This is a genomic window from Exiguobacterium undae DSM 14481 (assembly GCF_000620805.1).
GTDB classification, from domain to species: domain Bacteria; phylum Bacillota; class Bacilli; order Exiguobacteriales; family Exiguobacteriaceae; genus Exiguobacterium_A; species Exiguobacterium_A undae.
Genome location: NZ_KK211187.1, coordinates 804,628 through 919,970 on the forward strand (window position 1 = coordinate 804,628; position 115,343 = coordinate 919,970).

A 115,343-nucleotide genomic window follows, 5' to 3' on the forward strand; every position below is an offset into this window, starting at 1 on the left:
ATTTAGAGCGTGAAACATTGTATTTTGCGCATCGATAAAACTCATTTCATCAAAGTCATTTGTATTGATTTCCATTGATCCGAGACGGCTATCTTTGTTTTTTAATAAATTAACTTGAAATATTCTTTGATTGATTTCAAGTTCCAATTGCTCATTATTATCCATCTTGATATTACTATCACCCCCGCTGTTTAAACTAAAAGGATGATCAAAAAGTGCCTTTCCTACACAATAAGTTGAAGCATTTTGTTTACTTTTTAATTCAGCGTTTTTAAACTCCATTTTTATTTCATAAAAAGCTATACCATTTTCAAATGGCAGTTCATCAGGAGACATTATCATCTCAAAAAAACCTTGATCTGTGAGTCTGGTTTTTAATCCCGGTACATCTATTTTGAAAGGATCCATTTTTATCTCCTCCGAAAAAATACTAGTATTTAACTTTTACAGCAACAATTTGATAGTTACTTTAGATTATTAAAATAAGGTTATGATTTTCTCAAATAAATCTTTGCGTCCGAAACGCAAACAAACAAGAAAACGCATGGGCCTGATCGAGTAACCGGTGTCCGGTCATGACGGCACCTTCTTTTTGAATGACGGTTTCGTCAAGCAACGTCCAGCCGAGTTCATCTGCCAGTTGGACGAGTTCCCACGGCATCATCGTATTGCCCATCGGTGCGTCTTCTCCATGCAGGCGACGGTATGATAACGCTCGTGGTGCCGCCGTTGGTCCAAGCAGACTGATGACGACAAGCGGCGAAACGCGGCTGATCTCTTTAAGCACCGTGACGGGACGCGTCGACCATTCGAGTGAATTGACGGCAAGGACGACATCAAACGTATCATCCGAAAACGGTAACGCTTCACCGGTTCCGACGACGAAGTCGAGTGCCGGTGATTTGTCACGGGCGATCCGGATCATCTCTTCCGACAAATCCAGTCCTGTGACCTGAAACGCGTCCGCGAGTAACCGGCAAGCCGCGCCGTCGCCGCATCCTAAGTCGAGTAAGTTGCCGGACGTGATGACGGATTTCAGAAACGGAATGATCGTTTTCCGGCTGCCTGTCGTCCACATCATCTCCGATCGTTCCGCCCAATCCGTCGCTTTTTGATCCCATAATTGTTCCGTCGGTTTCATGAGAATTCCCCCTTTGCCTTCAGTCTAACAGGAAAATTTGACCAATAGCTGATTTTTTATTGCTACTGAATGATAATTCATTTATGATGGAGAGGTAGAAGGAAGCAGTGGAAAAACGGACGGCTTCTTTTTTTGTCAGAATAATGAATGGTTGTTCATTCAATTACGAATCAGGGGGTCTATCATGGCGAGTCAAATCGGTCAGCCGACCACAGTACACACGACGAAACATATTCAATTCGCCGTCATTATCGGTTCAGGGGTCATGGGTGCAGGGATTGCCGCACACCTCGCGAACGCGGGAATCCGGACATTGATGCTTGATATCGTACCAAAAGAATTAACCGCGCAGGAGACGAAACAAGGATTGACGCTGGATGATGCAGCAGTTCGTTCACGGATTGCCCGTGACAACCGGCAGAAGTTACTCAAACAAAATCCGGCACCACTGGCTTCGAAGCAATTACTCGATTTAATTGAAGTCGGAAACCTTGAAGACGACTTGGAACGCCTCAAAGAAGCGGACTGGGTGATTGAAGTCATCGTTGAACGGCTTGACGTCAAACAACAGTTGTTTGCGACAATCGAACCGTTCTTGCGCGAAGATGCGATCGTCAGTTCCAACACGTCAGGGATTTCCATCGAAGCGATGCGTCAAGGACGTTCGGATTCCTTTAACGCCCGGTTCCTCGGGACCCACTTCTTTAATCCGCCACGTTACTTGAAGTTACTTGAACTGATTCCGACAAGTGACACGGATCCGGAAGTCGTCCGGTTCATGAAACAGTTTGCAGAAGAACGTCTCGGTAAAGGGGTCGTCATCGCAAAAGATACACCAAACTTCATCGGCAACCGGATCGGCACATACGGTCTGCTCGTCACACTGGATGAGATGAAGAAGGGCGGCTATTCGATCGGGGAGGTCGATTCCGTCACCGGACCAGTACTCGGTCGTCCAAGCTCAGCGACGTTCCGGACGCTTGATGTCGTGGGGATCGACACATTCGTTCACGTTGCGAACAACGTCTACGACTTGTTACCGGATGGAGCGGAAAAAGACACGTTCGCCGTGCCGGCAGAAATGAAACGGTTGGTCGACGAAGGGTCACTCGGAGCAAAGTCGGGACAAGGCTTCTATAAAAAAGTCGGCAAACAAATCCTAGAACTCGATCTTGCCACTTTTGAATACGTCGAAAAGAAAGCGCTTACTGAACCGTCGATTGGTCAAGCAAAAGCTCTTCCGGGCGCCAAAAATAAACTGAAAGCCGTTGTCTTTGCGAAGGACCGTGTCGGTGCCCTGCTGTGGCCGATCCATGCGAAGACGTTACTGTACTCGGCTCAACTGACACACGAAATCGCGGATGACATCAAAGCGATTGACGAAGCGATGAAATGGGGCTTCGGGTGGAAAATGGGACCGTTCGAGACATGGGATGCGCTCGGCGTCGAGAAGACGGTCGCGAAGATGAAACAGGACGGCTACGACGTACCGGCTTGGGTCGACGAGATGCTTGCGTCAGGCGTCACCAGCTTCTACAACGAAGACGGTCAGTTCTATGATGCGCAGACACAAACGTATGTCGGCAGTACTGTCAATCCGAAAGAAATCCGCTTACGCGACGTCCGCAAATCAAACGGCGTCCTGCTTGAAAACAACGGTGCCCGTCTGCTTGATCTCGGAGACGACGTGGCAGTCCTTGAATTCACGTCGAAGAGTAACGCAATCGGCGTCGACATCATGCAGATGATCGAACAGTCGATTGATCTCGTTGAAAAAAATCACCGGGGTCTTGTCATCGCAAATGACGGCAAAAACTTCTGTGTCGGGGCGAACCTGGCGATGATGTTGATGGAAGCAGAGGATGAAAACTGGTTCGAACTCGACTGGATCATCAACAAGTTCCAGCAGTCGATTCAAAAAATCCGTTATGCGTCGCGTCCGATCGTCGTTGCACCGCAAGGGATGACACTCGGCGGCGGAACGGAAATTTCACTTCCGGCAGCCCGTTTGCAGGCCGGTCTTGAAACGTATATGGGACTCGTCGAAGTCGGTGTTGGTCTGATTCCGGGAGGCGGCGGGAACGTCAACACGTATCGTCGTCTGCTTGAGAATACACCGGACGGACTCGTCAACATCGAAAAAGCCGCGCAGAAGACGTTTGAGAACGTCGCGATGGCGAAAGTCTCGAAATCAGCCTTTGAAGCACGGGAACTCGGCTATGTCCGGACCGTCGATCACATTTCAATGAACCGGGATCACCTGACGCATGATGCGAAACAACTGGTGCTTGAGCTCGACCGGACCGGTTACACGGCTCCAGCCCGTTCCCGGATTCCAGTCGTCGGTCGTGCCGGGAAAGCGACGCTTGAACTCGCAACCCGCGAGATGTTCTACGGCGGCTATATCTCGGAACATGATTTAAAAATCGCAAGTAAACTCGCACATGTCATTGCCGGTGGGAATGTCTCGTTCGGCACACAGGTCGATGAGCAGTACATGCTCGATATCGAACGGGAAGCCTTCCTGAGCTTGATTGGTGAGATGAAAACACAACAACGGATGCAGCATATGCTTGTCAAAGGCAAGCCGCTCCGTAACTGATGACTGGGGGGATTCGAATGAAGGAAGCAGTAATCGTCGCTGGTGCACGGACACCAGTCGGCAAAGCCAAAAAAGGATCGTTTAAGTCGATGCGTTCTGATGAACTCGCAGGAATCGCCATCAAGGAAACATTGAAACGCGCGAACTACACTGGAGCAATCGATGACGTCATTCTCGGTTGTGCCTTACCGGAAGCCGAACAAGGGATGAATATCGCCCGGTATGCATCGGTCCTCGGAGGACTGTCGCATGAAGTGCCGGCCATCACGATCAACCGGTATTGCTCGTCCGGTCTTCAATCAATTGCCGATGCCTCGATGAAGATCATGACCGGCCAAGCAACAGCTGTCATTGCCGGCGGACTCGAATCGATGAGCCAGATCCCGATGCCGGGACATGTCGTCCGCCCGAATCCATCGATCGTCGAAACGGCACCGGAATATTATATGAGCATGGGACATACGGCAGAACAAGTCGCTGCGACCTATCAGGTCTCACGCGAAGATCAGGATGCCTTTGCCCTGAAAAGCCATCAAAAAGCAGCCGCTGCGATTGCGTCCGGCAAATTCGTTGACGAAATCGTCCCGGTGACGGTCACGGAACAGTACGTCAACGATGAGTTGAAGATTGAAGAAAAGACGTGGGTCGTCGAACACGACGAAGGTGTCCGCGCTGATTCATCACCGGAAGGTCTCGCTAAGCTTCGTCCGGCATTCCGCCTCGGCGGCAGTGTCACAGCGGGGAACTCGTCTCAGACATCAGACGGTGCAGCTGCCGTCTTGATCATGGAACGGGAAGAAGCGGAACGCCAAGGACTGCCGATTCTCGGGAAGTTCAAATCGTTTGCCGTCGGCGGTGTCCGTCCGGAAGTCATGGGGATTGGACCGGTCGTCGCGATTCCAAAGGCACTTGAACTCGCCGGCATCACGCTCGAAGACGTCGGATTAATCGAATTGAACGAAGCCTTCGCATCCCAATCGCTCGGGGTCATCCGGGAACTCGGTCTGAACGAAGACATCGTCAACGTCAACGGCGGCGCGATTGCGCTTGGTCATCCGCTCGGTTGTACGGGAACGAAACTGACGTTAACACTGTTGCATGAAATGAAACGACGGAACGTCCAATACGGCGTCGTCTCGATGTGTATTGGCGGCGGCATGGGTGCTGCCGGTGTATTCGAACTAGTTGAAGGAGGAACAGGACAATGAGCCAAACGACAAACGAATTGATTAAAGGTGGAAGTTTTGTACTGGATGAGTTACAAGCGGATCGTCTCTTTACACCGGAAGATTTTTCGGAAGAACACAAAATGGTTGGTGACATGACGGCGAAGTTCGTCGAAGACCGTGTCGTTCCAGTCCTCGACCGGATCGAAAAACATGAGTTCGAATTGTCGGTCGGTCTCCTGCGCGAAGCAGGCGAGCTCGGTTTGCTCGGTGCTGATGTTCCGGAAGCATACGGCGGCTATCAGATGGATAAAATTTCGTCTTCGATCATCACGGAGAAGTTTGCCCGCGGTCGCTCGTTTGCCCTCAGTTATGGTGCTCACGTCGGGATCGGTTCGTTGCCAATCGTCTTCTTCGGGAACGAAGAGCAAAAACAAAAGTATCTCCCGAAACTGTCATCTGGTGAATGGATTGCGTCTTACGCGTTGACAGAACCGGGCTCAGGCTCGGATGCCCTCGGTGCGAAGACAACGGCAGTCCTGAATGAAGCCGGAACGCACTATATCTTGAACGGGGAAAAACAATGGATCACGAACGCCGGCTTCGCCAGTCTGTTCGTCGTCTATGCAAAAATCGACGGTGATAAATTCACGGCGTTCCTCGTCGAAGGCGAGTACCCGGGTGTCTCGACCGGACTCGAAGAACAAAAGATGGGGATCAAAGGATCGTCAACACGGACGCTGATTTTACAAGATGCGGAAGTACCGGTCGATAACGTTCTTGGTGAAATCGGGCGCGGACACGTCATCGCCTTCAACATCTTGAACGTCGGTCGTTATAAATTAGCGGTCGGTGCGGTCGGTTCGTCAAAACGTGCCATCGATCTTGCAGTCCAGTATGCGAACGAACGCAAACAATTCAAAACACCAATCAGCTCATTCCCGTTGATTCAGGAAAAGCTGGCGACGATGTCGGCGCAGACTTATGCGATGGAAAGTTCAGTCTACCGGACAGGCGGATTGTTCCAGGACAGTCTCGATCAGTTGTCGGAAGAAGAAAGCAAAGACGGCAAGAAAATCGCCGATGCGATTGCCGAATACGCGATTGAATGCTCAATGAACAAAGTCTTTGCTTCGGAAACGTTTGATTATGTCATCGATGAAGCGGTCCAGATTCACGGCGGTTACGGCTTCATGGCCGAATACGAAGTCGAGAACATGTACCGTGATTCACGGATCAACCGGATCTTCGAAGGAACAAACGAAATCAACCGTCTGCTCGTACCGGGCACGTTGCTGAAAAAAGCAATGAAAGGCGACCTACCGCTTCTCGCAGAAGCGCAACGTCTGCAACAGGAAGTCATGAGCTTCATGCCGACGGAAGTCGGATCGGAACCGCTTGACCGTGAACGTCATCTGCTCGCGATGATGAAAAAGATCTTCCTGCTGACTGCCGGGACGGCCGTTCAGAAGTATCAGGACAAGCTCCAAGGCGAGCAGGAAATCCTCGCGAACACGGCGGACATCATGAGTGCAATCTATGCGCTGGAGTCGGCGATCGTCCGGACGGAAAAAGCGATTGCTGCCAAAGGCGTCGAGAAGAATGAACTGAAAATCCGTTATACGGAAGTCTTTGCACAACAAGCTTTTGAAGGCGTGGAGCGGGACGCGAAGGAAACGTTGTACGCGGCAGCGAGCGGCGATGAGTTACGGATGCTGCTGTCGGCGCTGAAGAAGTTCAGCCGGTATCAGCCAATCAACTCGATCGGCACAAAACGTCAGATTGCGAAACGTTTGATTGAAGCGAATAAATATACTGTCTAAGTCAGGTTTACCGATTCGCCTTTGCAGGGAAAATCTCTGTAAGGGCGAATTTTTTGACATTGAAGGAGGGAGCAGGCATGCGACAAGACGTAACAGAACTTCAATTTGCCGTCGATTACTATAAATCGTTGGAGCGGCTTTCGGATGAAGAATGGCGGTTGCCGCTCGCAATCGATAAATGGACGGTCCAAGAATGTGTCAGTCATCTGTTTTTATGGGATCGGTATTACCTCGATCATGCGGTGTCGAAATTACCGGATGAACCGTTGACGCTGGTTGAAACCGACTACGATGAGTTCAATCGTCTGGCGGTCGAATATGCCCATCACATCGATGCACTCGCCTTGTTGAGAAAAGCGATTGCCGTGCGGCAGGAATTGATCGCGCAGCTCGATCGGTTGACGGACGAGCAATATGAGCGGACGTATGAAGGCACATTCCAGCCGAAATCGTTTGTTGCCTCCTTCATTGCACACGATCACCATCATCAAGATCAAATCGATGCCGCGCTTGCCCGCTTGAAACGGGGCTGACCAATCTGCTAGTCTGAAGACAGAGGTGAGGAAAAGATGGTAACTATGTATGGCTATCCGAAATGCAGTACGTGTGTCAAAGCAAAAAAGGCACTTGAGGCAAATGGTGTCGAGGTCGATTACAAACACATCGTCGAGGAGACACCAGGTGCCGAGACGATTCAGGCACTTCATCAAAAGAGCGGCGAGCCGTTGAAGAAGTTTTTTAACACGAGTGGTCAATCGTACCGTTCGCAAGGCATCAAGGACCGCCTGCCGAATCTGTCGGAACAGGAGCAATATGAACTGCTCGCAAGTGACGGCATGTTGCTCAAACGACCGATCGTCACAGACGGGCAAGACGTGACAATCGGATTCAAAGAAGAACTCTATCAAGGAAAATGGTATTAAGAAGGCTAGTTCATTTGGTATACTGAATGCGTTAGTCCACTATCGAACACAGGGGGAATCGCAAATGAGTCAAGTCAAAGACAATCTACGTTATTCGGAAGAGCATGAATGGGTCGAAGTAACAGGAAACAAGGCACGAATCGGAATCACGGATTTCGCGCAACATGAACTTGGCGATATCGTCTTCGTCGAACTGCCAGAAGTCGGAGATACGATTTCGGCAAACGAGCCGTTTGGTTCAGTCGAATCCGTTAAAACGGTATCCGAATTGTACGCACCGATTTCAGGGAAAGTCGTTGCCATCAATGAATCACTTTCAGATTCCCCAGAACTCGTCAACGAATCACCATTCGAGGGTGCTTGGATGGTTGATATCGAAATCGCAGACGAAGCACAAGTCGAAGCATTGATGGACGCTGCTGCTTACAAATCGATGATCAACGAGTAATACTTAACGAAAAGATGACAAGGAAACGATTTCGTTTCCTCGTCGTCTTTTTTTCTGTATACTGGCACAAGATAAGAAAGAGGAAGGGAGAACGGGATCAATGAAGGAAGTCACAGCAGCACCAGAAAACGGTTTTTTGTATGTCTATGCACCGATGTGTGGGACGTGTGCCATCGCAAGCCGGATGCTTGAGATCGTCGAAGCGACAAAAGACGGGGAATGGATTCAACAAGCAAACGGAAACTTCATTCCGGAGTTTTTGGAACACGCCCAAGTCATGAGTGTTCCCGCCTTGTTAAAAATCGAGGATAACCAGGTCGTATCAAGGCTTTATGCGTTTCAGTCGGTTCAGAACGTCTTTGCATTTTGTACGGAATAAGGAGAGGAATCAAAAAAAGATTTCTCTTTACGCTAAATTGTCGGAATATTTACAATAATCCGTTGACAATGACAATTTATGAATGGTATATTCATATCAACTTCTAGAAATACTTTATAGGAAGTCTGGCAGAGATGTAAATCGGCTGTTTCTTTTCATGACAGAACCGTTCAACAAAATCCTAGGTTGTTTGTTTGTCTCCCCTTAAGTCGTCCCCCAAAGACGAAGCGGCCCAAAAAGACAATCCTGGATTGGAGCAGGTAATCTGAATGCGAGGACAGTTTGGTTTATATGTCGAAAGGGCGCCGTCCTCTGGTACGACGAACGAAGAAGTTCGTGTCAGAGCTGGGTTTTCCTTCGTAGTGTTTCTAACCACATTATTCGTGTTGCCGGTTCACCGGCAGCGCCTTTTTTTGTTTTCGAAAGATTTTCGAGCAGTCACCTTGCCAAGCCGAATTCTCCCTGCTACAATGCGATTAAGGTAAATTACTTTAATTCATATCCGATTAGTCGGAATTAAAAAAGAGATACGGAGGACGAACAGGCATGACAGTACGTTTTATGGATGTATTTACAGAGTGGGCGTCAACATACGACGACACGGTTACGGGGCACGATCCGGAGTACAAAGAAGTCTTTCGTCGTTATGAAGAAATATTAGATACGGTGGCAACAAAAGCGATCTCACCGGTCGTCGAGTTCGGGGCTGGAACAGGGAACCTGACCCAACGGTTACTCGATCGGCATCAAGACGTTTTGGCGGTGGAACCGAGCCCGGAGATGCGGGAAATTCTCATCGATAAGATTCCAACGTTACCTGTACAAGACGGACACTTCCTGTCCTTTACGGCAGACCATGCGAAAAGTTTTGTTTCGACCTATGCGTTTCATCATCTGACGGATGAGGAAAAGGGAGAAGCAGTTGATCTGATGGCGCAGATTTTGCCGCAAGACGGAAAAATCGTCTACGCCGACACGATGTTCGTATCGGAAGAAGCGCGTCTACAGACGATCGCTGAAGCGAAAGCACAAGGATTCGACAGTTTAGCAGAAGACTTGGAACGTGAGTTTTATCCACTGATTCCGGTCATGGAACAAATTTTTGCGTCACGTGGATTTGACGTGACATTCACACAATACAATCACTTCGTCTGGCTCGTAGAAGCCGAGAAAATGGGGGAATAAATCATGACAATCAAAAAAATGAACGTAGAAAGCTTTAACTTGGACCATACGAAAGTCAAAGCACCATATATTCGCGTTGCCGGTTACAAAGATGGAAAAGTCGACCAAGTCGTCAAATACGACATTCGTTTCACACAACCAAACGTCGAGCAAATGCCGATGCGTGCGATGCACACACTGGAACATTTACTGGCAGAAAACATCCGCAACTATTCGGATGATGTCATCGATGTCTCGCCAATGGGTTGCCAAACAGGTTTCTACATGGCGATGATGAACTTCGATTCCGTCGAAAAAATGAGCGAACTCGTTGAGAAGACGTTAAAAGACGTCTTAGCAGCAGAAGAAATTCCAGCGCAAAACGAAGTCCAATGTGGATTTGCGAGCGCACACGACCTTAAAGGAGCGAAGCACTATGCCGAGAAAATGCTTGCCGGTCGTGATGAATGGGACATCGTCTTCGGATGATCGCGAAGTCAGTCCGGGACCTCGTCGGAAATACGCCGCTTTACGAGATTACTTCATTCGATTTGCCTGCTGGTACGCGGATTTTGGCGAAGCTCGAATGGATGAACCCTGGGGGCAGCGTCAAAGACCGCCTGGGCATTCAACTCGTTGATGCAGCCATCGAACAAGGATATGTGACACGAGGCGGAACGATCATCGAACCGACTGCCGGCAACACCGGCATCGGTTTGGCGCTCGCCGCTAAAAAATATGACTTACAAGTCATCTGTGTCGTTCCTGAAAAATTCAGTCAGGAGAAACAGACGTTGATGCGGGCACTCGGCGCGACTGTCGTCAACACACCAACTGAACTCGATATGCAAGGCGCAATTGATAAAGCAAAAGAACTGGGACAAACGATTCCGAACAGTTATGTCCCGCTTCAATTCGAAAACGAAGAAAATCCGGTCACATATCAGCGGACACTTGGTCCTGAGCTGATGGCGGAACTCGATCACATCGATTGGTTCGTCGCCGGATGCGGGTCAGGCGGAACGTTTGCAGGAACCGCTGCTTACTTGAAAGAACGGGTTGGAACAAAAGGCGCGATCGTCGAACCGGAAGGATCCGTCCTCAACGGAGGACCAGCCGGACCGCATAAGACGGAAGGCATCGGGACGGCTAAATGGCCGAGCCTTGTTTCCCGCGATCTGGTCGATGAAATTCATACGATTTCGGACCACGACGCGTTCACGAAAGTTCATGAATTAGCAGCCCGTGAAGGTTTGCTCGTCGGCAGTTCAGCCGGCGCGGCACTCGCGGCAGCACTTGATATTGCAGAACGTTTTCCCGGCAGTACCATCGTCACTGTCTTCGCCGACAGTGCCGAACGGTATTTGAGCCAACAAATCTTTGAAAAGGTGGACGAGACACATGCGTAAAAAGACAGCATTGATTCATGGAGGAACAGGCGTCGATCGAGCAACTGGTGCCGTTACACCTCCGATTTATCAAACGAGTACGTACAAACAAGAGAAAATCGGTCAATTAAAAGAAGGCTACGAATACTCTCGGACAGCCAACCCGACACGGACAAGCATCGAACGATTGATCGCGGACCTCGAAGGCGGCGCACGTGGCTTTGCCTTCGGATCTGGAATGGCTGCGATTCATGCTGTCTTTAACCTGCTTGAGTCAGGTGACCATATCGTCATGACCGATGATGTCTACGGCGGAACGTTCCGTTTGATGCAACGTGTCTTGCCGAAGTTCAACATCCAAGTGACGTTCGTCGACACGACGGATCTTGCCGCGACGGAAGCTGCGGTTCAAGACAATACGAAGATGCTGTACGTCGAAACACCGACAAACCCATTATTGAAAGTCACGGATATCGCTGCTGTCGCTGACATCGCGAAACGCAACAACCTGAAACTCGTCGTCGACAACACGTTTGCGACACCGTACTTGCAACAACCACTTGCACTCGGCGCAGACATCGTCTTGCACAGTGCCACAAAATACATCGGCGGACATTCAGACGTCGTCGCCGGACTCGTCGTCGTCAACAGCGATGCACTCGGTGAAGATCTTCACTTCATTCAAAACTCGACAGGCGGTATTCTTGGACCGCAGGACAGCTTCTTGCTCGTCCGTGGTTTACGGACACTTGGTATCCGGATGGATGCAATCGAAGAAACGTCACACGATCTCGTTCAGTTCTTACAGGAACAAGATGTCGTCTCGAACATCTTCTATCCGGGACTTCCAACACACCCGGGTCACGCGACACAACAAAAACAGGCGACTGGATTTGGCGGCATGATCAGCTTTGATGTCGGATCAGCGGAAAACGCGGAGAAACTCGTCGAAGCGACACACTTCTTCACGCTGGCTGAGAGTCTTGGAGCTGTTGAAAGCTTGATTTCTGTTCCGGCACGCATGACACATGCCTCGATTCCGGCAGAACGTCGCGCTGAGCTCGGCATCACGGATGGTCTTGTCCGGATTTCGGTTGGACTTGAGGATGCAGAAGACTTGAAAGAAGATTTAGCACGTGCTTTCAGCCTGCTTCAACCGGTTTCAGAAAAAACTGTTTGACAAGCAAAATAACCCCTGCTAATATTCAGATTATATTAAAAATAACTAAATACCGAATACTCTTATCGAGAGTGGTGGAGGGACTGGCCCGATGAAACCCGGCAACCGCGGAATTTATTCCGAAGTGGTGCTAATTCCAGCAGACGAACGTCTGCAAGATGAGAGCAAATGGTTTTGTGTACTGAAAGTGCGCGCGTTTGCTCTAAAACGTGCGCACTTTTTTTATGTTTAGGAGGGACAGTATTGATTCGCTTACAGGATGTAGGAAAGATTTATCGCTCGAAGCGCGGATCGGTTGAAGCCGTCGTCAATGTCGACTTAACAATCGAGCGCGGTGAAATTTTTGGAATAATCGGTTATTCGGGAGCAGGGAAGTCCACCTTGATCCGATTGCTGAACATGTTAGAAGCTCCGACGAGTGGTTCGATTCAAATCGACGGAGTCGAAATGACGACGTTACGTCCAAAAGAATTACGCGGCGTTCGTAAAAACGTCTCGATGGTCTTCCAGCACTTTAACCTTCTGTGGTCGCGGACAGTTGAAGAAAACATCATGTTCCCGCTCGAACTCGGCGGTTATCCGAAAGCACGCCGTAAAGAACGGGTCGCCGAACTGATTCAACTCGTTGGACTCGACGGACGTGAAGGGGCTTATCCGTCCCAATTGTCGGGTGGACAAAAACAACGGGTCGGGATTGCCCGGGCACTGGCGTCTAATCCGGATGTCTTATTATGTGACGAAGCGACAAGTGCGCTTGATCCGAAAACGACGGACTCGATTTTAGAGTTGCTCGTCGACATCAACAAAAAACTGAAACTGACCATCGTCTTGATCACGCATGAGATGCACGTCATTCAAAAAATCTGTAACCGGGTTGCCGTCATGGAAGCCGGGAAAATCGTCGAACAAGGACCGGTCGCCGAAGTCTTCCGTCATCCAAAACAAGCGATGACAAAAGAGTTCGTGAAACAGCTGACGTCTTCGTCAGAAAACGAATTGACGTTTGCAAAATTACGCGAACGCTATCCGACCGGGAAAATCGTTCAGTTGACGTTTGTCGGTTCAACGGCCGAAAGCCCGATTCTTGCCGAAGTCATGAAAGATTCGACCTTATTATTTAATATCATTGGCGGGAACGTCGGACAAACGCAAGACGGCGCCCTAGGGACGCTGTTCATTCAGTTGATCGGTGCCGAACATGAAACACAAGCGGTCATCGCCAAACTTCAAGCGAGTGACGTTGAAGTGGAGGTGGATCACCGATGAGTACTTTTTTCAGTGAATTGGATTGGGAAATGGTCTGGGAAGCGACCGGCAGTACGGTTTATATGACGGCTGTTTCAGGGCTTGCGACGTTTATCCTCGGACTGGTCATCGGTCTCTTGTTATACGCGACAAACGAAGAACTATTGTTTAAAAACCGAGCGCTGTATTCCGTGCTCAGCTTTTTAGTCAACGTCTTCCGCTCGATTCCGTTCATTATCCTGTTGATTTTATTGATTCCAGTCACGTTAATCATCGTCGGATCATTTTTAGGACCGACCGCTGCGTTACCAGCGTTAATTCTGGGTGCGGCACCGTTTTACGGCCGGATGGTCGAACTGGCTCTTCGTGAAGTCGATAAAGGGGTCATCGAGGCAGCCGAATCGATGGGCGCAACGAAATTCCAAATCATTTATAAAGTCTTGATTCCGGAAGCTCTTCCGGCAATCGTTTCAGGTATTACCGTAACACTCGTCGCACTCGTCGGTTACACGGCAATGGCCGGAGTAGTCGGTGGTGGTGGGCTGGGAGACATGGCCTTCATCGAAGGATTCCAACGTTCCCAAAATGACGTCATCGTCATTGCGACACTGTTGATTCTTGTCATCGTCTTTATTATTCAGATTATTGGTGATTTGCTCGTCAAGGCAATCGATAAACGATAATACTAACTTTAATTCATTGGAGGAATCATTCATGAAACTTTGGAAAAAATTTGTCGGCACAACAGCAGTATCGGTCTTAGCAGTCAGCCTTGCAGCATGTGGAGAAGAGTCTTCATCAGGCAGCGATGATTCAAAAACATTGGTGGTCGGAGCATCAAACGTTCCCCATGCTGAAATCCTCGAGCACGTTCAAAAAGAATATGAAGAAAAAGGCTACAAACTCGAAATCAAAAAGTTCCAAGATTACGTCCTGCCGAACAAAGCACTTGCTGAAGAAGAACTCGACGCGAACTATTTCCAACACGTGCCGTACCTTGAGCAACAAGAAAAAGAAAACAAAGACTACAAATTTGAAAGTGCCGGCGGCGTTCACGTTGAACCACTCGGTGTCTATTCTAAAAAATACAAATCGCTTGATGAATTGCCAAAAGGCGCAACAATCTTGACGAGCTCAAACGTCGCAGAACGTGGACGTGTCTTGACGTTCCTTCAAAATGAAGGACTGATCAAACTAAAAGACGGTAAAACAACGGATGCGCAACTCGAAGACATCGCCGAGAACCCAAAAAACATCAAGTTCAAAACGAACATCGAAGCGTCACTCTTACCGCAAGCCTACAAAAACAATGAAGGCGATGCTGTCTTGATCAACACGAACTACGCGATCGACAACGGATTGAACCCGCTCGAAGATTCAATCGCGCTTGAAGACGAGTCTTCACCATACGTCAACATCATCGTGACACGTGAAGGCGACGAGAAAGACAAACGCGTCACGACGCTCTTAGACATTCTCCACAAAAAAGAAACACAAGATTGGATCACGAAAGAATACAAAGGTGCTGTCGTTCCGGTCAGCAAATAATCTGCTCGATCAATGCATTCTTCCTATATAATGGAAGGATGCATTATTTTTTTGTTTAAAGGGGGGATCTGCATGCAACGTTTGAAACAGCTTCATCCATTGACGATCGGGGTTTTGCTCGGGACGTTTTTCGCCCGTCTCGGGACATTCATCACGATGCCGTTTTTTGCGATTTACTTATCCGTCGTCTTAAAGTTCAGCCCGGTTGATGTCGGCTGGATTCTCAGTATCTCGGCCATCGCGAGCCTCGTCATGAGCTTCATCGGCGGAACGTTATCCGACCGGTACGGCCGGCGGACGATGATGCTGAGCGGAACCTTTGGATTTGTCCTCGTCTTCATCGGACTGGCACAAGTCGAGACGTTTTGGGCGTTTTTTGTCTTAAGTGCCCTGAACGGCGTGTTCCGGTCCGTCTTCGAACCGTCAGCGCGGGCATTGATCAGTGATACGACGGAGGAAGAAAACCGATTGTTCGTCTTTAACATCCGTTATACGTGCATCAACATCGCAGCCGCGATCGGACCGGGGATTGCGTTGTTGCTCAGTGCCGGAAATACGGCGATTACCTTCTATATTACAGCGTTCGTCTATCTCGGCTACGGCGTCGCCATCTTCATCCTGTTCAAGCGGCACCCGATCACGGAAAGTCACGGCGGGAAAAAGGTGTCGTTCGGGGCAACGGTCCGTCTGCTGAAGACCGACGTCGCTTTTACGTTCGCGCTCGCCGGCATCATCTTCGGCGTCTTCGGATACAGTCAGTTCAACTCGACGTTGCCGCAGTTTTTGACGACGACGACGTTATTGTCGGGCGGGACGAGTTTGTTTGCCTTGTTGATTACGATTAACGCGATCACGGTGCTCGTCGTCCAGTACCCGATCATGAAGTTTGGCGTCAAGACGTCACCGCTCGTGTCGATCACGGTCGGCATTGCGACCGTCGCTGTCGGTTTGTTCGTCATGGCGAATGCTGGAACCGTCTGGTTGATGATTGGCGCGATGTTCATCTTCACATGCGGGGAAGTGATGATGTTCACGATGACGGACATCTTGACGGACGGTTTTGCGAAACCGGAATTACGGGGCAGTTATTTCGGTGCGATGGGCTTGACGTCGATCGGACAATCGGTCGGACCGGTCGTCGGCGGTCAATTGTTACTTTATTTTGGCGCAGATCGGCCACTGCCGATATTTGGTGCCTTAGCGCTCTTGACTTTACTCGGCATCCCACTGCTCTTACTGTCACAGCGGGTTCACCGTCAGTCGAAACCGGAAGAAGAGAAGGAAGTCGTCTCACTTTAAAGTCATTCTCAGTAAAGACGCTTGTTTTGAGAAAAAACCATGAGCGATGACGCTTGAATAATGTGGTATGATTCATTAAGATTAGAATGATACTAAATTAGTAACTCTCGTGAACTGAATCGTCAGACACGAAATGAATAGATGGAGGGATTCTACATGAAGGCTTCACACTTGAAGATTGAAGATCTACACGTCGCAATCGACGGCAAAGAAATCTTGAAAGGCGTCAACTTAGAAATCAAAGGCGGCGAAATCCACGCGGTCATGGGACCAAACGGGACTGGTAAATCAACACTCGCATCAGCATTGATGGGTCACCCGACTTACGAAGTAACATCTGGTTCAGTCACACTCGACGGCGAAGACGTCCTCGAGATGGAAGTGAACGAACGCGCACAAGCAGGTATGTTCCTCGCGATGCAATACCCAAGCGAAATCAGTGGTGTCACGAACTCAGACTTCTTGCGTTCAGCAATCAACTCACGCCGCGAAGAAGGCGATGAAATCTCACTCATGAAATTCATCCGTCAACTCGACGCACAAATGGGTCTTCTTGAAATGCCGGGCGAAATGGCACACCGTTACCTCAACGAAGGTTTCTCGGGCGGAGAGAAGAAACGGAATGAAATCCTCCAAATGACGATGTTGAAACCAGCCATCGCCATCCTTGATGAAATCGATTCAGGTCTTGATATCGATGCGCTTAAAGTCGTCGCAAAAGGTGTCAACGAAATGCGTTCACCTGAATTCGGCTGCTTGATCATCACGCACTATCAACGCCTCTTGAACTATATCGAGCCAGATTTCATCCACATCATGATGGGCGGAAAAATCGTCATGTCAGGTGGAAAAGAACTGGCACACCGTTTAGAAGCAGAAGGTTATGACTGGGTTAAAAAAGAACTCGGCATCGAAGAAGTCGAAATCGAAACAAAAGCGTAAGACGAGGGAGGAAGCATGATGACTGTAGAACTGAATCTTGCAGTAAATCGCGAGGCAGTGGCAGAACGTGCGACTCGCTTAGGGGAACCCGCTTGGATGATCTCTAAGCGTCAAGACGCACTGGATCTTGCCCCAACGCTCGCATTGCCAAAAGTAGAAAAAATCAAAATCGGTGGCTGGAACTTCACAGAGGGAACAGCAGATCTTGAGACAGTAACAGGTCTCACGCCGGATATCGAAACATTGATCGGTGAAAACCGTGACCATATGCTGATCACGCGGAACGGACAACTTGTTCACGCGCAAAACAGCGAAGCGGCGAACGGTGTCATCTTCACGACACTCGAAGACGCGATGAAACATCACCCGGAACTGATCGAGAAATACTTCATGACAGAAGGCGTCAACGTCAATGAAGACCGTCTCGCAGCACTCAACGCGGCACTCATGAACGGCGGTACGTTCCTTTATGTACCAAAAGGCTTGAAGTTGACGGTTCCGATGCAAGCGATCTATACACTGGAGCAAGCAGGCGGTGCACTTTACCATCACGCGATCATCGTTGCGGATGCGGACAGCGAACTGACGTATATCGAAAACTTCGTCTCGTACGGTGAAGAAGCACACAACGTCAACGTCGTCACGGAAGTGTTCGTCGAAGACAACGCCAAAGTCCTCTTCGGTGGTGTCGACACGCTCAGCAAAGGTGCTGTCACCTATATGAACCGTCGCGGTGTCGTCAAACAAGGTGCGAAGCTCGAATGGGCACTCGGTCACATGAATGACGGAAACACGATCACAGAAACAAAAACACACCTCGTCGGTAACGATTCGTTCTCTGACACGAAAGCCGTAACGGTTGGTCGTGGGGATCAAAAACAAAACTTCAACGTCCGGACAGACCATTTTGGTAAAGGTTCGGAAGGTTTCATCTTGATTCACGGTGTTCAAAAAGATTCGGCAACATCAATCTTCAACGGAACATCCATGATTCACCATGGCGCTTCAAAATCAAACGGTGTGCAGACGGAACGTGTGCTCATGTTATCTGAAAAGGCACGTGGTGACGCGAACCCGATCCTCTTGATTGATGAAGATGATGTCATGGCAGGACACGCGGCATCTGTCGGCCGTGTCGACGAACTTCAACTCTACTACTTGATGAGCCGCGGTTTATCACGTAAAGAAGCAGAACGTCTTGTCGTTCATGGTTTCTTACAACCGGTCGTTTCAGAACTCGCGATTGACTCTGTCAAAGAACGTCTCGTTCAAGTGATCGAAGGGAAAGTAAACTAATATGGGAATCGATGCATCCATCCGCAATCAGTTTCCGATTCTTGACCAACAGGTTAATGACCGGAAACTCGTCTATTTAGATAGTGCAGCTTCTTCACAAAAGCCGCTCGTCGTCATTGAGGCGATTGACAACTACTACAAGACGGTTCATTCGAATGTGCACCGTGGCGTCCATACGCTCGGAACACGAGCGACGGATGCGTACGAAGGTGCGCGTGAGAACGTACGTCGTTTCATCAAGGCGCAACACCATGAAGAGATTATCTTTACCCGCGGGACGACAACGGCGATCAATATCGTCGCGTCGAGTTACGGAATGGAGCATGTCGAAGAAGGGGACGAGATTGTCGTCACGTACCTGGAGCACCATGCGAACTTGATTCCGTGGCAACAAGTCGCGAAAAAGAAAAAAGCGAAACTGAAATATGTTGATTTGACAGCGGACGGTCGTGTGACGATCGAAGCGGTCAAAGCGCAAATTTCCGATCGGACGAAAGTCGTTGCGATGGCACATGTCTCGAACGTCCTCGGGACGATTAATCCGATCAAAGAAGTGACACAACTGGCGCACGCTGTCGGGGCCGTCATGGTCGTCGACGCAGCGCAAAGTGCACCGCACCAACAAATCGATGTCACGGATCTCGATTGTGATTTCCTGGCGTTTTCGGCACATAAGATGTGCGGACCAACCGGGATCGGCGTCCTGTACGGCAAAAAAGCATTACTCAATGCGATGGAGCCGGTCGAATTCGGAGGCGAGATGATTGACTACGTCGGACTTGAAGAGTCGACGTTCAAACCATCACCGTACCGGTTCGAAGCGGGAACACCGATCATCGCAGGTGCTGTCGGCTTGTCGGCAGCAATCGATTTCTTGGAACAAATTGGACTCAGTAACATCGAAGCCCACGAACGTGAGCTTGCCCAGTACGCGATGGCACAAATGCGTGGCATCGAAGGACTGACGATTTACGGTCCGGAAGAACGTGTGGGTCTCGTCACCTTTAATCTCGGGGATGTCCACGCACATGATGTCGCGACCGTACTCGATATGCAAGGCATCGCCGTACGTGCCGGTCATCACTGTGCCCAACCACTGATGCGTTGGCTCGGAGCCAGTTCAACAGCACGAGCGAGCTTTTACCTGTATAATACGAAGGAAGAAGTAGACGCTCTGGTGACAGGACTTCACCAAACGAAGGAGTATTTCAGTCATGGATTTTAACAATCTCGATCACTTGTACCGTCAAGTGATCATGGACCACTATAAAACGCCCCGCAATCGTGGTGCGATTGACGGTGGTGTGACGATTGATATGAACAACCCGACTTGTGGCGACACAATCCGTCTGCAACTTGCGATCGAAGACGACATCGTCAAAGATGCGAAGTTCGACGGCGAAGGATGTTCGATCAGCATGGCGTCTGCGTCGATGATGACACAGGCCGTCAAAGGAAAAACAGTCGAAGAAGCATTACAACTCGCCCATGTCTTTTCTGAGATGGTTCAAGGAAAAGATTATGACGATGAGAAATTTGATCTGGGAGACGCGGAAGCACTGTCTGGTGTGACGAAATTCCCAGCACGAATCAAGTGTGCGACACTTGCCTGGAAGGCGCTCGAACGCGGCGTCGAAGAAGGGAAGTAAACTTCGGTCAGTAAGTAAGAGGAGGAAACGAACATGGCTAAGAACATGCCTGAAATTGGCGATTATAAATATGGTTTCCACGATCGCGATATCTCGATCTTCCGTTCTGGACGTGGCTTGACGACAGAAGTCGTCGAGACGATCTCGAAAATGAAGGAAGAACCGCAATGGATGCTTGATTTCCGTCTGAAATCACTCAAGATTTTCAACGAACAAGCAATGCCAGCATGGGGCGGCGATTTATCAGATCTTCGTTTTGATGACATCACGTATTACGTTAAACCATCAGAACGTGCTGAAAAATCATGGGATGAAGTACCGGAAGAAATCAAACGTACGTTTGACAAACTCGGAATCCCGGAAGCTGAGCAAAAATACCTCGCGGGTGTTTCGGCACAGTATGAATCAGAAGTCGTGTATCACAACATGAAGAGTGAACTGGAAGATCAAGGAATCGTCTTCAAAGATACAGATACAGCGCTCAAAGAAAACGAAGACTTATTCCGTGAGTACTTCGGTAAATTGATTCCGCCGACGGATAACAAGTTCGCTGCCCTCAACACAGCGGTCTGGTCGGGTGGATCGTTCATCTACGTACCAAAAGGCGTTAAAATGGACACGCCGCTTCAAGCCTATTTCCGGATCAACTCGGAAAACATGGGTCAATTCGAGCGGACGTTGATCATCGTTGACGAAGAAGCATCGGTTCATTACGTCGAAGGATGTACGGCACCGGTCTACACGACGAACTCGCTTCACTCAGCAGTCGTTGAGATCTTCATCAACAAAAACGCGTACTGCCGTTACACGACGATCCAAAACTGGGCGAACAACGTCTACAACCTCGTTACGAAACGTGCGATCTGTGAAGCCGGCGCGACGATGGAATGGGTCGATGGTAACATCGGTTCGAAATTGACGATGAAATACCCGGCCGTCATCCTTAAAGGTGAAGGCTCACGTGGTATGACATTATCAATCGCTATCGCGGGTAAAGGTCAACACCAAGATGCGGGCGCGAAGATGATTCACCTTGCACCCAACACATCGTCGACAATCGTTTCGAAGTCGATTTCAAAACACGGTGGGAAAGTAACGTACCGTGGGATCGTCCACTTTGGTCGTAAAGCGACAGGCGCACGTTCGAACATCGAATGTGACACGCTGATCATGGACAACCAATCGACATCAGATACGATTCCGTACAATGAAATTCTCAACGACAACATTTCGCTTGAACACGAAGCGAAGGTGTCGAAGGTCTCAGAAGAGCAATTGTTCTACCTGATGAGCCGCGGGATTTCACAAGAAGAAGCAACGGAAATGATCGTCATGGGCTTCATCGAGCCGTTCACAAAAGAATTGCCGATGGAATATGCGGTCGAAATGAACCGTCTCATCAAGTTCGAGATGGAAGGTTCAATCGGATAATTTTTCTACTCTCTCATCAACAGATGAGGGAGTTTTTTTTCGTGAACAGCTAAAAACGGGTAAAGGAGTAAAAAGGAGGGAGTCATCATGCGTGATATCGTCTATTCTTTTCAAGTCTCGCTCGACGGGTACATCGAGGATGCGTCGGGCAGCATCGCGTTTGCGTCACCGGACGCTGAGTTGCATCAGTATTTTAACGACTACGAAACAGAGTTTGATACCCATGTCTATGGACGTCGCCTGTACGAGATGATGCAGTACTGGGAGACCGCGGATCAAACGGAAACCGATCCGATCATCGTAGGCTATGCGAAGACATGGCAAGCGCTTGAGAAAATCGTGTTCTCGAAAACGATGACAGCAGTCGAGGGCAATGCCCGTCTTGCGACGAGACCACTGGCGGAGGAACTGGCCGCATTGAAGCAGGCACCCGGGAAGCAGATCGCGCTCGGCGGGGCGACGCTTGCGGCAGAAGCTGTCCGCTTGGATTTGATCGACCGCTACCATGTCGTCATCTACCCTGTCTTACTCGGGGGCGGCAAGCGGATGTTTCCGTTGTTTGAGCACCCCTTGTCCCTACAGCTCGTGGAGCAACAGACCTTTGCTTCCGGATGTATCGCCTTGACGTATGAGCGAATCCGGTCCACTTGATGGGTATCGCGAAGAATCTTTCGATCGTCGGAAGATTCTTTTATTTTTCTAATTTCGCGATTAGCATATATTTTCATAGAAGTTATATTATAATTGGATTTGGAAAAAATATAGAGAGAACGTAAGGTGTGGAAAAATGAAATATTATCAAGAAATACCGGTCATCCGTTCGATTGCGGCGATTCTTGTCGTATCGGTTCATGTCATCGCCGGATTATATTACGTCGGTGGCGAATTTACGAATACATCGATTGGGTACATCAATCAGCTGGCACGAATCGGAACGCCGATTTTTGCTATCATCAGTGCCTTTTTGCTGATGTCGATGGTGTTACGAAAAGGATTTGACCTGCGGCAGTTTATTCAGTCCCGTTTTTCCAAAATTTTCGTTCCTTACTTAATTTGGAGTTCGGTTTATCTGTTGTATAAGTATCATGTCGAAAACAGCCTGAATCCTGATCTTTCGATTTCGTCGTATTTCTTATACGGCAATGCACATTATCACCTGTACTTCATTTTGACGGTTCTCCAGTTTTATCTGGTCTTTCCGCTGCTGGCCCGCTTCAAGAAAAACAGCGGTTTGTTCGTTGCGCTCGGGGCATCGATGATCATCAATTACCTTTGGTTGACGTTTGGCAATGTCACGACGGATGTGGAATGGATCAACCGTTTCGTTAATGGACGGTCCTTCCTGTTGAACTGGATTGCATACTTCATGATGGGCATTACATATGCCGTATATTATCAAGAGTTTCAAGACCTCTTAAAACGCTACCGGACGAGCTTGTTGCTTGTGAGTGGGGTGATCCTGCTCGACTTGTGGATCAGTATTGATTTGGCACGTCTCTATACCTCGACGAATATCTCGAACTTGATCTATATTCCGTTCGTCATTGTCGTGTTGAACTATATCTTCCGACGTGTTCGTTCGGATGCAACGGCGATGAAGCTGTTTCAAGCGATCGGAACACATTCGATGGGCATTTATCTTGTCCATCCGTTAGTCATCCGTCTGATTCGGCGGTCCGAATGGTTTGAGTATTTCCAATCCGGAAGCATGTTCGTCTTGGCGATGATTATGATCCTGTCGATCTCGATGGGCATCTCGTATGCGATCAGTCTGTTGCCGTTCGGAAATTACATCATTCCTGTGCCGAAACGGAGAACAAGTCCCCGACAACCGGTTGACGTCCAACAAGTCGCTTCATGATCTGAAATGAGTCAAACAGGCAGTCCATCCCCCTGATTTTTGCAGGAGTGGGAAGGATCTGCTTGTTTTTTATATGGAGAACCTATGTCTTTTGGAAGACGAGCTTTGAAGAAGAAATTCCCGATTCCGCTATGCTATGATAAAAAATATGCAGCGCACACAGATGAGGAGGGGGAAGGATGATTTATGTCGGCGTGACCGGTTGGGGCGATCACGACAGCCTCTATCCGACACCACAAGACCGGAAAGAGAAGCTCGCTGCCTATGCGGGCCATTTTCCGGCAGTCGAGGTCGATTCAACGTACTATGCGATTCAACCGGAACGGAACTACCAAAAATGGGTCGCGGAAACACCGGATGCCTTCCGGTTCATCGTCAAGGTCCACCGGGCGATGAGTGGTCATGACCGGGAAAACAAGGATCCGCTTGGTCCAATCTTTGAACAATACCTCGCGTCGATTGAACCGATGCGGCAGAGTGGAAAGATTGCAGCGATCCTCGTCCAACTCCCGCCCTGGTTTGATGTCAGTAAAGTCCATCTCGAGTATCTTCAGACGATTCGGAAGTCGCTGGCCGGTCTTCCTGTCGCGATCGAGTTTCGGAATCCGTCCTGGTATTCGGAAGCGTACCAAGAGCGGACGCTGCGTTTTTTGGCCGAGCATCAGTTCATCCATACGATCTGTGACGAACCGCAGACCGAAGACGGGTCGGTACCGTTTGTTCCCGTCGTGACACAGGAGACGGCATTTGTCCGGCTGCACGGCCGTAACGTCAACGGATGGCTCAAGAAGCCCGGTCAAAGCAGTGAGGACTGGCGGAAGGTCCGTTGCCTGTACCGTTACTCGGAAGAAGAACTGCAAGGTTTGGCGACACACATCCGTTCACTTGCCGAACAGGCAAAAGACGTGTATGTTTTCTTTAACAACAACTCAGCAGGAGACGCCGTACCAAACGCCAAACGGTTGATCGAGATTTTAGGTCTTGATTATGAATCGCTTGCGCCCCGGCAAATTTCCCTGTTTTAACACCTAGAGGAGGCTTGAGCGTGAAGTTACACGTCATTCATTATAACGATCTGCATTCACACTTTGATATGTGGCCTCGCTATATGTCGTTCATGAAAGAACACCGGACGTACGATTCCCTCGTCTTCGATTTAGGAGACCATGCGGACCGGGTCGCACCGGCGACGGAAGCGACGCAAGGTAAAATCAATACGCATCTATTAAATGAACTGTCCCCGACGGCCGTCACGATCGGAAACAATGAAGGCATTACGTTTCCGCATGATTGGTTGGCGGACTTATATACGGACGCGACGTTCCCGGTCCTCGTCTCGAACTTGACGGCACCGTTTGCGAAAGCCGGGATGATTCAAAACCTACCGACGGGAAAAGTCGGGATTTTCGGGCTGACGGCTCCCTATTACGAGCTGTACGCCTTGCTCGGATGGACGATTGAAGATCCGTTGGAAGCGGCAGCACGTGAAATCGAAGCCTTGCGGGATCAAGTCGACGTCTTGATCTGTTTAAGTCATCTTGGGTTTTATCAGGATGAAGAACTGGCGGAACGGTTCCCGGAGCTTGATTTGATCATCGGAGCGCATACGCACCACGTCCTCGATGACGGGGTCGTCAAAAACGGGGTGTTGATTGCCCAGGCTGGAAAGTACGGTCAGTATGCAGGGGAAATCTACTTAAACACGGATACGGGCGAAAAAGAGGCTGTCCTGCATCCGCTTGAAGCTTATCCGGCAGACGAGGCGACATCGGTCTTACTCGATAAAGAACAGTATTTAGCCGAACGTCAGATGAAACAACCGATTGGCCGGACATCAGGTCTGGCGAATGACTGGTTCAATCCGTCCCCGTTTACCCAACTGCTCGCGGATACGATGCGCGACTGGTGTCAGGCGGACCTCGCCTGTGTGCCGGCCGGGATGTTGCTGGGCTCATTGTCCCCGGGACCGGTCTCCGCGTTTGATTTGCACCGGCTTTGTCCACACCCGATCAATCCGTGTAAGGTGACGATGACCGGTGTGGAATTAAAAGCGTTCATCGCGGAAGTCGACAGCGAACGTTTTGAACAGTTGAAAGTCCGTGGTCTCGGTTTCCGTGGTAAATTAATGGGCAAGATGCATTATGCTGGAAATCATCAACAGATCGACAATACGAAAACGTATACCGTCGTCCTGCCGGATATGTTTACATTTGGTCCTTTATTTCCGGAAATTAAAGAAATGCCGAAAGAATATTTCATGCCGGAATTATTACGGGATTTGTTGTTCAATCGCTTATCGGAGAAGTCAGAATTTGGTGAATTACCCGTCCGCAAACACTGAATATTTGTTATACTGTAACAGAAATCAGGTCAGTTTTTTACGGATAAAGGGGGAAACCGATTCATGGGACGCGGAGAGATACAACGTAAACCAGAGTGGTTGAAAATCAAGTTGAACACGAATGAGACATACACAGAACTCAAAAGTATGATGCGCGAGAAAAAGCTCCACACGGTATGTGAGGAAGCCAAATGTCCGAACATTCATGAATGTTGGGCCGTGCGCCGCACAGCGACTTTCATGATCCTTGGAAGCATCTGTACACGGGCTTGTCGTTTTTGTGCCGTCACGACGGGTCGACCAAACGAACTCGACTTGGAAGAACCGAAACGAGTGGCGGAATCCGTTCGTCTGATGAATCTGAAACATGCGGTCATCACAGCGGTTGCCCGTGATGATTTAAATGACTTCGGGGCCGGTGTCTACGCGGAGACGGTGCGTGAAGTGCGTCGTATGAATCCGGAGACATCGATTGAAGTCTTACCGTCTGACATGGGTGGGAACTTCGACGCGTTACAGACGCTGATCGAAGCCAAGCCGGACATCATGAACCACAATATCGAGACGGTGCGCCGTCTGACACCAACGGTCCGGGCAAAAGCAACGTACGACCGGACGCTTGAATTCCTGCGTCGTTCCAAAGAACTCGCACCGGAAATTCCGACGAAATCGAGTCTGATGCTCGGACTCGGGGAGACGTGGGACGAAATCTTACAGACGATGGACGACCTGCGTGCGAACGACGTCGACATCATGACGATTGGTCAGTATCTCCAACCGACGAAAAAGCACTTGGATGTCATCAAGTACTACACGCCACAAGAATTTGCTGAATTAAAACAGATTGCGCTCGGAAAAGGCTTCTCGCATTGTGAGGCCGGTCCGCTTGTCCGTTCGTCGTACCATGCTGACGAACAAGTCAACGCGGCGAAAAAAAATAAAGCGGCTCTGCCGATCGATTGATGATCAAGGACCGTCCACGCTGCGTGCGAGGACGGTTTTCTGCTGTCTGACGATTCGTTTTCAAGTATGATTATGGTAAGATAAAGGAAGCAGGGGGTGGAAAAATGATACAAGTCAATCGTGAAAGATATGAAATCGTGGAAGAAAAACGAGAAGGATTTAACGAAGAAGCCTTCATCGGCCGGTTTAGTGATGTGCTCGAAAAATACGACTACATCGTCGGAGATTGGGGACACGGGCAATTGCGCCTCCGTGGTTTCTATGACGACAACCATGAAAAAGCAACGTTTGATACAAAAATCTCCCACGTGGCGGATTATTTGTATGAATACTGCAATTTCGGCTGTGCGTATTTTATCGTCAAACGGATGGAATTCGTAGAAGGAGAAGAAGCACCACCTCGCTTCGACGGATCTTCAGCGAATACGTTAAAACTGAAACGGAAGTTCTCGGCGGCGAAAGAAGAGACAGAGGACGAGCAGTAATCAAAATGACATCTGAAAGGATGTTTCTGATTGGGTGTTTTCGGCTAATAATATAGTATCACGCACCTATAGGGGGAACTATCCATGAGAATCGTCGGGATCTATCATTCGGTACCAGAAGTCGTCAGTGCTGTTCATGATTTACGTGTTGCAGGTGTCATTTCTACTGATTTAAAAGTCATCGCTCACGATCGTTATGATTTAGAGCAGATTGAGGAATTGGCCGATTTAAAAAACCAGCAGACGTCGACACGTCTGTCGCAAGAAGAACACATGAATCTGTGGCAAGAGATCAAAGGCATCTTTAAAAAGGACAGTGCCGGGTCTTCTTCAAACCACGATGTGCTCGAAGCGAGCGGATTGACGAAAGATGATGTCAACCGTGCCAACCAAGCAGCGGAAGAGGGACAATTCGTCTTACTCGTCGGCGATGAAGCGGATCAACATTCTGAACGGAAAGCTCACGATGAATCGGATAATACCAACGTTTTCAGTGGTCCAAACACGCTCAATGAGCGGAACGACCGGTTACTGTAACAGCAAAACAGCCAACTCCCAAGGGAGTTGGCTGTTTTTTTTATAATCCGATATAGTCGCGCAGGTAGCCCTCGAGCTCGTCGGCCGCTTCATCTTCTAAATCAAAGGCATGGGCGATATAGCCCGGCTCGTCGAAGTCGTCCGGACCGATGATCGCAAACCGGTTTGATAAGAGATTCAGCACCAAAATCTTTCCGAAGAAATGTTCGGAATGGGTAATCGCTAAATCAAACCGGCTCGTCTCGCCGATCCAACAGACGAACCGGGTTTTCGTTTGTTCGACTTCATCATATAAAAAATCACGTTCTTGCATCATCTGTCAGTTCCCTCATTTCCTTCATCTCTGCTTAGATTAAAGGGTTTGGGGAACTTTTTGCAAGTACGGTTTACGCGAAAGACTATGTTCTGCGATGACCTTCCGGATCGTCCGTGTTTTTGAACGCATCACGAGTGACGTCGTCTCGACGATATCGTCCGTCAAGAAGCGGACGCCGTCGAGCATCTCACCTGTCGTCACGCCGGTTGCCGCAAAGATGCAGTCATCACTCTTGATCAGATCGTCGAGCGTCAACAATTGCAGCGGATCGGCAAGTCCCATCCGGATGACACGCGCCGTTTCTTCCTCATTCATCGGGTGCAGACGGGCCTGCATGTCGCCGCCCATTGCCTTGACGGCAGCGGCTGTGATGACGCCTTCCGGTGCACCACCTGTTCCGATGAAGATGTCGATTCCGGTTGAAGGAGAAAGCGGGGCGATTCCTGCTGAAACGTCTCCATCCTCAAAGAGACGGACACGAGCGCCGACACGCATCGCTGCTTCCCGGAAATGATCATGACGCGGACGATCCTGCATGATGACGGTGACGTCTTCAATCCGTTTCTGATTCAGTTCCGCTGCTTTTTGAATGATGACTTCGAGTGGATCGTCGAGTGAGACATGTCCTTTTAAATTTGGACCGACTGTTAGTTTATCCATGTACATATCCGGTGCGTGGAGCAGGGCACCTTCATCCGCGACCGCAATGACGACCATGGCGTTACCGAGACCTTTGGCGACGATGTTCGTCCCTTCAAGCGGATCGACGGCGATATCGACGACTGGTCCGTTTGACGTCCCGACCTGTTCGCCGATGAATAACATCGGTGCTTCGTCGAGTTCCCCTTCACCGATGACGACGGTTCCTGCCATGTTGACGGTATTTAAGACTTCGCGCATCGCGGTCGTTGCCGCATCATCGGCTTCGTTCTTTTTCCCGCGACCAATCCACTTGGCGGATGCTAATGCTGCTGCTTCTGTTGCTCGGACGATTTCTAATGCTAATTCCCGTTCCATCTATGAATAACCTCCAAGTCACCTAATGTGACATACTATTTTCGTGAAAATCTAAATTGAGGATAACACATTGAGGAATGTGATGCAAACAGCCTTTCTGCTTTTCATGTCCCGCGGATAGAGCTAAAATGAAGGATGTGAGGGGGAATGCTGGATGTATTTCGTAAATCGTGAAAAGATTGAACAAACGGTGGTTTGTTTTGAAACCGCGCTGCGTCAAAGCAAAGAATTAACAGGGGATGCGTTGACGATTTCACTGGCGTGGGAACGGATCGGGTTTTTGGTGATCGAAAGTATCATCGATGTGGGGAACAGTATGATTGATGGTTTCATCATGCGTGATCCGGGAAGTTATGAAGATATCGTCATGATTTTAGAAGATGAACGGGTCGTGGATGCGCCGCTTGCGACGAGTCTGAAACGGATCGTCGCCCTGCGGACACGGATTGTCCGTGAATTTACGACATCGAGCACAGCAGAGATCCGGGATGTTCTTTTGGAAGAAGAAACGCAGTTGCGTCGTTTTCCGGAAGCCGTCCGACACTATTTAGAAACAGAACTCGGACCGGTTTCTGCATTTTTACCAAATGAGGAGTGAGCCAGGATGAAAGCAAAAGGATATTTGTTTGATTTGGATGGAACGATGTATAACGGGACAGAACCCGTCAAAGAAGCGGTTGATTTCGTGAACCGTCTGCAAGAGCAAGGGGTGCCGTATTTGTTCGTCACGAACAATGCCTCGATGACGGCGGAAGCAGTCGCTGAAAAATTACGTGGCATGGGTGTCCATTCGAACGCGGAGCACGTCTTGACGAGTGCGATGGCGACAGGTCGCTACATCGCAGAACTCGATCCGGGTGCGAAGGTCTATGCGATTGGAGAAGGTGGATTGATTGATGCCCTCGAGCGTCAAGGCTTACAGGTCGTCGCAGACGAGCAGGCTGATTATGTCGTCATCGGTCTCGACCGTCAAATCACGTATGAGAAGTTAGCAATCGGAGCACTGGCGATTCGTGCAGGAGCCCGTTTCATCTCGACGAACGGAGATATCGCGATTCCGACCGAGCGTGGCTTTTTACCTGGGAATGGTGCGTTGACGTCCGTTTTACGGGTAACGACGGAAAAAGAACCGTTTTATATCGGGAAACCGGAACCGGTGATGATTAATATCGCAGCTGAGATGATTGGTCTCGCGAAAGAAGACCTCATCATGATTGGCGATAACTACCATACGGACATTCTGTTCGGCATCAATGGCGGTATCCGGACGATGCATGTCAACTCCGGTGTCCATACGCCGGTCTTCATTCAAGGGCAGGATGCTCAACCGACGTATATGGTCGATACATTGGCGGAATGGATTCTGTAAACAAAAAAATCCCCATTGACGGATGTCAGTGGGGATTTTACCGATTTAGAAGACTTGTTCGACTTCAACGACGCCGGCTACTTCTTCAAGCAGGGCACGTTCGATACCAGCCTTCAGTGTGATTGTTGAACTTGGGCAGCTGCCGCAAGCTCCCATCAAACGGAGTTTGACGATACCGTCTTCTACATCTACGAGTTCAACGTCTCCTCCGTCACGAAGAAGGAACGGACGCAATTTTTCGAGTACTTCGTTTACTTGATCAAACATTTCCATGCGTAAACACATCCTTTCTTATAGCATCATTGTAACAGGGTTGAAAAATGTTCTCAATCTGGAAAACTTGTATACTATAAAAGAAGTGCAACAGGAAGAGGGGGACAAGTGATGGAAATCAAAGTATATGGCGCCGCACAGACGTGTCCGAGCTGCGTCGGGGCACCAAGTTCGGAAGAGACCTACAGTTGGCTGCAGGCCGTTCTCGGACGGAAATATGAGACGGCGTTGACGTTTGAATATGTCGATTTCGAAGCCGCGACGATCGAAGATGACTGGATTCTGGCTATAAAAGACGATGTCTATTTTTATCCGCTCGTCCTGCTTGACGGTGAGATGATCGACGAAGGGTACGTCCAATTGAAAAAAATCACTCAGGCAATCGATACGAGACTTGAAAAAACGGCCCCGGAATGACCGGCGCCGTTTTCTTATTTGATTTTTTTGTGTTTCCAGAGCACGCCGGATTTCAACAGGCGTGGAACTTTTCCGGTCAGCGCCTGTTTCCCCATGACGATTCCGAATCCGTCTGATTTCCCGAGTGATCCGAGCATCCCGCGTAACTTGATTTCCGGCAGTTTCGGCAACTTCTTGCCAGCCCATTTCGCCTGCAGGACATCGACGACTTGATCGGCTTGATGTTCTGCGAGCTGACCGCTTGGAGCATACGGCAAACTGGCACAGTCCCCGATGACGAAGACATTTTCATGTTCCGGCACATGGTGGTGTTCCGTCAGCTTAATCCGTCCGCCGCTGTCTGCTTCAAACCCAAGATCTCGTACGACTTTGACCGGTTGCGTCCCGGCTGTCCAAATCGTCAAGTTCGACGGATAGGCGTCATCCCCGTTTTGGACGTCATCCGCTGTGACGAACGTGACGTTGGAATTGTTGATGACTTCGACGTCGTGCTCTTCGAACCATTCCTGGACGTATGTCGATACTTTATCCGAGAGGAAGGACAAGACGGACGGACCGCGGTCGAATAACCGGATTTTTAAATCTTTCCGGCTTTCATGCAGTTCACTTGCCAGTTCGACACCGGAGAGACCGGCTCCGACGATCGAAACGATCGCCCCCGGAGAAAGCCCGCAGATTGCTTGTTGTGTTTTCCGTGATTCCTCGAGTGTCTGGATGCTGTACGTAAACTCTTGTGCGCCCGGTATGTTATGGTATTTGTCTTCACACCCTAAAGCGATGACTAAATCATCATAAAAAAGTTCCGTACCGTCTTGCAGATGGACGGAGTTCGTCTCGGGTGAAATCTGGACGACGTGACCATATTTATATGTGAGGTGTTCTCCTTCCGGAAATGCGATTCGGACATCCCGATCCGACAATGTTCCGGCAGCCAGTGCGTAATATTCTGTTTTTAAGGCATGATACGGTAAACGATCGACGAGTGTCACAGCGACCTCTTCATCCTTGAATCGTTCACAAATCCGCATCCCACCGTATCCGCCACCTAAAACAACCAGTTGCTTCATAACTTAAAATCCCCCTTAGTTCCCCTAAATCAGTCTGACCTTGTATAATACGACATGAGGAAAGATAATTCCTGCTTGAAGGAGGAAAAAAAGTGAATCCGATTATTGAATTTTGTATCAGTAACTTAGCGACAGGGACCCAGGTCGTCATGCAACAACTCGAACGGGACCCGAATGTCGATGTCGTCGAATATGGTTGCCTCGGATATTGCGGGATCTGCTCACTCGATCATTTTTGTCTGGTCGATGGCGAAACCGTTGTCGGAGAGACACCGGAAGAACTGCTTGAAAAGATTTATCAGAAAATCGAAGAAAACGAGCTCTAAAAAAATCCCCGTGTCTCATTTGAGACCGGGGATTTATGTCTGTCAGCGGGCGCGGCTTCGGACTTAGAAGGATTGTTGGCGACGCATCATCCATGGTTTGAGTTTCAAGAACAGCGGAATGAAGAGTGCTGAGATGAACATCGCCTTGATGATGTTAAACGGCAGGATACCGGCCGTGATCGTCGTCCATTTGACGGCTGGATCCAACATGTAATCCATTCCGAAGAACCAAGCATACGCTGGAAGAATTAAGATATAGTTGAGGATTGCGAGACCAAGTGCCATCGTGATCGTACCTGCGACGAGACCGGTTGCAAGACCTTTTGTAGATTTCTTTTTATGATAGAACCAACTGACCGGAAGAATGAAGGCGACACCGGCAGCGAAGTTTGCGAGCTCTCCGACCGGAACACCGCTTCCGCGGAAGATGTAGTACAGGACGTTTTTGAGTGCTTCGACGATGACACCTGCAATCGGTGAGAACATGATGGCAGCGATCAAAGCGGGAACGTCACTGAAGTCGATCTTCAGATAGTTCGGTAAAAACGGCAGTGGAAAGTTGAGTAACATGAGAACAAACGAAATTGAACCTAACATGGATAACGTGACCATCTTTTGTGTGCGTTTCATACGAGTATAATCTCCTTTTGCTCGTTCCTCTCGATGAAGTATTGGCATGGCTGCGTCCAAAATAAACCCCCATCGAAAAGTGTTCGATAGGGGAGAAGTCCGCAATAAACTAAACCTGAACGATTTTTGCAAAAATCGGTTCAAGAAATAGAAACATGCCGCCATCTTCTCCCATCCAGACTATACTGTCGGCTCCTGAGTCACACAGAATCAGCAAATAGCGCCCTATTCGCTCGCGGGCTTCAGACGAATCGTCTGTTTACCGCCGGTCGGGAATTTCACCCTGCCCTGAAGATGGAACGATTTAATTTTTTTTGATACAACTCCTTTATACAACGAATTCAAGATAGTTTCAAGCAACTAGGTTTCGATTCCCTCTGAAATTGCGTATACTGATAAAAAAGGGAAGGTGATGACATGATTCATTTAACAGAAGCGGCCGCACTCCAAGTCAAAGAGATGATGTTGCAGGCGCCGAACGATGAACAGAATCTGCGGATGCTCGTTCAAGGCGGCGGATGCAGTGGTCTCTCCTACGGTATGGGCTTTGACAGCCAAAAGGAGACTGACTTAACCTTTGAGCAACATGGGGTGAAGGTTATCGTCGATCAAAAAGATTATCCGGTCGTCAAAGGACTGGAAGTAGATTATAAACAATCGATGCTCGGCGGTGGATTCACGATCACGAATCCGAACGCCATTGCGACATGTGGATGCGGGACGTCGTTCCGGACCGCAACAAATGCCGGTACACCCGGCGGATGTTAATCTAATCCGTTTCACCGCAGACGATGCCGTCTGCGGTTTTTTTGTTTTCAAAGCGAGAGGAACAGGACTTCACGGTCTACATGGAGAAGGACTAACAAGAACGTTAGAACGCCATGACGAGGGAGGACTATCGATGCGGAAAGTACTGATTTTTGGTGGAACACGTTACTTTGGTCGACGGTTGGCATTACGGCTTGCGGAATCGGGGGATGATGTGACGATTGTCACGCGCGGCGAGCATACACCGCCGGTCGCGAAGGGCTTGACATTTTTTAAGGGAGACCGGACGTCAAGCAGTACGATGAAGGATCTTGGAAGTCAGAACTGGGACATCATCTATGACAATATCTGCTTTAATCCATATCAGGCGAAGCTTGCGGTGGATGCTTTTGAAGGAAAAGTCGGCCGCTATATCTTAACGTCGACGATGTCCGTTTATGAGCAGGGTGGAACAAACATCTCAGAGCGGACTTACAATCCGTTTCCCGGGAAATATGACTTGGAAAAAGAACATGATTACGGGGAAGGAAAACGTCAGGCAGAAAGTTACTTTTTCCAACGGGCGACTTTCCCGGTCATCGCCGTTCGATTCCCGGTCGTCCTAGGACCGGACGATTATACGGAACGACTGGTGTTCCATATTAAACGGGCCTTGGCCAATCAACCGATCGTTGCTGAAAATTTATATGCGAAGATGGGTTATATCTCGAGTTATGAAGCGGCAGCCTTCCTCGAATGGTGCGGTCGGTCGACGATGACCGGACCAATCAATGCAGCAAGTGACGGCGTGTTATCGATTCAGGACTTAATGGATAAAATTGATCGCGTGGCGAAGACGACCTCCCGGTTTGAAACGAAGGGAGACGATCCGTCCCCATTGGCACCGGGTCACGATTTTTATATGGATACGACAGCCGCAAAACAAGCGGGGTATTTATTCCAACATGTCGACGACTGGCTCGATCGACTCATTGAAGAGGAGGTTCGCAATCACAAATGATTACGTTAATCAAACCGTCCGTGCAACTTGAAGTCGAATACCTCGATTTTCTGACCGAGTGGCAACAATCCGGTGAAGCCATCGTCCCAAGTGTCGTCAGCAAAACGTTTTTACCGTTAGCGGATTTTTTAGAGGCGCAGCAACAAGAAGAACAGGTGGCCCCGAAAAACTGGGTCACCCACTCGACCTATTGGTTGTACGACGGACAACGAATTGTCGGCGCGGTCAATTTCCGGCATGACTTAAACGACCAACTGCAACAAATCGGCGGTCATATCGGTTATGGGATTCGTCCGAGTGCCCGGCAGAACGGCTATGCGACGGAAGGCTTGCGTCAAGCGCTCGCCGTCGCGCGAGAGCGGGGGCTTGCCTCTGTCTTGATCACCTGCAGTGCGGACAATATCGCATCCGGCCGCGTCATCTTGGCGAACGGCGGTCAGGAGATTGCCTCGTATGTCACAGAGGACGGCGGACGTGTCCGGCGTTTCATCATTCCGCTGGGGGAATGAGCACCATGAACATTCGATTAGCCGTTCCGGAAGACGCCGACCGCATTGCGCAAGTGCACATCGCCTCTTGGCGGGAAACGTATCACAGCATCATTCCGACGATGTATCTGAAGCACTTGTCGCACGATAAGCGGGAGCAAGGTTGGCGGAAAAGTCTGACGGAAGGTCCGGTCTTCGTTGCGCTTGATCAGACAAACGAAGTCATCGGATTTGCGAACGGTGGACCAAGCAGGGGGAGCAAAGGGACGGAAGGAGAGTTGTACGCGCTGTATCTTTTAAAAACCCATCAAGGACAAGGGACAGGGAAGCGGTTGTTTGACCACGTCCTGGCAGACCTGCGGCAGCAAGGCTGCACGTCTTGTGTCGTCCATGTGTTGGCGGATAATCCGTCCCGTTTCTTTTATGAACGCTTCGGCGGACGTCTCGTTTTTGAACAACGGATCGAGCGGGGTGGGAAACAACTGATGGAGTACACGTATCGAATCATGCTCTGACGATCATCCAATCTATAAGCCAAAAAAAGCAGCGTCACTTCGATCCGGAAATCGAGGTGACGCTGCTGTTGGGTCATGCTTAATGGTTTTTGACTTTTTCAAAAAGACTTGTGGAGTGTTGCGGATGACGGGCTGATGGGTCAACAAGCAACTTCGCTTGGTTGACGGCAATCGGAGCTTCTCCGAAACCGGTCGCAATCAATTTGACACGACCGTCATAAGTCGCGATATCCCCACAGGCAAAGACGCCGGGAATCGCTGTTTCCATCTTCGAGTTAACGCGGATCGAATTGCGTTCGAACTCGACTTCCCACTCCTTGAGTGGTCCGAGCGAGGAAACGAAACCGAAGTTACAGACGACATCATCTGCGCCGACGACGATGACTTCATCCGTTTCGGCATGTTTAAACGTCAGCGTTTCGATGCTGTCATCCCCTGTGACCGATTCGAGCGTATACGGTGTCATGACATTGACGGACGAGTTATGCAACAATTCGACTGTATGTTCATGAGCCCGGAATTTATCACGACGGTGGACGAGCGTGACGGATTTGGCGATCGGCTCAAGCATCAAGGACCAGTCAACGGCGGAATCGCCGCCGCCGAGCAAGACGACTTGACGGTCTTTGAAGCGGTCCATCTCGTTGACGAAGTAATGCAGGTTACTTGTCTCAAACCGTTCTGCATCGGCAACGCCGAGCGGGCGGGCGGCAAACGAGCCGTTTCCGGCCGTCAGAATGACAGTTTTCGTGTAATGTTCTCCCTTATTCGTCACGAGGCGGATCAGTCCGTCATCGAGACGTTCGTAAGCAAGCACTGTCTCGCCGAGGACATAGGTCGGATCAAATTCGTTTGCCTGTTCGAGCAGACGATCGACTAAATCCTGTGCTTTGACTTTCGGGAAGCCGGCAATATCGTATATATATTTTTCAGGATAAAGCGTCGCCAGTTGTCCACCGAGTTGTGGCAGACTTTCGATGACTTTCGTCTTCATCTGACGCATGCCTGAGTAAAAAGCGGTAAACAGTCCGACTGGGCCACCGCCGATAATCGTTACATCATATGGTTGGTGCATCTGAGTCCCTCCTAAAGTTGGATACTCCTATTATATAGGAAGATGGGTTCCATGTGGCAAGTGCGGGACATCTCACATTTTTTTCAGGGATTGCATATTTTTACTTTGCAATCTATGATAGAAAATGGTTCAATGAACGTATAGACGTGTGAACATTATTTGAACAAAGTTTTTGAGCATTTATCTGCAATTGAATGTGAAGAAAATCACAACAAAACTATTAAGCGTAAGGGGTATCAGAACATGAACACACCAAACATTGTTATTCTTGGAGCCGGCTACGGTGGATTGATCACAGCAGTCAACCTTCAAAAAAAACTTGGCGTTGACCAAGCGAACATCACTTTAATCAACAAACACGATTATCATTACCAAACAACGTGGTTACACGAACCAGCAGCAGGAACGATGTCTGCTGAACAAGCGCGTATCTACATCAATGATGTCATCAATCCTTCACGTGTCAAACTTGTCAAAGGTATCGTCGAGAAGGTCGATACGGCAAACAACACAGTGAAGCTCGTCGACGGTGGAACAGTCCCTTACGATTATGTCGTCGTGGCGCTTGGTGGCGTTCCTGAAACATTCGGCATTAAAGGGTTGAAAGAGAACGCTCTAACGATCAGTTCATTGAACAGTGTCCGAAAAATCAAGGAACACATCGACTACTCATTCGCAGAGTACAAAACAACGGGTTCAACAAACCGTTCACTCTTGACGATCGTCGTCGGTGGTGCTGGATTTACGGGTATTGAGTTCATGGGTGAACTCGTCAACCGGATTCCGGAACTTTGCAAACAATATGATATCCCACGCGAACTCGTTCGTGTCGTCAATATCGAAGCGGCTCCAACGGTCCTTCCTGGATTTGATGCGGATCTCGTCAACTACGCACACAAATGGCTTGAGCGCCAAGGTATCGAGTTCAAACTCGGTAACGGCATCAAGGAATGTGCACCGGGCAGTGTGACATTCGGACCGCTCCAAGGTGACACAACAGAAACGATCGAAGCGAACACAATCATCTGGACAGGTGGCGTCAGCGGTAACCCGGTTGTTGCAGCATCTGGCTTTGAAGCGATGCGTAACCGTGTCGTCGTCGCAGAAGACCTCCGTGTTCCTGGACATGAAAATGTCTTCATGATCGGTGACTGTTCAGCTGTTATGGATCCGGCTTCAAACCGTCCGTACCCGCCGACTGCTCAGATCGCGACACAACAAGCACACAAAGTGGCTGAGAACATCTCGGCACTGATCGGTGGACGTCAAACATCGACATTCACATACGAGAACAAAGGAACGGTCGCTTCACTTGGTCATAAAGACGGCATCGGCATGGTCTTCGGTAAGAAGATTTACGGTCGCAATGCATCATTCATGAAAAAAGTCATCGACAACAAGCATTTCCTTGAGCTCAAAAAAATTGGTCTTGCCATCAAAAAAGGTAAATTCTAAGTTCACGTTTTAGGCAAATGTACACTCGTGCATTTGCCTTTTTTGTCGGTTATACTAAAAGAGATTCAAAGGGGGAACAGTATGCATATCATTCAAGCCGTGATCGGGAGTGTTCTTTATCTCGTCATGTTCTTTAGTATCGGTTTTATCTTAAACATGTTGTTACGCAGTACGTGGATCATGCTTGTGTTGTATCCGCTGATCATCATCATGATGATTGATAATCAATCGACGCTTGATTATTTCACGAATGCACGCGAAGCGATTCCGAATCTGGGTGAACGAATCATGGGTCTGCAGACGGCAGATGTCACGATGTTTGCAGCCGGTCTTGCCGGAATCATCATCGCCGGTATGTCGATTCGCTTCCTGCGTAAAAGCGGTTACCAAATGTTTTAAAGTCTACTTGAGTAAGTAGACTTTTTTAGTGCGTTAAAACACGTTATAATAAAAACAGTGTCTTTTTAAAAAAATGTGTAAGAGCAGATAGGGTTGAGAGCGAATGGATAAACAAATGTACCACGTTATCAAGGTCTTGAATAATAATGTCGTCATTTGTTCGACTGGTGCGAATCAGGAAGTCATTATCCTCGCGAAAGGGATTGGCTTCGGTCGGAAGCCAGGCGATCAACTAACGGATCTTGAGAAGCTGGAAAAAGTCTATACGTTAAAAGATAAAGACGAGCAGGCGCAGTACAAAGCACTCGTCGGGCATCTCGATGAAAACTTCATCGCTTTGATGAACGAGATCGTTTCCATGATTGAGACACGGTTCGGAAAACGTGTTGATGAACATATTCATATCGGATTGACGGATCACTTGACGTTTACCTTCAAACGCTTGGAGCAAGGGATGGAAGTGACGAATCCGTTTCTCGCGGAAACGGAAGCGTTGTATCCGGAAGAATATGCGCTGGCAGAAGAAATCGTTGAATTTATCAGTGCGGAGATGAATTTTTATTTACCACCGGCCGAAACAGGATTTATTGCCCTCCACATCCATTCGGCGACGAACTTCAAGGATGTTCTTGAAGTGAACCGGCATCATCAATTGGTCGGATTGATTGCCAGTCACATCGAGCAACGGTTGCAGATCAAAATCGATCGAAAATCATTGGATTACAAGCGCTTAATCCGCCACTTGCGTTCGGCGATTGAAAGGGTTTCCAATGGGGAGTATCTAGAGGCGCCAGAAAAAGTAGAAAAGCTATTGCGTGAAGAATATCCGCTGTGCTATGATACTGCTTGGGAGCTGATGTCCATCATGGAACGTCAGCTGAAGAAAGCGGTACCGCGCGGTGAAGCGACGTATCTTACGATGCATCTGCAACGCTTAGTGCAGTACGATTTAGGTAAATGACCGCACGGACTACGTGTTACTGATACGATCAGGCATGAGTGGGATGTCGGGCAAAATGGTTTATTTCCGTTAGAATTTTTTCGCGGGATAAGTGTATTTTGTCTACAATCCGCTTGTGCCTGATTTTTTTCTGTAAAAATCGGTCGGATGTCTGACTTTTTTCAACCCGTCATTGGTATTATTCATTATTTTTAGTTTTTACATCAAAAGGAGGAAACACACATGTTCAAACAGATTTTTGCTGTTCTTCAACGTGTTGGTAAAGCGTTGATGCTTCCTGTTGCGATTTTGCCTGCTGCCGGTATCTTACTCGGATTCGGTAACGCCATGCAAAATCCGAACTTGACGTCAAAACTCGAGTTCTTAAAAAATGATGCAATCATCAAGGTTGCAAAATTGATGGAAGCAGCCGGAGATATCATCTTCGGTAACTTAGCACTCTTATTCGCCGTCGGTGTCGCGATCGGATTAGCAGGAGACGGCGCAGCCGGACTTGCTGCCATCGTCGGATTCCTGATCATGAACAAAACGATGAGCATTTGGCTCGGCGTTACACCAGAAATGGTGTCAAATGGTCAAGGATATGCCAACGTACTTGGTATTCCAACGCTTCAAACAGGGGTTTTCGGTGGTATCATCATCGGTTTAATCGCCGCCTGGGCCTACGGGAAGTATCATAATCTCGAATTGCCGCAGTTCCTCGGATTCTTCGCAGGAAAACGTTTTGTTCCAATCGTTACAGCAGTTGTTTCATTGTTCGCAGGTCTTGTACTTGTTTTCGTTTGGCCGTTCGCTCAAGACGGGTTGAACACATTCTCCCACTTCATGATGGAGAAAAACCCGACGCTTGCAGCATTCGTCTTTGGTCTCATTGAACGTTCATTGATTCCATTTGGTCTTCACCATATCTTCTATGCACCATTCTGGTTCGAATTCGGTTCGTACACGAATGCAGCAGGAGACGTGGTTCGTGGTGACCAAGCAATTTTCTTCGCTCAGTTAAAAGATAACGTTGAATTAACAGCTGGTACGTTCATGACTGGTAAATTCCCGTTCATGATGTTCGGTCTTCCAGCAGCAGCACTTGCAATGTACCACGAAGCACGCCCAGAGCGTCGCGCAGTCGTTGGTGGTCTTCTTGGATCAGCAGCACTTACAGCTTTCTTAACAGGTATCACAGAGCCAATCGAATTCGCATTCTTATTCGTTGCTCCAATCTTGTTCGCAGTTCACGCAGTCTTCGCAGGTCTTTCGTTCATGACAATGCAACTCTTGAACGTTAAAATCGGGATGACATTCTCAGGTGGATTGATTGACTTCCTTCTCTTCGGTGTCCTTCCAGGACGTACGCAGTGGTGGCTCGTCATCGTCGTCGGTCTTGTTCTCGCAGTTGTTTACTACGTTGGATTCCGTTTCGCAATCCGCAAGTTCAACTTGAAAACACCAGGTCGTGAAGACGAAGTACAAGAAACGTCAATGGCTCAAGGATCTGAGCTTGCAGCAGGTATCCTCGATGCACTCGGTTCTGAATCAAACATCAAACACCTTGACGCATGTATCACACGTCTTCGTGTTGAAGTTCTTGATAAATCAAAAGTTGATAAAAACGAATTGAAAAAATTAGGTGCGGCAGGTGTTCTTGAGGTTGGTAACAACGTTCAAGCAATCTACGGACCAAAATCAGATAACATTAAATCTGAAATTCAAGCGGTCATCAACTCACGTAAACAAGAAAAATCAGTCTAATGCGCTAAAGGACCTTTCCGATTCGGAAAGGTTCTTTTTTTCTGGAAATAAATATGAAACAAATAGTTTTGTACGAGAAACATTAAGGGTATGAACTAAGTAGTCTGGTCAAAAAAAGGAGGGAAATCACTGATGTGGAAAAATGTGTTCGGTGTGTTGCAACGGATCGGTAAAGCGTTGATGTTACCGGTTGCGATCCTACCGGCAGCGGGGCTTCTCCTGGCGTTTGGTACGGCGTTTCAAAACCCGAATCTGACGCAGTATCTTCCGTTTCTCGAAAATGACGCACTGGTCGTCATTTGGCGGGTTATGCAGGATGCCGGGGATATCATCTTTGCCAATCTAGGATTATTGTTTGCCGTCGGGGTTGCGATTGGTCTTGCGAATGGTGAAGGGGTCGCAGGGTTAGCCGCGATTGTTGGATTCTTGATCATGAACAAGGTCATCAGTTCGTTTTTACAGATTACACCGGAAAAGATTACAGAAGCACAGCAGTCAAGTGACTTATCGTATGCCACCGTGTTAGGGATACCCACCCTGCAAATGGGGGTATTCGGAGGGATTATCGCCGGATTGATAGCGGCGTACAGCTATAATAAATTCTTTAAAATTAAATTGCCGGACTTCCTTGGATTCTTTGCCGGTAAACGGTTTGTCCCGATTGCTACAGCGCTATTTAGTTTAGTCGCTGGTTTTGCGCTGTCTTACATTTGGCCGCCGATCGGAACGGGAATCAATACGTTCTCGAAAACGATCATCGAATCAAATGAAACGTTATCTGCCTTCATCTTTGGATTAGTCGAACGTTCTCTTATTCCGTTTGGTCTGCACCACATTTGGTATTCAAGTTTCTGGTTCCAGTTTGGCGAATATACGGATAAAGCCGGTACGATCGTCAACGGGGATCAGCGGATTTTCTTCGCCCAGTTGAAAGACGGGGTTCCGTTCACAGCCGGGACATACATGACCGGTAAATATCCGTTCATGATGTTCGGACTTCCGGCTGCCTGTCTTGCGATGTACCATACCGTCGCAAAAGACCGCCGGAAAGCGGTCGAAGGGTTATACTTCTCCGCTGCCCTGACATCATTTTTGACAGGGATCACCGAGCCGGTTGAGTTCTCATTCGTATTCGTGGCACCATTGTTGTTTGCGGTTCACGCTGTTTTTGCCGGATTATCGTTCATGATCATGGACATTTTGAACGTCAAGATCGGGATGACATTCTCCGGGGGATTAATTGATTACACGTTATTTGGTATTTTACCGAACCGGACCTCCTGGTGGCTTGTCATACCGGTTGGACTTGCTTTCGCGGTCATCTACTACTTCGGTTTCCGCTTCGTCATCAAAAAGTTCGATTTGAAGATTCCCGGACGCGAAGCGATTCAGGAAGGAGCTGCAACATCAAGTGCAACGGCAGGCGAATTGCCGTATGAAATTCTGCAAGCCTTTGGCGGTGCCTCGAACATCAAACACTTGGATGCCTGTATCACGCGGCTCCGGATTACCGTCAACGATAAGTCGGGCGTCAACAAAGAGCGGTTGAAACAGTTGGGTGCCGCGGGTGTCCTTGAAGTCGGAGACAACGTACAAGCGATCTTCGGTCCGAAGTCGGATGGCATCAAGACCGAGATGGCAGAAATCATGAACGATCCGAACTATAAACCGCCGGTCAAACCGGAAGCAGATCCGATTCCACAAGTGCCGACGGGAGCGGAAGCACGGACCGATGACCGGTCGGGCTTAGCCGGAACAGACGGTGCTTATGTACCGAGTGACGGTTATGTTTCTCCATTGAGCGGTGTGATTCGTTCGCTCGATGACGTACCGGATCAAGTCTTCTCCGGACGGATGATGGGAGACGGTTATGCGATTGAGCCGACAGAAGGATATGTCGTTTCCCCGGTTTCGGGTGAAATCACAACCTTCTTCCCAACTAAACACGCGATTGGCATCCTTGCGGATAATGGAGACGAGATCTTGATTCATATCGGCATTGATACCGTTTCGCTTGAAGGAAAAGGATTTGAAGCCCTTGCGAAAGCGGGCGATCGGGTCGAACCAGGTTCGCCGTTGTTAAGCGTCGATCTGGAACAAATCCGACCACTCGTCCCGTCACTCCTGACACCAATCATCGTCACAAACAGCGGCGACCGGAAAGTCTCGGTCGATGTTGGAAAAACAGTCGAAGCCGGCGAAAAAATGTCGTATGATATCAAGTGATTTCCGCAAGACACGATCTCTTCTTTTGGAGAGAACGTGTCTTTTTTTGTTGTTATACATTCAGTAATGAGAATTTGCACATATGATGATACAATGAATAAGCTATTATGAAGATTAGCTATTTTTTCAAGGGAGAGGTGAGTCGATGGCTACGACTTCGACGAAAACACGTTATGTCGTGTTGGGTTTATTGATCGGGATTTTAGTGGCAGCAATGGATAATACCATCGTTGCGACGGCGATGCCGACGATTGTCAGTGAATTGAACGGATTTGATCAATATGCGTGGGTGACTTCCGCCTATATGATTGCGACCGTCGCCGGCATGCCGATTTTTGGTAAGTTGAGTGATATGTATGGTCGAAAAAGATTTTTCCTGTTCGGGATGTTACTTTTTATCGCCGGCAGTATACTGTGCGGAATGGCGGATTCGATCATTGAATTATCCATTTATCGTGCCGTTCAAGGTCTTGGCGGCGGTGCTTTGATGCCGATCGCGTTTACGATCATCTTTGATATTTTCCCACCGGAAAAGCGGGGGAAGGTCAGTGGATTATTTGGTGCCGTCTTCGGAATTTCAAGTATTTTCGGACCGTTGCTTGGTGCAGTCTTGACCGATGCCATCAACTGGCGTTGGGTGTTTTACATCAATATCCCGCTCGGCATATTGGCGTTGACGCTCGTCTCGCTGTTCTACAAGGAATCACCGGTTCACCGGACGCAAAAAATCGATTATGCCGGAGCGGTGACGTTAGTCGCAGGTTTAGTCCTGTTCTTATTGGCGCTTGAGATGGGCGGAAAAGATTACGCCTGGAGTTCACCGCAAATTTTAGGATTATTCGGTGCAGCACTTGTCGCCTTCATCGTCTTTGGTTTCATCGAACGTCGGGCGGCCGATCCCGTCATTACATTCAGTTTATTTAGACGCCAACTGTTTGCGGCGACACAAGGGGTGGCGTTCTTTTACGGATTTGTCTTCATCTCTGCCAGTGTCTTCATCCCGATCTTTGTGCAAGGAGTGTTTGGTGGAAGTGCGACCAATTCCGGTTTGATCTTGATGCCGATGCTGATCGCATCAGTCGTCTCGGCACAACTCGGCGGACGTCTGCCGAATAAATACGGATTCCGAAACGTCATGCTCGTCTCGGCCGTCTTCTTCTTGTTAGGGGTCTATCTGTTAAGCACGATGTCCGTTGAAACATCGAGAACAGCCATCACGATGTACATGATCATTTTAGGTTTTGGTGTCGGGTTCAGTTTCTCGTTACTCAACTTGGCGAGTATCAACGGTATTGAGATGCAACGTCGGGGAGCTGCCACTTCGATGGGGTCCACGTTTCGGACGATTGGGATGACGCTTGGGGTGACGGTTCTTGGGATCATCCAATCCCGGACGTTCTCATCGACGATCAGTGAACAGTTGCCAAACGGGAACGCACCGGATGGCGGACAATTCCCGACGGCTTCGGCTCTTGCGAAGATGCCGCCGGAAGTAGCGAACGCCATCAAGTCGTCACTTGCAGAATCGATTTCGTCCGTCTATTTATGGGCATTGATTCCAGCAGTGCTCGGTGTCGTCTTTGTGTTCTTGATGGGGAATGAACGACCAACCTTAAAAGAAGGGCAAGGCGAACGACCAAAAACGAAGCAAGCATAATGTGTCGATAAAACTAGTTAGATAAGCATTAACAGAAGAGAGGGAAGTGGATGTCAAAATCCGCTTTCCTTTTTTTGTTGTTCGAAATCATTCGATGCACGAGACTCCTACAGGAAAAAGCGCAAGTGTAAACTGCGCTGTCAGAGACAAACAAGACCCGCTTTTCTGCCCATACGGGGCAGGAAAACTGGCTTGTGTCTCGCCTGAGGAAAGCGAGTGCAAAGAGGAATGATTTCGACGTAGGTTAATCCGATTTCCCGCACAAAGTACAAGGAAAAGAGGATACTTTGTTAACGCGACAAAAAAACACGCCCCGAGATGGGACGTGTCCGAAACACCTTATTTTTTGATATCGAATGTCGTGCTGAGGAAGTTGACGACATCTTCCGCTGTGTCCATATCGAGTACTTGTTCGACGATTGCTTCACACTCTGCTTTGTTCAAGCGAGTCATCAAGCTGCGTGCACGAAGGACAGATGAAGCTGACATCGAGAATTCGTCGAGTCCGAGTCCGAGGAGGATCGGGAGAGCGAGTTCTTCTCCAGCCATCTCACCACACATGCCGACCCATTTGCCTGCTTTGTGTGCTTCTGTAATGACGTTGTTCAACAAGTTCAAGATCGCTGGGTTGAATGGTTGGTAGAGATACGAAACTTTTTCATTCATCCGGTCAGCTGCCATTGTGTATTGAATCAAGTCGTTTGTTCCGACTGAGAAGAAGTCGACTTCTTTTGCGAATTGTTTCGCCATGACAGCCGTTGACGGAATCTCGACCATCATCCCGACTTCGATCTCTTCTGAAACCGTCACACCTTCTGCTTGAAGGTTTGCTTTTTCTTCCAAGAGAAGTGCTTTTGCTGCACGGAATTCTTCGAGTGTCGCGATCATTGGGAACATGACAGCAAGTTTTCCGTAGGCACTTGCGCGGAGAAGGGCACGGAGTTGTGTCCGGAACAGATCTGTTTGATCCAGGCAAAGACGGATCGCACGGTATCCGAGGAACGGGTTCATCTCATGCGGGAGATCGAGGTAAGACAATTCTTTGTCGCCGCCGATATCAAGTGTCCGGATGACAACTTTTTTATCGCCCATCGATTCGAGAACCGTTTTGTATGCCGTGAACTGCTCGTCTTCCGTCGGGAACGTTTCAGCGTCCATGTAGAGGAACTCTGTCCGGTATAATCCGACTGCTTCCGCACCGTTTTCGAGAACACCTTTTACATCGTTTGGTGTTCCGATGTTCGCTGCGAGCTCGACGTGATGACCGTCCGCTGTAACTGTTTTTTCGTTTTTGAGTTTTTTCCACTCTTCTTTTTGAGCGATATACGCTGAACGTTTTTCTTCATATTCTGCGATTTGTTCGCTTGAAGGGTTGACGATGACGTCACCTTCCGTACCGTCAAGAATCAAGAAATCACCGTGTTTGACTTCCGTCAAGACGACTTTTGTTCCGACGACAGCCGGAATTTCAAGAGAACGGGACATGATCGCCGAGTGCGAAGTCCGTCCACCGATGTTCGTAGCAAATCCTTTTGCATACTTCCGGTTGAGTTGTGCTGTATCTGAAGGTGTTAAATCTTCTGCAATGATGATGACTTCTTCATTGATCTGAGCTGGCGTGACGAACGTGATGCCGAGCAAGTGGGCCATCGTCCGTTTCGTAACGTCACGGACATCGGCTGCACGCTCACGCATGTATTCGTTGTCCATTGACTCAAAGATCATGACCATCATCTGTGACACTTCATCAAGTGCTTGAGCGGCGTTCGTTTTCTCATCGTCGATCTTCGCGTTGACCTGACTCACGATTTCCGGGTCTTCCAAAATCAAGAGGTGAGCGGAGAAGATCTCTGCTTTGTCTGCGCCAAGTTCTTGTAACGTGTTTTCACGGATGATTTCGAGTTCACCCTTCGATTTGACGATTGCAGCCTGGAAACGTTCCTTTTCTGCTGCCGAGTCCTCGATTTTATTCGTCGGAATGTCAAAGACAGGTGTTTCCATTACGAATGCTTTCGCAATCGCAATCCCTGCAGAAGCGCCAATTCCTTTGATATGCTGTGCCATGTGCATTACCCTCTTTTCAGTAAGTTTTTTCGCCGCAGCGACGTCATTTCTTTGCTATCTATAGATACCCATAAACGCATCTCTCTTAACGGGTCGCTTGCGGACTCTCCCTTTGAATGAAAACGTAGACATTTCTGTCGTTGCCAAATGACCGTTTGCTAGAAGTGCCTGTCCTTTTCACCTGTTTAATCCTATCACATTGTGAAACGGGCAACAATTGTTTGAAACGCTCCAAATCGACAAATTAACGAACGTCTTTTATGAGAGCGGTTTCATTGTTTCCGGGGGCTATCAGTTGGAAAATAAGATCAAACGCTTCATACTAATACATATTACTAAAGGGGGACACACATATGCGATGGAATCAAGTAGATCAACAAGCACATGTCGAAGTACTCGTTGTCGGCATTTCAGGAAACCAACCGGTTGAGGAGCGGATCCGGTCACTTTATCCGGACCGATTGGATGAGTGGGTGCGCCGAGGTGACATCTCGACGAAACAAGGGGAATTGCGTTTATTGCCGACACTGACAGGTACGGTCGAACGTGTCCTATTCGTTGGTCTGGGAAAAGCAGAAGGTCTTACGACGGATTCACTTCGCCGGTTACTCGGGAAAGCGGCTCAATTCTTAAAAGCACGGAAGCTCGCCAAAGTGACAGTGGACGCAACGACGTTTCCGAATCAGCCGGTCGAATTGATTGCGGAGGCATTCGGATTAGCTACATACGATGTCAAACATTATAAGACGAGCACACATGCGACGTATGAGCTGGACTTGACGATCTGGTCGGATGCGGGAGAACAGGACGTCGTACGTGGAGCGGCACTGGCTGAAGCGACGAATCTTGCTCGTCGTCTCGTGACGATGCCCGGGAATTTATTGACGGCTCCCGCCTTGGCCGATGAAGCGCGTTTCATCGCGGAGCGGTACGGACATGAATTGCAGATTCTTGAAAAAGAAGAGATGGAAGCACTCGGGATGGGCGCATTGCTTGCCGTCAACCAAGGGTCGACGATTCCGCCAAAATTGATTGTCCTTGAATATAAAGGTGCAGGCGATGAGGCGCCGATTGCCGTCGTCGGTAAGGGTGTGACGTTTGATACGGGCGGTTACTCGATTAAACCAAAAGATGGGATTGTCGGAATGAAAGGTGACATGGGGGGAGCGGCAGCTGTTCTCGGATTGTTCGAAGCGCTCGGGCAACTGAAGCCGAATGTAAATGTGTTAGGTGTCATTCCGGCGACGGATAACATGATTTCCGGTGATGCATTTAAGCCGGATGATGTCATCACATCGATGGCAGGAAAAACAATCGAGATCCTCAATACGGATGCAGAAGGGCGCCTCGTTTTAGCAGATGCTGTGACCTACGCCAAAGAGTACAAACCGAAGATGATCATCGATCTTGCGACGTTGACGGGCGGCGTCCTGGTGGCTCTCGGAACAGAAATCACCGGCGCCTTGACGAACGATGCCGCATTATATGAACGGTTTGAAGCCGTGACGCAAGAAACGAACGAAATGATCTGGCAGATGCCCTACGTCGATCAGTTCATCAAACAAGTCCGTCGCTCTGATGTCGCAGACTTAAACAACTCACCGGGACGGATGGGACATATGATCTTTGGCGGTGCCTTCGTCGGAGAATTCGTTGGTGACACGCCGTGGCTCCACCTCGATATCGCCGGGACGTCCGAGCAAAAAGCGGCGTCTGAACTTGGTCCAAAAGGTGCGACCGGTGTCATGGTCCGGAGTCTGTATCGGTTCGTCGAACAAGAAAAATGATGCGGCTTAACAGTGTACTCGTCCTTTTGACCGTCATCAGCATCGTCTGGTACCTCGATTCACGTAATCAAGTGGCTTTAGCCGCAGCGACCTTTTTAGGGGTCTTCACTATTTTGTCGCTCTTAAAAATGATACGGGAGCAGTCCAATGGACGTCACCGGGATTGACGCGGCGAAAGCCGGCTGGGTGGCGGTATCGATTAAAGACGGTCAGTTTTCTTGGATGGTGGCGTTGTCCCTTTCGGAAATCGAGCTCAGGACGACGATCTACATTGATATGCCGATTGGACTGGAACAAAACAAACGCCGGCTGGTCGATCAGTTGCTGCGAGCAGAATTAAAGCCGGGGCGAACGAGCAGCGTGTTTAATGCGCCATTGCTGGCTGCGCTCGAGCAGTCCGATTATCAGGCGGCAAATGACCATTCGAAGCAACAGGCAGGTCTTGGACTATCGAAGCAAGCATGGTATTTGTTACCGAAAATCCGCCAGGTACGGACCCATTACCAAGCGGGCATGATGGAATCGCATCCGGAAGTCTGTTTTGCCCGCCTGACGGGTCATCCCGCACGGTACAATAAACGGACAGCCGAAGGGCTGGCCGAACGGACGGAACTTTTGGTCCGGTACGGCTGTCCGCCTTACTGGGAGTTGCGTGTACCGGGCGTTGCGACCGATGACTGGGTCGATGCCTGTCTGCTTGCCGTCGCAGCGACATTACCGGTTTCGTATGTCCCGGAACATCGTCCGCTCGACGTCACTGGTCTGCCGTTATATGCCGCCTTACCAAAAAAGATCACCTTCACCGAAACGGTGTAGGTGATCCTTTGATAAATGACCAGAGGTAGTGGAAGATTCGGGCATTGTGTAGGGCCTTGATGATGACTGCGACCAATGGTCCTAAAATCAAGCCGAACACGCCGAAAAATTGAATTCCGACAAACAGGGCGATCAACGCCGTAATCGGTTGAATCCCGATATTGTCGCCGACAATCTTTGGTTCCATGATGTTTCGTTGCAAAATCACGAGCGCGTACAGAATCCCAAGTCCAATCGCCAGTCCGGTATCGCCGGTCACGATGGAATAGGCAATCCAAGGTAAGAAGACGGAGCCGGTTCCAAGGTAAGGCAAGATATCGAAAAATGCCGCGATGAAGGCAATCGCAAAGGGATGTTCGACGCCGATGATCAGCAGTCCGACGAGGACGATGAAAAACGTAATCGTAATCAAGGTCAACTGTGCCTTGATATAACCGAACAAAGCGGACCGGAGACTCGTGACGACGGATTCAGCACGGGCGAACCACGGCAACATCTCATATTGTTTCAAACGGATCTCATACCGGTGCCAATCTTTTGCGATAAAGAACCAGGCGAGCAACACGATGACCAAAATCAGTGCAATCGAAGGAAGCGTCGCTAAAATCGTCTGCAGCATTCCGGCCATGTTTTTGGAACCTTCACCGATCGCGCTGGCGAGCGAGCTGCCGAGCGATTGAATGCTGTTTTGGACCGTATTTTGTTGCGACGGTTCGAGCGACCGGAGTGCTTCTGAGGCATCATTCCAAATCGGTGCCAATTTTTCATTGTAGAGCTTTTGGAAATAAAGACTGAGCTCTTGAATCTGTGCCGGCAACTGGTTCGCGACAAACACCAGTCCACGGATCAATTGCATGATGATGAGGACGAGTGATCCGATCAACAGACTACTGATCAGAATGATGGACAGGAGAGCACCCCATCCTCGGTTGATGCGGAGCCGCTTTTGGAAAAAGTCGACGAGCGGTCGACTAAACAGAGCCAGTAAAAAGGCGAAAACGAACGGGTACATGAAAGAAGACAAGCGAATAATCAGCCAACCGATGAAAAAGATGGCAAGGATGACGCCAAGGAAACGAGCTAATTGCCACAAACGTTCAGTCGACATAAGCAACACCTCTTACTATGTATGGAATGTCATCATCATATCACGTTTATCAAAAGAACGTATCACTCAAACGAGGAGGAATTGACATGAAACGAAAAGAAGTTGGATTACTCGTCTCACTCGCTGTTGCCAGCGGACTGGCGGTCCGGGAATGGCGGAAGAACCAACAGTTTAACCGACGATTCAAGCAACAAACAGAAGAGCAGCTGGTGAAAGGATTGACGGAGGTGCAACGTGATGCAGGAGATGATACGTCTTCAACAAAAGGTTGACGAGACAATCCGGGCGCTCGGCGGATACTTTCGTCCATTGTCCGGCTTGGCCCGACTGATCGAGGAAGTGGGCGAAGTCGGCGAGGCGCTTGAGACGGCCGACCATCAGGCATTAAAAGCGGAACTTGTCGATGTGCTGATGATCTCAACGTGTCTGTCGAATCAATACGTGACAGACTTGGCAGGTCAACACCGGGAGCTCGGAACAGAACACGATCAGGAACAGGGCTCGTTTTACCGGCTCGTCCATGAGGCGGGGCAAGTCGCCCGTGTGATGAACGGTTATGAAGGAGACAAACCGCCGAAAAAGACGGAAGACATTATTCCGATCGGAACTTCGCTGGCCCGTCTGCAACGTGAGCTGTTCCGGTTGGCCCGACCGCTTGAATTGGATCTCTTAACAGAAATTGATCAAACGAATGCGAAAAACAGACAGCGGGACCGGGCACGATTTGCGTTGACCCGGGATCCGGTGACGGAATTGACGATTGATCACTTCCGAAGTGCCACGGGAAACACAGAACGTCTGTGGGGAGCACCTGCCCATGAAGCAGATCTGCCGCTTGAGGCACATATCGAGGCGGCCTTGCCGTCCTTACGCCGATTTGTTCGTTGTGCCCGCATTGAAGGAATCGCTGGATTTGTCATCGAGGCGCCAATCGAGCGGAGTGACAGCCTGATCAGCGTCAAAGAACAGGCGGACGAGATCGGACGGCTCATCAAGGAACAGACGCCGTTAGCATTTAAGGAGGCGCCGTACCGGATTGATGTCTATGCGCCTCAGCTTGGTCCGGTCTCACCGTATCACGCCGAGGATGACCACCGGATGTTTTTGGTGTTGCATGTGGATGAATGAACCAAACGTGAACATAAAAACAAGGACAGCAGATTTTAGCTCTGCCGTCCTTATTTTTTGTGTTCAATTCAGTTGATACCGTTTTCGATGATTCACTTCATCGATTCGATAGTTCGGTTTGCTGGTGTTTCAATTGTTGCATAAACCGGTTAATCCGGTGGATGGCTTGTTGCAGTTGCTCGATTGAACTGGCGTAGCTTGCGCGGACATATCCTTCGCCGCTGGCGCCAAAGACAGAACCGGGGACAACTGCGACACGTTCTGCAAGCAACAGCTGTTCCGCGAACTCCTCGCTCGTCAAACCGGTTCCGCCGATATACGGGAAGGCATAAAAAGCACCACCCGGTGAATGCGTCGGCAGACCGGCGTCATTCAGTGCCTTGACGAAATAGTTCCGTCGCTGGCGATAACTGCGGACCATATCCGGTACCGTCTTGTGCCGGGAGCGCAAGGCTTCGATGCCGGCAAATTGGACGAGGGTTGGTGCACACATCATTCCGTACTGATGGACCTTGAGCATCGCTTGACTGATGGCAGCAGGGGCGCAGGTGAAACCAAGCCGCCAGCCGGTCATGGCAAACGCTTTAGAGAAGCCGTTGATGACAATCGTCCGATCGCGCATATCCGGTAAGGTCGCGAAGCAGGTCGGTTCATCTTCATACGACAGTTCAGCGTAGATTTCGTCGCTGATGACATAAAGATCATGTTTTTTGGCAATCAACGCGAGATCGGCTAATTGATCCCGTGACATGACGGACCCGGTTGGATTCGACGGGAAACAAAAGATAATGGCTTTTGTCCGTTCCGTGATCGCTTCTTCAATCGTCTCCGGTTGGATCGTAAACCCGTTCTCCGCCTGACAGGCAGCCGCAACAGGAATACCGCCAGCAAGTTCGATCAAAGGGGCATACGACACGAAGGCGGGTTCAACGACGATGACTTCGTCTCCCGGATTGATCAACGTCCGAAAGGCTAAATCGAGTCCTTCCGAAGCACCGGTCGTGACGATAATCTCATCGCTGACCTGATAGTCGATGGAAAACTTCTCCTGCATGTACAAGCGGATTTCCTGACGTAACTCGACGAGTCCGGCGTTGGCGCTGTATGCCGTGTAACCTTGCTCTAGTGCCGCGAAGCTGGCTTCCCGGACATTCCAAGGTGTGACGAAATCCGGTTCGCCGACACCAAGTGAGATGACGTCTTCCATCGAACCGGCCAAATCAAAAAAACGCCGGATGCCAGATGGCGCTAACCGTTCGACACGCTCTGATAACGACTTCATGGTGACACCTTCAATCGTTTGTCCTCATCATCCTGGCTGAACAAGACACCATCATGTTTGTACGTTTTCAAACGGAAGTGAGTCGTCGTCGAAATGACGGAGTCGAGTGTCGACAGCTTTTCAGAGACGAATTGCGACACTTCCTGCAAGGATTTTCCGTCGAGGACGACTTGCAGGTCATAGGCGCCGGACATCAGATACAGCGACGTCACTTCAGGAAAACGATGAATCCGCTCCGCGACTTCATCAAAGCCGCGTCCGCGTTTTGGTGTCACTTTGACATCGATAAAGGCCGTCACACCATGATGGGCGTGAATCTTTTGCCAATCGATGACGGCTGTGTAGCCGAGCAGGACGCCGTCTTCTTTGAATGCCGCAAGCGACGACAAGACGTCCTCTTCCGTCAGATCCAGCATCTGAGCAGCAAGGACGTGATCGATCGGTCCATTCTGGGTCAATAATTCAAGTAATTCCAATTGTTTATCTGTATACACGATAATCACTCACTTTCTGTCAAATGGCCGCTGAACGTCCGCCGTGTCTCACGGAGACGAGAGCGGCGTTCTTCTTGGACGATATGAAAATTTTTCATGTCCGTCGTCGGCAGTTCATGTTTTTCCACAAGGCGGTCAAAATAGACGCGACGTGAGGCATCCTGTTTGGCGGATTCATGATTGCCGGACGGATTAAAGGCATACAGGACAGTCGCACGGGCAGGGTGCAGGACGAGATGATCCTGGCCGACCCGTAAGATCCAGTCCCAATCCCAATAGTTGAAGACCTCTTCATCAAAAAGTCCAAGCTCTTCGTGCAAGGATTTCCGGTAAATGGAACCGGACGGGATATACGTCGAGTCTTCCTTCATGCCTTCGCGGTCATACGGATAGGCGAAGGGTTCCGTCGTCCGGACGACACGGTGATCCTGTTGCCAGTCATAAGTGAACAGTTCAGCGTCGGCATAGGACAAGTCGGCACCGGCTTCCAAGTCGCCGACGACTTCCTCGATATGCGAAGGCAACAACAGATCATCGTCGTCATGCAGGAGGATGTAACGTCCTTTTGCCAGCGCGACACCATGATTGCGTGCCCGGACATGATGATTTTCCGGAAGATCGACATAGGTGATCGCCAGCTGTCCGTTAAAGTCAGCGATGACGGATTCGAGCCGGTCGCCGTTGTTATTTAAGATGATGACTTCGAAATCTTGAAAAAATTGTTTTGTCAGTGCGGTCAAGGCTTCACGCAATTCACGTGGCCGGTTGTATGTCGGAATGATGACTGAGACCGTAGGCATGGGAGTCGTCTCCTTAGAACAAAGACACCTGTAACGTGCAAGGTGTCCTTGTGAGATATTTACATATGTTCTTCGATTGTTGGAAGTAAGTCATTCCATTCAGCATCTGCCTCTTTTGTGACGGTGACGAAATCACCGTATGCAAAGAGGTTGTCGATACCGTCGATTGTAATGAGGGATGCGAGTAAGGCGTCTTCCGGTGTATCCCCTTTTTTGACACTTGTACTTTTCGCCCCAAAACGATCTCCGTCGAGGGTGATTTTTACTGAGTTGGGGTTCGGTGTGTAATCAACTTGCATAATAAGTCTCCTTTCAAAGTTCACACGAATCTTCACATAAAAGTAAGTTCGTTGCGAGTAAAGTTAATTCCTGCTGATCGGGTTGTTCACCAAACGATTCTTCAAACACAGACCCGATCGCTGTGGCAAGTGGGCTTACTTGATCATGAATCGTCAATAGCACTAGTATAGCAGACATTTCGGTCGGATAATTTCCTTGTCCTAGGTGAAATGGATCATATTTTTTTAAGAGTTCTTCTGACCTCATAATCGATTAAACTCCTTATCTCAATATATCTCAAAAGGCGGTGGTCAGCCTTTTTGAATTTGTTTGACCTGATTTTCAATGCAAGGGGTTATTTTTTGGTCATTCAGTGATAACCTATATCTTGTAGATAAATAGGTTTAGAAATGCCTAAAACGTCTATATATAGAGTGATGATTAAATTACTCTTCCTATATGTAGGGCGTCTTTTTTTAGTTTAGCGCATTTTTTGAAACAACGGAACCTATTTTAAAGTTAGAGAATGGGAGTGGTTCATAGTGGCATCTCCACTGAATACAGCACGCATCTATCAAGGTGCAATGACAATAGAGGATGTATATACGGTGATCCGTCAGATTACGGCATCATATTCGGAGCTGGACGTCGAGCGTTACACAGAACGGGCGATTCGGGCACTCGAAGGGAAGACGTTACAAGCGGATCAAGTCTATGAACTGTTAACCATGCATGCACTTGATATGTTAAAAGCAGAAGAACCGAACTGGACGTTTGTTGCGACAGCCACTTACCTCAACCGGTTATATCTTGAAGCGAGCGAAAACCGCGGATATCCAGCGGATGAACGTTACGGCTCACTTTACACATTGATTGAAAAATTGACGGAGATCGGCATCTTCACACCGCATCTCTTAGACACGTATACAAAAGAAGAAGTCGAGGAACTGGCGGCATCGATCGATCCGTCACGTGACCATCTGTTCACGTACATCGGACTTCGGACATTATCAGACCGTTACTTAGCGCGCGATCACGTCAAGAAATTGTACGAACTGCCGCAGGAGCGTTTCATGATCATCGCGATGACGTTGATGCAGACAGAACCAAAAGACCGCCGGATCGATCTCGTCAAAGAATCGTACTGGGCGCTTTCGAACCTGTATATGACGGTTGCGACACCGACATTGTCGAATGCCGGTAAATCGTACGGTCAACTCTCGTCATGTTTCATCGATACGGTCGATGACTCACTACGGGGCATCTATGACTCGAATACGGATGTCGCGACCTTGTCAAAAGGCGGCGGCGGAATCGGTGTCTATATGGGAAAAATCCGTTCGCGCGGATCAGACATCAAAGGATTCAAGGGTGTATCAAGCGGTGTCATTCCTTGGATGAAGCAGTTGAACAATACAGCGGTCAGCGTTGATCAGCTCGGCATGCGTCAAGGATCAATCGCCGTTTATCTGGATATCTGGCACAAGGATATCCTCGAATTCCTCGATGCGAAGTTGAATAACGGGGACGAGCGGTTGCGGACACATGATTTATTCACAGGCGTCAGCTTACCGGATCATTTCATGCGGACCGTCGAAGCACGAGGCGACTGGTATTTGTTTGATCCCCATGAAATCCGGACGGTGATGGGCTTCAGTCTGGAAGATTCGTTTGATGAAACGGAGCAAGGTGGCAGCTTCACGGAGAAATATGAAGCATGTGTCAATGAACCACGCCTGAGCCGGACGAAAGTACCGGCCATCGATCTCGTCAAACGTTACATGCGGTCACAGCTCGAAACCGGTACACCGTACATGTTCTTCCGCGATGCGGTAAACCGCGCCAACCCAAACAAACATGCGGGCATGATCTACTCGTCGAACCTCTGTTCAGAAATCATGCAAAACATGAGTCCGACGACAGTGACGGAAGAGTACACGGAAGACGGCAAGATCATCATCACCAAGACGCCAGGCGATTTCGTTGTCTGTAATTTGTCTTCGATCGCACTAGCGCGTGCTGTCCGCTCGGATGTCTTGGAACGGTTGATTCCGATTCAAATGCGGATGCTCGATAACGTCATCGATCTCAACACGATTGATGTGCCGCAAGCACAGATCACGAACCAGAAATACCGGGCAGTTGGACTCGGAACATTCGGCTGGCATCACCTGCTCGCACTCGAAGGCATCCGCTGGGAATCGGTCGAGGCTGTTCAGTACGCCGATCGTCTCTACGAAAAAATCGCATACTTGACGATTGATGCATCGATGCAACTGGCGAAAGAAAAAGGGGCTTACCGTCTCTTTGAAGGATCGGAGTGGCAAACAGGGGAGTACATCGCCCGCCGTCACTACAAAACGACTGCTGAACTCGATTGGGATCGCCTGCAAGCCGACATCACGGCATACGGAATGCGAAATGCCTACTTGATGGCAGTCGCACCGAACTCGTCGACGGCAATCATCGCCGGCAGTACGGCTTCGATTGATCCGATCTACAAAAAAGTTTATGCGGAAGAAAAGAAAAACTATAAGATTCCAGTAACCGTTCCCGACCTTACGCCGGAGACGAACTGGTTCTATAAATCAGCATTTGAGATTGATCAACTGTGGAGCATCCGTCAAAATGCGTCACGTCAACGCCACATTGACCAGGCGATCAGTTTTAACCTCTACGTCAAAAACAGTATCAAAGCAAAAGAGTTACTCGAGATGCACATGGAAGCATGGCAGCTTGGGATGAAGACGATTTACTATACACGTTCGACGACTGTTGAAATCGATGAATGTGAGTCGTGTTCATCATAAGAGAAGGAGGACGATATCATGAAGGCAGCAATCGTATATGCGTCAATGAGCGGAAATACAGAGGAGGTTGCGGAACTGATCGCGAAAGCGTGTTCCGACATGCAGGTTGAACCGACGATGATCTTTGCCGATGACGTAACGACGTATCAGCTGGTCCCTTATGATATCGTCTATTTTGGTTCGTACACCTGGGGGGACGGTCAATTGCCGGATGAGATGCGGGACTGTCTGAAGCTGGTTTTAAAAGAAAGTCCGCACAAGATTCCACAGGCTGCCGTTTTTGGGACGGGCGACAAGATGTTCGTCAAATATTGCCGTGCCGTCGATGAGATGGCCTATCATCTCTCGAAATTTGGTGTCCCACTCGCAGGTGAACTACTCAAAATCGAACAATCCCCACGAAATCGGCCGCATCTGGTCAAGGAGTGGGCACGTCGAACGTTATTGCAATTACAGCAAGAGGGAGCCGAACAACATGGAACAACTACAAAAAATCAAACTGCTTGATGCCCGTCATCCAAATCGGGCGACCGCGATTATTGGCGGCGAAACGAGTTCGATCGTCAACTGGAACGATCTTGCCTATCCTCAGTTTTATTCGATCTATAAACAGTTATTATCGAACTTCTGGATTCCGGATGAGATCTCGATGTCAAAAGACATGCAACAATGGAATCAATTGAGCGAACGGGAACAGGATGCCTTTAAGCGGATCATCGGTCTGTTATCGATCCTTGATTCCGTCCAAACCCGTTACATTTTGGAATCGGCGATGTTTACATCAGACGCCTCGATTCATGCGATCCTCGCGATTGTAGCCCAGCAGGAAGTCGTGCATAACCAATCGTACAGCTACGTGCTGTCGAGTCTCGTGCCGCTGTCGGAACAAAACCGGATCTTCGACATCGCAAAAGATGACGAGATGGTCATGAAGCGGAATGCTTTTATTTTAGATCTGTACGAAGATTTCCAAAACGACCGGACGCCGGAAAACTTTGCGAAGTCACTCGTCGCTTCGATTGTTCTTGAAGGGATTAACTTCTATTCCGGATTTGCTTTCTTCTATAATTTAGCGCGTCACCAAAAAATGGTCGGTACCTCGACGATGATCAGTTACATCCAACGTGATGAACTGCAACACTCGTACTTCATCAGTCAATTGTTGCGTGCCGTTCTGACGGAACATCCATCCATCGACGCCGACGGTTCATTCACGAAGTTCGTCTACGCGACGTTTGAGCGCGCGGTTGATCTTGAGATTGAGTGGAGTGAATACGTGTTACGTGACTTGGATGGACTTGATGTCAGCGAGATGCGTGACTACGTCAAATACCTGGCTAACAAACGTCTTCGTGTCATCGGACTTGACGACCTGTATGAAGGACATGATGAAGACGTCATGCCATGGATCCGGGCGTATTCCGACGACTCGATGAATGCGACGAAATCCGATTTCTTCGAGCAGAAATCACGGTCGTATGCGAAAGTAACGGACGCGAACGGATTTGACGATTTGTAAGTCGTCAACTACTCTTTAAATTTTTATTGCTTCAACATGTAATTTCCTTTACGCTAGGACAGGTGAGGTCATGCTCGACTCCTGCGGAAAAACAAGCCAATCATGCCCCTGAAAGATGCATTCGCATCTGAAGCGTCATGATGGCTTGTCCGCGGAAAGCGAGCAGACCGGACCGGTCCTTTTTACATGTTTTTTCTCTGTTTTCCTTCATGAAAAGAGTAAGAAAACAAAAAAAGGGCCGGACTCGAAAAGTCCGGCAGAATCAGGGGGAATACTTGAAGTCTTGCTACTAATTTGTTCCCTTGTAAAATAAAAAATAAACAATTTGAAAAATATTTTTTACCATCCGTAAAAAGTATGTTATTATAAGTTGATGAATTTAGTTAGGGAGTGTATAAACTATGGCAAACTTTGAAAAAGACCAAGTTGTTACTGGTAAAGTAACTGGTATTCAAAACTTTGGTGCTTTCGTAGCACTTGACGAGCAAACACAAGGTCTCGTCCACATCTCAGAAATCTCACACGATTACGTAAAAGACATCAACGATTACGTAAAAGTTGGCGATGAAGTAACTGTTAAAGTTCTCGACATCGACGAAGCTAACAAAAAAATGAAGCTTTCGATCAAAGCAACACAAGAAGCTCCAAAACGCGAAGCACGCGCTAAAGGCCCACGCAAAAACGCTGGCCGTCGCGATGCAGGTCCTGCTTTCAAACAAGAAGAAGCTCCTGGCTTCAACGTGTTAAAAGGCAAATTGGAAGAATGGATTGAAAAATCAAACTTCCAAAAATAAGTTTTTAAAAGGGAATCGACATCGGTCGGTTCTCTTTTTTTTGCGTTATAAGCATTAAAATAGATGCAAAAGGGGAATGTGTGGATAATGTAAGGTGTTCATTACTTATCAAGGGGGCAACACACAATGGAAAACTTTGAATATCGTAATCCAACGAAACTTATTTTTGGTGACGGTCAAGTCAGCAAGATTAAAGACGAATTGAAAACATTAAATGCAAAAAAAGTCATGCTCGTCTTCGGCGGCGGCAGCATCAAGCGCAACGGCGTGTATGATGACGTAACGCGTGAATTAAACGAAGCCGGCATCGAATACGTCGAGTGTGATGGGGTTGAACCAAACCCACGGATCGAAACAGCAGAGCGTGGCATTAAAATTGCTCGCGAAGCGGGTGTTGATGCATTGCTCGCACTTGGTGGCGGTTCCGTCATCGACTGCACGAAATTGATTGCAGCCGGTATCCCGTATGAAGGTGAAGCATGGGATCTCGTCATCGGAAAAGCAACACCAGAAACCGTCATCCCGTTCGGAACGGTCTTGACGCTTGCAGCAACCGGTTCAGAGATGAACGCAGGTTCTGTCATCACGAACTGGAAGACACAAGAAAAATACGGTTGGGGCAGCCCGTTAACGTTCCCGACATTCTCAATTCTTGATCCGAAGTACACGGTCAGTGTTCCGAAAGACCAAACGATTTATGGAATCGTCGACATGATGAGCCATTGCCTCGAGCAATATTTCCACACGGCACATGCACCGGTTCAAGAACGGATGACAGAAGGCGTCATGAAAGCAGTCGTCGAAGCAGCACCGAAACTCGTCAACGATCTTGAAAACGTCGAACTTCGCGGTACGATTCTCTTCGCAGGTACGATGGCACTCAACGGTGTCCTGCAAATGGGCGCACGTGGTGACTGGGCATCGCACAACATCGAGCATGCGGTCTCAGCAGTGCATGACATCCCGCACGCAGGTGGTCTGGCGATTCTCTTCCCGAACTGGATGCGTCACGTCCTCGACGAGTCAAACGCCCACCGTTTCGTCACACTCGGTGAAAACGTCTTTGACGTCGATACGGCAGGAAAATCAGAGATGGAAGCGGCTCACGCGACAATCGATGCCATCAGCGCGTTCTGGACATCACTTGGTGCACCAAACCGTCTCGCGGACTATGATATCAAGGAAGATACAATCGATTCGATCGTGAAGTCAGCCATGACACGCGGAGACTTCGGTAACTTCAAATCACTTGGTAACGAAGATGTCCGTCAAATCGTAACGGCTGCTTTATAAGCGATGTAACATTTGCTAATCTTTTCACAAAAGACTTGAACGACCTTCCTTCTTGCGTTTTAATGAAAAGGAAGGTCGCATTTGTTTGCGAATGAATAAGGAGGACGAGTGAATGACAACAGTACGTTTTGATTATTCGAAGGCCCTACAATTCGTAGGACAACATGAAGTGGACTATATGGCGGATACGGTAAAAACATTACACGGAGCGATTCACAACGGTACAGGTGCCGGCAGTGATTTCCTCGGTTGGGTCGACTTACCGACAAACTACGACAAAGCGGAATTTGAGAAAATTCAGGCGGCGGCGGAAAAAATCAAGTCGGATTCAGATGTCTTGTTAGTCGTCGGAATCGGCGGATCGTATCTTGGTGCCCGTGCGGCAATCGAGATGCTTGGTCATTCGTTCCATAACTTGTTATCCAAAGAAGAACGGAAAGCACCACAAATCATTTATGCCGGACATAACATTTCTTCAACGTACTTACACGATTTGTTCCAAGTACTTGAAGGGAAAGATGTGTCGGTCAACATCATCTCGAAATCAGGCACGACGACAGAACCTGCGATTTCGTTCCGTCTTTTGAAAACGTTCATGGAAGACAAGTACGGAAAAGCCGGCGCGAAAGACCGGATTTACGCAACGACGGATAAAGCGCGTGGTGCCTTGAAGACACTTGCGGATTCGGAAGGGTATCAAACGTTTGTCATTCCGGATGACGTCGGTGGACGTTTCTCTGTCTTGACGCCGGTTGGACTGTTGCCGATCGCAGCGGCAGGCATCTCGATTGAAGAATTGATGGCTGGCGCACGTGACGCTCAAGTTCAGTTCTCAAACGAAAACTTGGCGGAGAACGAAGCTTACCAATACGCAGTCGTCCGAAACGCGTTATACGCAAAAGGGAAAACAATCGAACTCCTCGTCAACTACGAACCGGCCCTGCATTATGTTTCGGAATGGTGGAAACAGTTGTACGGTGAATCAGAAGGAAAAGACTTCAAAGGCATTTTCCCGGCAGCGGTTGATTTCTCAACGGATCTCCACTCGATGGGTCAATACGTGCAAGAAGGACGCCGTGACTTGTTTGAGACGGTCATTAAAGTCGGACAAGCGCGTCATGCCTTGACGATCGAAAAGGATGCGCAAGACTTGGACGGTTTGAACTTCCTTGAAGGAAAATCAATTCAATTCGTTAATGATAAGGCAGCTGAAGGAACGCTACTTGCCCACACAGATGGACAAGTGCCGAATTTAACGGTTGAATTACCAGAAATGACGCCGTACCATCTTGGATTCTTGTTCTACTTCTTCGAAAAAGCGTGTGCGATGAGCGGTTACCTGCTTGGCGTGAACCCGTTTGATCAACCGGGAGTAGAAGCCTACAAGAAAAACATGTTCGCTTTACTGGGTAAACCAGGATTTGAAGCGGAAAAAGCAGAGCTCGAAGCTCGCTTGAAATAAGCATCTTGACATCTCTCGGATTCGAGAGATGTCTTTTTTTGTCATTCTGACAAATTCCTACACACTTTCACTTTTAGAATGCTTTCGAAACAGGTAAAGTGAAGAGAGAAGAAGAAATGAGGTGCACGCACGTGATTACGTTTTTAGATTATTACCAAAATCGGGTTGAACTGAGTTTTGAGGACCATCCCTTCTCGATTCATCCGCTTCATGTCTGGGTCATTGCCGTGTACGAAGGGAAATGGTTGCTGACACATCATAAACAGCGCGGGTATGAATTTCCGGGGGGGAAAGTCGAGCCCGGAGAGACAGCTGAGGAAGCGGCGTACCGAGAAGTGATGGAGGAGACCGGGGGACGGATTGAACGTCTCCAGTACATTGGACAATACCGTGTTGAAGGACGGGGAGACACCATCATCAAAAACATTTATTTTGCCGAAATTAAGTCCCTTGTCCCGCATCTTGCAGTGGATGAAACAGACGGTGCTTACTTGCTGGACGACATCCCACCTCGTCTTGATACGAACCGTCAATACAGCTTCATGATGAAGGACCGCGTCCTTCCGGAGACATTGCGTGTACTCGCCGAACGCCGATTGGTTTGAATTGCCGCGGCAGGGACCGTTCCGGACGTTTCGGATTTTTTATGAGACATCTGACGGCGAACAGGTCGGTGCGTACGTCATCCTGCCGGTCCGTGCCAACGGTCAAGGATTGTTGTACTTGCGTGGTGGGACACGGAACATCGGAATGGTCCGACCGACACGTCTGATGCAGTTTGCTCAAGCCGGCTACTTGGTCATGGCTCCCTTTTACCGGGGAAACCTGGGGGGGACGGGCAAAGAAGATTTTGGTCACCACGATATTCGTGACGCGATTTCGGCATTTGACTGGTTGGATGAACGAGTGGACCGGACGTCGGTCTTTGGTTTTTCCCGGGGGGGACAGATGGCGTTACTGCTTGCGCATCATCGTCCCGTCGCCCGGACCGTTTCCTGGGCAGGGGTGACGAATCTTGTCTGGACGTATGAAGAACAGCAGACGATGCGGAAGATGTTGCGACGGTTCACGGGTGGATTGCCGGAGCAACAAACAGAAGCTTATCACGTTCGTTCTCCGCTCTATTTTCCGCCGCAAGGCGATGTCTTGTTGATTCACGGCTTGTACGATCAAAATGTCCGATTGCGTCATGCGACGAATTACGCCGCCCGTTATCCAAAGCAGACGCATTTAAAAGTGTATCAATATGCCCATCAATTTCCGATTCGTCAAAAACTCGAAGTGACGGATGACGTCATCAACTGGATGATGACGTGACGGAATTTAATGTTGTCATCACCTCAATGCGTATCATTGAGGTGATTTTTTTCTGTAGATATTTGCAACATTGATATCTTTTAAAAAACTGATTTTTTAAGATAAATGGATATTTGATATACTGGAACATATAAAATTAGCCTGACTAACGGATCGAGAAGGGGAACATGAGATGGAAATCTTACTTGCACGACAACCAATCGTTGACCGGTTCGGTTCGATTGATGCTTTTGAATTACTCTATCGTTCAGTCGACGCACCGGCTGTTTTTGACGGCGACTTAGCGACGATGGATGTGTTGACCAACACGCTTGTCCATCTCGGCGTAGATCGTGTGGCAGAAGGAAAACGATTGTTCATTAACTTTACGGGAGACTTGTTGCAGTCGGAGTTAATCGATCACTTGGATCCAACCCGTTTTGTGATTGAGGTCTTGGAGACCGTTCACATTGACAGCGCGATGTTACACACGCTGAAAAAATGGAAAGAAGCAGGATTCATGCTGGCACTCGATGATTTTGTCACAGATCTCTTGCGGAATCATGGTCCGGAATTGTTTGACTTGATTGATCTAATCAAAATTGATATTGAAGCCATCAATCCACGGGAACAAAGTGCCATTCTGCATATCCTGAAACGAAATTATCCCCACATGCGTTTTCTGGCGGAACGGGTGGAAACCCATGAAGATCATACGCGAAGCCTTGAAATGGGATATGACTGGTTTCAAGGATATTTTTATGCCAAACCGATGTTGATGAAAGGAAAGGCCGTCCCACCGCAGTTACCGGTCTTGCTGAAGATGTTGAAATGGCTCGAAACAGATGAGTATTATGACGACGTCATCGATGAGATTGAAAGAAACCCATACATCAGTGTCCAAGTCCTCCAATTGATCAATTCTCCCGGAATCGGCTTACGGAATACAGTCAGTTCGGTCCGGCAAGCCATTTCCTTGTTAGGCTTCTCTCAACTGAAGAGCTGGATTTCACTAATTGTTTTACGCGAGATGAAACTCGCCAGTCCCTATAAATGGTCGAATGAATTATTGCGTTCGTCTTTACACTGTGCCAAGTTATGTGAGCTGTTCGCGACGGAAACAAAAACGTTAAAAGCAGAAAGTGCCTACATGATCGGATTACTTTCGCATATTGATGCCCTGTTGTCGGTTGATATCGATGAAATCATCGACCAACTGCCGATTGAGCCTGCATTAAAACATGTCTTACAAGGAGAGGACCATCCGTTTCGGGATTGTCTGTTGCTTGCAATCAGTGCAGATCGCGGCGAATTCGAACGGTTTGAGCTGCTCAGTAACCGGTTTGGTATTTCCAAACGACGTGCCTATGAGTTGCTGAAAGAAAGCCAAGAATGGTTGGCTCAAAAAGAACTCCACCTGCAAGACAAAACGGATTCGATTGTCTGAAGACAAAAAAGTTGAGCCCCTCAAGCAGAGGCTCAACTTTTTTATTTTGGAGACGGCTTACACACGAGGACCGGCTGATTTAATCGCATCGGTCGCACTGACAAAGCGGGTAAAGTTTTGTTTGAATTTATGAGCGAGAGCTGTTGCTTGTTCAGTATAAACAGCCGGGTCCGCCCAAACTTTAACAGGGTTCAACAAGTCGCTCGGAACACCTGGTACTTCGATTGGCATGTGCAATCCGAACACCGGATGTTCTTCTGTCGGGATGTCGGCAAGCAGACCGTTGACGGCAGCGTTGACCATCGTCCGTGTATAGGCCAGTTTGATGCGGCTGCCTGTTCCGTAAGCACCGCCGGTCCAACCGGTGTTGACGAGATAAACCGTCACGCCGTGGCGATCAATCAGTTCACCGAGCATCGTCGCATATTTTTCAGGAATCAACGGCAGGAACGGTGAGCCGAAGCATGTCGAGAACGTCGCTTCCGGTTCCGTGACACCGCGTTCTGTCCCGGCCAGTTTCGACGTGTAGCCGGACAGGAAGTGATACATCGCTTGTTCTTTCGTCAGTTTACTGATCGGAGGCAACACACCATAGGCATCAGCCGTCAAGAAAACAATCGTTTTCGGATGACCGGCACGTGACGGGATGGCAATGTTGTCAATTGCTGTGATCGGATAAGCCGCGCGTGTATTTTCAGTCAACGATGTATCATCGTAATCCGGAGTCCGGGTGTCGTCGAGGACAACATTTTCAAGGACGGTGCCAAAACGGATCGCATCAAAGATTTGTGGTTCTTTTTCACGCGACAAGTTCACCGTCTTCGCATAGCAGCCGCCTTCGATATTAAAGACACCGTCATGAGACCAGCCGTGCTCATCGTCCCCGATCAATTGACGACTGTCGTCTGCCGATAAGGTGGTCTTACCAGTACCGGAGAGTCCGAAGAATAAGGCGACGTCGCCCTCATGTCCGACGTTGGCGGAACAGTGCATCGATAACACATCTTGTTGCGGCAACAGATAGTTCATGACCGAGAAAATCGATTTCTTGATTTCTCCCGCATATTCCGTTCCGCCGATCAAGACGATACGATGTTCGAATGACATGGCGATGAACGTTTCCGAATTCGTGCCGTCAACAAGCGGATCGGCTTTGAAATGTGGTGCGTAGACGACCGTAAATGGTTCAAAGGCCGCAACCGTAGGATATTCACGTAAGAATAATTGTTTCGCAAACAGATTATGCCAAGCGTACTCTGTCACGACGCGTACCGGGAGGGTGAAATGTGTATCGGCACCAGCAGCTGCCTCTGTGTAGTAGAGTTGATCTGCTTCGTTCATGTAACGAAGAACTTTTTGTAACAGTTGTTCGAATTTGTCCGACTCCATCGGCTGATTCACATGGCCCCAATCGATATGTGTCTCACATGATTGATCACGGACGATGAACTTGTCTTTCGGTGAACGACCTGTAAATTTCCCCGTTTCTACAGACAAAGCACCATTTTCTGCAAGAACTCCTTCGTTGTTGCGAATCGCATGTTCGACTAGTTCGGCAACAGATAGTTGTTTGAACACATGCTCCTTCTTGAGTAGTTCTTCGATATTCAGGACCGTCATCGGCATCCTGACCCCACCTTTCCCCTACGTTGGTTTTGGCTCTACAATTAGTATGACACATTCATTATATATGACATACTAAAGATAGGGCAATCATTTTTCATGCGCTGATTTCTATTTATCTGGAAACGCTTTCAGCATAAACAGTTTAACATCTCTTTCGAAATTTTTCGACTAGAAATTAAAACGTTGCTTGACAGAGTGGGCACAAGTTTATATCATGTAATTCGTAACGGATACTCTTATTCTGAGCAGGTGGAGGGAACAAGGCCCGAAGAAACCCGGCAACCGTCTTATATTAGTTTCATCATTAATATAGGAAAAGGTGCTCTCCTGAAGCGAAGTAAACACTTCGAACGATAAGAGGGTAAAGGAAGAACGCACAACCTTTCCCTGACCATTTTTGGACATGGAAAGGTTTTTTTCATTTTACCGTCCCACTCAACTAGGGGAAATGAGTACACCGTCAAATTCTTTTTTGGGAGGGTCAAACATGACAAACCTTAATCGCCGACTATTTACGTCGGAATCAGTAACTGAAGGTCACCCGGATAAAATCTGTGACCAGATTTCGGATTCAATTTTGGATGCGATTCTTGCAGCGGATCCAAACGCACGTGTTGCGGCAGAAACTTCTGTCACGACAGGACTTGTTTTAGTTGCAGGAGAAATTACGACATCGACTTACGTGGATATCCCGAAAGTCGTTCGTGAAACCATTCGCGAAATCGGCTATACACGCGCTAAATACGGTTTCGATGCAGACACATGTGCTGTATTGACTTCAATCGATGAGCAGTCAGCAGACATCGCTCTTGGTGTCGACCAGGCGCTTGAAGCACGCGAAGGAAACATGTCAGATGAAGAAATCGATGCAATCGGAGCAGGAGACCAAGGTCTGATGTTCGGTTACGCAACGAAAGAAACACCTGAACTGATGCCACTTCCGATTTCACTTTCACACAAACTTGCTCGTCGTCTTGCAGAAGTCCGCAAGACAGGACAACTCGATTACCTCCGTCCGGATGGTAAAACGCAAGTTACGGTTGAATACAACGAGAACAATGAACCTGTTCGCGTCGATACAATCGTCATCTCAACACAACATGCAGAAGAAGTAACGCTTGAGCAAATTCAAGCTGATCTGAAAGAACACGTCATCGCTCCGGTCATCCCGACGGAATACATCGACGCTGAAACAAAATTCTTCATCAACCCGACTGGCCGTTTCGTCATCGGTGGACCACAAGGTGATGCTGGATTAACAGGTCGTAAAATCATCGTTGATACGTATGGCGGTTACGCACGCCACGGCGGTGGTGCATTCTCTGGTAAAGATCCAACCAAAGTAGACCGTTCTGCTGCCTACGCAGCACGTTACGTCGCGAAAAACCTTGTCGCATCTGGTCTTGCGGAAAAAGCAGAAGTTCAGCTTGCTTACGCAATCGGTGTTGCGCACCCGGTTTCAATCGCTGTCGATACGTTCGGAACAGGTAAGCTTCCAGAAGCTCAACTCGTCGAATTGATCGCAGAAAACTTTGATCTTCGTCCTGCAGGCATCATCAAGATGCTTGATCTCCGCCGTCCGATTTACCGTCAGACAGCAGCATATGGTCACTTCGGTCGTACAGACATCGAATTGCCATGGGAGCAAACAGACAAAGCTGCTACTCTTGAAGAGCAGGCAAAACGTTTCGCATAATCCTGAGTTCAGAAACTCCCTGAAGGGTGTTTCTGAACTTTTTTTGTTTCTCCGGAACTTTGCAGGGAAACGACTGAAATTTCTAGAAAAGGGTAAAAGAACATGAGTCTGTAAAAGGAAAAGGGGGATTTCGGTATGGAGATACGCGAAGCAGTTCCTGCTGATGCAGCACGCATTCATGATATTGCGCTCACGTCTTGGATGGATACGTACGAGGAAATCTATTCTGAGCGCTCGAAAGCCCATTTCGTTCAGGAAGCCTACCCGCAAGAAGAAGTTGTTCGGGCAATCCGGACAGCAGAAGAAGCGCGCGGAGAATATTTTAATGTAGGTCTGATCGATGGGGAGATTGTGGGATTCATTCATGCAATTGATGTTGACGGGACGTGGGAAATCGTCCGCCTGTATGTCCTGCCGAAATACCAACAGAATGGAATCGGGCGGCGGCTGATTCGAGAGCTCGAGCGCCAAGGTGCCTCTCCCATCGAAGTGTACGTCGAATCACGCAATTATAAGGCCCGTCACTTTTTGACCTCGTTCGGCTTTAAGGAAGTCAGTGAAACGACGGAAGAAGTGTTTGGACAGGTGGAACCTGTGACGCGGCTGCAACGTATATATGAATAAGGAAAAAGAAATCCGACTTGAGGCGGTTTTGCTGAAGTCGGATTTGTTGCATACTAGATGGATATCTGATGAAGAGGTGAGCGTGTGGTAGAACAACCAACCGGAGTGATTGTCCTTGTGTATCCACTCCAATTACGTGCCCGGCCGAGCGAAGCATTGATTCGCGTCTTGGAACGGGAATATGAAGTGCTTTTGGTCGATGCACCACGTCGTGTATCGTTTGAAGAACACCAACAATTATTAAAAGAAGCGTTACGGGAAGCCGGTAAACGAAAGCTTCCGATTCACATCATTGCCTGCAGCATGGGAGCACTCGTCGTGAACCGGCTGTTGCAGGAATACGAATTGCCGATCGCCAGTCTGTCATTCATCTCGCCGTTGTTTGATTGGCACAATTCGAAACAGCTCGGCGGCGTCAAACAAGTATTTGCGAGTGCATTTGATCGTTTTCGCCCGGATGCACCGCTCGGGACGTTACCGTTTGGGCAAAACAATGAAGATGCGGTTCGTCTCGGTGAGTTGACGTATGCACAGTATCGCGAGATTGAAGAAGAGATCGTGTTGCATGATGAAGAACGGAAAAAATTACCGCGTGTCCATCTCGCCTGTTTTTATGCGCCGGATGATCAGTTTGCCGATGTCAAGCTGACGCTCGAAGTGTGCCGGAAAATGGGGGGCGACCAGATTTATCTGCAGCGTCTGCACGGCTTCCCGCACTTTAGTTTCGAACGTTTGAACACACGGTTTGCCGAAAAATTACTATTGTTCCTCAAACTCGTCGAAGAGTAAGAAGCGAATTAAAAAAAGGAGGATACCGTCGCCCGCGACAGGATCCTCCTTTTTTTAGTCGTTGATCTGTTTTTTAAGCTTTTTTTAGTCGTTGATCTGTTTTTTAAGCTTTTTTTCGATGGCGACGATGAAAGGCGGATTGTTTTGTTGATTCAAAAACCGGTATTGTAAGACGGCATAATCTTGTTGGGACAGGAGCGAAACATAGTCGAGGACGGCGTCGCGTTCTTTACGTCCTTCGATATGTCCGTGATAAATCACAAGGACGATCAATCCTCCAGGCACGAGGACGGGCAGAAGGGCGCCGAGCGCCTCTAACGTCTCTTCCCCGGTCGTCGTGACCGATTTATCACTCCCCGGTAAGTAACCGAGATTAAAGACGCCGGCGCGGATCGGACGCTGTTCTTCAAACAGGCGCGCTCCGACATGGATGTGACTTTCGTGATACAAATCGACCCATTCCGAAACATGAGCTGCCTGCAACCGGCGTTTCGTCTCTTCAATCGCCTGCTCCTGGACATCAAAAGCGATGACCCGACCGCTTGGTCCGACTTGTTCGGCAAGGAAGTGTGTATCATGACCGTTCCCGGCGGTCATATCGACGACACAATCCCCTTCATGGATGACAGACTCCAGTAATTCTTTGGCGTAAGGTAATACTCGTGCAAGTGACATGGCATAAACTCCTCTTCCTGATAGCTGTTCTGTTTTTTCTAAGTACCCGCAAATCCGATCATTTAGTCAATTGTATCATTTTTCCGATTGTTCGTTTAAATCGAAGTTCCTTGACAGAGTGCGATGCAATTTCGTAAAGTGGCAAGGTTGGAAACTATATTGGAGGAAACTGATCATGCCGAAATTACCTCGTGCGGTCTGGATTCTGGTATTGGCGATGGCGATCAATACGACAGGATCCTCTTTTTTATGGCCGTTTAATACATTATACATTCATGAATATTTAGGCGAATCGATGACAAAAGCGGGAATGGCGTTGTTCGTCAACTCGGCGCTTGCCATCGTCGGAAACTACATTGGGGGAAAAGCGTTTGACCGGCTCGGTGGTAAACGGACACTTGTCATCAGTGTCGTTGGTCTCGTTCTGGCTTCGGTCGGATTATGGATGTTCCACCAGACTTTCACCGGATACGTTCTGATGCTTGGATTGATTGGATTTGTCGGTGGGATGGTTTTCCCGACGATTTATGCATTGACAGGTGTTATCTGGCCGGAAGGCGGAAGACGCGCCTTCAATGCAATTTATGTCGCCCAAAATGTCGGTGTCGCGCTTGGAACGGCAATCAGTGGACAGATTGCGGCGATTGACATTCAATTTATTTTCATCGCGAATCTCGTGTTATACCTGCTGTTTGCGCTGGTATTACTCGTTGGTCTGAACTGGATTCAAGTGAATCCGCTGAAACGCCAGGCGACGACGTCAGGGGACGGAGAACGTGAACCGTTATCGCGAGCGTCTGTCCGGACGATGCTGTACGTATCGATCGGTTACGCGTTGTTATGGTTCGTCTATGTCCAGTGGCAAGGAACATTTGCCGTTCATACAAAATCTCTTGGTGTTACGATTTCCGAGTATTCGATCCTCTGGACAATCAACGGAGCGTTGATCGTATTTGCACAACCGTTGTTGACGCCTGTCTTGCGGTGGTTTGGAGATGATTTGAAGCGTCAGTTGTTGACCGGGACCGGTATCTTCCTGCTGTCTTATTTGATTGTGCCGTTTGCCGGCGGCTTCAAGATGTTTTTAGTCGCGATGATTATCTTGACGATCGGGGAAATGTTCATCTGGCCGGCTGTTCCAGCAATGGCTGCACGCTTGGCACCGATCGGAAAAGAAGGGGAGTTCCAAGGATACGTCAATATCGCAGCATCGGCCGGACGGATGATCAGTCCGACCGTCGGTGGATTGATTTATGATATCTCAGGAATGAATGCTGTCTTCTTGACGTTAATCGGACTGATTATCGTGGCCGGATTTACATTCATCCGGGCCGTTCCCAAAAAAGTACAACCCTGAACAAAGGGAGGAAAAGTGTACGTTACTTTTCCTCCTTTTTTATTGCTCAAGAAAGCATAAAATGGATTAAATAGGGTAATTATTTTTAAAAAGGAAAAATTAATTAATTAACCAAATTAAAGGGAATGGTGTTTTGTCCGGCGTGTCACGTGTTGGAGGTGAAGAAGATGAGGCAGTGTGTATTCATCGAAGATCAATCCACTTGGACGGCGCTCATAAGAGGGAAGCCGCTCGACATTTTTTACAGTTATGAGTACGTCAAGTTGAACGCACGTTCTGAAGAATCGGCTGGTTTGATTTATTTCGAGGGGCAGTCGGGCGAACTGTTTTATCCTTTTTTAAAACGGCGAATCTTTGATACACCCTACTTTGACATTATCACGCCTTACGGTTACGGCGGACCGGAAATTGTCGGGACGTTGACGCCGGAGGAATTGGCACTGGCCAAAGGTTCATTTCGGCAATGGGCAAGACAGCATCATGTCGTCTCGGAACTGATCCGGTTTAATCCGTTGACTAAAAACGAACAACAAGTTCCGGAGTGGACAGGAAAAGAATTCATTCGACATACAACCAGCATCGATCTTCGCCCCCCTGTAGACGAAATCATACAGACCTTCCATAAAAAAAATCGGAGTATGATTCGCAAGTCCTTGGCGTCTGAATTGACGGTCCGTTGTGGAGCAAAAGAGGATTTACAGACGTTCATTCAACTGTATTATCAGACGATGGACCGAAAAGACGCTTCGTTACATTATTATTTTACGACAGACTACTTTGAACAATTGTTTCAGCCGACGGCACTTTGCCGGCCTACGTTATTGATGGCCGAGTGGCGGGGGCAAACAATAGGAGCGTACTTCATCTTATTAGGTCATGACTATGCGCACGGTCATCTGATTGGTTGTCAGCGGGACGAGCATAAACTGTTTCCCAACCAACGCCTTGAATATGAAGCGATTTTGTACTCAAAAGCTGCGGGAATGGTCGAACAGCATTTGGGTGGCGGTTACAAGGAACGCGACAGTCTGTTTGAAAGCAAATGCCGTTACACCGGGTACCGGATGTTTGAATACCATCAAGGAAAAACGGTTTTATTGCCGCAAATCTACGAGCAATTATGTAAGCAGTACGGTCGGAATGAAGCGGCAAATTATTTTCCCGAGTACCGGTATCATGAGACCGTCGTCTCGACTTGAATGGACCTGACAGTCTGCGGACTGTCATTTTTTTTGGTACGCTATCGGAGGGAGGGAAAACAATGAAAAAAACTGGACTGATTTTTGATATGGATGGTGTCATTCTGGATAGTGAAATTCAATATTTTAAAGTGCATCAGCAGATGTTCCGGACATTAGCGATTCCACTCGATCGTGTTCAATACGCGACGTTCATGGGGAAAACAGGGGACGAAATGTGGCAGGAACTGATCACCCAACATGATTTGCCGCATTCGACGGAATCGTTGCTTGCACTTGAACATGAATTATTTCAACAGCATGCCAAGCCGGAAGAGTGTGGCTTAAAAGACGGTGTCCACGAGTTGATGGCTCTTGCGCGGACGGAAGGATACAAGGTGGCCATTGCGTCGTCGAGTTCACTTGAAAAAATCAAACGCGTCATCGCGCATTACGGATTGACGGTTGATGCGTATACGAGCGGATTTGAAGTCCCACGGTCGAAGCCGGATCCGGCGATTTTCCGCTTGGCGGCACAACGGATTGACCAAGCACCGGAGGCTTGTATCGTGATTGAAGATGCAACAAACGGGATGATCGGGGCGAAGGAAGCAGGAATGGAAGTCATCGCCTTGCTGGATGAGCGGATGCCGACACAAATCCTGCATCACGCGGACCACGTCGTCTCAACGCATGCGGCAATCGGAGAAATTTTACGGAACCGTTGACGATAAGGGAAGATTCAGCTTACACTAACACATAGATAGTCAATTGCGACGAACTGAAGTAGTAAGGGAGTCATTCCGTTTAGAGAGCTGGTGGTCGGTGCAAACCAGTCGGGATCGTCCGTGAACTCGTCAGGGAGCATGATTCGTGAACAGAAGTAGCGAATCCGGTCCTTCACACCGTTATCCGTGAATCAAGTGGTCTGTCTCGGCAGACAACGTGGGTGGTACCGCGGGAGACAAACCGGTCTTTCGTCCCTATTCCTAGGGGCGGAGACCGGTTTTTTGTATATTCAGAGGAGGAATAGAGATGCCGTACAATCATCGCGAGATCGAACCAAAATGGCAAGCACGTTGGGAGCAAGACAATGCGTTCGTAACAACAGAAGATCCAGAAAAAGAAGGATTTTATGCGCTAGACATGTTTCCATATCCATCGGGAGCTGGACTGCATGTCGGACACCCGGAAGGATACACGGCAACGGATATCCTCGCCCGTATGAAACGCATGCAAGGTTATAACGTTCTTCATCCAATGGGATGGGATGCATTTGGTCTACCGGCGGAACAATACGCCCTTGATACGGGAAATGATCCGCGGGAGTTCACTGCTCAAAACATCGAGACGTTTAAACGTCAGTTAAAAGATTTAGGATTTTCTTACGATTGGGACCGTGAAATCAATACGACGGATCCGAAATACTACAAATGGACACAGTGGATCTTTACGCAGTTGTATGAAAAAGGACTCGCGTTTGTCGATGAAGTCGCCGTCAACTGGTGCCCGGCACTTGGAACCGTGCTTGCGAACGAAGAAGTCATCGACGGCTTATCTGAACGTGGAAACCATCCGGTCGTCCGTGTCCCGATGCGTCAGTGGGTCTTGAAGATCACGGATTATGCCGAACGGTTATTGGAAGATTTGGACGAGCTCGATTGGCCGGAATCCGTCAAGGAAATGCAACGGAACTGGATCGGTAAATCGGAAGGGGCGGAAATCGACTTTACGATTGACGGTCACAAAAAGCAAGTGACGGTCTTCACGACGCGTCCGGATACCGTATTCGGAGCGACTTATCTTGTCCTTGCGCCGGAGCATCCGTTTGTTTCGGATATCACGACAGCCGATCATGCAGAAGCCGTCAACACGTACATTGCGTCGGTTCAGACAAAATCTGATTTGGAGCGGACGGATCTCGCGAAAGAAAAAACGGGTGTCTTCACAGGCGCATTTGCCGTCAATCCAATTTCCGGCGAACGTCTTCCGATTTGGATCGCGGACTATGTCTTGTCAACTTACGGCACGGGAGCCATCATGGCAGTTCCGGCACACGATGAGCGGGATCACGAGTTTGCGAAACAGTTTGACCTTCCGATCATTGAAGTCGTACAAGGCGGCAACGTCGAGGAAGCGGCATATACGGGAGAAGGCGAACATGTCAACTCACAGATGCTCGACGGACTTTCAAAACAAGATGCGATCGACACGATCATCGCGGAACTGGAGACGAACCAAGTCGGCCGCAAGAAGATTACCTTCCGTCTACGGGACTGGTTGTTTAGTCGTCAACGGTACTGGGGCGAACCGATTCCGGTCGTCCATATGGAAGACGGAACGATGAAAACATTGGATAAATCGGAATTACCACTTGAGTTACCAATCATTCCTGAAATCAAGCCTTCCGGCACGGGAGAATCGCCGCTTGCGCTTGCGGAAGATTGGCTTGACTACACGGATCCCGTCACTGGACTCAAAGGGCGCCGTGAAACGAACACGATGCCGCAATGGGGCGGAAGCTGCTGGTACTATCTTCGTTTCATCGATCCGCATAACGAAGACGCGATCGCGGATCCGGAGAAATTAAAGTATTGGCTACCGGTTGACATTTATATCGGTGGAGCAGAGCATGCCGTTCTTCACTTGCTGTACGCCCGTTTCTGGCATAAAGTCTTGTACGACATCGGTGTCGTACCGACGAAGGAACCGTTCCAGAAGCTATATAACCAAGGGATGATCCTTGGCGAAAACAACGAAAAGATGTCGAAATCACGCGGAAACGTCATCAATCCGGATGAAATCGTCAAATCACACGGAGCCGATACGCTTCGTTTATATGAAATGTTCATGGGACCACTCGATGCGTCCGTTTCGTGGTCTGAAAATGGACTCGATGGAGCACGCCGCTTCCTGGATCGTGTCTGGCGTCTGTTCGAACGGACGGCTGATATTCAAGACGTGACGACGGTCGATGCGGACTTCGAACGCGTTTACCATCAGACGGTCAAAAAAGTAACGGAAGACTTCACGAACATTCAATTCAACACAGGGATCTCGCAGTTGATGGTCTTCGTTAACGAAGCGAACAAACAACCTGTATTGCCGCGCCACTTCCTGCGTGGATTCGTTCAATTGTTGACACCGGTTGCACCGCACCTCGGTGAAGAGTTATGGGAACAACTTGGTTTTGAGGACACGTTGACGTATGCCGCTTGGCCGACGTTTGACGAGACGAAACTCGTGAGTGATACGATGGAATTCGTCATTCAAGTCAACGGAAAAGTCCGTTCGAAACTCGTCATCGGTATCGACGCAACAAAAGAAGAAATTGAAACACTTGCATTTGCGGATGAAAAAACGCAAGAGTGGATTGGCGATAAAACGGTTCGGAAAGTGATTGTCGTTCCGAAGAAATTGATTAACATCGTAGCGAACTAACGAAAACCCCCTCGTCTGAAGTGTTCAGGCAAGGGGGTTTTGTCGATATCCGTCGCAAGTCCGCTTTTTTTTTAGGGCGCCTTCTGCTAAACTGAATCAGAAACCGAGACAGAAAGGCGATTTGTGTAAATGAAACGAACTTATATAGTCTATACAACGATTTTTGCCGTTGTCTCCGGTCTGATTCTTTGCGTGTTGCTCGTTTTCTCGAAACCAGAAACGGTGGCACAAATCCAAGAGACCTTCGCAAAAATTGAGACACAATCCAAACATCAGGCAGCAGTGAAACAAGTTCCGCCTAAAACACCTTCTTCGATCCCGAATCCGGAAGAACCGTTGATCAAAAATGTCCAGCAGATGTTATACGATGATTCCATCGGCTCGTATCTCGTCGTGACGGAAGATTATCGGTTTTTTGAAATCAGTGGAACCGGTGAACGGATCAATGCCTCTTTCCAAATTGAAGAGGACGGAAAGTTAATGTTGTCAGGACTGGACGGCATGACACTCGTCGACGGAGAAACTGTCGCCTTGTTGACTTCCAATCAGATTCTGGTGACCGTGAAGCGAGAAGACGGCGTCTGGAAGGAAGACAAACGGGAAAAAGTAGCCGGTACGACGATCCGGGACAGTTTTCACGGACTTGGTTACGATATGAAGCAAAAACAGTTTTATACGATCAACCATATCCGTTCCTTAAATCGAAGCGAGTTGACATATTTTGCGACGAAGCAAGATGAACTTAAAATCGATCCGGATGCGACGGCCAAGGAAAAGCGGTTGTTAAAGAAAAAGCAAAAACCACCGTATTTGACGGTCGTCGCCCGAAAACGCATCGATACGGCAAGCGGAATGCGCAGTGATGCCAAAAAAGCCTTTACGGAGAACTTCCGGCCGATTGGTCTTGCCGAACGACAAGGTCGGATTTATACGCTTGATTCGGAAGCGTTATACCTGTATTCGATTGATACGAAGGATGTGACGATCACAGGAGAGTCAGCCAGCCCGAAAGTATACGGTGCGGAAGGAATATTTGTTCAGGACAATGAGTTATTTGCTCTGATTGAGACGGACAAGTTTTCGAGTCGCTCCTTTACGCCAATCGATTAAAAAGGCTAGCTCCCTGACGGAACTAGCCTTTTTTTTATGTCGCTGTGAGGGCAGCGTTCGTCCCGGCGCAGTGTCCGGTCACGAAAGCAGCCGTAATGTTGTAACCACCGGTGTAGCCGTGGATATCTAAGATTTCACCGGCAAAAAACAATCCGTCGGCTTTCTTCGACATCATCGTTTTCGGCTGGATTTCCTTGATGGACACGCCGCCTCCCGTGACGAATGCTTTATCAAAATCGAGTGTCCCGATGGCTTGAAGCGGGAACCGCTTGAGTGTCGCCAGAAACTCGGTGAAGTCTTGTTTTTTGATTTGAGTACAGACTTCGTCACCAAAACCGATTCGGGCGAACAACAAATCGAGCAGCCGTTCCGGTACAAAACCTTTCAACGCATTGCGGACCGTTTTCTTCGGATTCGCCGACAAGGCGGCTTGGAAACGTTCGGTCAAAGCGCCAATTGATTCTTCGGGGAACAGATCAATCGAAAGGTGAACGACCCGTTCACCGGAGCGTTTTCGTTCCTTGATCGTATATTGACTGCACCGTAAAGCAATTGGACCACTCAGTCCGAAATGGGTGAACAGTAAATCACCGGTATGGGTTTTGATCGGCTTGTCCTTTTTTCCGTGAACAGTCAAGGCGACGTCACGTAACGACAGACCTTGTAACGTTTTTTCCTGGATAAACAAGTCGTTTAACAAGATCGGAACTTCCGTCGGGAATAGCTCCGTAATCGTATGACCGGCTTTTTGTGCCCACGGATAACCGTCGCCGGTTGATCCCGTATGCGGCACCGATTGTCCGCCGACAGCGACGACACAGCTTTTGGCTTCAAGTCGGGTCCCGTCAGCCAATAAAACGGCTGCGAACGAACCGTCCGGATGGAATTCAAGGGTCGCGACTTCGGCATTGATCTGAATTTCTGCACCATGTTGCCGGATTTGATCAATCAAAACGCGGACGACATCGGCTGCTTTATCGGAAACGGGAAACATCCGTCCGTTGTCTTCTTCTTTTAAGGCCACACCGAACCCTTCGAACAGTTCGATGATCGATTCATTATTGAACTGAGAAAAGGCGCTGTAGAGGAAACGGCCGTTTCCCGGAATCGATTGAACGAGTTCCTCGAGTGGTTTGCGGTTCGTGACGTTACATCGACCGCCGCCGGAAATGGCAAGCTTCCGACCAAGTTTACTTCCTTTATCGAGCAAGAGCGTCTTTGCTCCTGCCTGTAACGAGGCGAGTGTTGCCATTAAGCCGCTGGGCCCGCCTCCGATTACGATTACATCATACATGTGGTCACCTCATTCGTTAGATTCTGCTTGTTCCACTTTAGCAGAAGTTTGTTCTGTAAACAAACCGTCTCTTTCTTTTATGGAAGCTGAGCGGTATAATGATTTGCAATTGTGCAAGAGAGAACTTGTATATTGAGACGTCGGTCGATTCAAGAAAAAATAGAAAGTGCGAGGAAGGTTATCATGTCCACTGTCAGCAAAAAACAAGAGACTTCATCAAGCAATACCGGCTTCGTTCGTGGAACGATGCTGCTGTCGGGCGCATCACTCATTTCACGTGCCCTTGGTTTGATCTATCTGTTTCCGTTCCAGTTCATGGTCGGAGCGACAGGTATCATGTTTTATACGTACGCCTATAACTATTATGCCATCATGATTGGTCTTGCGACGGCCGGTATCCCGGTTGCGGTCTCGAAGTTTGTCGCGAAGTACAATGCGATGGGGGAATATGACACGAGTGAACGGTTGTACCGTTCAGGACTGAAAATCATGTCCATCACCGGTGTGATTTCATTCTTAGCTTTATTTCTACTGGCTCCGTATTTGGCCCACCGTGCGATCCCCGGAGGAGACGTCAATTCGGCAGCATACATTGATGCCGTCACGATGACGATTCGTGGTGTCAGTTTCGCCTTGATACTGATTCCGGCAATGAGTATGACGCGTGGATATTTCCAAGGGTACCAATCGATGGGACCGACGGCGATTTCGCAAATTCTGGAACAGATTGTCCGCATCATCTTTTTACTGGCCGGTGTCAGCATCGCGATTTATTTGTTTGATTCAGATGCGGCCTGGGCCGCGACGATTGCGACGTTCAGTGCCTTCATCGGTGCGATCGGCAGCGTCGCCGTGCTTGTCTACTATTTCCGCAAACGGGCACCCGGTCTAAAAGCCATGCGTGACGGTCAAACGGTCGTGTCACCCGACCGCCCGCTGTCCGGTCTGTATAAAGAGTTGTTGACCTATGCGATTCCGATCGTCATGGTCGGCTTATCAACACCGCTCTATCAGGTCATCGATCAAAATACGATGAACGCGGCCTTACAAAGCATCGGTTATACGTTGGAAGCAGCAGGAAATGCGACGGCCTATCTGATTGCAGATAGTCATAAAATCGTCTTGATTCCAGTGTCGGTCGCAACCGGGTTGTCGTTATCAGCGACACCTCTGTTGACGGCATCTTTTACACAAGGCGATATGCGAAAAGTCCGGAAACAGATTTCGCAAATTTACCAGCTGGCCTTTTTCGTCACGATTCCGGCTGTCGTCGGGATGATCTTATTAAGTGAAGAAACGTTCCGCGTCCTGTTCCCGAAAGATCAAGCAGCGTGGGTGTACCTGTTGAGTTATGCACCAAGTGCATTGTTCCTTGCGCTTTATTCGGTCACGGCGGCTGTCCTGCAAGGGATCAACCGACAATATTTTACGATTGTCGCGACGCTTGCCGGTCTGCTGACGAAATATCTGCTCAATGCACCGTTGATTCATTGGGTGGGCGACGGAACGGGTGCCGGGTATGCAACGATACTCGGGTACCTCGTCGCAACAGGATTAATGTTCTTTCGCATCACGCAAACGGTCAAATTTCCGTTCAGCACGGTCTTGCGGCGGACGTCGCTCATCATGATTCTCAGTGCGATCATGGGAGCGAGTGTCGCGCTTGTCAAATGGGGCTTAACGAGTTGGCTGCCTGAAACGATGCTTGGTTCGCTGACCGTTTTGATTGTCGGTGCAGGTGTCGGAATCGGCGTATTCGCCGGGCTTGCGATTTGGAGTGGATTGGCAGAAGCTGTACTTGGACGAAAATTTTCAATGAAACGAGGACGAGGAAATGCGTCTAGATAAATTACTCTCAAACATGGGAGCCGGATCGCGCAAAGAAGTAAAACAATTACTCAAATCCGGTGCGATTCAAGTTGACGGAGAAATCGTGTACGATCCGAAGCAACATGTCGATACCGAACAGCAACACGTACTTTTATACGGGGAACCGGTCACGTATCAAAAGTTCATCTATTTGATGATGAACAAACCACCGGGTGTGATCAGTGCAACAGAAGACAAGCGGGATCAAACCGTCATCGATTTATTATTCGAAGATGTCACCTACTTCAAGCCGTTTCCGGTTGGTCGACTCGACAAGGACACGGAAGGGTTATTGTTGCTGACGAACGATGGTTCATTCAACCACGCGTTGATGTCGCCGAAAAAGCATGTTGAAAAAGTTTACTATGCCGAAGTCATCGGTATGTTGACGGAAGACGACATCGAGGAAGTGGCGGAAGGCGTGACGCTTGAAGATGGATACAAAACGAAACCGGGTAAGCTGGTCATTCTGGAAGCGACGGAAGACACGTCGACACTCGAGTTGACGATTACGGAAGGTAAGTTCCATCAGGTCAAACGGATGATGCTTGCGCTCGGGAAAGAAGTGACGTATCTGAAGCGTTTGTCGATTGGACAGTTACCGCTTGATCCGACGCTTGAAGCCGGGGAATACCGTGAATTGACACGAGGCGAATTGGCCTTGTTTGACTGGAAACCGGAATGAACAAAGGACGCTCTTCTTAATGGAAGAGCGTCCTTTGTTGATTATTCGATTATTGGTTGCGAAGTGCTTCGGCGATCGGGAATGGACCACTTAATACTTCGAACTGACGTGTTTGTGTCGGGTGATCGATTAAGGTCACGAAAAGTGCTGCGACATCGTCACGCGGAACTTCACGTCCTTCATAGGACTCAAAATGTTCTTTTGTCTCAATCGTACCGGTCGGCTCATCATAGCTGAGTGGACCCGGACGGACGATTGTATAATCAAGACCACTCTCTTTTAAATGGCGGTCCGCTGCACCTTTTGATTCAAGGTAAACTTTTAAATCACCTTGCGGATGATCAGCACCAACTGAACTGAGCATTAAGAAGCGTTCGATGCCGTTGGCTTTTGCCGCATCGATGACTTTGATGGCACCATCCTGATCGACAGCACGTGTTAATTCTTCAGAAGCACCACCGGCACCGGCTGCGAAGATGACGACGTCGGCATCCTTGACGACTCCTGTAACGTCCTTCGTCAAATCACCGAGGCGGACTTCAGAAGCGCCCAGTGCGATTAAATCATTGATTTGATTTTCTTCCCGTACGACGGCAATGGCTTGATGCTGTCCCTGTTTGCCGATCAATTCCACCATTTTCCGACCTGTTGTTCCGTTTGCTCCAATAATTAAAATATTCATAAGCTCATCTCCTTCTCAAACTAGATATACCCTGCTTGAAAAAAAAATAACAAAAAAAGACGCGAAGGATTCGCGTCGTAACAGAAAATAGTGTGATGAAACATCTTAATCAGCCGGCTTGTCGTTGTTTTTTACTTGATGTCCAAGTACCGCGTCTTGGGCTTACAATGAGGTTGTTGTATTCGAGCACATTCAAGTCACGCTGGACGGTTCTTGACGTAATGCCGAACTCTTCAACCAAGTCTGCTGTCGTAGTAGCTCCGTTCTCATTAATATAGAGATAAATCGATTTAATCCGGGTCAACATACGGTCTGTAGAATCTTTCATTGGTATAACCACTCCCCCAATGGATAGAATAGTGTTCTAAAGCTTCGGGTGACAAAAGACGATGATTCATTAAGTTGTTTCGCCTTTAGTATAACGCTTTTGCTATAGAATGCAAGTAATTTAACCGAACGTTTTCAAAAAACACACATTCAATCAATACTCATTAACGAATGAGGAGTCTTTTTTATGACGTTAATGTTCGTTTAAAAGCTAATGACAAAAGATTTAGTATTTTGGATGTTCGTAAATGTCAAATTTTCGCTATACTTAGAGATGAACGAATTAGCGGACAAGGGAGAGAAGTCAAATGGTCAATTGGAAAGAAGAAGTATTGGCTCGACGCGAAGATCTTTTAACCGATTTAAAAGATCTGTTGCGGATTCCAAGTATCCTCGATGAGACGACGATTCAAGAAGGGGCACCGTTTGGTGGAGAAGTCAAACGCGCACTCGATTGGATGCTTGCGCTCGGAGAACGGGATGGATTCATCACAAAAAATGTCGACGGTTATGCCGGACATCTTGAATACGGTCAAGGACAGGAATTACTCGGGATTTTATGTCACTTGGACGTCGTCCCTGCCGGAGGCGATAACTGGACGTATGGACCGTTTAATCCGACGCTTTCAGATGGAAAGTTGTACGCTCGGGGAGCAATCGATGATAAAGGACCGACGATGGCGGCCTATTATGCGTTGAAAATCGTTAAGGAGTTAGGTTTGCCTCTTTCCAAACGAATTCGCTTGATTGCAGGCGGGGATGAAGAAAGCGAATGGCGTTGTGTGAACCATTACTTCAAACATGAAGAAATGCCGACGCTTGGATTTGCACCGGACGCTGATTTCCCGATCATCAATGCGGAAAAAGGATTGTACGATGGTTTGCTGACACAGGGTAAACCCGTCCAAGCAGCGGACACCGGCTACCAGCTCGTCCATTTTGAAGGCGGAGAACGTCCGAATATGGTTCCGGGACATGCGACGGCAACTGTTCATGTCGCGGAGTATGGCACGATTGAAGATTCATTCCATCAGCATCTGGAAGAACAAGGATTGACGGGAACCGTGAAGCAGACGGCAGAAGGACTCGTCTTTGAGGTAATCGGAGTCGCGGCGCATGCGATGGAGCCGGACAACGGTAAAAATGCAGCGCTCCATTTGGCACGTTTCTTAAGTACACTTCATCTGGATTACAACGGTCGCCGTTACATCGAGATGGCGATGCATATGTTCCGTGATTCCCGTGGTGTTGCGCTGGGGGTTGCGGCATCGGACGAAACGGGAGACTTGACGATCAACGGAGGTGTGTTCCGTTACGAAAACGGTCAAGGAACAGCTTCGATCAACATTCGTTATCCATACAGTGCCGATTTTACGGAACGGTTGCAACTGATCAAAGAAGCTGCGATCGCATACGGCTTTGAATTACAAACACGCACACATATGACACCGCACCATGTCGATCCGGATCATGAATTGGTTCGCACGCTGAGTGCCGTCTATGAACGACAGACCAACCAAAAAGCAGACTTGATCGCCATCGGTGGCGGCACATACGCCCGTTCGCTGACGGCTGGTGTTGCTTTTGGACCGGTCTTCCCGGGTGGACCAGAAGTGGCGCACCAAGTCGATGAGTATGTCGATTTCGAAGAGTTGCTGTTAGCAGTCGCCATTTATGCAGAAGCGATTTACGAATTGGCGAAATGACGTCAACAAGCACCAACCGGACATTTGTCTGTCCGTGAATTTTATATGAAATGAATCCCCCGCATCCATCGTGATAGGGGGATTGATTCTTAAAAGGGAGTCGATTGTGATTCATCGTCAAAAATATCATTTCCAAGCACTCTATTTTTTCATCTTTTTTGCGCAAGGTGCACTTATTCCGTATTTAACACTTTATTTTTCAAATGATGCGTTTCAGTTATCGGCTTCCGAAATTGGAACGATTGTCGCAATCGGTCCAATCCTGTCGATTGTCTTGCAACCGTTATGGGGAATGGCAGCCGATCGGTTTGGTCGTCCGAAACGATTGTTGCTTGTCGCTTTGCTTGCGGCCGGTGTTTTGACGCTCAGTTATTTGCTGACATCCGTGTATCTCTTATTGCTGTTGATCGCTTCTCTGTGGGCACTGTTCCAATGTGCCCACATTCCGCTCGTCGACACGTTGGCGATTGAATTCTCGAAACGGAAGTCAGTGGATTACGGGGCCTTACGCTTGTTTGGTTCTGCCGGTTTTGCACTTGCCGTGTTCATTTTGGGGCAGGTGACGGAACAGGGGACACTCGGTGCCATCTTTTATGCGAGTGGAGCAGCCATGGTCCTCGGCTTCCTGGTCCTGATCGGAATCGAAGAAGAAACAGTCGAGTCTGTCACGCGCGAACACGTACCGTTAGCCAAACTGTTTTCGAATAAACGGTTTTTACTATTTTTAGCCGGGGGAAGTCTGATTTTTGGTCCGATTTTCGCGAATAACTATTATTTTGGAAGTTACGTGACGATTCGTGGGGAATCGACGGCACTCGTCGGCACGTTATTTTTTGTGGCAGTCTTATGTGAAATTCCATTCATGCGTATTGCGACACGGGTGATGATGCGGGTTGGTCCGATTCCTGTCCTGGTGTTCGTTTCTTTATTATCTGCCTTACGAACCGGTATCTTGGCACTGGAACCACCCATTTATACGTTATGGCTACTCGCTGCCCTGCAAGGACTGATCATCGGGTTACTGATTCCCGTTGCGCTCGACTACGTGCGCTCGCTTGTTCCGCCTTCGACGGTCGCGACGGCAGTCAGTACCTATATGGCGACAACAACAGGTCTTGCGACTGCTTTGTTTAACTTAATGAGTGGGATTGTTTTTGATCAAAGTACCATCTATGCGGTATTTTGGGTATATACAGGTAGTAGCTTGTTAGGTGCTGGTTTGTATTTGATCAGCGCAAAAATCAAGGAGTGATCCGCGTGGAACAACATTATTTCATTGCTCTTTCGACAGCGGACGAAACGCTGACCCAGTATGCGTCTGCGTTAAAATTGCATGATTACTACAAGACGGTGTACGAACCGGATGAATATCATCTGACCCTTCGATTTTTGGGTGCACTGACAGAATCGGAGCTACTGAATTGGCGACAACGTCTGGCAGAAATCGCTCAAACGATTTCTCCTTTTACATTAGAAATGGATCATCTCGAACGGTTTGGTCTGGCGGAGCGACCTCGTGTGTTCGCGGTTGGTCCGCGGCGTGAAGAAACGTTAGTTCAACTTGCGGCTCAACTGGATCCCAAGCCTTCTAAACCGTTTGTTCCGCACATCACCCTGGCGAAAAAGTGGAATCAAGAAGTGTCCCTGCTTCCACCGGAACAAACTCCTTCTTTCAGCATATCGGTGAAAGAAATCGTTCTCTATAAAATTTGCCCCGCCGATCGACCGCGTTATCAGGCTGATACACGGTTTCGAATCGGGAAGAAACAATGAGGTGACACGATGGCATTATTGATGAAACTGTATGATTTGGAAAGCCGGTATGAACGAAATCCGTTGGAAGTCTCAAAACGTTTTAAGGAACAACAGATTGTGGATCATGCAAACGTCTTGAAAAAATGGGAGACCGGTGAACTGTTTCCGGGTGAGACCATCGTCCGTCCTAAAAAATGGTGGCAACCCTTTAAAAAAGCGGAAGTGTTTCAAGTCCCCGGAAAACAAATTTCGAAGTCCGCTTTTGAGAAATGGTATAAAAAACGGGTGGAAGTCCAAAAGCTGATTTATGTCGCCGGCGGTGCGACGGAAGAAGACATTTGGCGGTTACCGTTAAGACGGCATCTGGATTTTTATCAAATGCTGCATCTGCTGAATGATCAGTACGGAATGTTTTATCGTGCCGTCATTCATTATCAGCAAGGTGAAGTCGAACTCAGTCCTTTTATCGTCGGTCCGTCGGCAATCTATGTGCTCGATTGGCTGGACGGAGAAGAAAGTATCTACCATATCAAACGAAGCAAACTTTGGCGGGAACAGCCTTTTAAAGCCTCTCCAAAAAATATCGTCAATCCGTTGATCAGCTTGAAACGGACGGAAGATGTCCTGCGGACGATTCTTGGAGTGGACTTTATGTTACCGATCGAACGCGTCGTCATCGCTTCGCAAGGGTATTTTGATCAAATCCCGAAGGAAACGACAACGACCTATGTCAGTAAAGTGGATTTCACGGAGTGGTTGCGGAAAATGAACGCGTCCGCGCCGCATACAAAAGCGTTTCAAATGCGGGTCTGTGAACACATATTAAAGGAAACGGCGTCCATTACCTTTCAGATGGCACTTAACAGTCAAGAAAACGAACGGATTCGGGAATGAGGAGGGAAGCGACAAGATCGCCGATTGTCGCGCGAACAGATGATAAACAGTGAATCGGGAACACAACAAATCAAACTCATCTCAGCCGAGTTCATGACATTTCAAACCATCTCGATGGAGACGACGACGTGGTTTTCGCAAGAAGACTTTGTTTTGATATCCGACGGACAGCCGATCGACTACCAAATCAGCAATCAGGAAGAACGGGACGGGCACGTCACATTGACACTGCTACTTGATCGTTCCGTTGACATAGAGCGTTGTTATGAAGTTGTATTTATGAATCAGGAGCGGTACCGTGTCCGTCCGAGTCGAATCGTCCGAACGTTATTGTTCGACAGCAGATACAGTTACGAAGGACCTTTAGGGTTGGTCATGCAGAAAGAAACCATGACATTGCATGTCTGGTCGCCGCTGGCAGAACAGATTGAGTGTGTTCTGTACACGCCGGAAGAAGAAGAACTGGAAACAATTGAGCTGGTTCGAGCAGAGCGGGGCGTACACCGTTTAGTGTTGCCGCGTCAACGCGAACATTGCTTGTACCGTTACCGCGTCACGACGTACCTCGGAACGACGGAAATCGTCGATCCTTATGCCAAAGCAATCAGTGTCAACGGACGTTTTGGCGTGTTGCTTGATGTAGAACATGAAATTCGACAACGTTTTCCGAAACGACAAAAGCGACCGATCCTGATCAAACCGACGGATGCGATTGTTTATGAAGCTCATATTCGTGATTTTACGATTGATCCGTCGTCAGGTTCAACACACCCGGGACAATATGTAGGGGTCTCGGAGTCGGGAACTGTTTCGCCGGAAGGGCGGACGACAGGACTGGATTATTTACTTGAGCTCGGCGTGACGCACATGCAATTGCTTCCGGTTCATTTCTTTTCAACGACAGAAGAAAAAAGCCGCCTTCCGTATAACTGGGGATATGATCCTGAGCAGTGGTTCGCACTGGCGGGAAGTTATGCGAGCAATCCATCTGATCCTACGGTCCGGATTTTGGAATACGTCGAGATGATCGAACGATTGCATGCGGCAGGAATCCGGGTGACGTTTGATGTCGTCATGAATCACGTGTACATCCGTGAACGATCAGCACTGGAACATCTGGTGCCGGGTTATTATTTCCGGTATGAACTGGACGGTACGCTCGCGAACGGAACGGGTGTCGGAAATGATACAGCATCGGAGCGTTTTATGATGAGACGACTGATCGTAGACTGTTTGACGTACTTCGCAGAAGTTTTCCGGATTGATGCCTTCCGATTTGATTTGATGGGGATTCACGACATCGAAACGATGAATGCCGTTCGTTCTGCACTGGATGTCATCGATCCGACCATTCTCGTATACGGAGAAGGATGGGATTTGGCGACGCCGTTGCCGTATCGTCAAAAAGCAATCAGTTCCTTGGCGTCACAGATGCCGGGTATTGCCCATTTTAACGATGTCTTCCGTGATGCTTTAAAGGGATCGACGTTTAGCGAAACCGATCGGGGATTCATTTCCGGTGACGGTTGGCGGGAAGGGGAGGTTCGAAACGGGATGGCGGGCAGTGTCACGATTGCCCACCAGACAGACGGGCGTTTTCCGGAACCAACCTATTCGATCAATTACGTTGAGGCGCATGATAACCATACGTTGTATGACAAATTGCTCCTTTCAAGACCGGATCTCGAAGAACCGACCCGTTTGCGGATGAGTCGACTTGCCCAAACGATCATTTTTTTATCAGCGGGGATTCCGTTTATTCATGCCGGACAGGAGTTCGGACGGACCAAACAAGGGGTCGAGAACAGCTACAATGCCCCGGATGCCATCAATCGACTGGACTGGACGTTACGCGACAAGCATTTTGAAATGGTCGAGTACCTCAAAAACATCTTACAAATCCGCCGGATGCATGGTGGATTCCGCCTTCATCGCGCCAATCAAATTCAAGAACTGTTTCATTTCTTGCCGATGCGTCCGGGTGTCATCGCCTACGAAGTGGAGGCGGTCCATTCCTATGATGCCTGGCAACGGACGTTGGTCGTGCACAATGTGACGATGGAGCCGGTTGAGGTGGCACTCGATCACAGCAGGTGGAACGTACATGTTCAGGGTGACTATGCCTCCGTCACACCGATTGAGAAAGGTGTCGCGCAGATCACGGTCCTTCCGTTGTCAACAACGATCGCAACATGTTAAGATAAACTTTGTGCCCTCAGGCAAATCTACTAAAAAGTTGAGCGGATTATAATGGAATTAGATATTTTAGATGCGCTTGGCGAAGGCTGGACCCTTACGCCAGCAGGTGGAATCACGGGAGAAGCCTACATCGCTTCGACCGGCCAATCGAAACTCTTTTTAAAACGAAACTCCTCGCCTTTTCTGGCGATTTTATCAGCGGACGGCATCGTACCGAAGCTGCTTTGGACAAAACGAATTTACAGCGGCGATGTCATCAGCGCGCAACAATTCATCGAAGGACAGGAACTTGAGCCGGAGATGATGGAACGACCGGAAGTCGCCCGATTGCTCGGTAAGATTCATGATTCCAAAGAGTTGTTGTTTATGTTGCAACAACTGGATCAACGACCAATCGAGCCGGATGAACTGTTGCGGCAGTGTCGTTTATACTTCCAACCGAACGATCTCGCACAACCGCAACTCATTGAACAGGCGATCAATTATTTATCCGATCAGTTGCCATACGTCAGAACGGATGAACAAGTCGTCTGCCACTCGGATTTGAACCATAACAACTGGTTGATCGGGACAGATGGTCATTTGTATCTAAATGATTGGGATGATGCCATCATCGCTGACCGGGCGTATGATCTCGGAATGATGTTGTACAGTTATGTGGATGAGGAATTTTGGCCGGAATGGTTCGCAAGTTACGGTCATCCCCTAACGGCTGAATTAAAACAACGGATGCACTGGTACGTTGTTGCCCAAGCCGTGTTGTCGATTTATTGGTATGAAGATACGGCGCATCCTGATGCTGAAGACAGTTATCTTTTTTTAGAACAATTACTTGAACCGGATCAAGGATGAGTGTTGATTGACTCTTTTTGGGACCGGATCACGAAAAAACGTGTGGACACAACATCACTGTGTCCACACGTTTTTTTAACCTTCTGCGATTTTGATTTCTTGTTCGATATCGTGACTTTCAAGATCCGCCTCGCGGTAAGCAGTTGTCGTCGGCAGTCGAAGATCGAGTCGCGGTTTCTCTTCGAACGTGACGGTCACGCGATTGACCGTATAGTCAAACACGTGGCCGCCGCCACTTCGTTCCTTGTCGATGAAGTGGAGATGATAACCAGCGACGGCGATACCGTGACCAAACCGGGGCGTGTAATAGCCGGCCAGTGTGCCTTCCGTCTGCTCGAACGTCCGGGCGCTTTGCGTGGCTACGGCTTCCGTGATCGGACGGAACGGTTTTTCTTGGCGGGCGACCGTCCGTGTCTTGACTTCACTGAACTGTCCTTCGATCCGGACAGCATAAAAACTGTTGATTGTACCGAGTTGTTCACTCAACCACTGTTCAAAATCCTGTTTTGTCATTTCCTGATCAACGGACAGTGTCTGTTCCGGCGTGAACCGTGTCAGTGAACAAAAGGGAGTGGTCGTCTCCGGGTCAAGAGGGCGTGCGCTGCCGTCTGACCGGAGTTGGTAGAAGGAACCGTCAAAACCAATCATTTCACCATCGAGGTGATCAAACGTTCCGATTCCAAAGTCGTGTCCTTCGAGGATGGAGGCATAACTCGTTTCGCTCTCAAAAACACCATCGAGCAAGGCCATCATCGTCGAGATTTGAAGTAAGGTGTCCTCACGCTGCATCGTATCCATCTCCTATCAGTTGAGTTGATCCAAGTGTACTTCTTTACCGAGTGTAATGTTATCGCTGTAATCGATTGGAACATCAACGATGACCGGACCTTCTGTTTGCCACGCTTCTTCCATGACGGCGATGAGTTCAGACGGATGATTGACACGCAAGCCTTTTGCACCAAAGCTTTCAGCATATTTCACAAGATCCACTTCACCGAACGACGTGCCGGATTTTCGTTTGTATTTCATTTCTTGTTGGAAAGCCACCATATCAAAGCCGCTGTCGCGCCAAACGAAATGGACGAGCGGGGCATTCAACCGGACGGCCGTCTCAAGCTCCATCGCTGAGAAGAGGAAACCACCATCGCCTGAGATCGAGACGGCTTTTTTGCCTGGACGAACCAGTGTTGCGGCAATCGCCCAAGGTAAGGCGACACCTAACGTCTGCATCCCGTTACTGAACAGTAAGTGACGTGGTTCGTAAGACCGGAAATGACGTGCCATCCAGATGTAATGCGAACCGACGTCGACCGTAACCGTCACATCGTCAGCGATTTGTTCCCGCAAGGTTTTCATGAAGTAGAGCGGATGTGTTAACGGTGAATCCTTGACGATCGGCGGAATATCCCGCTCCTCGAGGCGTTGTTGTAAGCCGCGTAAAAATGCCTTCGAACCGGTTGGTAGGCTCAGCGGATTGAGTCGATCAGCCAATGCGTCGATGGTTGCAGCGACATCCCCGACAAGTTCCCGATCCGGACGATAGAAATGGTCGATTTCAGCCCGCATTTGATCCAAGTGAATCAAAGTCCGTTCGTGGGATGGTTGATTCCAAAACTTCGGATCGTAACCGATCGGATCATATCCGACGGCTAACACGAGATCGGCTTCGGCGAGCAAGGCATCTCCCGGTTGATTGCGGAACAAACCGACACGTCCGTAGAAATTAGACTCGAGTTCCCGTGACAACGTTCCGGCTGCCTGGAACGTCTGGACGACCGGAATCGAAACGCGTTTCAACAGCGCACGGATAGCTTGAACGACATGAGGTTGACTGGAACGCATGCCGAGTAACAAGACGGGTAATTGTGCTTTCTCGATCAGATTTGCTGTCTCGTTGATCCATTCTTCCGGTGCGATGCCGAGTTTTGGTGTCGGGACTGCTTTAAAGGAAGTGACGTTTGATTCACTGAGACCAACGTCTTGCGGAATGCTGACGAAAGCAGCGCCGGATGTTGTTTCGGCAGTCCGGAATGCATTCGAAAGGACTTCCGGGATGTTGTCTGCATCTTGAACTTCGGCACTGAAATTCGTGATTGGTGTGAAGAGAGCTTGATTGTCCATCGATTGATGGGTCCGTTTCAACCGATCGGCACGCGTCACGGCACCGGCGATCGCAACAACGGGGTCACCTTCCGAATTGGCCGTCACTAGTCCGGTTGCGAGGTTCGAAGCCCCTGGTCCGGAAGTTACGAGGACTACACCCGGTTTATCCGTCAAGCGGCCGATGGCTTGTGCCATGAAGGCGGCGTTTTGTTCGTGGCGTGCGACAATCAGTTCCGGTCCGCGATCTTGAAGGACGTTGAAGACGGAGTCAATCTTTGCTCCCGGGATGCCGAAAATATAGTCGACCCCTTGTTCAATCAGTGTATCGACGACTAAATCGGCACCTGTTTTCTTCTGTACCATATTTTCTTTTTCGCTGTTTTGTTTTTCTGTCATTACAATTCTCCTTCGTTACCAATAGTTTTGGTTGTTCGATAGCTGTAATTAAAAAACTGTTTCACAGGAAGTATACAACTGTTTTAGTGATAATCCAAGATCAATCGTTCAGAAAGTAAAAAAGACACCTTGTGATGAACACAAGATGTCTGATCCGGTATCGTTTATTCTGCGTTGACTTTACCAAACGTCGCCCAGACGAAGAGGGCAGTTACCCCCATGACAAGAACGATCGGAGAAGCCCAAGTAATTAAGAAGTCATCCAACATTAAAACCTCCTTTTAGGAACCTTTGTACTGTAAGTGTAGTAGATTGCTCAGTCATTCTCAAGTGACGATCTGCTGAACTTTCTTTTTGGTGTGAAACAAGAACATCTTATATATTTACCCAAATCATGATAAACTTATCTGCGGATAATTTAAGAATCGAAAGGATGAGCAGTATGCGTTTACGCCACAAACCGTGGGCACTGGATTATATGAAAGAACAATCCTCCATCTATATAGCAGACCCGTCGACATTAAAAGGCAATTGGTCGAACGAATTCAAGAATGACAATCCGATCTACATTGAGGTCGGTTCGGGAAAAGGGGCTTTCATCACCGGGATGGCCATCCAGTATCCGGACGTCAACTTCGTTGCCATTGAATTATTTGAAAGCGTCGCGGTCGCAATCGTTCAAAAATTGGTTGAAGAACCGCTTGCAAACGTTCGGGTCCTGACAGTTGACGCCAAAGACTTACGTGATTTCTTTGAAAAAGGTGAAGTCGCCCGCGTCTATTTGAACTTTTCGGATCCTTGGCCGAAATCGCGTCACGCGAAACGCCGCTTGACGTACAAAACGTTCCTTTCGACATACGAGGACATTTTACCGGATAAAGGACAGATTCATTTTAAGACGGATAACCGGAAATTATTTGAATCAAGTCTGATGACGATGTCTGCTTACGGGATGACATTTGATTGGATGTCGCTTGATTTACATGCCAACGAGCCGGAAAATAACGTCAGAACGGAATACGAAGCACGATTCTCAGCACTTGGTCAACCGATTTATCGGATGGAAGCGACATACGATAATTAATTTAGACAAAAAGTTTTCTTATTTTCCTAGCATTTCTTTCACACTTTTTTCTTATTAATTGGTACAATGTTGTTGACTGAAGAACTGTATTTACAGGTAAAGGGGGAATTTGGGGATGTGGAAAAAAAGCTTAGCCTTCGTAACGGCACTCTTTTTCGCATTGAGTATCGGACAATCGGTATTCGCTGCGATTGATACGTCAGCTATGGAAAAAGCGCTTGACGAGGATTTGAAGAGTACGCATTACGATTATAAAAAAGGTTCTGTAGAAGTTGAAGATCCAAAAACATTCACTGGTGAAAAAGGTGAACAGGTAATCGGCGGAATCGCTGTACTTGAAACGGTCCGTGATGGCATCTTTATTACAATTAAACGTGAGATCCATTTCTTTAACGCAGACAGCGGCAAATTACTTACGAATGCAGATGCGGCTAAAATCGATGGCGTCAAAGGATACATCGACAGTAATTCCGATAACCTGAAACAAAAAGTAGTCTACTGGTTACCGATGTTATTGATGATCTTATTGATTGCTGTACCAGCTGTCATCTTGTATGTTGTCGTACCACGCTTGTACTCAACTACGGAATACATGAATCCGATTTACGAACGCAATGACAATCCGCGTTGATCAAAACACAGCAAAACACCCGATGTGAGCCAAGTGCTCGCATCGGGTGTTTTTTCATTCAACCAAACAAAACGAGTAAAAAGGCGATGATTGCAGGTAAACCTTGTTTCCAGAGAATCGAAAGATTGGCCGTCGCGGCTCCGTAAAGCGCAGCAATGATGACGCAGGCGAGGAAAAACAGTTGCACGGCGGATGAACCGAGAATTAATCCGAAAATCAAACCGGCGGCAAGAAAGCCGTTGTACAATCCTTGATTGGCGAACAGCGTCTTGATGCGTGGATCCGAGGCGGCTTCTTTCGTTAAATTAAATGTACGCAGCGCGGGACGAGACGATAAGAAAAACATCTCGAGCGCCAAAATATAAAAGTGTTCTAACGCGACGATGAGCACAAAAATCGTGGCGAGCGTCTCCATGGGGAACTTCTCCTCCTCAAAAAAAGACCACACTTCGTCAATCGAAGCATGGTCCACTTATTATGCGTATTCGAGTAAAGCACCTGTTTCCGCATCAACTGTGAATTGATACGTCTTTTCGTCGTCACCTTCAAGGACCGAGATGCCACCTTTGTAGCTCTGGTAGTCACGTGACTCATATGCGTACGCCTCTGGTGTTGCAGAGATCCATGCACCTTGGACACGTCCTTTTGCTGAAAATGTGCGTTTCGTGATTTCGAGCGCTTCCTCGGCAGATAATTGTTTGTTGTCGACAGCCTTCTTGACTGCGAAAGCGGCAACGACAGCTGCTGCAAGACCGATAATCCAATAGCGTTTTTTCATTAAAATTCCCCTCCTTACAGGTTCTATTCCTACTGTACCAAATAAATCGTCCAGTGAGAAACAAAAGGTTAAGTGATTGAAGCAAAATTTTGTATAATGAATGAACAGGAGGCGATACATATGAATGAAAACACAAGAGAGTTGTTTCGAACATTAACGGAACTGAACGGTGCACCCGGCTTTGAACATGATGTCAGACGGTTCGTCAAAGAACGGATCACACCGGTAACGGATGAAATCGTGATGGATGGTCTGGGGTCGATTTTTGGAAAACGGACAGGGCAGGCGGACGGTCCGAAGGTCATGGTTGCCGGTCACATGGACGAGGTGGCATTCATGGTGACGCAAATCACGAAAAACGGGATGCTCCGCATTCAACCGCTCGGTGGTTGGTGGAGTCAGGTCTTGCTCGCGCAACGCTTCTCGATTTGTGGAGACAACGGCATCATTCCTGGCGTCATTGCATCAACTCCGCCCCATCTGTTGACGGATGAGGTTCGGAATAAGCCGATGGCGATCAAAGACATGTTCATCGATGTCGGCGCAGACTCAAAAGAAGAAGCCGAGTCGTTTGGCATTCGTCCGGGTATTCCGGCGGTTCCGTTCTTCCCGTTCACTCCGATGGCGAACCCGAAGAAAATCATGGCTAAAGCATGGGACAACCGGTATGGTGTCGGAATGGCAATCGAGTTATTGGAGGAAACGACAGCATCGGATCATCCGAACGTCTTATTCTCAGGTGCAACGGTCCAAGAAGAAGTGGGATTACGCGGCGCTCAAACAGCAACGAACTTGATTGATCCTGACGTCGCATTTGTCGTCGACGCTTCGCCGGCAAATGATGCTTCAGGGGATAAAACGGAATTCGGACAGCTTGGACAAGGTCCGCTGTTGCGGATTAAGGACAGTGTCATGATCTTATCCAAAGAAATGACGGAGTACGTCTTGGATACAGCGGAATCAAACAACATTCCGTATCAATACTATGTTGGGGCAGGCGGAACGGACGGCGGAGTCATTCATCGTTCGAACAACGGCATCCCGACAACTGTCGTGGGTCTGCCGGCACGCTACATCCACACGCATGCATCGATCATGCATACGGATGACTATGATGCGGCAAAAGAGTTACTCAAAAAACTCGTGACACAGCTTGATGCAACGACACTGGCTACTTTACAAGTGAAGTAAGGAGAGACTGAAGAGGGATTTCGAAGTTCCTCTTCGGTTTTTTTATTGGACTTTTAGTTGTCTTGTCAGATGATGAACAATTGTATGATCTTTTTTCTGGATGGTTTGTTATAATGAATTTGATTTTAATTCAGAAGGAAGTGGCATTTTGTTAAAACAGAAAAATATCTTACTCAGCCCCAAAATATACTTCATCACGGTTTTGAGCTATATGGCGTTAGGACTCTTCAGTTCATTGATCATGGGGTTAATTTTAAAAACGATAGGTGAAGGGTTGATCACAAACGGAGTCAATGCATCGTTTTTAGTTAGCGTCGGAGAGCAAGCCATTGCATTGACCGGACCGGCGATCGGCGTAGCAGTGGCATTTGCATTAGAAGCGCCGCCACTCGTCCTGTTTTCAGCGGTTGCCGTCGGTGCCTTTGGATATGAAGCCGGAGGTCCAGCCGGCAGCTATGTAGCAGCAGTCATCGCGACTGAAATCGGTAAATTGATTTCAAAAACGACACGGATCGATATCATTTTGACACCGTTCGTGACCTTGTTGATTGGTTTTGTAAGTGGAAAGTACGTCGGGGCCTGGATCGGAACGTTGATGACGGATTTAGGAGAGGTCATTCGTTGGGGGACAGAACGGGAACCGTTGATCATGGGGATTTTTGTGGCGACCGTAATGGGTCTGGCATTGACGGCCCCGATCTCAAGTGCTGCACTTGGCATCATGCTAGGACTTGACGGGCTGGCGGCAGGAGCGGCGACGATTGGATGTGCCGCCCAGATGATTGGTTTTGGTGTCATCAGTTACCGGGATAATGGGATTGGCGGATTCATTGCACAAGGGATTGGAACATCGATGTTACAGGTCGGGAATATCATCCGGAATCCCTGGACGATTGTTCCGCCGACACTTGCGGGGGCACTGCTGGCTCCTTTTGCAACGGTCTTGTTGACGCTTGAAAGTAACCCGGAAGGATCCGGCATGGGAACGAGTGGACTCGTCGGTCCGTTGATGATGCTGAAAACGATGGGGTTCGAGGCGGAATATTATTTAGCCGTTTTCGTTTTATGTTTCTTGGCACCGGCCCTGATCAGTTATTTGATTTACCGAGCGCTTCACCGCATGGGACGGATTAAAGATGGAGACTTAAAGATCGAGTACTAAAAATGAAATGCGAATCAGCGTGGAAAACGAAAAAGAAGCAGTGGACAAGTCCGCTGCTTCTTTTTGCTGGAGAAAACAATTTCGTTAAGTCCGTCTTCATTTTGTACAAAATATGATTGTAGTGTTTTAAAGTGAAAAACCAAACGAACTGGAGTAAAAGCTCGTAAAGAAGACATACAAGTAGAGTACATAAAGAGGAAGCAAGTAGCGCATCCGAACGATTGGCAATTTTCGGGCAAGACGTTTACCGACGGCTTCAAGCAACATGATGAGCGCAAAACCGACGACCAGCAGCATCAGAATCTGCGGTAAGCTCCGTTCGGAATCAATAAATGAATACCCGTACCGGAGACAACTCGTCATACCAACAAAACCGACGAATCGTTCAAAGGGATGTTTGATGGGTTGATCAGTCATAATGATTTCCTTTCGAGACATTTTCTAGTTGCAGTATAGCAAACGGAGCGCGAAAACGCACAGAAACATTCGAATATGCTATGATGAAGCCAATGAAAACAGCTTGTACTAAAGGAGTCGATAGGGATGAAGAAGTTAGAATCCAAACAACAGTTTGATGAAGCAAAACAAGGAAAGGCAGTCTTTTTATTCTCCGCCAACTGGTGTCCTGATTGCCGGTTTTTAGATCCGTTCATGCCGGAGATGGAAAGCACGTTCAACGAATTCGATTTTTATTACGTCGATCGTGACGAGCACATTGAAATTGCCCAGGAAATGGACATCTTCGGGATCCCGAGTTTCGTGGCTTACCGCGATAATGCGGAAACAGGTCGTTATGTCGGGAAAGAACGAAAAACACCGGAGCAAGTCACAGCATTTTTAGAAACAGTCTGACATCAAAGCGAGCGCTGTCTCGCTTTTTTTAATAGGAAAGGATGAAAAAGAGCCATGGAACTACAACAAATTCGTCGGATGGTGACGGAAGCATTTGAAACATCACGCTACAGCACGTATTTTGATCGTGAAAAATCGGTGTTACGCATCGAACGAAAACAGGACCGGACAGGTGTTGATTTAGGTCTGAACCCATTGGTCGCAAAAGCGAAGCGACGTGGTGTGATTGCAGTCGAAGAAACGATTGAATACATCAAAGCGGTCTTGGAACAAACGGAATCGGTCTCATTAACCGGACACGAACAGCAGGTTTTCCCGGTTATCCGTGCGAAATCATTTGCCGATGAGACAAAAGACGGAAAGAAAATCATCAGTACACCGCACACAGGGGAAACAAAAATCATGTATGCCCTTGATCTGGGTGCCACGTATCGTCTGATTGATGAAGAATTGTTAGCGCAGGCCGGATGGACGGCAGAACATTTGTCTGAAGCAGCCCGTTTTAACTTGAAGACACTCGAAGCGCCTTTTAAGACAGACGAAGTGGCGGGAAACGTATTTTATTTCTTGAGCACGGGTGATGGTTACGAAGCGAGCCGAGTTTTGAACAAGCAGTTGTTAAGCGATTATGCCGAGCGTGTAACGGGTGAATTTGCAGTCGGGATTCCCCACCAAGATGTCTTGATTTTCGCTGATATTCGAAATGATGCCGGCTATGATGTATTGCAACAGTTGATGTTTGATTTCTTTACGAATGGACGTGTACCGGTCACGGCACTCCCGTTCGTCTACGACGATGGAAATCTCGAACCGGTCTTTGTCCTTGCAAAAAACAAGCATCCGAAAAGTTAAATAATCTGCTACAATAGGCATTGTGAGAAAGTTTGAAGGGAGTCATGGATTGAATGAATGTTTTTTATAATAAAGAAGGTGTCGGTGACGTTTTAATGGTCATCTTAGCAGACGCTCCGCGCGCTGAAATCACAGCTGAACGAAAAGGACGTGTCGCGACGATTTTCCATGGCACAGACGTCATTGGGTACAATATTTTTGAAGCTTCGGAAAAGTTTGACCTGAGCACTGTTGGACCGGTTGATCTGACACCGGAACTCGTTCAAACGATCCAAGAAGTCTTGGCAGAAGAAGGGATTACATTCGTTGCGGATGACGTCGATTATTCACCGAAGTTCGTCGTTGGATTCGTTGCTTCTGCTGAAAAACATCCGGACGCTGATAAATTATCGGTCTGTCAAGTCGATGTCGACGGAAACACGTTGCAAATCGTCTGTGGAGCACCGAATGTCGAAGCGGGACAAAAAGTGGTCGTGGCGAAGCCGGGCGCAGTCATGCCTTCAGGTTTGATCATTCGTCCGTCAGCACTGCGCGGAGTCGCCTCAAGCGGCATGCTCTGTTCGGCACGTGAACTCGGCCTGGCAGATGCACCGCAAGTCAAAGGGATTCTTGTGTTGGATGAATCAGCGCAAACAGGAGAGGCATTTTTAATCGGTCGATAATTCGGCCGATTTTTTAACAAGATGGAGGGGTGAAGGAATGAGCAATCGTTATGAGCAGTCGTTAAAGGAACAGGCAGCACGAATTCGGCGGGAATTAGCAGGCGAAAAAGAAACGAAGCCTGTTGAGCGTCCGAAAAAAGAAGAACGGGAAGATCGCTTCGTGTTGACGGATGTTCCATCGCCTATTTACGGATTCCAGCGACCTAAAAAGCAACGGTCGATCCAAGAAGAGGGAATTTCAGACGAATCAGAAGTTGAGGTTTCAAGTGAGCTTAAAGAGGAAAAAATGGAAGAGTCGCTTGTAGATGCTACGGATGAGACGAATGAAACATCAGAGATCGAGACGATGGAACAGACGGATTCGACTGAAGCAGATGCGGGTCTAGTCCCGACGACTGATTCTGATCTACTTGTTCCTGAACCAATCCTCGAACAAGTGCCGGAAGAACGCGTAGAAGAAATGCAACCGGAAATCGTACATGTCGTCGCGACAGAAGAAAACGAAGTCCGTTTGGAAGAAGCAACGGATGAGACGAATGAAACATCAGAGATCGAGACGATGGAGCAGACGGATTCGACTGAAGCAGATGCCGGTCTGGTCCCGACGACTGATTCTGATCTACTTGTTCCTGAACCGGTCATCGAACAAGTGCCGGAAAATCGTGTAGAAGAAATACAACCGGAAATCGTACATGTCGCAGCGACAGAAGAAAACGAACTCCGGTTGGAAGAAGCAACGGATGTGCAGGAAAACGTTTTGTTGACGAGTCCACTGCTTGAATCTGAATCGCGTGATTCAGCGCAATCAGCGGAACCTGTTGAAATCGGCCAGGCTGAACCGCAACATATGGAAGAAGACCGTGAATCAGAACCGGTATTCCAAACAACGGATGAAAATGCGGCGAACGTTTCCTTGACCACCATCGAAGAAACGCCAGAAAAACCGACTGAAGAAACGGTGATCTCGCAAGCGGATCAGGTGTCGATCAAAAAGCCGGTCGGACCACCTGTGAATGTTGTGATGACAACAAAAGATTTAATGGCAATGTATCGTGCACGACGGGAACAAAATAATTTACATGGTAAAAAATAAGTCGGTTTGCTATAATGGTACAGGTTTTGTACCCAAGCCCGATGGTACGGACCGGAACGTGAATTGGAGGGCTCATATATGACAAATTATCATTTTGTTGGGATTAAAGGGACTGGCATGAGTGCACTTGCCCAAGTACTGCATGAAATGAATCATCAAGTACAAGGTTCTGATATTGAAAAGCATATTTTTACAGAAGACGCTTTACGGGCAAAAGGGATTCCATTTTTCCCGTTCAATGCGGACAACATTAAAGACGATCAAGTCATCATCCAAGGAAATGCTTTTGGGGATGATCATCCAGAAATTGCTCGGGCAAAGGAACTGGATTTAACAATTTATCACTACTATGATTTCTTAGGGTATTTGGCAAATGAATATCGTTCGGTTGCCATCACGGGCTCACACGGTAAGACATCGACGACAGGTTTGTTGTCACACGTCTTAAGTGGCATTACACCGACGGCATTCTTGATCGGTGACGGAACCGGTGCTGGTGTTGAGGACGCAAAGGCGTTTGTCTTTGAAGCGTGTGAATACAAACGTCATTTCTTATACTACAAACCAGATTATGCGATCATGACGAACATCGATTTTGATCACTCGGATTATTTCACGGGCATTGACGATGTCGTATCGGCATTCCAAGAGATGGCGATGCAGGTCAAACAAGCGATCGTCGCTTGCGGGGATGATGAGCATCTTCAAAACATCCAGGCCAATGTGCCTGTCTTGTATTATGGTTTTGGAGAAAACAACGATTTCCGGGCAGAAAATGCAACGTCAACTCCGGATGGTACATCGTTTGATGTTTATCTACGGGATGATTTCTACGGTACGTTCTTGATTCCTGGATTTGGACAACACCATGTGTTAAATGCGTTGTCTGTCATTGCGATCTGTCAGTACGAAGGATTAAGCAAAGAAGATGTTGCAGAGCGTCTCGCTTCGTTTGGTGGAGTCAAACGTCGTTTCAGTGAATCGACTTTCGGATCACAGATTTTAGTGGATGACTATGCCCATCACCCGAAGGAGATCAGCGCAACCATCGAATCCGCACGTAAGAAGTATCCGGACCGGGAAGTCATCGCGATTTTCCAACCGCATACGTATACACGCTTAAAATCATTCATGGATGATTTTGCGACATCACTACGTGAAGCAGATGCCAGTTATTTGTGCGAAATCTTTGGATCAGCTCGCGAACAAGAAGGGCAAGTTCGTGTAGAAGATTTACAAGAAAAAGTACCGGGGTCGGATATTCTGACACGGGACAACGTATCGATTTTAAGTAAACATGAGAATGCCGTATTGCTCTTCATGGGAGCAGGGGATATTCAAACGTATCAGAAGCAGTACGAAGGTACGAAGTGAATAAAAACAAGAAGAGATAGACGCTGACGAATTTCTGTCAGCGTCTTTTTTTGTCGGTTTCGTGAACCACAAAAACCGGAGCGATTATTGATTAAAAAAAGTAGTTAATTTTTCATTGCATCTTGAATTGATTTTTGGAATAGTGGGTGTATGTTATTTAGAAAGGAAAGAGGTCATGGGACAGATTTTGCTCATTTTATTATTACAGCTGATTTACGTGCCTGTCTTGACGTTGCGGACGATCATGCTCGTCAAAGGAAGAACCGTCATTGCAGGGGCGCTAGGAACAGTTGAGACGTTGATTTATATCTTTGCACTGGGGGTCGTTTTCCAGGATTTGACGACGCTTGGGATGATCGTTTATGCACTCGGCTTCGGCTTCGGTATCTTGATCGGAGGATTCATTGAACGGAAACTTGCCATTGGTTACAACATGATTCAAGTGCATACACAGGAATTTCCGGCTGAATTGATCCAAGTCATCCGCGATAATGGATTTGGTGTGACCCATTATCAGGGTCAAGGACGTGATGGAGTCCGTTACCGGCTGGATGTGCTCGCTGCACGGACACGGATGAAGGTATTGCGGAATCTGGTGGAAGAATACGAACCCAAAGCCTTTTTAGTGGCGTTTGATTCCGTCGATTTTAAAGGCGGTTATATGTTAAAAGGATTAAAGCGTCCTTGATTGGACATGGTTGAAGTAAAAAAAGTCAAAAGTCGTTCAACGAATCTCCTCTGAAATCATGTTTAACTTTTGTTATTTAAGGATAAAGATGATATAGAACAATACACAGTTTTGTGAGAGGAGAAATCGAAAATGATTAGTAATCATGCTAAAACTGCTTTAAATCAACAGGTAGCAAACTATGGTGTCCTATTCGTCAAACTTCATAATTATCACTGGTATATCAAAGGACCAGATTTCTTAACGTTGCACGTCAAACTGGAAGAACTGTACACATGGGTATCCGAACAGTATGACGTCGTCGCTGAACGTCTGCTCATGAACAACGGAGCACCTTCTGCCACATTAAAGGAATACTTGGAACAAACGACGCTTGAAGAAGCAAAATCAGGTTTGTCGGCGGATGAGATGGTCGAATCGGTCATCAGTGACTTCCAACAAATCCGTAAAGAAATGCTGGATGCCATCGAGCATCTAGAAACACAAGATGTGACGGTAGAGGACGATTTATTGGCACAAGCCAAAGAAATCGAAAAACAAATTTGGATGTTGCGGGCAACGCTAAAAAAATAAGCCCGAAAAAAACGGATGGCTACATCCTGAAACAGGAATGAGCCGTCCGTTTGTCCTTATTTAAGATTCTCTGGATTCAACACGTCGAGTTCAGGAAGAACGAACCGACCATCTTTACGAATCAAGACATCATCGAACCAGATTTCGCCGCCGCCATAATCGGGGCGTTGGATGTTAACCAAGTCCCAATGGACAGAAGAATCATTCCCGTTATAGGCTTCTGCATAGGCTTGACCCGGTGTGAAATGGAAGCTGCCGTCAATCTTCTCATCGAATAAGATGTCCTTCATCGGATGTTGGATGAACGGATTGACACCAATCGCAAACTCACCCACATAGCGGGCACCGGCATCTGTGTCAAACACTTGATTGATGCGTTCCGTATCATTCGCCGTCGCTTCGACGATTTTTCCGTCTTTGAATGTCAACGTGACATTTTCGAACGTGAATCCTTGATACGGTGATGGTGTGTTGTATGCAATCGTTCCATTGATGGAATCCTTGACCGGAGCAGTAAAGACTTCACCGTCTGGGATGTTGGCATTACCGGCACATTTGATTGCTGGAATGTCCTTGATGGAGAACGATAAATCTGTTCCAGGACCAACGAGGCGGACGCGGTCTGTCCGATTCATCAAATCAACAAGCGGTGTCATCGCTTCACCCATTTTGGCATAATCCAATGTACAGACGTCGAAATAAAAATCTTCGAAGGCTTCCGTCGATTGATTGGCCAGTTGCGCCATCGAAGCGGTCGGGAAACGCAGAACGACCCATTTCGTACCTTTGACACGATCTTCCGTATGCATCTTGCCTAACGTCTGGCCGTACAGTTTCATCTTGTCAGACGGCACATCAGACAATTCGTTGATGTTGTTTCCGGCACGTAAACCGATATAGGCATCCATTGCCTGCATTTGTTTTTGTTCCACATCCGCCATCAATTGAAGTTGATCTTCCGAAGCATTACGATACAACTTTCGTAAAATCCGGTTGTCTTTCAATAAAACGAACGGAAGACCACCTGCTTCATAGGCCGCATCGACCAATGCTTCGACGAGTTCACGTTCGATTCCAAAATTTTCGATTAATACTTTTTCACCAGGAGCAAGCGCAACCGAATAATTTATTAAATTCGTTGCAAGTTGGGTAAGACGTGGATCACGCATAAAAAAGTTCCTCCTCAAATGATGTATGTAGGTTTCATTTATCATTGTAACGGAAATAAACCATTTGGAGTAGCAGGAACGACTGTGTCAACGTCGAACTATCAACAAGACACTAGCAAAAGAAAATGGAGGCACGAATCATGGAAATCACATTAGGCGGCATCGCCGGATTAGTAGCTGCGATTGCTTTCGTAGTACTTGTCATCTTTCTTGCCCGCGTCTTAAGCGCAGCAAGCAAGACACTCAATAACGTAGCCGATACGACGGCAGGATTAGAACGTCAATTAGACGGTATCATGATGGAGACGACAGCGTTGTTACATAAAACGAATCGTCTTGTCGATACGATTGAAGAAAAAACAGAATTGCTTGCACCAGTCGCCAACTCGATTGAAGAGTTGGGCACATCACTCAATAAAGTGACGGATTCTGTCCGAACGGTTTCGGATACAGTCGCAGGTGCAGCCGATACGAATAAAGAGCAGATTGCGCAAGCAGTCCGCTGGGGTTCAGTTGCGGTCGAACTCTTCAAGAAAAACAAACCAGAACCGGGTCAAGATGTCTCTTCTTCGACGACTGCTACCACAACAGTTGAAAAGAAACCACGCCGCCGTTTCCGTAAAAAATCAGAAACACCAGTGACGCCGGAAGTCGTTTCTGTACCAGATGTCGAAAGTATTCCAGATGAGTTGAAGGGAGATCGTACGCAATGACAAAACAACACCCATACCAGACACAAGATACTTCAAAAGGTGGCGGATTCCTCGCCGGGATTATCGTAGGAGGATTGCTTGGGGCGGCTGCAGCATTGCTGTCGAGTCCAAAATCAGGTCGTGAGATGCGCGGTATGCTCGACGAGCGCACAGCGCCAGCACGTCAACGTCTGAATGAACAAACACAAGTCGTTCGTGAAAAAGCAGAACCGCTCGTAGGTGAGTGGATTCAATTAGCAAAAGACAAAGCAGCTCCTGTCATTGAAAAAGCAAAGAAAAATCCAACGGTCCAAGAAGCAGCGGAATATTCTGGATTCGAAAAAGATCAATCGAGCATCGATGCAGCACTCGCTGAAGCAGAGCAACTTGTCCGCGATATCGAACGTGAAATCGGAGATGAGGTAGACGGTGCTTCAGTAGCTGAACAACTCGATACGGAAACCGTTGCCGAGTTATCTGAATTACGGGAAGATCTCGAAGGCGAAGAGAACGAAGAAGATACAGAAGACGAGGACAATGATCCCCAGTCAAAATTAAGTCATGAAAAACAACCTAAAAAATAAGTAATCCGAGCGTACTCACTGACTTTAAATAGTGAGTACGTTTTATTTATGTACAATTTCACAAGAGTTCGCTATAATTAGTTGCTATTACGAGCTATATGCTGATTAGGGAGTGGTAGAAGAATGGATCAACATGCAGAATTAAAACGCTTACGTGATGAACTCGACCTGGTAAACGCAGAATTACTTGGATTAATCAACAAACGGGGCGAGATAGCGGTTGAAATCGGTAAAGTAAAACGGGCGCAAGGAATCGATCGGTATGATCCGGTTCGTGAACGCCAGATGCTTGAATCGATTGCAGCGAGTAATCATGGTCCATTTGAAACAGGACGCCTACAGCACGTATTTAAAGAAATTTTCAAAGCCTCTTTGGAACTGCAAGGAGAAGACCGGACACGCAAGTTGCTTGTGTCGCGTAAACAAAAGCCGACGAATACCATCATCCGGATCGGAGATGACGTCATCGGTGACGGCTCGCAACAGCTAATTGCTGGTCCTTGTGCTGTCGAAAGTGAAGAGCAGGTCTTTGAAGTGGCCGAGCAACTCGCGAAGCATGGTGTACGCTTCATGCGTGGTGGAGCTTACAAACCACGGACATCACCATACGATTTCCAGGGTCTCGGTCTAGAAGGATTGAAGATGCTGAAAAAGGCAGCTGATGCCCATGGTCTTCATGTCATCACAGAAATCATGACGCCGAGTGCAGTTGAGTCGGCTTTACCATACGTGGACATCATTCAAGTCGGTGCCCGCAATATGCAAAACTTCGATCTTTTGAAAGAAGTCGGCCGAACGGACAAACCGGTTCTGTTGAAACGTGGTTTGTCAGCGACGCTCGAAGAATTCATGTACGCAGCAGAGTACATCATGGCAAGCGGGAATGAGCAGGTCATCTTGTGTGAACGCGGGATTCGGACGTACGAGCGTGCAACACGAAACACATTGGATATCTCAGCTGTTCCGATTTTGAAGCAAGAAACACATTTGCCTGTCATGGTCGATGTAACGCATTCGACGGGGCGTAAAGACTTGCTCCTGCCGACAGCGAAAGCGGCATACGCAATCGGTGCAGATGCCGTCATGGTAGAAGTCCATCCGTTCCCTGCGCTTGCGCTCTCGGATGCGAACCAACAATTAGATTTTAATGAGTTTGATTCGTTCATCGAGAATCTGACTTCCACTTTTCCGGCACTAAACGTTCAATGATTTTCTAAAAAGGGTAACCTATAGCGAATGAAAACGTTTTACAATGAGGGAAGAATGGGAAAAGAAACATATCTTTTCCTGTCTTCCTTTCGTGTTGCCTAAAAATGAAAATAAAAATGAAAACGAAATCGAAATGATCGCCTAAAATAAGGAGGAATTTGTTTTGAACAGTAATATAACGATTTATGATGTCGCACGGGAAGCCGCCGTGTCGATGGCAACCGTCTCACGTGTGGTGAATGGTAATCCCAATGTCAAACCGTCGACCCGCAAAAAAGTCCAGGATGCGATCGATCAGCTCGGATACCGTCCGAATGCCGTTGCACGAGGACTCGCCAGTAAAAAAACAACGACGGTGGGTGTCATCGTACCGGATATCTCAAACATCTTCTTTGCGGATTTAGCACGCGGGATTGAAGATGTCGCGACGATGTATAAATACAACATCATCTTATGTAACTCGGATCAAAATCCTGAAAAAGAAATTCATTTATTGAATACCTTACTCGGAAAACAAGTGGACGGTATCATCTTCATGGGCGGACGTCTGCACGAGGACCTTGTACGTGAATTCAAAACATCTCCGGTTCCGATTGTACTCGCTGCAACGTTAAATCAAGACTATGACCTTCCAGCGGTCAACATCGACTATGAAAGTGCTGCGCACGATGCAGTCAAGTCATTGATTGACCACGGTCACAAACGAATTGGTTTCATCACGGGACCACTCGAACAGCAGATTAACGGAGAAAAGAAATTTGCAGGATACCGCAGTGCGTTAGAAGAGGCGAACTTGCCGTTTGATGAGCAAAACGTCGTTCTTGGAAACTATACGTATGATTCAGGAATGAAAGCGATGAATCAATTGCTTGAATTAGGAGCGGATTGCCCCCGTGCAATCTTTGCCGGAACCGACGAGATGGCACTGGGTGTCATTCATGCCTTACAGGATGCAGGTCATCAGGTGCCGCAAGATTTCGAAGTCATCGGGCATGACAACACGCGTCTCGCAACGATGATTCGTCCGAAACTGACGACTGTCGTCCAGCCGATGTATGATATCGGAGCGGTTTCGATGCGTTTGTTGACAAAAATTTTAAATAAAGAAGAAATCGAAACAAATGATGTCACGTTACCGCACCGGATTGAGGAACGCGACTCGACTCGTTCTTCGTGAAAACAACAAATCCCCTTTGCTTTTCCAAGATGTTAACGGAAAAGCGAAGGGGATTTTGTATGATTATTTCTTAACAGTAACGAGTTGATCCTGATGATGATGCAATTGGTCATTTTCGACATGAAGACGAACTGTTGCAGTACCAGGATGAGTAAGTGATACCTCACCCACGTATTGATCCGCTTGTTTCGTCAAAGGAATGTACGTGTGCTTCTCGACACCCGGTTCAATGACTTCGATTTGAACATCGGCCTGGAGGGGTTTGCCATCGAGAAAGACATGAAAGGCAATCGGAAGTTTTGCTCCGACCATCGTCTTTTTTGCACCCATGTAGTGGACGGTTAAGCCCTCTGCAGCCGCGTGCTCATGCTCATCTGCCGGCTTTGCTGCTTTTTTTTCATGCGAGTGATTCATGACGATAAAAGAAATCTTGTCCATGTGATGGAGTCCTTTTTTATCATTGATATGATAAAGTCCTTCATATTCACCTTCTGCAAGCTTCGCTTCCGCTTGATAGGTACCGGTTTTCTTTAAAGTTGCCTTGATTTTTTTATGTGCAGCTTCTTTTTCATCTGCTTTCCAGACTTCAAACGTCACGTCTTCGACGTTCACTGCTTTTTTGTTCTCAAGTGCGGTTGCTTGGAAGACGACTTTTTGATTCTCCATTGTTTTTGCCGGAACCTCGACCTTGACGTCAACAGCTGGTTTTCCAGACCCTTGCATCGTGTCGTGATCCATCGCTTGTTTCTCATTGCCGCATCCGACGAGTAACAAACCACTTGCTAAAAATACCCCCGTTAAACCAATCGTTGTTTTCTTCATCTTTTGTTCCCCCAATTGTTCGTTTACTAAGTAAAGTAATGAGACCTTATTCAGTATACCAAGAACTTGTGAAGTCCCAACGAACTAATTGTGAAAAGAACAAGACGTTTTTCCTTATTTGGAGTAGGGGGAGTGCGCCGACAAGTGTTCTTTTTTGGTGTCGTCCACAAACGGCCAAAGCAGCCGTTTGACCGTCTCCCAGTTCTTCTCCTCGATTTCAGGACGCCTTGGAATCGTCGGATAGAGCGGAAAGCGATCCCGCCAGGTTGTCGGTACGTCCGGGCTTTCGGTCTGCCAGCGTGTGACCCACGAAGCGGGAAGATCACCTTTAAAAGGCGGACGATTCGTCAAAGCAGCAAAGACTTGGCTCCAGGCACGGGGCACGACACGATACCAGTCATACCCACCGCCACCTAAAGCGACGATTCGGCCATCTGTGTAACGGTTCGCCGCCTCGACGGCGATTTGAGGAATTTTTTCATAACTCTCCATCGTCAAAGACAGGTGGGTCAACGGATCGAGAGCATGGGCGTCTGCACCGTTTTGTGTAATGATTAAATCCGGTTTGAACAATTCACAGGCTTCAAATAACACCGTCCGGTAGGCATCCAGGAATGAACCGTCTTCCGTAAACGCATCAAACGGAATATTCCAGCTGAATCCATAACCTTCTTCGGCACCACGCTCCGTGACCATCCCTGTCCCCGGAAACAGATAACGGCCGGTCTCGTGAAGGGATAGGGTCATGGCATCCGCCCGGTTATAAAACGCCCATTGCACGCCATCGCCATGATGCGCATCCGTATCGACATATAAAATTCGACAGTTATATTTTTGAATCATCGCCGCCATAGCGACCGCCGTATCATTATAAATGCAGAATCCGGAAGCCCGCCCCCGGAAGCCGTGGTGCAACCCGCCCCCGATATGAAATGTCCGGCGGTATTGACCCGATAAGACAAGGTCACATGCTTCGATGGTTCCGCCGACGAGTAACGCCGCACTTTCATGCATATTCGTAAATAAAGGTGTATCCTCCGTCCCGAGACCATACATCTGGGCTTTCATCGGAGAAAGCTCGCCGTGTCCTGCGAGTTTCACCGCCTGAATGTAGTCCGGATCATGGATCAGTAACAGTTCCTCGTCCGTCGCCGGTCGAGGAGCACGACAGTCTACCGTATCGAGCACGCCCATTGCTTCAAGCAGAGAGACCGTCAACTCCAACCGGATGGGGTTGAAAGGGTGGGTGTCTGAAAAACGATAGTGTGCTTCTTCTTGACTGTATACATAGGCAAAGTCCTTCATCGACTGACATCCGGACCGAGTACATCAAATCCTTCCTTTCGTAATTTTTCGATGATACGAATCGGATTCATTGTCTGGACACGAAAGGCAACGATGCGGACGTAAGGATCTTTTGTAGGATAGACGAGAACATTTAGGATGTTGACGTTGGTTTTAGCGAGCAGACCAGCAATCTTTGCGAGTGTACCGGCAGTACTCTCGACCCGGATTTCGATTTGGGAACTCGGCTCCAAAGCCCCGGTCAATTGGACGAACGTCCGCAGCAAGTCCGTTTCCGTAATCAGTCCGACCAGCCGTCGGCCCCTGACAATTGGCAGGCAAGACAACCGGTATTCGTAAAATAAGACGGCAGCATCTTCGATGAAATCAAGCGGATGTGCAGTCATCGGGTTGCGTTGCATGATGCTGGAAACCGGATTTTGCTGATCCGTTAAAAAGGTATCCGGATGAAAGATGCTGCTGGCGCTTTGAAGTTCAGTCAGTCCAATCAGACCAAGCAGTTCATGGCGGGCATTTGTGACCGGCAGATGACGAATCTGGTGACGGCGCATCAGCTCAGCCGCATGAGCGATCGAATTGGTAGGTTGAATCGTGATGCAATGTGTTTTCATGATTTGTTCGATTAACATGCGATCCCTCCTTAATCGTACATGAAGCGTCGGCGGAGGCGTAACGCATCAAAATGCGCCACGACTTCCGGCGCCACGTGTGTACCGATTCGTGCCATCAAACAATTAGCGGGGTGGGAAGCAATTTCCGGATCGTCTGTCGGGAAAAAAACAAGTCCGCCATGATTCATCATTTTTTCCATGATTTTGCGGTAGTCCCAAACGGAGAGACCACTCCCCTTTAAGTCCCAATGCCAATAATATTCAGTCGTTAAAATCAAGTAGTGCTCCATTGCCGGATCGAGCATCGAAACTTCAAGCAGTTTCTTGCCGATTTGCTGGCCGCGAAAACGAGCGGCCACTTCGATGGCACCGAGCTCTAGAATATACGGGTTGTTGCCTTCACTCCATGTTTCATAGGGATCTGGGTAAAGGAACGTGACATAACCGATGATGTCCGTTCCTTGTCGTGCGATAATGATACGTCCCTCTTCCAAGGCGGCGATTTCGACAAGGGCCTGATGTTGTTCGAGTGGTTGTCTGAAAGCCGTTAATCCTGGATCTAACGTGTACGTAGACAGAATCTGACTGGTAACCGGTCCCTCGATTTCGACCGGACCAAGCGATGTTTCATGAGTACGATGATTGAATTGTTTTTCAAACATGTAAGCGTCACCACCTTCTTGTTTATTATAGTCGAAAGCAGGTGGTGAAAGAGAGGGATTTTTTAACAAATTGGCGGCAAATGGATTGAACTACACGATAACTAGCTTATAATGTAAGAGAGAACAGAGAAGGGGAGGAACGAGACATGAAAGTTTTGAAAGCGCTTCCGGGGAAGCATTGGTTATCTGAATATGACGGGTCAGATTCATACGATTGGCAAGAAGCGGAACAATATTTTTCTTGGGCAACGACGGGGAAAATCAATATGGCCCACGAAGCAATTGATCGTCATGCTGAAGGTGAACGAGCTGATAAAAAAGCATTAATCTACTTTGACGGGACGACCGAACAAAGTTTCACCTATGCGGATATGAAACGATTGACGAACAAGGCGGCAAACGTCCTAACAGATGCGGGAATCCAAGCAGGAGATCGAATTTTCATCTTCATGCCACGTTCACCAGAACTGTATTTTGCGTTACTTGGTGCACTCAAAGTCGGGGCAATCGTTGGTCCGTTGTTTGAAGCCTTCATGGAGCAGGCTGTCCGGGACCGGTTGCTTGATTCCGAAGCGAAGATGCTGATTACGACAAAAGCCTTGTTGCCTCGTGTGCCGGTAGAGGAGTTGTCTTCACTCGAACAGATCTTCCTGGTGGATGAAGAGGTCGAAGAAGACGGCAAAATTTCTGATTTCCGGATTGCTTTTGAACAAGCCTCAGAGTCGTTTGAGCCGGTCTGGCTGGACCGGGAAGACGGGCTGATTCTACACTATACGTCTGGTTCGACCGGAAAACCTAAAGGGGTCCTTCACGTTCAAAATGCGATGATTCAACACATGATGACGGGACGTTGGGTTCTGGATTTGCAGGAAGAGGATGTCTACTGGTGCACAGCCGATCCTGGTTGGGTGACGGGAACGAGTTACGGTATCTTTGCTCCATTCTTAAACGGTGCAACGAATGTCGTCGTTGGCGGTCGCTTTAATCCCGACTTCTGGTACAGTGTCATCGAAAAGTATAAAGTGACGGTCTGGTACAGTGCGCCAACCGCATTCCGGATGTTGATGGGGGCCGGGGCGGAAGTGGCAAACACGCATGACTTGTCGAGTTTACGTCATGTCCTGTCTGTTGGGGAACCATTGAACCCGGAAGTCATCCGGTGGGGAAAAGAAGCTTTTGATCAACGGATTCACGATACGTGGTGGATGACGGAGACAGGGGCGATGATGATTTGTAACTATAAATCGATGGACATCAAACCGGGATCGATGGGGAAACCGATTCCTGGCACCAAAGCAGCCATCGTTGATGACCAAGGCAATGAGCTGCCACCTTTCCGGATGGGGAATTTAGCGCTTAAAACACCATGGCCGTCGATGATGCGTCAAATTTGGAACAATCCGCAAAAATACGAGTCTTACTTCTTTAAAGGATGGTACGTTTCAGGAGATTCGGCTTACATGGATGATGAAGGATACTTCTGGTTCCAAGGACGCGTCGATGACGTCATCATGACAGCTGGAGAACGTGTGGGTCCTTTTGAAGTCGAAAGCCGCCTTGTCGAGCATCCAGCCGTAGCAGAAGCAGGGGTCATCGGGAAACCGGATCCGGTTCGTGGTGAAATCATCAAAGCCTTCATCTCTTTACGTGATGGGTATGAACCGACGGAAGAACTAAAACAAGAAATTCAAACGTTTGTCAAAGAAGGTCTTGCAGCACATGCTGCGCCGCGGGAAATCGATTTCCGCGATAAACTTCCGAAAACCCGAAGCGGTAAAATCATGCGTCGCGTCTTAAAAGCATGGGAACTTAATCTCGAAGCAGGCGATCTTTCGACGATGGAAGATTGATAGATTGAAAGCAGAGAAATAGGAATGAAGCATACAAATAACCCGCTTCCAGCGTAAGCTCGGAAGCGGGTTATTTGTATGAAAAAACACTGATCCTTTCAGATCAGTGTTTTTAGTAAAGAAGTTATTCGGTTTCTTGCTTGGCATCATTTTCTTTCTTTTTAGCGTCCGCCTCGGCTTTGCGTTTGGCTTCAGCCTCTGCCTTCGCTTTGGCATCGGCGTCAGCTTTACGTTTCGCATCAGCCTCAGCTTTGGCATCGGCGTCGGCTTTGCGTTTCGCATCAGCCTCAGCTTTGGCATCGGCGTCGGCTTTGCGTTTCGCGTCAGCGTCTGCTTTCGCTTCGGCGTCAGCTTTACGTTTCGCGTCCGCATCCGCTTTTTCATCCTCGGCTTTTTGTTTGGCATCTTCAGCTTTCGCTGCATCTTCTTTTTTCTTTTCTTCTGCTTGCTTTTTCTTTTCTTCAGCGGCTTTTTTCTTCGCCTCTGCTTCTTTTTTCTTTTTATCCTCTTCTTTGAAACGACCTGTATTTTTAAAGTCGTTGGCGCTGACTGACGCTGGCTGGTTAAAGCGGGCATCTGACTTGAAGTAACTGCTGTTTGCGTTATACGTCAGATTCGCCATTTGAGCCCATAGATTTTGCGTCCGTTGGTAATATGTCGTCGCACCTAGCAAGGAATTGTTTTGGTCGTGTCCCGTCCAGACAGCAAGTGTGACACCTGGTGTAGAGGCGACGAGGTACGAATCCTTAATTTCGTTTGTCGTTCCTGTTTTACCGGCCCAATCTCCAGGTGCATTGAGTAAGGAATTAGCGTACTGGGCTGTTCCTTTATCAAAGACACCACGCATCATATCAAGCGTGAGATATGCCGTACGGTCTTGATAAATCTGTTTTTTCTTCGCTTTTGCTTTGTAAATGTTTTTACCGTCTTTTGTAATCTTCGAGATGACATATGGTTTCACGTATTCACCGTAGTTCGCAAGTGTTGCATAAGCACCTGCCAGTTCAACTGGAGTGATTTCCATTGTCCCGAGCGCGGCAGACGGCGCATAACGAATGTTATCGGGAATTTCGATGCCCATGTCGACTAGCTTTTGAATCGAGTTTGACATGTTCATTTTTTCGTACGTCTTAACAGCCGGAACGTTTAATGAGAGTTCCAATGCTTCC

The 115,343-nt window shown here is 48.3% G+C and carries 119 protein-coding genes, 3 riboswitches and 1 other annotated feature (2 of these 123 only partly in view); of the genes, 87 read left to right on the forward strand and 32 right to left on the reverse strand.

Annotation, left to right across the window (positions count from 1 at the left end):
- Positions 1 to 408, reverse strand: the 5' end (the start) of a protein-coding gene (locus P397_RS0104740) for a hypothetical protein (protein ID WP_028105796.1). 582 nt of this gene lie to the left of the window's left edge; the window shows 408 of its 990 coding nt (coding positions 1-408); the start codon lies at positions 406 to 408; its stop codon lies off the left edge, out of view.
- 91 nt (positions 409 to 499) lie between these two features.
- The gene (locus P397_RS0104745) at positions 500 to 1,141 is read right to left on the reverse strand and encodes a class I SAM-dependent methyltransferase (RefSeq protein ID WP_028105797.1); all 642 of its coding nucleotides are present in this window, start codon (positions 1,139 to 1,141) and stop codon (positions 500 to 502) included.
- Between the two features lie 184 nt (positions 1,142 to 1,325).
- Here P397_RS0104745 and P397_RS0104750 point away from each other — a divergent pair, with 184 nt between their 5' ends.
- From P397_RS0104750 to P397_RS0104885, 27 genes are all read left to right on the forward strand, one after another.
- Entirely contained in the window at positions 1,326 to 3,743 is a 2,418-nt protein-coding gene (locus tag P397_RS0104750; RefSeq protein ID WP_035414063.1) for a 3-hydroxyacyl-CoA dehydrogenase/enoyl-CoA hydratase family protein, read from the forward strand.
- A gap of 17 nt (positions 3,744 to 3,760) precedes the next feature.
- Positions 3,761 to 4,951: an acetyl-CoA C-acetyltransferase gene (locus P397_RS0104755; protein WP_026832213.1), complete on the forward strand. Its 1,191-nt coding sequence runs from the start codon at positions 3,761 to 3,763 to the stop codon at positions 4,949 to 4,951.
- The gene (locus P397_RS0104760) at positions 4,948 to 6,732 is read left to right on the forward strand and encodes an acyl-CoA dehydrogenase family protein (protein ID WP_028105799.1); all 1,785 of its coding nucleotides are present in this window, start codon (positions 4,948 to 4,950) and stop codon (positions 6,730 to 6,732) included. Before P397_RS0104755 ends, P397_RS0104760 begins: the two co-directional genes overlap by 4 nt.
- 77 nt (positions 6,733 to 6,809) lie before the next feature.
- Positions 6,810 to 7,265, forward strand: a complete 456-nt coding sequence (locus P397_RS0104765; protein ID WP_028105800.1) for a DinB family protein — start codon at positions 6,810 to 6,812, stop codon at positions 7,263 to 7,265.
- A 36-nt stretch (positions 7,266 to 7,301) separates the two neighbouring features.
- A complete protein-coding gene (locus P397_RS0104770; protein WP_028105801.1) occupies positions 7,302 to 7,655 on the forward strand; it encodes an arsenate reductase family protein in 354 nt (117 codons plus the stop codon).
- A gap of 64 nt (positions 7,656 to 7,719) precedes the next feature.
- Positions 7,720 to 8,103, forward strand: a complete 384-nt coding sequence (gene gcvH / locus P397_RS0104775) for a glycine cleavage system protein GcvH (protein ID WP_012371215.1) — start codon at positions 7,720 to 7,722, stop codon at positions 8,101 to 8,103.
- Positions 8,104 to 8,203: 100 nt separating this feature from the next.
- Complete coding sequence (locus tag P397_RS0104780) at positions 8,204 to 8,482, forward strand: thioredoxin family protein (protein ID WP_028105802.1); 279 nt, start codon at positions 8,204 to 8,206, stop codon at positions 8,480 to 8,482.
- Positions 8,483 to 9,028: 546 nt separating this feature from the next.
- Entirely contained in the window at positions 9,029 to 9,667 is a 639-nt protein-coding gene (locus P397_RS0104785) for a class I SAM-dependent methyltransferase (RefSeq protein WP_028105803.1), read from the forward strand.
- A gap of 3 nt (positions 9,668 to 9,670) precedes the next feature.
- Complete coding sequence (locus P397_RS0104790) at positions 9,671 to 10,135, forward strand: S-ribosylhomocysteine lyase (protein WP_012371211.1); 465 nt, start codon at positions 9,671 to 9,673, stop codon at positions 10,133 to 10,135.
- The gene (locus P397_RS0104795; RefSeq protein ID WP_028105804.1) at positions 10,132 to 11,055 is read left to right on the forward strand and encodes a PLP-dependent cysteine synthase family protein; all 924 of its coding nucleotides are present in this window, start codon (positions 10,132 to 10,134) and stop codon (positions 11,053 to 11,055) included. The genes P397_RS0104790 and P397_RS0104795 overlap by 4 nt, the downstream gene beginning before the upstream one ends.
- On the forward strand, positions 11,048 to 12,214 hold the full coding sequence (locus P397_RS0104800; protein ID WP_028105805.1) for a bifunctional cystathionine gamma-lyase/homocysteine desulfhydrase: 1,167 nt from the start codon (positions 11,048 to 11,050) through the stop codon (positions 12,212 to 12,214). The genes P397_RS0104795 and P397_RS0104800 overlap by 8 nt, the downstream gene beginning before the upstream one ends.
- A gap of 59 nt (positions 12,215 to 12,273) precedes the next feature.
- Positions 12,274 to 12,379, forward strand: a riboswitch (SAM riboswitch).
- A gap of 78 nt (positions 12,380 to 12,457) precedes the next feature.
- Positions 12,458 to 13,480 (forward strand): methionine ABC transporter ATP-binding protein, encoded by a 1,023-nt coding sequence (locus tag P397_RS0104810; protein WP_026832220.1) that lies wholly within the window; start codon positions 12,458 to 12,460, stop codon positions 13,478 to 13,480.
- Positions 13,477 to 14,142, forward strand: a complete 666-nt coding sequence (locus tag P397_RS0104815; protein ID WP_028105806.1) for a methionine ABC transporter permease — start codon at positions 13,477 to 13,479, stop codon at positions 14,140 to 14,142. Before P397_RS0104810 ends, P397_RS0104815 begins: the two co-directional genes overlap by 4 nt.
- A gap of 31 nt (positions 14,143 to 14,173) precedes the next feature.
- A complete protein-coding gene (locus P397_RS0104820) occupies positions 14,174 to 15,007 on the forward strand; it encodes a MetQ/NlpA family ABC transporter substrate-binding protein (protein WP_028105807.1) in 834 nt (277 codons plus the stop codon).
- A 72-nt stretch (positions 15,008 to 15,079) separates the two neighbouring features.
- Positions 15,080 to 16,306, forward strand: coding sequence for an MDR family MFS transporter (locus tag P397_RS0104825; RefSeq protein ID WP_026832223.1), 1,227 nt, complete (start codon positions 15,080 to 15,082; stop codon positions 16,304 to 16,306).
- 156 nt (positions 16,307 to 16,462) lie between these two features.
- Positions 16,463 to 17,248 (forward strand): Fe-S cluster assembly ATPase SufC, encoded by a 786-nt coding sequence (gene sufC, locus P397_RS0104830; protein ID WP_012371204.1) that lies wholly within the window; start codon positions 16,463 to 16,465, stop codon positions 17,246 to 17,248.
- Positions 17,249 to 17,266: 18 nt separating this feature from the next.
- Positions 17,267 to 18,544 carry a Fe-S cluster assembly protein SufD gene (gene sufD / locus P397_RS0104835; protein WP_026832224.1) on the forward strand — a complete coding sequence of 426 codons (1,278 nt, stop codon included), beginning with the start codon at positions 17,267 to 17,269 and terminating at the stop codon, positions 18,542 to 18,544.
- A 1-nt stretch (position 18,545) separates the two neighbouring features.
- On the forward strand, positions 18,546 to 19,769 hold the full coding sequence (locus P397_RS0104840) for a cysteine desulfurase (protein ID WP_026832225.1): 1,224 nt from the start codon (positions 18,546 to 18,548) through the stop codon (positions 19,767 to 19,769).
- Positions 19,759 to 20,193, forward strand: coding sequence for a Fe-S cluster assembly sulfur transfer protein SufU (sufU, locus tag P397_RS0104845; protein ID WP_028105808.1), 435 nt, complete (start codon positions 19,759 to 19,761; stop codon positions 20,191 to 20,193). Before P397_RS0104840 ends, sufU begins: the two co-directional genes overlap by 11 nt.
- Positions 20,194 to 20,226: 33 nt before the next feature.
- A complete protein-coding gene (gene sufB / locus P397_RS0104850; protein ID WP_028105809.1) occupies positions 20,227 to 21,624 on the forward strand; it encodes a Fe-S cluster assembly protein SufB in 1,398 nt (465 codons plus the stop codon).
- An 87-nt stretch (positions 21,625 to 21,711) separates the two neighbouring features.
- Positions 21,712 to 22,275 (forward strand): dihydrofolate reductase family protein, encoded by a 564-nt coding sequence (locus P397_RS0104855; protein ID WP_028105810.1) that lies wholly within the window; start codon positions 21,712 to 21,714, stop codon positions 22,273 to 22,275.
- Between the two features lie 136 nt (positions 22,276 to 22,411).
- Complete coding sequence (locus tag P397_RS17115; protein WP_035414066.1) at positions 22,412 to 23,485, forward strand: acyltransferase; 1,074 nt, start codon at positions 22,412 to 22,414, stop codon at positions 23,483 to 23,485.
- A gap of 179 nt (positions 23,486 to 23,664) precedes the next feature.
- Complete coding sequence (locus tag P397_RS0104865) at positions 23,665 to 24,510, forward strand: DUF72 domain-containing protein (protein WP_028105811.1); 846 nt, start codon at positions 23,665 to 23,667, stop codon at positions 24,508 to 24,510.
- A gap of 20 nt (positions 24,511 to 24,530) precedes the next feature.
- A complete protein-coding gene (locus P397_RS0104870; protein WP_051523888.1) occupies positions 24,531 to 25,826 on the forward strand; it encodes a bifunctional metallophosphatase/5'-nucleotidase in 1,296 nt (431 codons plus the stop codon).
- A gap of 63 nt (positions 25,827 to 25,889) precedes the next feature.
- Positions 25,890 to 26,789, forward strand: a complete 900-nt coding sequence (gene lipA, locus P397_RS0104875; protein WP_026832232.1) for a lipoyl synthase — start codon at positions 25,890 to 25,892, stop codon at positions 26,787 to 26,789.
- Between the two features lie 104 nt (positions 26,790 to 26,893).
- Positions 26,894 to 27,274, forward strand: coding sequence for a YutD family protein (locus P397_RS0104880; protein WP_026832233.1), 381 nt, complete (start codon positions 26,894 to 26,896; stop codon positions 27,272 to 27,274).
- 84 nt (positions 27,275 to 27,358) lie between these two features.
- Positions 27,359 to 27,811: a general stress protein gene (locus tag P397_RS0104885; RefSeq protein WP_028105812.1), complete on the forward strand. Its 453-nt coding sequence runs from the start codon at positions 27,359 to 27,361 to the stop codon at positions 27,809 to 27,811.
- 40 nt (positions 27,812 to 27,851) lie between these two features.
- Here P397_RS0104885 and P397_RS0104890 read toward each other — a convergent pair whose 3' ends face one another.
- Both P397_RS0104890 and glpX read right to left on the reverse strand, forming a co-directional pair.
- The gene (locus P397_RS0104890) at positions 27,852 to 28,127 is read right to left on the reverse strand and encodes a DUF3055 domain-containing protein (RefSeq protein ID WP_035387577.1); all 276 of its coding nucleotides are present in this window, start codon (positions 28,125 to 28,127) and stop codon (positions 27,852 to 27,854) included.
- Positions 28,128 to 28,163: 36 nt separating this feature from the next.
- Entirely contained in the window at positions 28,164 to 29,144 is a 981-nt protein-coding gene (glpX, locus tag P397_RS0104895; protein WP_026832236.1) for a class II fructose-bisphosphatase, read from the reverse strand.
- A 154-nt stretch (positions 29,145 to 29,298) separates the two neighbouring features.
- On the opposite strand from glpX, the gene P397_RS0104900 reads away from it, so the two are divergent.
- Both P397_RS0104900 and P397_RS0104905 read left to right on the forward strand, forming a co-directional pair.
- Positions 29,299 to 29,742 carry a DUF86 domain-containing protein gene (locus tag P397_RS0104900; protein ID WP_028105813.1) on the forward strand — a complete coding sequence of 148 codons (444 nt, stop codon included), beginning with the start codon at positions 29,299 to 29,301 and terminating at the stop codon, positions 29,740 to 29,742.
- Between the two features lie 6 nt (positions 29,743 to 29,748).
- Entirely contained in the window at positions 29,749 to 30,513 is a 765-nt protein-coding gene (locus P397_RS0104905) for a TIGR01457 family HAD-type hydrolase (RefSeq protein ID WP_028105814.1), read from the forward strand.
- 45 nt (positions 30,514 to 30,558) lie between these two features.
- Here P397_RS0104905 and P397_RS0104910 read toward each other — a convergent pair whose 3' ends face one another.
- On the reverse strand, positions 30,559 to 30,786 hold the full coding sequence (locus tag P397_RS0104910; RefSeq protein WP_012371190.1) for a NifU family protein: 228 nt from the start codon (positions 30,784 to 30,786) through the stop codon (positions 30,559 to 30,561).
- Positions 30,787 to 30,897: 111 nt separating this feature from the next.
- Here P397_RS0104910 and P397_RS0104915 point away from each other — a divergent pair, with 111 nt between their 5' ends.
- Complete coding sequence (locus tag P397_RS0104915) at positions 30,898 to 31,203, forward strand: DUF1462 family protein (protein WP_028105815.1); 306 nt, start codon at positions 30,898 to 30,900, stop codon at positions 31,201 to 31,203.
- Between the two features lie 14 nt (positions 31,204 to 31,217).
- Here the strand turns inward: P397_RS0104915 and P397_RS0104920 are convergent, their stop codons facing one another.
- Positions 31,218 to 32,270 (reverse strand): NAD(P)/FAD-dependent oxidoreductase, encoded by a 1,053-nt coding sequence (locus tag P397_RS0104920; RefSeq protein ID WP_026832240.1) that lies wholly within the window; start codon positions 32,268 to 32,270, stop codon positions 31,218 to 31,220.
- A gap of 92 nt (positions 32,271 to 32,362) precedes the next feature.
- Between P397_RS0104920 and P397_RS0104925 the strand changes: the two genes are divergently transcribed.
- Positions 32,363 to 32,596 carry a YuzB family protein gene (locus P397_RS0104925; RefSeq protein ID WP_012371187.1) on the forward strand — a complete coding sequence of 78 codons (234 nt, stop codon included), beginning with the start codon at positions 32,363 to 32,365 and terminating at the stop codon, positions 32,594 to 32,596.
- 63 nt (positions 32,597 to 32,659) lie between these two features.
- Here the strand turns inward: P397_RS0104925 and P397_RS0104930 are convergent, their stop codons facing one another.
- Positions 32,660 to 33,226 (reverse strand): ECF transporter S component, encoded by a 567-nt coding sequence (locus P397_RS0104930; protein ID WP_026832241.1) that lies wholly within the window; start codon positions 33,224 to 33,226, stop codon positions 32,660 to 32,662.
- Between the two features lie 159 nt (positions 33,227 to 33,385).
- A riboswitch (FMN riboswitch) is annotated at positions 33,386 to 33,526 on the reverse strand.
- Between the two features lie 117 nt (positions 33,527 to 33,643).
- Between P397_RS0104930 and P397_RS0104935 the strand changes: the two genes are divergently transcribed.
- The 4 genes from P397_RS0104935 (at position 33,644) to P397_RS0104950 (ending at position 35,997) form a co-directional block, all read left to right on the forward strand.
- Positions 33,644 to 33,994, forward strand: a complete 351-nt coding sequence (locus P397_RS0104935) for a HesB/IscA family protein (protein ID WP_026832242.1) — start codon at positions 33,644 to 33,646, stop codon at positions 33,992 to 33,994.
- A gap of 133 nt (positions 33,995 to 34,127) precedes the next feature.
- Positions 34,128 to 34,994 carry an NAD-dependent epimerase/dehydratase family protein gene (locus P397_RS0104940; protein ID WP_028105816.1) on the forward strand — a complete coding sequence of 289 codons (867 nt, stop codon included), beginning with the start codon at positions 34,128 to 34,130 and terminating at the stop codon, positions 34,992 to 34,994.
- Positions 34,991 to 35,503 (forward strand): GNAT family N-acetyltransferase, encoded by a 513-nt coding sequence (locus P397_RS0104945; protein ID WP_028105817.1) that lies wholly within the window; start codon positions 34,991 to 34,993, stop codon positions 35,501 to 35,503. The genes P397_RS0104940 and P397_RS0104945 overlap by 4 nt, the downstream gene beginning before the upstream one ends.
- Positions 35,504 to 35,508: 5 nt before the next feature.
- The gene (locus P397_RS0104950; RefSeq protein WP_051523890.1) at positions 35,509 to 35,997 is read left to right on the forward strand and encodes a GNAT family N-acetyltransferase; all 489 of its coding nucleotides are present in this window, start codon (positions 35,509 to 35,511) and stop codon (positions 35,995 to 35,997) included.
- 79 nt (positions 35,998 to 36,076) lie between these two features.
- Here the strand turns inward: P397_RS0104950 and P397_RS0104955 are convergent, their stop codons facing one another.
- Positions 36,077 to 37,072, reverse strand: coding sequence for an NAD(P)/FAD-dependent oxidoreductase (locus P397_RS0104955; protein ID WP_026832246.1), 996 nt, complete (start codon positions 37,070 to 37,072; stop codon positions 36,077 to 36,079).
- Between the two features lie 243 nt (positions 37,073 to 37,315).
- Between P397_RS0104955 and P397_RS0104960 the strand changes: the two genes are divergently transcribed.
- From P397_RS0104960 to P397_RS0104985, 6 genes are all read left to right on the forward strand, one after another.
- A complete protein-coding gene (locus P397_RS0104960) occupies positions 37,316 to 38,527 on the forward strand; it encodes an NAD(P)/FAD-dependent oxidoreductase (RefSeq protein WP_026832247.1) in 1,212 nt (403 codons plus the stop codon).
- An 81-nt stretch (positions 38,528 to 38,608) separates the two neighbouring features.
- A complete protein-coding gene (locus P397_RS0104965; protein WP_026832248.1) occupies positions 38,609 to 38,926 on the forward strand; it encodes a YuiB family protein in 318 nt (105 codons plus the stop codon).
- A gap of 103 nt (positions 38,927 to 39,029) precedes the next feature.
- Positions 39,030 to 39,887: a glucose PTS transporter transcription antiterminator GlcT gene (glcT, locus tag P397_RS0104970; protein ID WP_026827654.1), complete on the forward strand. Its 858-nt coding sequence runs from the start codon at positions 39,030 to 39,032 to the stop codon at positions 39,885 to 39,887.
- Positions 39,888 to 40,109: 222 nt separating this feature from the next.
- Complete coding sequence (ptsG, locus tag P397_RS0104975; protein ID WP_028105819.1) at positions 40,110 to 41,633, forward strand: glucose-specific PTS transporter subunit IIBC; 1,524 nt, start codon at positions 40,110 to 40,112, stop codon at positions 41,631 to 41,633.
- 132 nt (positions 41,634 to 41,765) lie between these two features.
- The gene (ptsG, locus tag P397_RS0104980) at positions 41,766 to 43,859 is read left to right on the forward strand and encodes a glucose-specific PTS transporter subunit IIBC (RefSeq protein WP_026832250.1); all 2,094 of its coding nucleotides are present in this window, start codon (positions 41,766 to 41,768) and stop codon (positions 43,857 to 43,859) included.
- A gap of 145 nt (positions 43,860 to 44,004) precedes the next feature.
- Positions 44,005 to 45,516, forward strand: coding sequence for an MDR family MFS transporter (locus P397_RS0104985; RefSeq protein ID WP_028105820.1), 1,512 nt, complete (start codon positions 44,005 to 44,007; stop codon positions 45,514 to 45,516).
- A gap of 339 nt (positions 45,517 to 45,855) precedes the next feature.
- On the opposite strand, the gene ptsP is transcribed toward P397_RS0104985, so the two are convergent.
- Positions 45,856 to 47,580 (reverse strand): phosphoenolpyruvate--protein phosphotransferase, encoded by a 1,725-nt coding sequence (gene ptsP / locus P397_RS0104990; RefSeq protein ID WP_028105821.1) that lies wholly within the window; start codon positions 47,578 to 47,580, stop codon positions 45,856 to 45,858.
- 353 nt (positions 47,581 to 47,933) lie between these two features.
- On the opposite strand from ptsP, the gene P397_RS0104995 reads away from it, so the two are divergent.
- From P397_RS0104995 to P397_RS0105000, 3 genes are read left to right on the forward strand one after another with little or no spacing between them, the layout of a single operon-like run.
- Positions 47,934 to 49,367 carry a leucyl aminopeptidase gene (locus P397_RS0104995; protein WP_028105822.1) on the forward strand — a complete coding sequence of 478 codons (1,434 nt, stop codon included), beginning with the start codon at positions 47,934 to 47,936 and terminating at the stop codon, positions 49,365 to 49,367.
- Complete coding sequence (locus P397_RS17910; protein ID WP_156508406.1) at positions 49,367 to 49,534, forward strand: hypothetical protein; 168 nt, start codon at positions 49,367 to 49,369, stop codon at positions 49,532 to 49,534. Before P397_RS0104995 ends, P397_RS17910 begins: the two co-directional genes overlap by 1 nt.
- Positions 49,515 to 50,183 (forward strand): DUF429 domain-containing protein, encoded by a 669-nt coding sequence (locus P397_RS0105000; protein WP_028105823.1) that lies wholly within the window; start codon positions 49,515 to 49,517, stop codon positions 50,181 to 50,183. Before P397_RS17910 ends, P397_RS0105000 begins: the two co-directional genes overlap by 20 nt.
- Here P397_RS0105000 and ytvI read toward each other — a convergent pair.
- Positions 50,167 to 51,291: a sporulation integral membrane protein YtvI gene (gene ytvI, locus P397_RS0105005; protein WP_028105824.1), complete on the reverse strand. Its 1,125-nt coding sequence runs from the start codon at positions 51,289 to 51,291 to the stop codon at positions 50,167 to 50,169. The genes P397_RS0105000 and ytvI overlap by 17 nt on opposite strands.
- An 86-nt stretch (positions 51,292 to 51,377) precedes the next feature.
- On the opposite strand from ytvI, the gene P397_RS0105010 reads away from it, so the two are divergent.
- Positions 51,378 to 51,563: a hypothetical protein gene (locus tag P397_RS0105010; protein ID WP_026832256.1), complete on the forward strand. Its 186-nt coding sequence runs from the start codon at positions 51,378 to 51,380 to the stop codon at positions 51,561 to 51,563.
- Positions 51,529 to 52,419 carry a MazG nucleotide pyrophosphohydrolase domain-containing protein gene (locus tag P397_RS17555; RefSeq protein ID WP_235183946.1) on the forward strand — a complete coding sequence of 297 codons (891 nt, stop codon included), beginning with the start codon at positions 51,529 to 51,531 and terminating at the stop codon, positions 52,417 to 52,419. Before P397_RS0105010 ends, P397_RS17555 begins: the two co-directional genes overlap by 35 nt.
- 97 nt (positions 52,420 to 52,516) lie before the next feature.
- On the opposite strand, the gene P397_RS0105020 is transcribed toward P397_RS17555, so the two are convergent.
- From P397_RS0105020 to P397_RS0105040, 5 genes are read right to left on the reverse strand one after another with little or no spacing between them, the layout of a single operon-like run.
- Positions 52,517 to 53,701 carry an aminotransferase gene (locus P397_RS0105020; RefSeq protein ID WP_028105825.1) on the reverse strand — a complete coding sequence of 395 codons (1,185 nt, stop codon included), beginning with the start codon at positions 53,699 to 53,701 and terminating at the stop codon, positions 52,517 to 52,519.
- On the reverse strand, positions 53,698 to 54,198 hold the full coding sequence (locus P397_RS0105025; protein WP_152539602.1) for an Lrp/AsnC family transcriptional regulator: 501 nt from the start codon (positions 54,196 to 54,198) through the stop codon (positions 53,698 to 53,700). Before P397_RS0105025 ends, P397_RS0105020 begins: the two co-directional genes overlap by 4 nt.
- 2 nt (positions 54,199 to 54,200) lie before the next feature.
- Positions 54,201 to 54,995: a glycosyltransferase family 2 protein gene (locus P397_RS0105030; protein WP_028105827.1), complete on the reverse strand. Its 795-nt coding sequence runs from the start codon at positions 54,993 to 54,995 to the stop codon at positions 54,201 to 54,203.
- A gap of 59 nt (positions 54,996 to 55,054) precedes the next feature.
- A complete protein-coding gene (locus P397_RS0105035; protein ID WP_026832261.1) occupies positions 55,055 to 55,294 on the reverse strand; it encodes a NifU N-terminal domain-containing protein in 240 nt (79 codons plus the stop codon).
- A 13-nt stretch (positions 55,295 to 55,307) separates the two neighbouring features.
- Positions 55,308 to 55,541, reverse strand: a complete 234-nt coding sequence (locus P397_RS0105040) for a DUF1871 family protein (protein ID WP_026832262.1) — start codon at positions 55,539 to 55,541, stop codon at positions 55,308 to 55,310.
- Between the two features lie 275 nt (positions 55,542 to 55,816).
- Here P397_RS0105040 and P397_RS0105045 point away from each other — a divergent pair, with 275 nt between their 5' ends.
- The 9 genes from P397_RS0105045 to P397_RS0105085 all read left to right on the forward strand — a co-directional run bounded on the left by P397_RS0105045 (position 55,817) and on the right by P397_RS0105085 (position 65,895).
- Positions 55,817 to 58,084 carry a ribonucleoside-diphosphate reductase subunit alpha gene (locus P397_RS0105045; RefSeq protein WP_028105828.1) on the forward strand — a complete coding sequence of 756 codons (2,268 nt, stop codon included), beginning with the start codon at positions 55,817 to 55,819 and terminating at the stop codon, positions 58,082 to 58,084.
- 18 nt (positions 58,085 to 58,102) lie between these two features.
- A complete protein-coding gene (locus tag P397_RS0105050) occupies positions 58,103 to 58,591 on the forward strand; it encodes a flavodoxin domain-containing protein (protein WP_026832264.1) in 489 nt (162 codons plus the stop codon).
- The gene (locus P397_RS0105055; RefSeq protein ID WP_026832265.1) at positions 58,560 to 59,603 is read left to right on the forward strand and encodes a ribonucleotide-diphosphate reductase subunit beta; all 1,044 of its coding nucleotides are present in this window, start codon (positions 58,560 to 58,562) and stop codon (positions 59,601 to 59,603) included. The genes P397_RS0105050 and P397_RS0105055 overlap by 32 nt, the downstream gene beginning before the upstream one ends.
- Before the next feature lie 401 nt (positions 59,604 to 60,004).
- On the forward strand, positions 60,005 to 60,397 hold the full coding sequence (gene yugI, locus P397_RS0105060; protein WP_012371159.1) for a S1 domain-containing post-transcriptional regulator GSP13: 393 nt from the start codon (positions 60,005 to 60,007) through the stop codon (positions 60,395 to 60,397).
- A 126-nt stretch (positions 60,398 to 60,523) separates the two neighbouring features.
- Positions 60,524 to 61,690: an iron-containing alcohol dehydrogenase gene (locus P397_RS0105065; RefSeq protein ID WP_028105829.1), complete on the forward strand. Its 1,167-nt coding sequence runs from the start codon at positions 60,524 to 60,526 to the stop codon at positions 61,688 to 61,690.
- A gap of 112 nt (positions 61,691 to 61,802) precedes the next feature.
- Positions 61,803 to 63,152, forward strand: a complete 1,350-nt coding sequence (locus P397_RS0105070; protein WP_012371157.1) for a glucose-6-phosphate isomerase — start codon at positions 61,803 to 61,805, stop codon at positions 63,150 to 63,152.
- A 131-nt stretch (positions 63,153 to 63,283) separates the two neighbouring features.
- The gene (ytkD, locus tag P397_RS0105075) at positions 63,284 to 63,757 is read left to right on the forward strand and encodes an RNA deprotection pyrophosphohydrolase (protein WP_026832268.1); all 474 of its coding nucleotides are present in this window, start codon (positions 63,284 to 63,286) and stop codon (positions 63,755 to 63,757) included.
- Positions 63,729 to 64,469 carry an alpha/beta hydrolase family protein gene (locus P397_RS0105080; RefSeq protein WP_051523892.1) on the forward strand — a complete coding sequence of 247 codons (741 nt, stop codon included), beginning with the start codon at positions 63,729 to 63,731 and terminating at the stop codon, positions 64,467 to 64,469. Before ytkD ends, P397_RS0105080 begins: the two co-directional genes overlap by 29 nt.
- Positions 64,470 to 64,641: 172 nt before the next feature.
- Complete coding sequence (locus P397_RS0105085; protein WP_028105831.1) at positions 64,642 to 65,895, forward strand: EAL and HDOD domain-containing protein; 1,254 nt, start codon at positions 64,642 to 64,644, stop codon at positions 65,893 to 65,895.
- Between the two features lie 57 nt (positions 65,896 to 65,952).
- Here the strand turns inward: P397_RS0105085 and pckA are convergent, their stop codons facing one another.
- The gene (gene pckA / locus P397_RS0105090) at positions 65,953 to 67,521 is read right to left on the reverse strand and encodes a phosphoenolpyruvate carboxykinase (ATP) (protein WP_028105832.1); all 1,569 of its coding nucleotides are present in this window, start codon (positions 67,519 to 67,521) and stop codon (positions 65,953 to 65,955) included.
- Positions 67,522 to 67,754: 233 nt separating this feature from the next.
- Positions 67,755 to 67,881, forward strand: a riboswitch (SAM riboswitch).
- A 127-nt stretch (positions 67,882 to 68,008) separates the two neighbouring features.
- Between pckA and metK the strand changes: the two genes are divergently transcribed.
- The 3 genes from metK to P397_RS0105105 all read left to right on the forward strand — a co-directional run bounded on the left by metK (position 68,009) and on the right by P397_RS0105105 (position 70,630).
- On the forward strand, positions 68,009 to 69,217 hold the full coding sequence (gene metK / locus P397_RS0105095; protein ID WP_028105833.1) for a methionine adenosyltransferase: 1,209 nt from the start codon (positions 68,009 to 68,011) through the stop codon (positions 69,215 to 69,217).
- Between the two features lie 135 nt (positions 69,218 to 69,352).
- The gene (locus P397_RS0105100; RefSeq protein ID WP_026832273.1) at positions 69,353 to 69,841 is read left to right on the forward strand and encodes a GNAT family N-acetyltransferase; all 489 of its coding nucleotides are present in this window, start codon (positions 69,353 to 69,355) and stop codon (positions 69,839 to 69,841) included.
- A gap of 84 nt (positions 69,842 to 69,925) precedes the next feature.
- A complete protein-coding gene (locus P397_RS0105105; protein ID WP_028105834.1) occupies positions 69,926 to 70,630 on the forward strand; it encodes an alpha/beta fold hydrolase in 705 nt (234 codons plus the stop codon).
- Between the two features lie 84 nt (positions 70,631 to 70,714).
- On the opposite strand, the gene P397_RS0105110 is transcribed toward P397_RS0105105, so the two are convergent.
- Positions 70,715 to 71,305 (reverse strand): class I SAM-dependent methyltransferase, encoded by a 591-nt coding sequence (locus P397_RS0105110; protein ID WP_028105835.1) that lies wholly within the window; start codon positions 71,303 to 71,305, stop codon positions 70,715 to 70,717.
- A gap of 175 nt (positions 71,306 to 71,480) precedes the next feature.
- Between P397_RS0105110 and P397_RS0105115 the strand changes: the two genes are divergently transcribed.
- The 5 genes from P397_RS0105115 (at position 71,481) to P397_RS0105135 (ending at position 78,391) form a co-directional block, all read left to right on the forward strand.
- Positions 71,481 to 72,662, forward strand: coding sequence for an MDR family MFS transporter (locus P397_RS0105115; protein WP_028105836.1), 1,182 nt, complete (start codon positions 71,481 to 71,483; stop codon positions 72,660 to 72,662).
- A 167-nt stretch (positions 72,663 to 72,829) separates the two neighbouring features.
- Entirely contained in the window at positions 72,830 to 73,861 is a 1,032-nt protein-coding gene (locus tag P397_RS0105120) for a GNAT family N-acetyltransferase (protein WP_028105837.1), read from the forward strand.
- A gap of 62 nt (positions 73,862 to 73,923) precedes the next feature.
- Positions 73,924 to 74,568, forward strand: a complete 645-nt coding sequence (locus tag P397_RS0105125) for an HAD family hydrolase (protein ID WP_028105838.1) — start codon at positions 73,924 to 73,926, stop codon at positions 74,566 to 74,568.
- Positions 74,569 to 74,607: 39 nt separating this feature from the next.
- Positions 74,608 to 74,828 (forward strand) — a binding site (T-box leader).
- Between the two features lie 47 nt (positions 74,829 to 74,875).
- On the forward strand, positions 74,876 to 77,281 hold the full coding sequence (gene leuS / locus P397_RS0105130) for a leucine--tRNA ligase (RefSeq protein WP_028105839.1): 2,406 nt from the start codon (positions 74,876 to 74,878) through the stop codon (positions 77,279 to 77,281).
- Positions 77,282 to 77,410: 129 nt separating this feature from the next.
- On the forward strand, positions 77,411 to 78,391 hold the full coding sequence (locus P397_RS0105135) for a hypothetical protein (RefSeq protein ID WP_028105840.1): 981 nt from the start codon (positions 77,411 to 77,413) through the stop codon (positions 78,389 to 78,391).
- A gap of 34 nt (positions 78,392 to 78,425) precedes the next feature.
- Here the strand turns inward: P397_RS0105135 and P397_RS0105140 are convergent, their stop codons facing one another.
- Positions 78,426 to 79,685 carry a BaiN/RdsA family NAD(P)/FAD-dependent oxidoreductase gene (locus P397_RS0105140; RefSeq protein ID WP_028105841.1) on the reverse strand — a complete coding sequence of 420 codons (1,260 nt, stop codon included), beginning with the start codon at positions 79,683 to 79,685 and terminating at the stop codon, positions 78,426 to 78,428.
- Positions 79,686 to 79,868: 183 nt separating this feature from the next.
- On the opposite strand from P397_RS0105140, the gene P397_RS17125 reads away from it, so the two are divergent.
- Together P397_RS17125 and P397_RS0105150 are read left to right on the forward strand one after the other, a co-directional pair.
- A complete protein-coding gene (locus P397_RS17125; protein ID WP_035387580.1) occupies positions 79,869 to 81,533 on the forward strand; it encodes a putative polysaccharide biosynthesis protein in 1,665 nt (554 codons plus the stop codon).
- Positions 81,520 to 82,239: a pseudouridine synthase gene (locus P397_RS0105150; RefSeq protein ID WP_028105842.1), complete on the forward strand. Its 720-nt coding sequence runs from the start codon at positions 81,520 to 81,522 to the stop codon at positions 82,237 to 82,239. Before P397_RS17125 ends, P397_RS0105150 begins: the two co-directional genes overlap by 14 nt.
- Positions 82,240 to 82,288: 49 nt before the next feature.
- Here the strand turns inward: P397_RS0105150 and P397_RS0105155 are convergent, their stop codons facing one another.
- Both P397_RS0105155 and P397_RS0105160 read right to left on the reverse strand, forming a co-directional pair.
- Complete coding sequence (locus P397_RS0105155; RefSeq protein WP_028105843.1) at positions 82,289 to 82,921, reverse strand: SDR family oxidoreductase; 633 nt, start codon at positions 82,919 to 82,921, stop codon at positions 82,289 to 82,291.
- 109 nt (positions 82,922 to 83,030) lie between these two features.
- Complete coding sequence (locus tag P397_RS0105160) at positions 83,031 to 83,249, reverse strand: DeoR family transcriptional regulator (protein WP_012371138.1); 219 nt, start codon at positions 83,247 to 83,249, stop codon at positions 83,031 to 83,033.
- Positions 83,250 to 83,556: 307 nt separating this feature from the next.
- On the opposite strand from P397_RS0105160, the gene pepV reads away from it, so the two are divergent.
- The 6 genes from pepV to P397_RS0105190 all read left to right on the forward strand — a co-directional run bounded on the left by pepV (position 83,557) and on the right by P397_RS0105190 (position 90,654).
- Positions 83,557 to 84,954, forward strand: coding sequence for a dipeptidase PepV (pepV, locus tag P397_RS0105165; protein WP_028105844.1), 1,398 nt, complete (start codon positions 83,557 to 83,559; stop codon positions 84,952 to 84,954).
- 106 nt (positions 84,955 to 85,060) lie between these two features.
- The gene (locus P397_RS0105170) at positions 85,061 to 86,206 is read left to right on the forward strand and encodes an MFS transporter (protein WP_028105845.1); all 1,146 of its coding nucleotides are present in this window, start codon (positions 85,061 to 85,063) and stop codon (positions 86,204 to 86,206) included.
- A gap of 5 nt (positions 86,207 to 86,211) precedes the next feature.
- A complete protein-coding gene (gene thpR / locus P397_RS0105175; protein WP_026832286.1) occupies positions 86,212 to 86,727 on the forward strand; it encodes an RNA 2',3'-cyclic phosphodiesterase in 516 nt (171 codons plus the stop codon).
- A gap of 9 nt (positions 86,728 to 86,736) precedes the next feature.
- A complete protein-coding gene (locus P397_RS0105180) occupies positions 86,737 to 87,603 on the forward strand; it encodes a hypothetical protein (protein ID WP_026832287.1) in 867 nt (288 codons plus the stop codon).
- A gap of 39 nt (positions 87,604 to 87,642) precedes the next feature.
- Positions 87,643 to 89,802, forward strand: a complete 2,160-nt coding sequence (gene pulA, locus P397_RS0105185) for a type I pullulanase (RefSeq protein ID WP_028105846.1) — start codon at positions 87,643 to 87,645, stop codon at positions 89,800 to 89,802.
- A 51-nt stretch (positions 89,803 to 89,853) separates the two neighbouring features.
- Positions 89,854 to 90,654 carry a phosphotransferase family protein gene (locus P397_RS0105190; RefSeq protein WP_028105847.1) on the forward strand — a complete coding sequence of 267 codons (801 nt, stop codon included), beginning with the start codon at positions 89,854 to 89,856 and terminating at the stop codon, positions 90,652 to 90,654.
- Positions 90,655 to 90,729: 75 nt separating this feature from the next.
- Here P397_RS0105190 and budA read toward each other — a convergent pair whose 3' ends face one another.
- The 3 genes from budA to cydS form a co-directional block, all read right to left on the reverse strand.
- The gene (gene budA / locus P397_RS0105195) at positions 90,730 to 91,443 is read right to left on the reverse strand and encodes an acetolactate decarboxylase (protein ID WP_035387581.1); all 714 of its coding nucleotides are present in this window, start codon (positions 91,441 to 91,443) and stop codon (positions 90,730 to 90,732) included.
- Positions 91,444 to 91,458: 15 nt separating this feature from the next.
- Positions 91,459 to 93,153, reverse strand: coding sequence for an acetolactate synthase AlsS (gene alsS, locus P397_RS0105200; RefSeq protein ID WP_028105848.1), 1,695 nt, complete (start codon positions 93,151 to 93,153; stop codon positions 91,459 to 91,461).
- A gap of 164 nt (positions 93,154 to 93,317) precedes the next feature.
- A complete protein-coding gene (gene cydS, locus P397_RS18175) occupies positions 93,318 to 93,419 on the reverse strand; it encodes a cytochrome bd oxidase small subunit CydS (protein ID WP_404274631.1) in 102 nt (33 codons plus the stop codon).
- 176 nt (positions 93,420 to 93,595) lie between these two features.
- Between cydS and trmB the strand changes: the two genes are divergently transcribed.
- Both trmB and P397_RS0105215 read left to right on the forward strand, forming a co-directional pair.
- Complete coding sequence (trmB, locus tag P397_RS0105210; protein ID WP_026832292.1) at positions 93,596 to 94,237, forward strand: tRNA (guanosine(46)-N7)-methyltransferase TrmB; 642 nt, start codon at positions 93,596 to 93,598, stop codon at positions 94,235 to 94,237.
- A 115-nt stretch (positions 94,238 to 94,352) separates the two neighbouring features.
- Positions 94,353 to 94,868: a hypothetical protein gene (locus P397_RS0105215; protein WP_028105849.1), complete on the forward strand. Its 516-nt coding sequence runs from the start codon at positions 94,353 to 94,355 to the stop codon at positions 94,866 to 94,868.
- A gap of 58 nt (positions 94,869 to 94,926) precedes the next feature.
- Here the strand turns inward: P397_RS0105215 and P397_RS0105220 are convergent, their stop codons facing one another.
- Positions 94,927 to 95,283, reverse strand: a complete 357-nt coding sequence (locus P397_RS0105220; protein WP_026832294.1) for a DUF1304 domain-containing protein — start codon at positions 95,281 to 95,283, stop codon at positions 94,927 to 94,929.
- Between the two features lie 60 nt (positions 95,284 to 95,343).
- Positions 95,344 to 95,646, reverse strand: coding sequence for a PepSY domain-containing protein (locus P397_RS0105225; RefSeq protein ID WP_012371126.1), 303 nt, complete (start codon positions 95,644 to 95,646; stop codon positions 95,344 to 95,346).
- A 120-nt stretch (positions 95,647 to 95,766) separates the two neighbouring features.
- On the opposite strand from P397_RS0105225, the gene P397_RS0105230 reads away from it, so the two are divergent.
- Complete coding sequence (locus P397_RS0105230) at positions 95,767 to 96,837, forward strand: M42 family metallopeptidase (protein WP_028105850.1); 1,071 nt, start codon at positions 95,767 to 95,769, stop codon at positions 96,835 to 96,837.
- A gap of 148 nt (positions 96,838 to 96,985) precedes the next feature.
- On the forward strand, positions 96,986 to 97,999 hold the full coding sequence (locus P397_RS0105235; RefSeq protein WP_028105851.1) for a PTS transporter subunit IIC: 1,014 nt from the start codon (positions 96,986 to 96,988) through the stop codon (positions 97,997 to 97,999).
- 126 nt (positions 98,000 to 98,125) lie between these two features.
- Here P397_RS0105235 and P397_RS0105240 read toward each other — a convergent pair whose 3' ends face one another.
- Positions 98,126 to 98,416, reverse strand: a complete 291-nt coding sequence (locus P397_RS0105240) for a hypothetical protein (RefSeq protein WP_026832297.1) — start codon at positions 98,414 to 98,416, stop codon at positions 98,126 to 98,128.
- A 126-nt stretch (positions 98,417 to 98,542) separates the two neighbouring features.
- Here P397_RS0105240 and P397_RS0105245 point away from each other — a divergent pair, with 126 nt between their 5' ends.
- The 7 genes from P397_RS0105245 (at position 98,543) to P397_RS0105275 (ending at position 104,093) form a co-directional block, all read left to right on the forward strand.
- Positions 98,543 to 98,851: a thioredoxin family protein gene (locus tag P397_RS0105245; protein ID WP_026832298.1), complete on the forward strand. Its 309-nt coding sequence runs from the start codon at positions 98,543 to 98,545 to the stop codon at positions 98,849 to 98,851.
- A 54-nt stretch (positions 98,852 to 98,905) separates the two neighbouring features.
- Positions 98,906 to 99,703 (forward strand): DUF1444 domain-containing protein, encoded by a 798-nt coding sequence (locus P397_RS0105250; RefSeq protein ID WP_026832299.1) that lies wholly within the window; start codon positions 98,906 to 98,908, stop codon positions 99,701 to 99,703.
- Between the two features lie 53 nt (positions 99,704 to 99,756).
- Positions 99,757 to 100,365 (forward strand): YtpR family tRNA-binding protein, encoded by a 609-nt coding sequence (gene ytpR, locus P397_RS0105255; RefSeq protein ID WP_028105852.1) that lies wholly within the window; start codon positions 99,757 to 99,759, stop codon positions 100,363 to 100,365.
- 37 nt (positions 100,366 to 100,402) lie between these two features.
- The gene (locus P397_RS18035; protein ID WP_028105853.1) at positions 100,403 to 101,458 is read left to right on the forward strand and encodes a hypothetical protein; all 1,056 of its coding nucleotides are present in this window, start codon (positions 100,403 to 100,405) and stop codon (positions 101,456 to 101,458) included.
- A gap of 78 nt (positions 101,459 to 101,536) precedes the next feature.
- Positions 101,537 to 102,832 carry a UDP-N-acetylmuramate--L-alanine ligase gene (gene murC, locus P397_RS0105265; protein WP_028105854.1) on the forward strand — a complete coding sequence of 432 codons (1,296 nt, stop codon included), beginning with the start codon at positions 101,537 to 101,539 and terminating at the stop codon, positions 102,830 to 102,832.
- Between the two features lie 175 nt (positions 102,833 to 103,007).
- Complete coding sequence (locus tag P397_RS0105270) at positions 103,008 to 103,520, forward strand: DUF2179 domain-containing protein (protein ID WP_028105855.1); 513 nt, start codon at positions 103,008 to 103,010, stop codon at positions 103,518 to 103,520.
- 132 nt (positions 103,521 to 103,652) lie between these two features.
- Positions 103,653 to 104,093: a Dps family protein gene (locus tag P397_RS0105275; RefSeq protein ID WP_026832304.1), complete on the forward strand. Its 441-nt coding sequence runs from the start codon at positions 103,653 to 103,655 to the stop codon at positions 104,091 to 104,093.
- A gap of 56 nt (positions 104,094 to 104,149) precedes the next feature.
- Here the strand turns inward: P397_RS0105275 and P397_RS0105280 are convergent, their stop codons facing one another.
- A complete protein-coding gene (locus tag P397_RS0105280; RefSeq protein WP_026832305.1) occupies positions 104,150 to 105,262 on the reverse strand; it encodes an aminopeptidase in 1,113 nt (370 codons plus the stop codon).
- Positions 105,263 to 105,402: 140 nt separating this feature from the next.
- Here P397_RS0105280 and P397_RS0105285 point away from each other — a divergent pair, with 140 nt between their 5' ends.
- From P397_RS0105285 to ccpA, 4 genes are all read left to right on the forward strand, one after another.
- Positions 105,403 to 105,975, forward strand: a complete 573-nt coding sequence (locus P397_RS0105285; RefSeq protein ID WP_026832306.1) for a DUF948 domain-containing protein — start codon at positions 105,403 to 105,405, stop codon at positions 105,973 to 105,975.
- Positions 105,972 to 106,538, forward strand: coding sequence for a YtxH domain-containing protein (locus P397_RS0105290; RefSeq protein WP_028105856.1), 567 nt, complete (start codon positions 105,972 to 105,974; stop codon positions 106,536 to 106,538). The genes P397_RS0105285 and P397_RS0105290 overlap by 4 nt, the downstream gene beginning before the upstream one ends.
- Before the next feature lie 123 nt (positions 106,539 to 106,661).
- Positions 106,662 to 107,747 carry a bifunctional 3-deoxy-7-phosphoheptulonate synthase/chorismate mutase gene (locus tag P397_RS0105295; RefSeq protein ID WP_026832308.1) on the forward strand — a complete coding sequence of 362 codons (1,086 nt, stop codon included), beginning with the start codon at positions 106,662 to 106,664 and terminating at the stop codon, positions 107,745 to 107,747.
- Positions 107,748 to 107,910: 163 nt separating this feature from the next.
- Positions 107,911 to 108,924 carry a catabolite control protein A gene (gene ccpA, locus P397_RS0105300; protein WP_026832309.1) on the forward strand — a complete coding sequence of 338 codons (1,014 nt, stop codon included), beginning with the start codon at positions 107,911 to 107,913 and terminating at the stop codon, positions 108,922 to 108,924.
- A 63-nt stretch (positions 108,925 to 108,987) separates the two neighbouring features.
- On the opposite strand, the gene P397_RS0105305 is transcribed toward ccpA, so the two are convergent.
- From P397_RS0105305 to P397_RS0105320, 4 genes are all read right to left on the reverse strand, one after another.
- A complete protein-coding gene (locus tag P397_RS0105305) occupies positions 108,988 to 109,746 on the reverse strand; it encodes a FixH family protein (protein ID WP_028105857.1) in 759 nt (252 codons plus the stop codon).
- Positions 109,747 to 109,860: 114 nt separating this feature from the next.
- The gene (locus P397_RS0105310; protein ID WP_028105858.1) at positions 109,861 to 111,051 is read right to left on the reverse strand and encodes an acetoin utilization protein AcuC; all 1,191 of its coding nucleotides are present in this window, start codon (positions 111,049 to 111,051) and stop codon (positions 109,861 to 109,863) included.
- Positions 111,048 to 111,680, reverse strand: a complete 633-nt coding sequence (locus tag P397_RS0105315) for an acetoin utilization AcuB family protein (RefSeq protein ID WP_028105859.1) — start codon at positions 111,678 to 111,680, stop codon at positions 111,048 to 111,050. Before P397_RS0105315 ends, P397_RS0105310 begins: the two co-directional genes overlap by 4 nt.
- An 11-nt stretch (positions 111,681 to 111,691) precedes the next feature.
- Positions 111,692 to 112,324: a GNAT family N-acetyltransferase gene (locus P397_RS0105320; RefSeq protein WP_026832313.1), complete on the reverse strand. Its 633-nt coding sequence runs from the start codon at positions 112,322 to 112,324 to the stop codon at positions 111,692 to 111,694.
- Positions 112,325 to 112,470: 146 nt separating this feature from the next.
- Between P397_RS0105320 and acsA the strand changes: the two genes are divergently transcribed.
- Positions 112,471 to 114,174, forward strand: coding sequence for an acetate--CoA ligase (gene acsA, locus P397_RS0105325; RefSeq protein WP_028105860.1), 1,704 nt, complete (start codon positions 112,471 to 112,473; stop codon positions 114,172 to 114,174).
- 124 nt (positions 114,175 to 114,298) lie between these two features.
- Here the strand turns inward: acsA and P397_RS0105330 are convergent, their stop codons facing one another.
- Positions 114,299 to 115,343 carry the end of a transglycosylase domain-containing protein gene (locus P397_RS0105330; RefSeq protein WP_028105861.1) on the reverse strand. It continues 1,526 nt past the right edge of the window, so the window shows 1,045 of its 2,571 coding nt (coding positions 1,527-2,571); its start codon lies off the right edge, out of view — the gene reads right to left on this strand; the stop codon is at positions 114,299 to 114,301.

Coding starts and splice junctions, on each gene's coding strand:
- P397_RS0104745 (WP_028105797.1), bottom strand. CDS start 1,141: ATGAAACCGACGGAACAATTATGGGATCAAAAAGCGACGGATTGGGCG.
- P397_RS0104750 (WP_035414063.1), top strand. CDS start 1,326: ATGGCGAGTCAAATCGGTCAGCCGACCACAGTACACACGACGAAACAT.
- P397_RS0104755 (WP_026832213.1), top strand. CDS start 3,761: ATGAAGGAAGCAGTAATCGTCGCTGGTGCACGGACACCAGTCGGCAAA.
- P397_RS0104760 (WP_028105799.1), top strand. CDS start 4,948: ATGAGCCAAACGACAAACGAATTGATTAAAGGTGGAAGTTTTGTACTG.
- P397_RS0104765 (WP_028105800.1), top strand. CDS start 6,810: ATGCGACAAGACGTAACAGAACTTCAATTTGCCGTCGATTACTATAAA.
- P397_RS0104770 (WP_028105801.1), top strand. CDS start 7,302: ATGGTAACTATGTATGGCTATCCGAAATGCAGTACGTGTGTCAAAGCA.
- gcvH (WP_012371215.1), top strand. CDS start 7,720: ATGAGTCAAGTCAAAGACAATCTACGTTATTCGGAAGAGCATGAATGG.
- P397_RS0104780 (WP_028105802.1), top strand. CDS start 8,204: ATGAAGGAAGTCACAGCAGCACCAGAAAACGGTTTTTTGTATGTCTAT.
- P397_RS0104785 (WP_028105803.1), top strand. CDS start 9,029: ATGACAGTACGTTTTATGGATGTATTTACAGAGTGGGCGTCAACATAC.
- P397_RS0104790 (WP_012371211.1), top strand. CDS start 9,671: ATGACAATCAAAAAAATGAACGTAGAAAGCTTTAACTTGGACCATACG.
- P397_RS0104795 (WP_028105804.1), top strand. CDS start 10,132: ATGATCGCGAAGTCAGTCCGGGACCTCGTCGGAAATACGCCGCTTTAC.
- P397_RS0104800 (WP_028105805.1), top strand. CDS start 11,048: ATGCGTAAAAAGACAGCATTGATTCATGGAGGAACAGGCGTCGATCGA.
- P397_RS0104815 (WP_028105806.1), top strand. CDS start 13,477: ATGAGTACTTTTTTCAGTGAATTGGATTGGGAAATGGTCTGGGAAGCG.
- P397_RS0104820 (WP_028105807.1), top strand. CDS start 14,174: ATGAAACTTTGGAAAAAATTTGTCGGCACAACAGCAGTATCGGTCTTA.
- P397_RS0104825 (WP_026832223.1), top strand. CDS start 15,080: ATGCAACGTTTGAAACAGCTTCATCCATTGACGATCGGGGTTTTGCTC.
- sufC (WP_012371204.1), top strand. CDS start 16,463: ATGAAGGCTTCACACTTGAAGATTGAAGATCTACACGTCGCAATCGAC.
- sufD (WP_026832224.1), top strand. CDS start 17,267: ATGACTGTAGAACTGAATCTTGCAGTAAATCGCGAGGCAGTGGCAGAA.
- P397_RS0104840 (WP_026832225.1), top strand. CDS start 18,546: ATGGGAATCGATGCATCCATCCGCAATCAGTTTCCGATTCTTGACCAA.
- sufU (WP_028105808.1), top strand. CDS start 19,759: ATGGATTTTAACAATCTCGATCACTTGTACCGTCAAGTGATCATGGAC.
- sufB (WP_028105809.1), top strand. CDS start 20,227: ATGGCTAAGAACATGCCTGAAATTGGCGATTATAAATATGGTTTCCAC.
- P397_RS0104855 (WP_028105810.1), top strand. CDS start 21,712: ATGCGTGATATCGTCTATTCTTTTCAAGTCTCGCTCGACGGGTACATC.
- P397_RS17115 (WP_035414066.1), top strand. CDS start 22,412: ATGAAATATTATCAAGAAATACCGGTCATCCGTTCGATTGCGGCGATT.
- P397_RS0104865 (WP_028105811.1), top strand. CDS start 23,665: ATGATTTATGTCGGCGTGACCGGTTGGGGCGATCACGACAGCCTCTAT.
- lipA (WP_026832232.1), top strand. CDS start 25,890: ATGGGACGCGGAGAGATACAACGTAAACCAGAGTGGTTGAAAATCAAG.
- P397_RS0104880 (WP_026832233.1), top strand. CDS start 26,894: ATGATACAAGTCAATCGTGAAAGATATGAAATCGTGGAAGAAAAACGA.
- P397_RS0104885 (WP_028105812.1), top strand. CDS start 27,359: ATGAGAATCGTCGGGATCTATCATTCGGTACCAGAAGTCGTCAGTGCT.
- P397_RS0104890 (WP_035387577.1), bottom strand. CDS start 28,127: ATGATGCAAGAACGTGATTTTTTATATGATGAAGTCGAACAAACGAAA.
- glpX (WP_026832236.1), bottom strand. CDS start 29,144: ATGGAACGGGAATTAGCATTAGAAATCGTCCGAGCAACAGAAGCAGCA.
- P397_RS0104900 (WP_028105813.1), top strand. CDS start 29,299: ATGTATTTCGTAAATCGTGAAAAGATTGAACAAACGGTGGTTTGTTTT.
- P397_RS0104905 (WP_028105814.1), top strand. CDS start 29,749: ATGAAAGCAAAAGGATATTTGTTTGATTTGGATGGAACGATGTATAAC.
- P397_RS0104910 (WP_012371190.1), bottom strand. CDS start 30,786: ATGGAAATGTTTGATCAAGTAAACGAAGTACTCGAAAAATTGCGTCCG.
- P397_RS0104915 (WP_028105815.1), top strand. CDS start 30,898: ATGGAAATCAAAGTATATGGCGCCGCACAGACGTGTCCGAGCTGCGTC.
- P397_RS0104920 (WP_026832240.1), bottom strand. CDS start 32,270: ATGAAGCAACTGGTTGTTTTAGGTGGCGGATACGGTGGGATGCGGATT.
- P397_RS0104930 (WP_026832241.1), bottom strand. CDS start 33,226: ATGAAACGCACACAAAAGATGGTCACGTTATCCATGTTAGGTTCAATT.
- P397_RS0104935 (WP_026832242.1), top strand. CDS start 33,644: ATGATTCATTTAACAGAAGCGGCCGCACTCCAAGTCAAAGAGATGATG.
- P397_RS0104940 (WP_028105816.1), top strand. CDS start 34,128: ATGCGGAAAGTACTGATTTTTGGTGGAACACGTTACTTTGGTCGACGG.
- P397_RS0104945 (WP_028105817.1), top strand. CDS start 34,991: ATGATTACGTTAATCAAACCGTCCGTGCAACTTGAAGTCGAATACCTC.
- P397_RS0104950 (WP_051523890.1), top strand. CDS start 35,509: ATGAACATTCGATTAGCCGTTCCGGAAGACGCCGACCGCATTGCGCAA.
- P397_RS0104955 (WP_026832246.1), bottom strand. CDS start 37,072: ATGCACCAACCATATGATGTAACGATTATCGGCGGTGGCCCAGTCGGA.
- P397_RS0104960 (WP_026832247.1), top strand. CDS start 37,316: ATGAACACACCAAACATTGTTATTCTTGGAGCCGGCTACGGTGGATTG.
- P397_RS0104965 (WP_026832248.1), top strand. CDS start 38,609: ATGCATATCATTCAAGCCGTGATCGGGAGTGTTCTTTATCTCGTCATG.
- glcT (WP_026827654.1), top strand. CDS start 39,030: ATGGATAAACAAATGTACCACGTTATCAAGGTCTTGAATAATAATGTC.
- ptsG (WP_028105819.1), top strand. CDS start 40,110: ATGTTCAAACAGATTTTTGCTGTTCTTCAACGTGTTGGTAAAGCGTTG.
- ptsG (WP_026832250.1), top strand. CDS start 41,766: ATGTGGAAAAATGTGTTCGGTGTGTTGCAACGGATCGGTAAAGCGTTG.
- P397_RS0104985 (WP_028105820.1), top strand. CDS start 44,005: ATGGCTACGACTTCGACGAAAACACGTTATGTCGTGTTGGGTTTATTG.
- ptsP (WP_028105821.1), bottom strand. CDS start 47,580: ATGGCACAGCATATCAAAGGAATTGGCGCTTCTGCAGGGATTGCGATT.
- P397_RS0104995 (WP_028105822.1), top strand. CDS start 47,934: ATGCGATGGAATCAAGTAGATCAACAAGCACATGTCGAAGTACTCGTT.
- P397_RS17910 (WP_156508406.1), top strand. CDS start 49,367: ATGCGGCTTAACAGTGTACTCGTCCTTTTGACCGTCATCAGCATCGTC.
- P397_RS0105000 (WP_028105823.1), top strand. CDS start 49,515: ATGGACGTCACCGGGATTGACGCGGCGAAAGCCGGCTGGGTGGCGGTA.
- ytvI (WP_028105824.1), bottom strand. CDS start 51,291: ATGTCGACTGAACGTTTGTGGCAATTAGCTCGTTTCCTTGGCGTCATC.
- P397_RS0105010 (WP_026832256.1), top strand. CDS start 51,378: ATGAAACGAAAAGAAGTTGGATTACTCGTCTCACTCGCTGTTGCCAGC.
- P397_RS17555 (WP_235183946.1), top strand. CDS start 51,529: ATGCAGGAGATGATACGTCTTCAACAAAAGGTTGACGAGACAATCCGG.
- P397_RS0105020 (WP_028105825.1), bottom strand. CDS start 53,701: ATGAAGTCGTTATCAGAGCGTGTCGAACGGTTAGCGCCATCTGGCATC.
- P397_RS0105030 (WP_028105827.1), bottom strand. CDS start 54,995: ATGCCTACGGTCTCAGTCATCATTCCGACATACAACCGGCCACGTGAA.
- P397_RS0105035 (WP_026832261.1), bottom strand. CDS start 55,294: ATGCAAGTTGATTACACACCGAACCCCAACTCAGTAAAAATCACCCTC.
- P397_RS0105040 (WP_026832262.1), bottom strand. CDS start 55,541: ATGAGGTCAGAAGAACTCTTAAAAAAATATGATCCATTTCACCTAGGA.
- P397_RS0105050 (WP_026832264.1), top strand. CDS start 58,103: ATGAAGGCAGCAATCGTATATGCGTCAATGAGCGGAAATACAGAGGAG.
- P397_RS0105055 (WP_026832265.1), top strand. CDS start 58,560: ATGGAACAACTACAAAAAATCAAACTGCTTGATGCCCGTCATCCAAAT.
- yugI (WP_012371159.1), top strand. CDS start 60,005: ATGGCAAACTTTGAAAAAGACCAAGTTGTTACTGGTAAAGTAACTGGT.
- P397_RS0105065 (WP_028105829.1), top strand. CDS start 60,524: ATGGAAAACTTTGAATATCGTAATCCAACGAAACTTATTTTTGGTGAC.
- P397_RS0105070 (WP_012371157.1), top strand. CDS start 61,803: ATGACAACAGTACGTTTTGATTATTCGAAGGCCCTACAATTCGTAGGA.
- P397_RS0105085 (WP_028105831.1), top strand. CDS start 64,642: ATGGAAATCTTACTTGCACGACAACCAATCGTTGACCGGTTCGGTTCG.
- pckA (WP_028105832.1), bottom strand. CDS start 67,521: ATGCCGATGACGGTCCTGAATATCGAAGAACTACTCAAGAAGGAGCAT.
- metK (WP_028105833.1), top strand. CDS start 68,009: ATGACAAACCTTAATCGCCGACTATTTACGTCGGAATCAGTAACTGAA.
- P397_RS0105100 (WP_026832273.1), top strand. CDS start 69,353: ATGGAGATACGCGAAGCAGTTCCTGCTGATGCAGCACGCATTCATGAT.
- P397_RS0105110 (WP_028105835.1), bottom strand. CDS start 71,305: ATGTCACTTGCACGAGTATTACCTTACGCCAAAGAATTACTGGAGTCT.
- P397_RS0105115 (WP_028105836.1), top strand. CDS start 71,481: ATGCCGAAATTACCTCGTGCGGTCTGGATTCTGGTATTGGCGATGGCG.
- P397_RS0105120 (WP_028105837.1), top strand. CDS start 72,830: ATGAGGCAGTGTGTATTCATCGAAGATCAATCCACTTGGACGGCGCTC.
- P397_RS0105125 (WP_028105838.1), top strand. CDS start 73,924: ATGAAAAAAACTGGACTGATTTTTGATATGGATGGTGTCATTCTGGAT.
- leuS (WP_028105839.1), top strand. CDS start 74,876: ATGCCGTACAATCATCGCGAGATCGAACCAAAATGGCAAGCACGTTGG.
- P397_RS0105135 (WP_028105840.1), top strand. CDS start 77,411: ATGAAACGAACTTATATAGTCTATACAACGATTTTTGCCGTTGTCTCC.
- P397_RS0105140 (WP_028105841.1), bottom strand. CDS start 79,685: ATGTATGATGTAATCGTAATCGGAGGCGGGCCCAGCGGCTTAATGGCA.
- P397_RS17125 (WP_035387580.1), top strand. CDS start 79,869: ATGTCCACTGTCAGCAAAAAACAAGAGACTTCATCAAGCAATACCGGC.
- P397_RS0105150 (WP_028105842.1), top strand. CDS start 81,520: ATGCGTCTAGATAAATTACTCTCAAACATGGGAGCCGGATCGCGCAAA.
- P397_RS0105155 (WP_028105843.1), bottom strand. CDS start 82,921: ATGAATATTTTAATTATTGGAGCAAACGGAACAACAGGTCGGAAAATG.
- P397_RS0105160 (WP_012371138.1), bottom strand. CDS start 83,249: ATGAAAGATTCTACAGACCGTATGTTGACCCGGATTAAATCGATTTAT.
- pepV (WP_028105844.1), top strand. CDS start 83,557: ATGGTCAATTGGAAAGAAGAAGTATTGGCTCGACGCGAAGATCTTTTA.
- P397_RS0105180 (WP_026832287.1), top strand. CDS start 86,737: ATGGCATTATTGATGAAACTGTATGATTTGGAAAGCCGGTATGAACGA.
- pulA (WP_028105846.1), top strand. CDS start 87,643: ATGATAAACAGTGAATCGGGAACACAACAAATCAAACTCATCTCAGCC.
- P397_RS0105190 (WP_028105847.1), top strand. CDS start 89,854: ATGGAATTAGATATTTTAGATGCGCTTGGCGAAGGCTGGACCCTTACG.
- budA (WP_035387581.1), bottom strand. CDS start 91,443: ATGCAGCGTGAGGACACCTTACTTCAAATCTCGACGATGATGGCCTTG.
- alsS (WP_028105848.1), bottom strand. CDS start 93,153: ATGACAGAAAAACAAAACAGCGAAAAAGAAAATATGGTACAGAAGAAA.
- trmB (WP_026832292.1), top strand. CDS start 93,596: ATGCGTTTACGCCACAAACCGTGGGCACTGGATTATATGAAAGAACAA.
- P397_RS0105215 (WP_028105849.1), top strand. CDS start 94,353: ATGTGGAAAAAAAGCTTAGCCTTCGTAACGGCACTCTTTTTCGCATTG.
- P397_RS0105220 (WP_026832294.1), bottom strand. CDS start 95,283: ATGGAGACGCTCGCCACGATTTTTGTGCTCATCGTCGCGTTAGAACAC.
- P397_RS0105225 (WP_012371126.1), bottom strand. CDS start 95,646: ATGAAAAAACGCTATTGGATTATCGGTCTTGCAGCAGCTGTCGTTGCC.
- P397_RS0105230 (WP_028105850.1), top strand. CDS start 95,767: ATGAATGAAAACACAAGAGAGTTGTTTCGAACATTAACGGAACTGAAC.
- P397_RS0105240 (WP_026832297.1), bottom strand. CDS start 98,416: ATGACTGATCAACCCATCAAACATCCCTTTGAACGATTCGTCGGTTTT.
- P397_RS0105245 (WP_026832298.1), top strand. CDS start 98,543: ATGAAGAAGTTAGAATCCAAACAACAGTTTGATGAAGCAAAACAAGGA.
- P397_RS0105250 (WP_026832299.1), top strand. CDS start 98,906: ATGGAACTACAACAAATTCGTCGGATGGTGACGGAAGCATTTGAAACA.
- ytpR (WP_028105852.1), top strand. CDS start 99,757: ATGAATGTTTTTTATAATAAAGAAGGTGTCGGTGACGTTTTAATGGTC.
- P397_RS18035 (WP_028105853.1), top strand. CDS start 100,403: ATGAGCAATCGTTATGAGCAGTCGTTAAAGGAACAGGCAGCACGAATT.
- murC (WP_028105854.1), top strand. CDS start 101,537: ATGACAAATTATCATTTTGTTGGGATTAAAGGGACTGGCATGAGTGCA.
- P397_RS0105270 (WP_028105855.1), top strand. CDS start 103,008: ATGGGACAGATTTTGCTCATTTTATTATTACAGCTGATTTACGTGCCT.
- P397_RS0105275 (WP_026832304.1), top strand. CDS start 103,653: ATGATTAGTAATCATGCTAAAACTGCTTTAAATCAACAGGTAGCAAAC.
- P397_RS0105280 (WP_026832305.1), bottom strand. CDS start 105,262: ATGCGTGATCCACGTCTTACCCAACTTGCAACGAATTTAATAAATTAT.
- P397_RS0105285 (WP_026832306.1), top strand. CDS start 105,403: ATGGAAATCACATTAGGCGGCATCGCCGGATTAGTAGCTGCGATTGCT.
- P397_RS0105290 (WP_028105856.1), top strand. CDS start 105,972: ATGACAAAACAACACCCATACCAGACACAAGATACTTCAAAAGGTGGC.
- P397_RS0105295 (WP_026832308.1), top strand. CDS start 106,662: ATGGATCAACATGCAGAATTAAAACGCTTACGTGATGAACTCGACCTG.
- P397_RS0105305 (WP_028105857.1), bottom strand. CDS start 109,746: ATGAAGAAAACAACGATTGGTTTAACGGGGGTATTTTTAGCAAGTGGT.
- P397_RS0105310 (WP_028105858.1), bottom strand. CDS start 111,051: ATGAAGGACTTTGCCTATGTATACAGTCAAGAAGAAGCACACTATCGT.
- P397_RS0105315 (WP_028105859.1), bottom strand. CDS start 111,680: ATGTTAATCGAACAAATCATGAAAACACATTGCATCACGATTCAACCT.
- P397_RS0105320 (WP_026832313.1), bottom strand. CDS start 112,324: ATGTTTGAAAAACAATTCAATCATCGTACTCATGAAACATCGCTTGGT.
- acsA (WP_028105860.1), top strand. CDS start 112,471: ATGAAAGTTTTGAAAGCGCTTCCGGGGAAGCATTGGTTATCTGAATAT.